This window comes from Streptomyces caniscabiei, from assembly GCF_014930365.1.
In the GTDB taxonomy this organism is placed as follows: domain Bacteria; phylum Actinomycetota; class Actinomycetes; order Streptomycetales; family Streptomycetaceae; genus Streptomyces; species Streptomyces caniscabiei.
The window spans coordinates 1-85,401 of the sequence record NZ_JABXWI010000033.1; the positions used below are offsets into that span (position 1 = coordinate 1).

The 85,401-nt window shown below is 71.0% G+C and carries 56 protein-coding genes and 7 pseudogenes; 37 read left to right on the forward strand and 26 right to left on the reverse strand.

Annotated elements, in window-relative coordinates:
* The coding region (locus HW837_RS45855; RefSeq protein WP_193383572.1) for an IS3 family transposase at positions 1-546 on the forward strand (546 nt) is incomplete at its 5' end.
* 479 nt (positions 547-1,025) lie between these two features.
* On the forward strand, positions 1,026-2,903 hold the full coding sequence (locus HW837_RS45860) for a condensation domain-containing protein (RefSeq protein ID WP_193381947.1): 1,878 nt from the start codon (positions 1,026-1,028) through the stop codon (positions 2,901-2,903).
* 103 nt (positions 2,904-3,006) lie between these two features.
* Here HW837_RS45860 and HW837_RS45865 read toward each other — a convergent pair whose 3' ends face one another.
* A complete protein-coding gene (locus tag HW837_RS45865) occupies positions 3,007-3,801 on the reverse strand; it encodes an ABC transporter permease (protein ID WP_045563541.1) in 795 nt (264 codons plus the stop codon).
* A gap of 93 nt (positions 3,802-3,894) precedes the next feature.
* The gene (locus tag HW837_RS45870) at positions 3,895-4,806 is read right to left on the reverse strand and encodes an ABC transporter ATP-binding protein (RefSeq protein WP_196790314.1); all 912 of its coding nucleotides are present in this window, start codon (positions 4,804-4,806) and stop codon (positions 3,895-3,897) included.
* Positions 4,807-5,203: 397 nt separating this feature from the next.
* Here HW837_RS45870 and HW837_RS45875 point away from each other — a divergent pair, with 397 nt between their 5' ends.
* Together HW837_RS45875 and HW837_RS45880 are read left to right on the forward strand one after the other, a co-directional pair.
* Positions 5,204-7,321 carry a M20/M25/M40 family metallo-hydrolase gene (locus tag HW837_RS45875; RefSeq protein ID WP_052683209.1) on the forward strand — a complete coding sequence of 706 codons (2,118 nt, stop codon included), beginning with the start codon at positions 5,204-5,206 and terminating at the stop codon, positions 7,319-7,321.
* A 24-nt stretch (positions 7,322-7,345) separates the two neighbouring features.
* Entirely contained in the window at positions 7,346-7,873 is a 528-nt protein-coding gene (locus HW837_RS45880; protein ID WP_193381948.1) for a GNAT family N-acetyltransferase, read from the forward strand.
* A gap of 72 nt (positions 7,874-7,945) precedes the next feature.
* Here the strand turns inward: HW837_RS45880 and HW837_RS45885 are convergent, their stop codons facing one another.
* A complete protein-coding gene (locus tag HW837_RS45885) occupies positions 7,946-8,662 on the reverse strand; it encodes a thioesterase II family protein (protein ID WP_045563381.1) in 717 nt (238 codons plus the stop codon).
* A gap of 336 nt (positions 8,663-8,998) precedes the next feature.
* Between HW837_RS45885 and asnB the strand changes: the two genes are divergently transcribed.
* The 9 genes from asnB to HW837_RS45930 all read left to right on the forward strand — a co-directional run bounded on the left by asnB (position 8,999) and on the right by HW837_RS45930 (position 42,819).
* A complete protein-coding gene (gene asnB, locus HW837_RS45890; RefSeq protein WP_193381969.1) occupies positions 8,999-10,879 on the forward strand; it encodes an asparagine synthase (glutamine-hydrolyzing) in 1,881 nt (626 codons plus the stop codon).
* Positions 10,876-11,637: an aspartate/glutamate racemase family protein gene (locus HW837_RS45895; protein WP_052683207.1), complete on the forward strand. Its 762-nt coding sequence runs from the start codon at positions 10,876-10,878 to the stop codon at positions 11,635-11,637. The genes asnB and HW837_RS45895 overlap by 4 nt, the downstream gene beginning before the upstream one ends.
* Positions 11,634-13,364 carry a non-ribosomal peptide synthetase gene (locus HW837_RS45900; protein WP_193381949.1) on the forward strand — a complete coding sequence of 577 codons (1,731 nt, stop codon included), beginning with the start codon at positions 11,634-11,636 and terminating at the stop codon, positions 13,362-13,364. Before HW837_RS45895 ends, HW837_RS45900 begins: the two co-directional genes overlap by 4 nt.
* Complete coding sequence (locus HW837_RS45905) at positions 13,361-19,903, forward strand: non-ribosomal peptide synthetase (RefSeq protein WP_193381950.1); 6,543 nt, start codon at positions 13,361-13,363, stop codon at positions 19,901-19,903. Before HW837_RS45900 ends, HW837_RS45905 begins: the two co-directional genes overlap by 4 nt.
* A gap of 1 nt (position 19,904) precedes the next feature.
* On the forward strand, positions 19,905-20,642 hold the full coding sequence (locus HW837_RS45910; RefSeq protein ID WP_052683206.1) for an aspartyl/asparaginyl beta-hydroxylase domain-containing protein: 738 nt from the start codon (positions 19,905-19,907) through the stop codon (positions 20,640-20,642).
* A 77-nt stretch (positions 20,643-20,719) separates the two neighbouring features.
* Entirely contained in the window at positions 20,720-25,237 is a 4,518-nt protein-coding gene (locus HW837_RS45915) for a type I polyketide synthase (protein ID WP_193382982.1), read from the forward strand.
* Complete coding sequence (locus HW837_RS45920; RefSeq protein ID WP_193381952.1) at positions 25,234-33,810, forward strand: non-ribosomal peptide synthetase; 8,577 nt, start codon at positions 25,234-25,236, stop codon at positions 33,808-33,810. Before HW837_RS45915 ends, HW837_RS45920 begins: the two co-directional genes overlap by 4 nt.
* Positions 33,811-33,898: 88 nt before the next feature.
* Complete coding sequence (locus HW837_RS45925) at positions 33,899-39,577, forward strand: type I polyketide synthase (RefSeq protein WP_193381953.1); 5,679 nt, start codon at positions 33,899-33,901, stop codon at positions 39,575-39,577.
* Positions 39,574-42,819 (forward strand): non-ribosomal peptide synthetase, encoded by a 3,246-nt coding sequence (locus HW837_RS45930; protein WP_193381954.1) that lies wholly within the window; start codon positions 39,574-39,576, stop codon positions 42,817-42,819. Before HW837_RS45925 ends, HW837_RS45930 begins: the two co-directional genes overlap by 4 nt.
* 192 nt (positions 42,820-43,011) lie before the next feature.
* Here the strand turns inward: HW837_RS45930 and HW837_RS45935 are convergent.
* Together HW837_RS45935 and HW837_RS45940 are read right to left on the reverse strand one after the other, a co-directional pair.
* Positions 43,012-43,134 (reverse strand): annotated as a pseudogene (locus HW837_RS45935) (DDE-type integrase/transposase/recombinase); the annotation flags it as partial.
* 194 nt (positions 43,135-43,328) lie between these two features.
* On the reverse strand, positions 43,329-43,541 hold the full coding sequence (locus HW837_RS45940) for a hypothetical protein (protein WP_159041009.1): 213 nt from the start codon (positions 43,539-43,541) through the stop codon (positions 43,329-43,331).
* Positions 43,542-43,623: 82 nt separating this feature from the next.
* Here HW837_RS45940 and HW837_RS45945 point away from each other — a divergent pair.
* A pseudogene (locus HW837_RS45945) lies at positions 43,624-44,387 on the forward strand (winged helix-turn-helix domain-containing protein); the annotation flags it as partial.
* Between the two features lie 273 nt (positions 44,388-44,660).
* Here HW837_RS45945 and HW837_RS45950 read toward each other — a convergent pair.
* Positions 44,661-45,173, reverse strand: coding sequence for a P-loop nucleotide/nucleoside kinase family protein (locus tag HW837_RS45950; protein ID WP_237270691.1), 513 nt, complete (start codon positions 45,171-45,173; stop codon positions 44,661-44,663).
* Between the two features lie 525 nt (positions 45,174-45,698).
* Here HW837_RS45950 and HW837_RS45955 point away from each other — a divergent pair.
* Positions 45,699-46,682, forward strand: coding sequence for an aldo/keto reductase (locus tag HW837_RS45955; protein ID WP_193381957.1), 984 nt, complete (start codon positions 45,699-45,701; stop codon positions 46,680-46,682).
* Between the two features lie 106 nt (positions 46,683-46,788).
* Here the strand turns inward: HW837_RS45955 and HW837_RS45960 are convergent.
* Positions 46,789-47,200: pseudogene (locus HW837_RS45960) on the reverse strand (MarR family winged helix-turn-helix transcriptional regulator); the annotation flags it as partial.
* Positions 47,201-47,862: 662 nt separating this feature from the next.
* Between HW837_RS45960 and HW837_RS45965 the strand changes: the two are divergent.
* Positions 47,863-48,156 (forward strand): hypothetical protein, encoded by a 294-nt coding sequence (locus HW837_RS45965; protein WP_193381958.1) that lies wholly within the window; start codon positions 47,863-47,865, stop codon positions 48,154-48,156.
* A gap of 126 nt (positions 48,157-48,282) precedes the next feature.
* Here HW837_RS45965 and HW837_RS50540 read toward each other — a convergent pair whose 3' ends face one another.
* The 3 genes from HW837_RS50540 to HW837_RS45980 form a co-directional block, all read right to left on the reverse strand.
* Entirely contained in the window at positions 48,283-48,450 is a 168-nt protein-coding gene (locus HW837_RS50540) for a hypothetical protein (protein ID WP_159041007.1), read from the reverse strand.
* A 390-nt stretch (positions 48,451-48,840) separates the two neighbouring features.
* Positions 48,841-49,860 (reverse strand): aldo/keto reductase, encoded by a 1,020-nt coding sequence (locus HW837_RS45975; RefSeq protein ID WP_045563348.1) that lies wholly within the window; start codon positions 49,858-49,860, stop codon positions 48,841-48,843.
* Positions 49,861-49,885: 25 nt separating this feature from the next.
* Entirely contained in the window at positions 49,886-50,788 is a 903-nt protein-coding gene (locus HW837_RS45980) for a helix-turn-helix transcriptional regulator (protein ID WP_234442856.1), read from the reverse strand.
* 191 nt (positions 50,789-50,979) lie between these two features.
* On the opposite strand from HW837_RS45980, the gene HW837_RS45985 reads away from it, so the two are divergent.
* From HW837_RS45985 to HW837_RS49430, 6 genes and pseudogenes are all read left to right on the forward strand, one after another.
* Positions 50,980-52,440, forward strand: coding sequence for an MFS transporter (locus HW837_RS45985; protein ID WP_234442857.1), 1,461 nt, complete (start codon positions 50,980-50,982; stop codon positions 52,438-52,440).
* A complete protein-coding gene (locus tag HW837_RS45990; protein WP_045563349.1) occupies positions 52,440-53,324 on the forward strand; it encodes an aldo/keto reductase in 885 nt (294 codons plus the stop codon). Before HW837_RS45985 ends, HW837_RS45990 begins: the two co-directional genes overlap by 1 nt.
* A 166-nt stretch (positions 53,325-53,490) precedes the next feature.
* Positions 53,491-53,868: pseudogene (locus tag HW837_RS45995) on the forward strand (alcohol dehydrogenase catalytic domain-containing protein); the annotation flags it as partial.
* A gap of 106 nt (positions 53,869-53,974) precedes the next feature.
* Positions 53,975-54,490 (forward strand): cation:proton antiporter domain-containing protein, encoded by a 516-nt coding sequence (locus tag HW837_RS49420; protein WP_237270692.1) that lies wholly within the window; start codon positions 53,975-53,977, stop codon positions 54,488-54,490.
* Between the two features lie 55 nt (positions 54,491-54,545).
* On the forward strand, positions 54,546-54,839 hold the full coding sequence (locus tag HW837_RS49425) for a hypothetical protein (protein WP_052683200.1): 294 nt from the start codon (positions 54,546-54,548) through the stop codon (positions 54,837-54,839).
* An 859-nt stretch (positions 54,840-55,698) separates the two neighbouring features.
* On the forward strand, positions 55,699-55,950 hold the full coding sequence (locus HW837_RS49430; protein ID WP_234442859.1) for an LmrA/YxaF family transcription factor: 252 nt from the start codon (positions 55,699-55,701) through the stop codon (positions 55,948-55,950).
* A gap of 213 nt (positions 55,951-56,163) precedes the next feature.
* Here HW837_RS49430 and HW837_RS46010 read toward each other — a convergent pair whose 3' ends face one another.
* Genes HW837_RS46010 through HW837_RS46020 form a run of 3 tightly spaced genes read right to left on the reverse strand, consistent with a single transcriptional unit; the run spans position 56,164 to position 57,711 of the window.
* Positions 56,164-56,415 (reverse strand): hypothetical protein, encoded by a 252-nt coding sequence (locus HW837_RS46010; protein WP_193382981.1) that lies wholly within the window; start codon positions 56,413-56,415, stop codon positions 56,164-56,166.
* A complete protein-coding gene (locus tag HW837_RS46015; protein WP_052683201.1) occupies positions 56,412-57,035 on the reverse strand; it encodes a DUF6338 family protein in 624 nt (207 codons plus the stop codon). The genes HW837_RS46010 and HW837_RS46015 overlap by 4 nt, the downstream gene beginning before the upstream one ends.
* Before the next feature lie 4 nt (positions 57,036-57,039).
* Positions 57,040-57,711, reverse strand: coding sequence for a CHAT domain-containing protein (locus HW837_RS46020; protein ID WP_193382980.1), 672 nt, complete (start codon positions 57,709-57,711; stop codon positions 57,040-57,042).
* Positions 57,712-57,832: 121 nt separating this feature from the next.
* Here HW837_RS46020 and HW837_RS46025 point away from each other — a divergent pair, with 121 nt between their 5' ends.
* Positions 57,833-58,441, forward strand: coding sequence for a hypothetical protein (locus tag HW837_RS46025; RefSeq protein ID WP_193382979.1), 609 nt, complete (start codon positions 57,833-57,835; stop codon positions 58,439-58,441).
* Positions 58,442-60,776: 2,335 nt separating this feature from the next.
* Here the strand turns inward: HW837_RS46025 and trxA are convergent.
* The 3 genes from trxA to HW837_RS46040 are packed head-to-tail and all read right to left on the reverse strand — an operon-like array spanning position 60,777 to position 62,508.
* Positions 60,777-61,100, reverse strand: a complete 324-nt coding sequence (trxA, locus tag HW837_RS46030; RefSeq protein ID WP_045563353.1) for a thioredoxin — start codon at positions 61,098-61,100, stop codon at positions 60,777-60,779.
* A gap of 17 nt (positions 61,101-61,117) precedes the next feature.
* On the reverse strand, positions 61,118-62,098 hold the full coding sequence (gene trxB / locus HW837_RS46035; RefSeq protein ID WP_193382978.1) for a thioredoxin-disulfide reductase: 981 nt from the start codon (positions 62,096-62,098) through the stop codon (positions 61,118-61,120).
* Positions 62,095-62,508: an arsenate reductase ArsC gene (locus HW837_RS46040; RefSeq protein ID WP_045563355.1), complete on the reverse strand. Its 414-nt coding sequence runs from the start codon at positions 62,506-62,508 to the stop codon at positions 62,095-62,097. Before HW837_RS46040 ends, trxB begins: the two co-directional genes overlap by 4 nt.
* A 92-nt stretch (positions 62,509-62,600) precedes the next feature.
* Here HW837_RS46040 and HW837_RS46045 point away from each other — a divergent pair, with 92 nt between their 5' ends.
* From HW837_RS46045 to HW837_RS46065, 5 genes are read left to right on the forward strand one after another with little or no spacing between them, the layout of a single operon-like run.
* Positions 62,601-62,909, forward strand: coding sequence for an ArsR/SmtB family transcription factor (locus HW837_RS46045; RefSeq protein ID WP_045563356.1), 309 nt, complete (start codon positions 62,601-62,603; stop codon positions 62,907-62,909).
* A 37-nt stretch (positions 62,910-62,946) separates the two neighbouring features.
* Positions 62,947-63,717, forward strand: coding sequence for an aquaporin (locus HW837_RS46050; protein WP_045563357.1), 771 nt, complete (start codon positions 62,947-62,949; stop codon positions 63,715-63,717).
* The gene (locus HW837_RS46055) at positions 63,714-64,781 is read left to right on the forward strand and encodes an ArsO family NAD(P)H-dependent flavin-containing monooxygenase (RefSeq protein ID WP_193382977.1); all 1,068 of its coding nucleotides are present in this window, start codon (positions 63,714-63,716) and stop codon (positions 64,779-64,781) included. Before HW837_RS46050 ends, HW837_RS46055 begins: the two co-directional genes overlap by 4 nt.
* A 43-nt stretch (positions 64,782-64,824) precedes the next feature.
* Complete coding sequence (locus HW837_RS46060) at positions 64,825-65,160, forward strand: ArsR/SmtB family transcription factor (RefSeq protein ID WP_045563359.1); 336 nt, start codon at positions 64,825-64,827, stop codon at positions 65,158-65,160.
* Complete coding sequence (locus HW837_RS46065; RefSeq protein WP_193382976.1) at positions 65,160-65,870, forward strand: cation efflux transmembrane domain-containing protein; 711 nt, start codon at positions 65,160-65,162, stop codon at positions 65,868-65,870. Before HW837_RS46060 ends, HW837_RS46065 begins: the two co-directional genes overlap by 1 nt.
* A gap of 116 nt (positions 65,871-65,986) precedes the next feature.
* Here HW837_RS46065 and HW837_RS46070 read toward each other — a convergent pair whose 3' ends face one another.
* Both HW837_RS46070 and HW837_RS46075 read right to left on the reverse strand, forming a co-directional pair.
* The gene (locus HW837_RS46070; protein ID WP_045563361.1) at positions 65,987-66,361 is read right to left on the reverse strand and encodes an ArsR/SmtB family transcription factor; all 375 of its coding nucleotides are present in this window, start codon (positions 66,359-66,361) and stop codon (positions 65,987-65,989) included.
* A 49-nt stretch (positions 66,362-66,410) separates the two neighbouring features.
* A complete protein-coding gene (locus HW837_RS46075) occupies positions 66,411-67,466 on the reverse strand; it encodes a flavin-containing monooxygenase (RefSeq protein WP_193381963.1) in 1,056 nt (351 codons plus the stop codon).
* A 114-nt stretch (positions 67,467-67,580) separates the two neighbouring features.
* Here HW837_RS46075 and HW837_RS46080 point away from each other — a divergent pair, with 114 nt between their 5' ends.
* Genes HW837_RS46080 through HW837_RS46090 form a run of 3 tightly spaced genes read left to right on the forward strand, consistent with a single transcriptional unit; the run spans position 67,581 to position 70,692 of the window.
* Entirely contained in the window at positions 67,581-68,960 is a 1,380-nt protein-coding gene (locus HW837_RS46080; RefSeq protein WP_045563363.1) for an FAD-dependent oxidoreductase, read from the forward strand.
* A 27-nt stretch (positions 68,961-68,987) separates the two neighbouring features.
* On the forward strand, positions 68,988-69,455 hold the full coding sequence (locus HW837_RS46085) for an ArsI/CadI family heavy metal resistance metalloenzyme (protein ID WP_045563364.1): 468 nt from the start codon (positions 68,988-68,990) through the stop codon (positions 69,453-69,455).
* A gap of 7 nt (positions 69,456-69,462) precedes the next feature.
* On the forward strand, positions 69,463-70,692 hold the full coding sequence (locus HW837_RS46090; protein ID WP_193381964.1) for an MFS transporter: 1,230 nt from the start codon (positions 69,463-69,465) through the stop codon (positions 70,690-70,692).
* Positions 70,693-70,741: 49 nt separating this feature from the next.
* Here HW837_RS46090 and HW837_RS46095 read toward each other — a convergent pair whose 3' ends face one another.
* From HW837_RS46095 to HW837_RS46105, 3 genes and pseudogenes are all read right to left on the reverse strand, one after another.
* Positions 70,742-71,062 (reverse strand): hypothetical protein, encoded by a 321-nt coding sequence (locus HW837_RS46095; RefSeq protein WP_237270694.1) that lies wholly within the window; start codon positions 71,060-71,062, stop codon positions 70,742-70,744.
* Positions 71,063-71,170: 108 nt separating this feature from the next.
* On the reverse strand, positions 71,171-71,989 hold the full coding sequence (locus HW837_RS46100; protein ID WP_193381965.1) for an IS5 family transposase: 819 nt from the start codon (positions 71,987-71,989) through the stop codon (positions 71,171-71,173).
* Positions 71,990-72,122: 133 nt separating this feature from the next.
* Positions 72,123-72,882 (reverse strand): annotated as a pseudogene (locus tag HW837_RS46105) (transposase family protein).
* A gap of 309 nt (positions 72,883-73,191) precedes the next feature.
* Here HW837_RS46105 and HW837_RS46110 point away from each other — a divergent pair.
* Positions 73,192-74,382, forward strand: coding sequence for a transposase (locus HW837_RS46110; RefSeq protein ID WP_193381966.1), 1,191 nt, complete (start codon positions 73,192-73,194; stop codon positions 74,380-74,382).
* A gap of 558 nt (positions 74,383-74,940) precedes the next feature.
* Here HW837_RS46110 and HW837_RS46115 read toward each other — a convergent pair.
* Together HW837_RS46115 and HW837_RS46120 are read right to left on the reverse strand one after the other, a co-directional pair.
* Positions 74,941-75,201 (reverse strand): annotated as a pseudogene (locus HW837_RS46115) (ATP-binding protein); the annotation flags it as partial.
* Positions 75,198-75,599 carry a hypothetical protein gene (locus HW837_RS46120; protein WP_052683203.1) on the reverse strand — a complete coding sequence of 134 codons (402 nt, stop codon included), beginning with the start codon at positions 75,597-75,599 and terminating at the stop codon, positions 75,198-75,200. The pseudogene HW837_RS46115 and the gene HW837_RS46120, both read right to left, overlap by 4 nt.
* Positions 75,600-75,754: 155 nt before the next feature.
* On the opposite strand from HW837_RS46120, the gene HW837_RS46125 reads away from it, so the two are divergent.
* Positions 75,755-76,510 (forward strand): class I SAM-dependent methyltransferase, encoded by a 756-nt coding sequence (locus HW837_RS46125; RefSeq protein ID WP_313895671.1) that lies wholly within the window; start codon positions 75,755-75,757, stop codon positions 76,508-76,510.
* Positions 76,507-77,652 (forward strand): DegT/DnrJ/EryC1/StrS family aminotransferase, encoded by a 1,146-nt coding sequence (locus tag HW837_RS46130; RefSeq protein WP_193382667.1) that lies wholly within the window; start codon positions 76,507-76,509, stop codon positions 77,650-77,652. The genes HW837_RS46125 and HW837_RS46130 overlap by 4 nt, the downstream gene beginning before the upstream one ends.
* A gap of 113 nt (positions 77,653-77,765) precedes the next feature.
* On the opposite strand, the gene HW837_RS46135 is transcribed toward HW837_RS46130, so the two are convergent.
* The gene (locus HW837_RS46135; RefSeq protein ID WP_193382666.1) at positions 77,766-79,007 is read right to left on the reverse strand and encodes an activator-dependent family glycosyltransferase; all 1,242 of its coding nucleotides are present in this window, start codon (positions 79,005-79,007) and stop codon (positions 77,766-77,768) included.
* Between the two features lie 429 nt (positions 79,008-79,436).
* Between HW837_RS46135 and HW837_RS46140 the strand changes: the two are divergent.
* Positions 79,437-80,674, forward strand: a pseudogene (locus HW837_RS46140) (IS256 family transposase).
* Positions 80,675-80,838: 164 nt separating this feature from the next.
* Positions 80,839-81,225, forward strand: coding sequence for a DUF6262 family protein (locus tag HW837_RS49435; protein ID WP_237270695.1), 387 nt, complete (start codon positions 80,839-80,841; stop codon positions 81,223-81,225).
* Positions 81,226-81,652: 427 nt separating this feature from the next.
* Here HW837_RS49435 and HW837_RS46150 read toward each other — a convergent pair whose 3' ends face one another.
* Together HW837_RS46150 and HW837_RS46155 are read right to left on the reverse strand one after the other, a co-directional pair.
* Positions 81,653-84,187 carry a DEAD/DEAH box helicase gene (locus HW837_RS46150; protein WP_193381967.1) on the reverse strand — a complete coding sequence of 845 codons (2,535 nt, stop codon included), beginning with the start codon at positions 84,185-84,187 and terminating at the stop codon, positions 81,653-81,655.
* A 20-nt stretch (positions 84,188-84,207) separates the two neighbouring features.
* Positions 84,208-84,408: a hypothetical protein gene (locus tag HW837_RS46155; RefSeq protein ID WP_045558305.1), complete on the reverse strand. Its 201-nt coding sequence runs from the start codon at positions 84,406-84,408 to the stop codon at positions 84,208-84,210.
* 473 nt (positions 84,409-84,881) lie between these two features.
* Between HW837_RS46155 and HW837_RS46160 the strand changes: the two genes are divergently transcribed.
* On the forward strand, positions 84,882-85,049 hold the full coding sequence (locus HW837_RS46160; protein ID WP_086783676.1) for a hypothetical protein: 168 nt from the start codon (positions 84,882-84,884) through the stop codon (positions 85,047-85,049).
* Positions 85,050-85,401: the final 352 nt, after the last annotated feature.

An 85,401-nucleotide genomic window follows, 5' to 3' on the forward strand; every position in this document is an offset into this window, starting at 1 on the left:
CCTCGCGCCGTCCTGCGGCCCGACCTCGTCCTGCGGCAGTTCGGTCCCGACCCGGACGGCGTCGACACCCGCTGGTGCGGCGACATCACCTACGTCCCGTCCCAGGAGGGCTGGCTGTATCTGGCCACGGTCATCGACATCGCCTCCCGCCGGGTGATCGGCTGGGCGACGGCCGATCACCTGCGGACCGATCTGGTCGCCGATGCCCTCACGGCGGCCTGCCGACAGCGTCGTCCCACCCGGCCGGTGATCTTTCACTCGGATCGCGGCTGTCAGTACACCAGTCAGCAATTCGCCACCCTGGCAACGGAGTTCGGCGTCCGCCTGTCCGTCGGGCGCACCGGACAGTGCTGGGACAACGCGCTCGCCGAGTCGTTCTTCGCCACCATCAAACGAGAGTTGCTCGACACGAGAACCTGGCCCAGCCGGTCCGCGGCCCGCACCGCGATCTTCGACTTTGTCGAGGGCTGGTACAACTTGCACCGACTGCACAGCAGCCTCGGCTACCGCAGTCCCGCCGAATACGAGACCGCACTCGCAGCCTGACCACCACACCAATGGTGTCCGTCAAAGCGGAGCAAGCTCAGTTCCGGCGTATGCCTTCATGGCCCGGGCGTCCGCGAAGCGTTCGCGGACGTCTCCGATCTCGGCGAGGGTGCGAGCTCCCGGGAGCGCGGACAGCCCGTACGGCACGCCTGGTGCTCGAACGGCACGGGGAGCGGGTTCGCGCGGCGCGTACGGGTTCCGCGTCGAGGCCGCCGGCCCGCGGACGTTCAGCATCCCCTGCCGGACATGTACCCCACTCGATCTGACCACCGGTCGGCGGGTGGGTCTCACCCGCCGACCTCGGGTCGTCAGGAAGCGGCCGTGAGGCGACACATCGGCGGCGATGTGCCGCGTGTGGGCATGAACAGCGCGGCCGTACATTCCCCTGAATTGATCCGCGCGCCGGACAGTGGGGCAAGAGCTCCCATCGCCACTTCTCGCCCCGTAGAGTGCACCCCGAGGATACTTTTGGGGGTGTCATGAATACTGACGAAGTGTTTCCATTGACATGGGGGCAACAGGGGGCATGGTGGGCCCAGCAGAGGACGGATCCCCCTTCCTGGCTGCTTTTGTCGGAGGTTATATCCGTGCCTGAAGGCACATCGGCTGCCGATGTGGCGCGGGCTCTGGAAGTCATGCTCGCCCGGCACGAAGTCCTGCGCACCACGTTCCGTATCGGAGCTGATGGTGAGCCGGAGCAGATAGTGCACCGGCGCACGGACCTTGCTGTTCTGGCGGCCGCCGACGAATCCGAGGCGTGGGAAAGGCTCGCGTCGGCGGCGTTCGACCTGGAACGCGAATTTCCCATTCGCGCAGCACTCACCGTTTCATCCGGGAAGCCCTCGAAGCTCTGCATCCTGCTGCATCATGTGGCCGTCGACGAACTGGGAAAGGTCGCCTTTTCACGACATCTCCGTACCATTCTCGAAAATATCGTCTGCCGGGCTGGAGCAGGAGACGAGCTGGCCGGTGCGGCGCCGAGCCCACGGGATCACGCGAGGACCGAGACCTCCGAGTCCGGCCGGAAGATGAATGAGGACGCGCTGAGTCACTGGCGTCAGGCGCATCATCGCCGGATACACGACCGGCCGCCGCGGGAACCGGGCCATCGGAGCGGGAAAAGGTGCTCCCTCACCATGAGGTCACCGTCCCTGCTCTCCCTGAGCCGGGAGATCGCACGGCGAGAGAAGTGTTTACCGGCCACCGTCCTGATCGCGGCCCTCGCCGTCTGCCTCGCGAATCGGAACGGGCGTGACTCCGCCCTGCTGAGCATGCTGATGGCGAACCGAAACAGTCCGGATCGCCTGGATGCCGTGTGCAGTGTCGTGCAGCAGGGATGGCTGCGGATCGAATGCGGACCTGACAGCTCATTCCGCGACGTGATACGCGAGACGAACACCGCTCTGCGTCAGTGCCTTCGGCATGGCCGTTACGACGTCGGTGAGTTCTACGCGTGGAAACTGGGAGCCGGAGCGAATGACGCCGTCTACGACCCGCCACTGGTCAATTTCATCAACGGAGCGCAAGGTCACGACGGAGACTGTGGTGGCGACGACGTGGTCGACGTCGAGGTGTGGGACACGTCTGAGGCATCCATGGGAGCCAATGACATCAAAATCATCGTGTATCCGTGCCACACGACGGTCAACATCACCGCGGACGACGCCTTTCTGACCGCGTCGGAGGGCGATGCCCTGATGCGAGGACTCCCCGCGCTCCTGCGACAGGTCCGGGACGAGGCAGGGGTGCTGAGATCACAGCTGGAAGGTCTCGGGCCCGCTTGGGTGCCACCGTCCGAGGACTGGGTCGACATCGACGGCTGCTGGGCCCGGCTGCGGGACCTCCGAGCCGTCCTCGAACGATGTCCCGGGGTGCGACATGCCAGGGTCTTCCACGAGGATCGGCGGGGGCAGGGCAAGGAGTTGCTGGCCTGTGTGGTGGCCGAACCCGAGGTGACTCCGGCGTCCGTGAGATACGCGCTCCGAGTCCTGCGCGCCGACGCCGACTGGTTCCCGCTGCCGCACTGGTTCGCGATCCATGGCGTTCTCCCCGCGCAGCCGTCGAGCGTCTCCGGTTGGCTGACCGCGCGCGCCACGGCTGAGGGGGCCGGTGACGAGGCATACCGGCAGGTTCCCGAAGACGCCGCGGAACGCGCCCTCGGCGATGTGTTCATGGAGCTCCACCCGGATGTCACATGCGACCTCGCGAAGTCCTACGCCGAATCGGGAGGCCGCTATCTGCGGATGCCCGCGCTGGTCGAGAGGATCTCCCGGGCCGGACTGCAGGGGCTGCGCATCGAAGATCTCATGACGGCGACGCCCATGGCCCGACTGGCACGCAAGCTGGAGCGTCGCTGAGGGGGACGCGGCCTGTCCCTGCCCCCCGCGCGAGGTGGGGGCAGGGACAGGCCGCGGGCCCGCGGCGGTTTCGATCAGTCACCCACCAGGAGCTTGTAGGGCATCAGTCGATGAGGCGCCGACGCATCCCCCTGACGGCGAGGAACCACATGGCCCCGGTGAAGCCGATGAGGAACAGGGCGTGCAGCCAGTCGCCGGCTCCGAGAGTGCCGAACGCGGAATGTCTCACCAACTGCATGGAGTGGTAGATCGGGTTGACAGCGGCAAGGGTCTGGACCCACTCGGGCAGCCCGCCCAGCGGAAAGAACACGCCGGCCCCCATGACGAGTGGGGTGAGGACGCCGGACACCACGAGCCGCAGCCAGTCGATGGCCGGCACGAGCGTGGAGATCCACATCCCGCACTGGGCGAAGGCCAGACCGGAGAGCAGGGTGATGAGAGGAACGAGAAGGAGCCCCGGGCCCGGTGGCAGACCGAGAGCCAGCGTGACCGCGAGGGGGACCGAGCTGTACACGGACGATTTGACCGCGATCCATGAGGCTTCGGCAGTCACGATTTCCCACACGTCCACAGGACGGCTCAACACCGCGTCGTACAGGCGTTGATACCGACGCCGGTTGAACGTCTCGAACATGCCCGCGAAAGCGGACGAGAAGAGCACGGAGGTCACGATCATGCCGGTGCCCAGGAACCGCGCGTACGGCTGGCCTTCGGCGGAGTCCACGAGCCGGCTGAAGCCGAGACCGAATCCAGCCAGGTACACCATCGGTTCCACCAGCGAGCCGAAGGTCGTGGCGGGCCAGTAACGTCGGAAGAGCAGCAGCTCTCGCAGCCAGACCGCGCGCAGTGTGGGTAAGAGCGGAGGCACCGGGGTGTCGCCCTCCGTGCGCTTCCTCATCGGTGTCTCCACGAAGCCTGTCGGCGCGGCCCTCGTCATGGAGTCGGTCCCTTCTCGTCTGGGGGAGAGAGGCAGCTCGGTGCCGCTGACCGGTCAGGTGAACAGCTCACCCGTCAGGAGGACGAACACGTCCTCGAGCGTCGTCGGGCGTACGACATCGGGCGGCCCCAGGGAGGCACGCAGATCGGAGGGCATGGTCTCGGCCCGCAGGACGGAAACGGACAGCCCGGTTCGACGGCTCGGCAGGCCCGCGCCGACCGCTTGCTTCTCGACCAGAGTGCGGCGTGCCGCGTCGCCGCGGTACTCGGCTGCCTGTGCTCCCGCGTGGTCTCGCAGGAGCCGCTCCGGAGCGGCTCGGGCGATCACGCGGCCGGCGAACACGATGGCGACCTCGTCGGCGAGGCGCTCCGCCTCCTCGATGTAGTGGGTGGACATGATCACCGTCGTGCCCTCGGCGCGGAGAGTCTCGATGACGCCCCAGAGATCTTGCCGAGCCTGCGGATCAAGACCCACGGTCGGTTCGTCGAGCAGGAGCACGCGAGGCGCTGTCAGAAAGCCCCTGGCGAGGAGCAGCCGTCGCCGCATGCCACCCGACAGCGCCTCCACCCGGCTGTCGGCACGGTCGGTGAGGCGCACAGCGGCCAGTGCCCGATCCACGGCGTCCCGGTACCGGCGACGAGGCAGCCCGCTGAAGCGGGCGAACACATCAAGATTCTGACGAACCGTCAATTCGACGTCCGCGTCGTCCTGCTGAGGGACCACGCCGATGAGTGAGCGCACCCGGCGTGAGTCTTCCGGCATGCGATGCCCCAGCACCTCGACCGTGCCGCTGGTCGCGCGGCTCTGCCCTGTGATCAGTCGCATGGTCGTGGATTTTCCTGCGCCGTTCGGCCCCAGCAGGCCGAAGCAGGTTCCGGAGGGAATGTCCAAATTCAGGCCGTCGACGGCAGTCGTCGAGCCGTAGGTCTTAACGATGTCCCGAAAACGGACAGCGGGGACACTCACCCCTGAATCCCCCTTGATAGTCGAACCATCCGAGTGCAACGTCAAGCAACCGCGTCCCCGCCATAAAAGCGCACCGTACGGACATCTGTGAACCCCCCTTTTCCTGCCGAGGCTCCCCTGCTATGTTGAGCTGGCCGTGATCATGTAACTGCATAGGAGAAGGTTCCGTTAACCCGGGGGGGTCATGAAGTCGCGCTTACCTGCGCTGTTCAGCTTTCTTCTGCTTTGCGTAGGCGCGTTTACATGCGGGTATATGGTGCGCTTTCCCCCTGATCCGGTGGATGCAAACGCCAAACCTTCTGTCTTCTCGGCATCGCGCGCCAAGGAACATATTCAGCGGATAGCAGGTTCTCCTCACCCCTCCGGAACTCCGCAGGCGGCGCAGGTCCGGTCATATGTGACGGGCCGGCTGAAGGAATGGGGGCTCTCTCCCGAGCAGCAGGAATCGACCGAGGTGCTCCCGGGGCAGGACAGTCCCCACCTGGCAGGCCGTGTCTCCAACATCAGCGCCACGATCCCCGGCCGGTCACCCACGGGACGCGTGTTCCTCGTCGCGCACACCGACTCGGTGGCGTCCGGACCCGGAGCCTCGGACGACGGCCTCGGAGTGGGGTCCCTCCTGGAGATCGGTCGCCAGCTCACCGCAGGACCGAAGCCGCGGAACGACGTGGTGCTGCTGTTCACCGACGCCGAGGAGATCGGGCAGCTCGGTGCGAGGGCCTTCGTGCGGGGCATCGGCCGCGCTGACCGCGACCGCGATGTGGTGATCAATCTCGACGCACGCGGCACCAGCGGGCGGGCCGTCATGTTCGAGACGGGGGAGCACAGTTCGGCTCTGGTCGGCGCACTGCGCGGCACACCGCCGGTTGCCACGTCGCTTTCGGACGAGATCTACGGCCTCCTGCCGAACATCACCGACTTCACGCACTTCCGAGCCGCGGGCCTGACCGGGCTGAATTTCGCGGTGATCGGCGGCAGCGCCCGTTACCACGGCCCCGAGGACGACATCGACCACGTCGACCTCGGGAGTCTGCAGGACATGGGGACCACGGCGCTGTCGGCCACCCGGGAGCTCGCGGCCATGGACCTGAACACTGTCGCCACGGCTCCCGAGGCCACCTGGTTCAACGTCGGCCCTCTGCTGGTCCACTACCCGATGGGTGCGGTCCTGCCTCTGGCTCTGGCCGCGCTCGCCGCCCTGGCCGCCGCGGCGTGGTACGCGCGGCGCCGGCGTGCTCTACGAGTGCGTGCCGCCGCGTCCGCGGCACTGACCTTCCCGCTCGTCCTGGTGGTGACCGCCGGATTCGGCTGGGTGGCCTGGCAGGCGCTCTTGTTCTTCAGGCCGTCCTACGGGCTGTTCCACCAGGGCGACCCCTATCGGACGGGAGCAGCCGTCACGGGCCTGTTGCTGACCGCCGCGGCGATCGCGTGGCTGTGGCTCGTGCTGGTGAGGAAGCGGGCGACGGCACTGGAGACGACTGCCGCGATCGCGGCGTGGTTGGTGCTGTTCGCTCTGAGCAGCGCCGTCCTCCTGCCGGGCGCGGCCTACGTCTTCACCTGGCCCGCGCTCTTCGCGGCTGCCGGGCTGTCGGTCGCCGCTCGCCTGCCGGAGGAGTCCGCGTGGCGGGCGGCAGTCCTGGCGGTGCCGGCGCTGCCCGGCGTCGTGTTACTGGTCCCGCTCGTCGTCCTGCTGTTTCCCGCGCTCGGGCTGGCCTCGGCCGCCGCCCCGCTCGCCCTGCTCCCCATGGCCGCCGCCGCACTGCTGCTGCCGCTGGCCGAGACCGTGCGGACGGTGAGGCAACGGCGTGTTCTGGCCTGCGGGCTGGCCGTGGCACTGCTGGGCACGGCGTTGGTCGGTGTGAACGGGGCCGTCGACGTGACCGACGCGGAGCATCCCCGGCCGGCCAGCCTGCTCTACTCCGTGGACGTGAACCGCAAGCGGGCCCACTGGGTGTCCTCCGACGCCGCGCCCGACCCCTGGGTGACCCACTACACGGGCACTCGACGCACCACGGGTCTGGAGGAACGGACCCCGGCCCTCACCGCCCCGCCGTGGGGGCTCCTGGCCGCTGACGCCCGGATCGCCCCAGGCTCCCGTCCCGTCGTCACCACGCTCGCCGACCGACGCAGCGGGGACACGCGGAGTCTGAGTCTCTCCGTCACCCCCGAAGGCGGCACCCCCGTCCTGCTGGCGCTGTACGTGGACACGTCGAAGACGGAAGTCATCGACGCCCGGCTGACGGGGGCACCTGAGGGCAGCCGCAGCCTGAAGGGGGGCGTCAACCGGCCGCGGACACAGTCGCCCTGGAAGTGGGGGCTCGTCTTCGCAGCCCCGCCCGCCCACGGTTTCCGGCTGACCCTGAAGGTGCGAGGCGCCGGCGCCGTACGCCTTCTGGCCATGACGGAGGATTCCGGTCTTCCCGAGCGGCTCCTGGACCGACCACGCCCCGGGCATCTCACATGGAGTGCGCACATGGCCGGGTTGTCCTACGCGAGCCGCACCTACACGCTCTGAACCCATCCCTGGGAAGGACCAATCATGAGGACATCCAAGTGGAACGGCGCAGCGGGACTCGTGGCATCGGACCACGTGCGGCTGCGACCGGCGGGCCCGTCGGACAGCGACGGAATCACCGCGGTTTTCCTGGCGTCGAGGGGCGCGACCATGCCCTATCTGCCGAAACTCCACAGCGATCAGGAGACACAGGCCTGGATCGAGGCGGTGGTTCTGCGTGAATGCACCGTATGGGTGGCCGAAACCGCAGACCCGGCTGAGATCGTGGGGTTCGCGGCGCTGCAAGGTTCAGTCCTCGATCATCTCTATCTGCGCCCGGACGTGACGCGGCAGGGCATCGGTTCGATGCTTCTCGAGGCGGTCAGGGGAGCGAGTCCGGAAGAACTGTCACTCCATGTCTTCCAGCGCAACGAAGCCGCCCGCGCCTTCTACGAGCACCATGGCTTCGAGGCGGGCGAGTTCAACGACGGCAGCCGCAACGAGGAGAGCGAACCGGACGTCAGCTATCACTGGCACGCCCGCGGTGCGGACGCGCCCGCCGAGGGCGCATGACCGCGCGGCCGGCGCGCGCATGCCGGCCGGCCGCGCTCCTGGCCTCGTGGGACCCGCGGGCCCGTGGGCCGCTCAGCCGCCGGTCGCGGCCGACGCTCCGCGGGCTACCGCTGCGATGTCGGCGATGACCTCGGACATCTGGTCGTGCAGGAAGAAGTGTTCGCCGGGAAAGAGCCGGTGGTGGAACGGGCCGGCGGTCGTCGACCGCCATCCGGTGATCCACTCCGGTCCGGCGAGCCGGTCCTCGGTGCCCCCGTACGCCACGACCGGGCAGGGCAGGACGGTCGGCCGGGTCTGTCGCGCGTAGTGGGCCAGCAGGGTGAGGTCGGCCCGTATCACCGGCAGCATCATCTCCATCAGGTCCCGGTTCGCCAGCACTTGGGCGGGTGTGCCGCCGAGCTCGACGATGCCTTCCAAGAGCCCCTGGTCGTCCCGCTCGTGCAGGGACGTCGGCTGCGGGGCACCTGGCGGGCGGCACCCCGACACAAGCAGGGCCTGCGGCAGCGGGCGGTCCGACTCGGCGAGCCGGCGCGTCGTCTCGTAGGCGATCTGGGCCCCCATGCTGTGCCCGAAGAGAAGGAATCTCTCCTGCGGCGGCCGACTCTCCAGAACGGACACGATCCCGTCCACCGCCTCATCCATGGAGGTGAGCGGGGCCTCCGCGAGGCGGGTTCCCCGGCCCGGCAGCTCCACCGGCACGAACCGGAGACCGGGAGGCGTCAGGGCGCGGGCCCACGCCGCGTACGAACCGGCCGAGCCGCCGGCGTGGGGCAGAAGGTAGACGCGCACAGGCTCCGATCCGTCAGGTGCCGGGGCCGTGGTGTCCCAAGGAGTCCATCGGTTGCGCGGGAATTGTTCGGCGTTGTGGTGGCCGGTCAATGCTCCTGCCCTTCTGCTCGACCATCGTATGCGGGCTCCAAAGCCCGCCGCCTCGACCCTATGCCTGGATCGGCCATTCGATCCATTGAACATTCTCCCCCATGCCCGAATGGCAGAGAGGTCCTTTTCCTGCCTGAATGAACCTGTTCGGGGATGGAATTTTCTGTTGACTCGCGCTGCCTCTTGAGTTAGTTTCAGTTTGTTGCCGCTAAGTTTCAGGCGAGCATGGAACGGGGATATTCCAGCATGTGTGGGATAGTGGGTTTATTTTGCCTGAACGGTTCGGATCGGACCACTGGTCTCGATGTCTCCGAAATGGCGTCCGAGTTAATTCACAGGGGTCCCGACAATCAGGGATTCCACTTAGGTGAAGGCATTTCTCTCGGATTTCGAAGACTCGCCCTGAACGATCTCGATCGAGGCAATCAGCCGCACTTCTCAGAGGACCGCACTCTGGTCTCCGTCTGCAATGGAGAGATCTTCAACCACCTGCGGCTGCGGTCGATGCTGCAAAGTCGCGGCCACCGGTTCCGCTCCGCGTGCGACACCGAAGTGCTCGTCCACCTCTACCGCGAGTACGGTACCGACCTCACCTCCCATCTCGACGGCCAGTTCGCCTTCGCGCTGTACGACGAGCCGGCGCAGCGCCTGCTGCTCGTCCGGGACCATGCCGGCATCGTGCCGCTGTTCTACACGGTCGCGAACGGCCTGCTCCTGTTCGCTTCGGAGATCAAAGCGATCCTGCGCCACCCGGCGATACGCGCGGAGGTGGACCTGCGAGGACTTGATCAGATCCTCAGCCTCCCCGGGCTCGTCAGCCCTCGAACGATGTTCCAGGGCATCAAGGCGCTACGCCCCGGCGAACGGCTGATCGCCGACCGGTCCGGTGTGACCACCGAACGGTACTGGGACCTCGACTACCCCACGGCCGGTGAACCGGAGCCGGCGGGGCCCGCCGTGGAGACGGCGCTCGACCACGCCGCGCACGACATGGAGGCCCTTCTCCGCGACGCGGTGCGCGACCGGCTCGTCGCTGACGTCCCCGTGGGCCTCTACCTCAGCGGTGGACTCGACTCCAGCCTGATCGGTGCCCTGGCCGCGGATTCCCGGCCCGGCCACGCCTGGCCCAGCTACTCCGCCGTCTTCCCCGACCACGACTTCGACGAGAGCCCCCACCAACGGCTGGTCGCCACCAAACTCGGCACACGCCACACGGAGATCCCGGTCCGCCGCACCGACCTCGCGGAGCGCCTCCCCGCCATGGTCCGGCACGCGGAGACCCCCGTCCGGGAGTCGTACAACGTCTGCTCGATGATGCTCTCCGAAGCGGTACGCGCCGACGGCACCGTCGCCGTGCTCACAGGAGAGGGCGCCGACGAACTCTTCGGCGGCTACCCCGGATACCGCTACGACGACATGGGCCTCGGTGGAAGCCGACTCAGCGGCCTCGACGCCGAGCTGGAACGCGAGATTCGGCACCGCATGTGGGGCGTCGACATCGGATACGAGACCCAGCAGCTCACAGCCCAGGAGTTCCGGCGCGACCTGTACTCCGCCGACCTCGCCGAGACGTTCGACGCGTTCACGGTCACCTCCCAGCGACTGGTCGATGCCGACCGGCTGAGGGGGCGCCACCCGCTGCACCAGCGCTCCTACCTGGATTTCCACCTCCGGCTCACCGACCACCTGCTCGGCGACCACGGCGACCGGATGGCACTCGCCAACGGGGTCGAGCTGCGCTTCCCCTTCCTGGCCCGCCCGGTCGTCGAGCACGCCATGGCACTGCCCCCGCACCTCATGGTCGCCAGGGGCACGGAGAAGGCCGTACTACGACGTGTCGCCGAGGGGCGGATCCCCGGCGAAGTGCTGGCACGGCCCAAGTTCGGCTTCCGCGGCCAGACCAGCGGTGACCTGCTCAACGGCGGCAACGACTGGTTCGAGGAACTCCTCTCGCCCTCCGTCGTGCGTCGGCAGGGCTACTTCAACCCGGACACCGTGACCGCACTCGTCCGTCACCAGCGCGAACGGGGCGGCCAGGTGCACGCCCACTACGACGTCGACTACCTGATGGCCATCGCAACGTTCGCCCTGTTCGTGGAGCAGTTCGACCTGCCGTGCCTCGGATGAGCCATATCGCGGCTCCCGGCGACGAGAGCGGTCTGGCGGTCCGGCCGCGCGCGGAGCGGCCGGCGCTGCCCCTCGTAGGCGTGGTCGGCGGGATGGGGCCCCTGGCCTCCACCGAGTTGCTGCGCACCGTCTACCGCGCTTGCGGCGCACACCGGGAACAGGAGTCGCCGCGGGTGCTGTTGTGGTCGGATCCCGCCGTGGTCGACCGCACCGAGGCCATCGACAGGGGCGACCTCGAGCCGCTCTACCTGGCCGTCGAGAAGGCCGTCCGCGGCCTGGTGACCGCGGGCGCCGAGCGGGTGGTCGTCGCCTGTGTCACCGCCCACCGGGTGCTCGGCGACCTCCCGGCCGGCCTCCTCGAGCACTGTGTGTCCCTCGTGGACATCGTCCACGAGGAGCTCTCCCGCACGGCGGAACCGCACCTCCTGCTGTGCACCAAGGGCACCGCCCAGGCGGGCATCCTGGTCTCCGGCCTGCGTGGCGAACAGGCGGCGCGCCGCCTCGTCATGCTCCGGCCCGGCGACCAGGAAGCCCTGCACGACGAGGTCTACCGCGTCAAGCGCGGTGCCGACCCGCTGCGCACCGTCGACTTCCTGCGCGGCGTCCTGCCCCGTTACGGCGTGCGCTCCTTCGTGGCCGCCTGCACCGAACTCCACCTCGTCACCCAGGCCATCGCGGCCGCCGGCCGGTCGGCCGAATTCCCCGCCATCGATCCCCTCTCGGTCGTGGCCCAACGGATCAAGAACGGAGAGTTGTGAGCCATACCGCGATCCTCGACCGCTGGGCCGATCACGTCGAGCAGGACGGTGCGGCCACCGCGGTGGCCACCCCCGACCGCGAGTGGAGCCGACGCGAACTCGCCGAGTACGCCGCCGGGCTGAAGGCCCGGCTCCCGCAGGAGGGGCTGGTTCTGGTCGCCTGCGCCGACCCCGTACCGGTCATCGCCGCCCTGCTCGCGTGCGCCGCCGCCGGCCGGACCTTCGCCCCCGTCGACATCCGCCAGCCCGCAGCACGCTGGACCGCCCTCCTGGAAGACCTGCGTCCCGCAGCCGTCGTCGCCGACCCGGCCGGACGTGCCGCCTTGGCCGGCCAGCGCGCACTGCGCACCGGGAACATCCGGCGCATCGACACCGAGACCCTGGAACCCGCGCTCTGGCACGCACCGGAGTGGCGTGGACTCGGCACCCCCGACGCCGGATACGTGTACTGCACCTCCGGCACCACCGGACGCCCGAAGGGCATCCGGGGCAGCCTCCAGGCAGTCGAACACTTCCTCGACTGGGAGACCACGGAGTTCGACATCGTCGCCGGGACCCGGGTCTCCCTGCTCACATCGCCCGGATTCGACGCCTTCCTCCGTGACGCGCTCGTGCCGCTGCGCGCGGGCGGCAGCGTACGCGCCGCGGCCCCCGACGCCGTACCCGTCGGCAACGCACTCGCCGAGTGGCTCGAGGAGCAGCGGGTCGAGGTGTTGCACTGCGTGCCCACGGTCTTCCGCACGCTGCGCGCGGCCGTCCTCACCGAGGACTCCCTGCCCCGGCTCAGGACCGTCCTGCTCGCCGGTGAGCCGGTCCGAGCGTCCGATGTCTCCTGGTGGCTCGGTCTGTTCGGCGGCCGCAAGGAACTGGTGAACCTCTACGGCCCGTCCGAGACGACCATGACCAAGGTGTTCCGCCGTCTCGGCCCCGAGGACGCCGAGGCCGAGAGGGTCCCCGCCGGTCTGCCCATGCCGGGTGTCGACGTACGGGTCCTGGCCGCGGGCGAACCCGTCACCGGCACCATCGGCGAGATCGAGATCCGCACCCCCTTCCCGCTCGGTGGTTACCTCGACGGCCTGACCGGTGGCTTCACCGGCACTCACGCCTACCGCACGGGCGACCTCGGCCGGCTGCGGCCCGACGGCGTCCTCGAGGTCCTCGGCCGTCGCGACCAGCAAGTCAAGGTCAATGGCGTGCGGGTGGAACTGGGCGAGGTCGAGGAGGTCCTGCGCGGCCATCCCGGCGTGCGCGACGTCTGTGTCGCCGGGGTCGCGGAGCCCGACGCCGACACGGTGCTGTGCGCCTACGTGGTCGTCGACGACTCGGTGAACGACGAGGAACTGCGGGCCCATGCAGAAGGCGGACTGGTGCCGGGCAGCCGCCCAGCGGTGTACCTCCGTCTCGCCGCCATCCCGCGCACCCTCAACGGGAAAGCCGACAGACGGGCCCTGCCGCTGCCCGCGGCCCTGCGTGCCGCCGGCCCCGAAGACCGCCCGCGGGGCTGGGCGGAGGCCCGGATCGCGGAGGTGTGGTGCGACTTGCTGCACCTGTCGGCCGTCGGCCGCAACGACAGCTTCCCCCTGCTCGGAGGCGACTCACTGGCGATCGCCCGGCTCCTGGACCGCCTGCGTTCCCTGTTCGGCGTGGACGTACCTCTGCGTGTCTTCGCGGCGAACCCCACCGTCGCGGGCCTCGCCGCCGCCGTGACCCCCGGGGGCACACGATGAGCCCGGCCGCCGTCCCGCCCCGGTCCGAGCGGGTCGACGCCCCCCTCTCGTACGCCCAGCACTCCATCTGGCTCGCCGAACAGACGACCCCGGGCACCGTCGCCCACAACGAGGCCGCCGCGTTCCGGCTCACCGGCGCTGTGGACGCCGAGGCCCTGGAAAGGTCGCTGGCCGCCCTCGCCCACCGCCACGAGGCGATGCGCTGCGCGATCGTCGTCGACGCCGACGACGAACCACGGCAGCGCTTCCAGGACCGCGTCGTCCACGCCGTCCAGCGGACCGACCTCACCTCTCTGCCCGACGACCAGCGGGAGGACCGACTCGCCGAACTGGTCTCGCGGACCGTGGCCGCCCCCTTCGACCTGGCCCGGCCACCCCTGATGCGCACGCACCTGTTCCGGCTGGGCGAGGACCGCCACCTGCTGCTCTTCGTCGCTCACCACATCATCGTCGACGCGTGGGGGCTCGGGATCTTCCTCGAGGAGCTCGCCGCCCAGTACGCCGCCGAAACCGGTGGTCCGTCGGTCGAGGAACCGGACCCGCGTCCCGACCTGGGTGACTACGCGGCCCGGCAACGCACCGACCCGGCAGCCGGACGGGGCCTCGACCACTGGCGCGAACGGCTCGGCGGGGAACTGCCGGACCTGCGCCTGCCCGTCGAAGGACACCGCACGGAGCGGGCGGCCGACGGCATCGCCGGCGCGGTCCACGGCTTCGTCGTCCCGTCGCACCTCGTCACCCGGCTCGGCGCCCTGGCCCGCAGTCACCTCGCGACCCTGCCCGCCTCGGTGCTCACCGCGTTCTGCGCCGTCGTCCAGCGCTACACCGGCCAGGACGACCTCGTCGTCGGCATGCCCGTCGCGACCCGCAACCGATCCGGCCTGGGGGCCGTGATCGGCCCACTACTGAACGTCATCGCCCACCGGGTCGACCTTTCCGGCGACCCCTCCTTCGCCCAGGCCCTGCGGCGTGTGCGCCGGCACCTCAAAGCCGATCTCGCCAACCGTGACACGCCCTTCGCGCTCGTCGCCGAACACCTCGCCCCACCGGTCAGCGGTGGCCGGTCCCCACTGTTCCAGCTCATGTACTCCTTCCACAGCGGACCGGCGACCACCCTGCGGCTGCCCGGTGTCGAGACGACGCCGGTACCGGCACACAGCGGCACGGCCAAGTACGACCTGTCGCTGTTCCTGCGGCCGCGGCCCTCCGGAGACCTCGACGCCTACCTGGAGTACCGGACCGCGCTGCTCTCCCCGCAGACCGTGGAAGGCATCGCGGAAGGCCTGCTGTGCCTGCTGGAGGCCGCCGTCGCGGAGCCCGGACGACAGCTCACCGACCTGCCCGTCATGACGGACACCCGGCGGCACAGGGTCCTGGTGGAGTTCAACGCGTCCGACCGGACGCCGTCCCCCTGGTCGACCGTTCCCGAGGCGCTGCGCGCTCGCGCGGTCCGGGACGGCGACGTGCCGGCGGTCGTCCACGGCGACGAGGTCCTCACCCGAGCCGGGACGGACGCGGCCGCGGACCGGGTGGCCGCACGTCTCGCCGACGACTTCGGCGTGCGCGCCGGCGACCGGGTGGCCCTGCTGGTGCCCCGTGGTACCGGACTGGTGCCGCTGATCGTCGGACTGTGGCGGGCCGGCGCGGTCCTCGTGCCCCTCGACGAGACGATGCCGGACGAACGCATGGCGTACGTCCTGGAGGACAGCGGTGCCCGGCTCCTCGTCACCGGCCGGTCCGTCCGGGCGGACCGCGCCGGCTCGGTCCCGCGCGCCGACGCGGCGGCACTGCTGTCCGCGCACGCGCACGGGACCGGCGCCCTGGTGGACGAAGCCACCGTCCCGTTCCCCGACGGACCGCCGGCCGACACACTCGCCTATCTGATGTACACCTCCGGGTCCACCGGACGGCCGAAGGGAGTGGCGGTATCGCACGGCTGTGTCGCCAACCTGCTGCACAGCGTCGTCCGCGAGCCGGGCCTCGACACCGACGACGTACTCGTCGCCGTCACTTCCCTGACCTTCGACATCGCGGTGCTGGAACTGTTCGCCCCCCTCGTCGCGGGCGCCAAGCTCGTCATCGCACCGCACGCCACGGTGCGCGACCCCGAGGAACTCGGCACCCTGCTGCGCGCATCCCGTGCGACCGTGATGCAGGCCACGCCCTCCCTCTGGCGGGCCCTGCTCGACGGCGGATGGCAGGGGCTGCCGGGCTTGCGGGCCCTCAGCGGCGGAGAGGCCCTCGACCCGGTGCTCGCCGAGCGGCTGCTCGACCGCTGTGCCGAGGTGTGGAACCTGTACGGCCCCACCGAGACCACCATCTGGTCGACGGCCGGGCGCGTCCTGCGGGGAGAGCCCGTGACCGTCGGGCGGCCGGTGGCCCGCACCTACTGCCACATCCTGGACCGGCGCGGACACCCCGTCCCCGTCGGCGCCGTCGGTGAACTCCTCATCGGCGGAGCCGGTGTCACCTCCGGCTACTGGAACCGCCTCGAACTCACCGATGCCTCGTTCGTCCCCGACCCGGTGGGAGCCGACCCGCTCGGGGACGGAGGCGCGCGGGTCTACCGGACCGGAGACCTGGCCCGCTACCTGCCGGACGGTCGGATCGTCGTCCTCGGCAGGGCCGACGAGCAGGTCAAGATCCTTGGCCACCGCGTCGAACTCGGCGAGATCGAAGCCCTGCTGACCCGCCACCAGGACGTACGGGCCGCCGCAGTCGTGGTCGATCGGGAGCACCCGGCAGTCCCTCGCCTGGTCGCGTTCGTGGTGCCCCGGGGCTCCGGGTCGGACACCGAGTCCCTTGCCGGACATCTGCGTGCCTACCTCCGCACCGTGCTCCCGGCCGCCGTGGTGCCCTCCGTGGTCGCCCGGCTGCCGGAACTCCCGCTGAACACCAGTGGAAAGGTGGACCGCCCCGCTCTGACGAGAAGGGCCCGCACCCTCGTCACCACAGCCGCACCCGAAGCTCCGGCCACCGAAGCCGAACGGACGGTGGTCGAGATCTGGGCAGAGCTTCTCGGCACGGACCCCTCCTCGGTGGGCGTCACGGACGACTTCTTCGCAGCCGGCGGCAACTCCGTCGACGCCACCCGGCTCCTCGGCCGCTTGCGCCGGGCTCTCGGCCACGCCCCGTCCCTCGCCGACTTCTACGCCTCCACCACACCTCGGAGCCTTGCCGCCGCCTTGGCCGCCGCCTCCGCCGGCGGACCCGGCATCGCGGCCGCGCCCTCGCCGGCTCCCGTATCCACCGGCCCGGTCCCCCTCACCGACCAGCAGCGCCTGCTCTGGCTCACCCAGCGCCTCGCCCCCGAGTCCGCGGCCTACAACCTCGCCGCCACCGTCCACCTCGACCGCCCGGTCGACCATGAAGCCCTGACCCGGGCCCTGCTCGACCTCGTGACACGTCACCAGGTGCTGGCCGCCCGCTGTGAACTCACCGCCGACGGGCCGGTCCTCGTCCCCCTGCCCGCCGACTCCGTACGCCCCACCGTGGTCGACGCACCGGCCGGGACAGGCGGGGCGGGCGCCGCAGCGACCCGGGAATGGCTGGACTCCGGCACCATCACCGAGGCCTCACGGCCCTTCGACCTCGCCGAGGGGCCGCTGCTGCGCGTCACCGTGCTGCGCGGTGCCGGCACGTCCGTCCTGCTGTTCACCAGCCACCACCTCGCCATGGACGGCTGGTCGATCGGCGTGGCGGTGCGCGAACTGGCCGCCCTGTACGCCCATCGCACCGGCACGGGCGCACCCCTGCCGCCTCCCGCCCTCGACTTCCTCGGCCACGCGGCCGCCGCCACGGCTCCTGCCGCCCAGGCGGAACGTACCTCCCAGCTCGCCCACTGGCGCGCTCGCCTGGACGGCCACCCCGGGGTGCTGGAACTGCCCACCGACCCCGACGCAGGCCTCGGGCAGACGGACGCCGGGGGAGTCGTGCCGGTCGCCCTGCCGCCCGGCCTCACCCGCAGGCTGCGCACCACGGCCGCCCGGCTGCGGGTCACGCCCTTCACGGTGCTGCTCACCGTGTACGCCTCGTTGCTGGGGCGCTACGGGGGCACCGACGATGTCGTCGTCGGCGTACCCGCGGCCAACCGGGGCGAGCCCGAACTCGAGGGGGTCGTCGGCTCCCTGGTGAACACCCTGCCGGTCCGGGTCGACCTCACCGGCACCGCCTCCTTCGCCGAACTCGCCCGACGCACCGGGCAACGGCTCGCCGCCGACCTCGACCGGCCGCTCGTGCCGCTCGACCGGCTCGTGGACGCGCTCGGGATTCCCCGCGACCCGGCGCGACCGGCCCTCGTCCAGGCCACGCTCGTGCTCCAGGAGGCCATGCCGGGTCTGATCAGGCTGGGTGACGCCACGGGAGAGCTGCGGCGCGTCTTCACCCGCACCGCCAAGTACGACCTCACCCTCGCCCTCGAGGAACACCCCGACCGGATCGAGGGATCCCTGGAGTACGCCTCCCGCCGGTTCACCGATGCGTCGGCGATTCGCTTCGTACGCCATCTGCAGACCCTGCTGGGTGCGGCGCTGGACGATCCCGATGCCGAGGCGGCCCTCGTGCCGCTCGACCCGGAGCAGGACGCGACACCGTCTCCGCGGCCCGGCGGCCCGGCGGGCACCGAACGAGCGGCACACGCCACGCCGGTCCACGAACTGTTCCGCGCGCAGGCGGCCGCGCGGCCCGACGCGGTCGCGGTCCGCCACGACGGGCGGAGCGTCACCTACGGCCTGCTGGACGCGTGGAGCGACAGGATCGCGGCTCGGCTGCTCGGCCTCGGGGCGGCTCGCGGCCGTTTCGTCTCGGTGCTCCTGCCGACCGGTCCGGCACAGGTCGCGGCGATCCTGGGTGTCGCGAAGACCGGTGCCGCCTTCGCCGTCCTCGACCCGGACAGCCCCGAACTGCGGCTGCGGGCCGTGCTCGCCGATGCCCGGCCGCTGTGCGTACTCACCGACGATCGAGCTCTCGCCGGTCGTCCCGGGCTGTGGGAGCGGCCGGCCGGCCGCTGGGGCGGGGTGCCGGTGGAGGTCATCGCACCGGAGACGGCGCACGACGGCGCGTCCCCGCCGGTCCCGGCGGCCGCGCCCTCGACCGGCGACGACGCCCTCTGCCTCGTGTACACCTCCGGATCCACCGGGACACCCAAGGGCATCGCGCTGCCCCACACGACCCTCGCGCAGTTCGCCGACTGGCAGGGAGAACGCTTCGGCGTCGGTCCCGGCAGCCGGGTCGCCCAGTGGGCGCCGTTCACCTACGACGCGGCCTACACCGAGGTGTTCGCGGCTGTCTGCCACGGCGCCACCCTGTGCGTCCCGACGGACGATGTCCGCCGGGACCCGGTGGCCGTGGTCGCCTGGCTCCGCGCCGAGCGCGTCACGCAGATACAGACCGTGCCCGGCTTCTTCGCCGTGATGACCGAGGCGCTGGACCGCGACGGGGCCGAACTGCCCGACCTGCGGCACGTACTGCTCGCGGGCGAGGTGCTGCCGCCGTCGCTCGCCGCCGCCTGGGCGGAGCGGAGCGTCAGGCCCGCGCTGCACAACCTGTACGGCCCCACCGAATGCGTGCTCGCCACCCACCGGGAACTGGCACCGGCGGAGCGGTTCGCGGCGTCCGTGCCGATCGGCGTGCCGATCCCCGGCAGGCAGGCTCTCGTGCTCGACCACCGCGGCCGGCCCTGCCCGGTCGGCGTGGTCGGCGAGATTCACCTGCGCAGCGACTTCCTCGCCGGCTCCTACCACCGCCGGACCGAGGAGAGCGCCAAGGCGTATGTGCCGGACCCCTGGCGGCCCGGTGGCACGCTGTACCGCACCGGCGACCTCGGCCGCTTCCTGCCGAACGGCGAGCTCGCCTTCACGGGACGCACCGGCAGCCTGGTGAAGATCCTCGGCAACCGCGTCGAACTGGAGGAGATCGAGGCGCTGCTGGAGTCGCACCCGTCGGTCCGGGAAGCGGCCGCGGCCGTGCACGGGCCCCCCTCCGCGCCCCGGCTCGTCGGATACGCGGTCGTGCGTTCCGACGTCACCGCCGCTGCACTGCGTACGCACCTCGCCGAACGGCTGCCCGCGGCGCTGGTACCCGAGCAGGTCGTGCTCATGGACGCGCTGCCCCGCACTTCCACGAACAAACGGGACCGGGCCCGGCTGCCGGCGCCGCGGACGGCCCTCCCGGACAGCGCCGCTCCGCCCCTGGCAGGCACCGAGCAGCTCGTCGCCGACGCCTGGCGGCGGGTGCTGGGTGCCGACCGGCCGGTCGGACGCCACACCAGCTTCTTCGAAGCCGGCGGCAACTCGCTGCTGGCGGCCCGGCTACAGGTGGAGCTCGGCCGCCGGCTGGGCCGGGAGATACGGCTCGTGGACATCTTCACCCGACCCACGATCGCCGAGTTCGTCGCGGGCCTGGACGACACGGCGAGCGAGCCCCGCCCCACCGCCCCGCCCGACGACGTGACAGGGCGGGCGCAGCGGCGGCGCGCCGCCGCCCGGGCCCGTGCCGGCGCACGGGCCGACCGATTCGACGCACCTACAAGGAGTGACTGAAGTGGACGTGCAGAGCGTGATGACGGAGCTGGGGAACGCCGTGGGCTCCGAGGGGCTGGACCGGGTCGAGGAATGCCTGGCCATCCTCGTCGGCGAGAAGACCCCCGAATACCTCCACGACGACCAGGAACCCACCCGGCTGTTCTTTCCCGAGATCAGTGCCCTGCCCTGGCACGACACCACGGCACAGGCGTGGGTGCCCGGAATGGAGGCCGCGTACGAGGACGTCAGAGCGGAGTTCCTCGCCCTGCGAGAGGCGCAGGCCCGGTTCGCCCCGTACGAGGACCTCTACACCAAGGAACTCGGCTGGCAGGGCTGGGACACCTACCAGATCTACCGCGACGGCACCTGGCGCGACGAGGCCAGGGAACGCTGCCCGAAGACCGTCGAGGCGCTCGCCGGGACGCCGCACGGTCCGCGCGACGGCATGTTCACCGTCCTCAACCCCGGTGTCCACATCACGCCCCACACGGGCGGGGTGAATCTCCTGCTCACCGCCCACCTGCCGCTGGTCGTCCCGCCCGACTGCGTCATCAAGGTCGGCGAGGACGAGCGGGGTTGGGAGGAGGGCAAGGTCATCCTCTTCGACGACAGCTTCATCCACGAGGCGTGGAACCGCGGCACCCAGCAGCGTGCCGTGCTGCTGTGGGACGTCTGGCACCCGGACCTCACGGCCCCCGAGATCCGCGCACTCGAATACCTGATGCCGCGCTTCCAGCGCTACCTCATGGCGGTCTGATCACCGGACGGCCCGACGCCCTCCCTGCCCCGCCCGCCGAAGCGCGGCGCCCGCACCGAGCCTCAACGGAGACGATCTTGAACGCACAGCCAGGTCAGCCGGACCGGGACGACCGAGGTGACACAGACGGCAGGATCGCCGTCGTCGGCATGGCGGGGCGCTTTCCCGGAGCCGCGTCACCCGACGCGCTGTGGGACCTGTGGGAGTCCGGAGCCGAGGCCGTCTCCCGGTTCACCCCCGAGGAACTGCGTGCCTCCGGTGTACCCGACATCGACACAACCCACCCCGGCTACGTACCGGCCAAGGGCGTCCTGCCGAACATCGCCGGGTTCGATTCCCAGCTCTTCGGATACAACGCTCTGGAAGCGTCGGTCATCGACCCTCAGCAGCGGATCTTCCTCGAGTGCGCGTGGTCGGCGCTGGAGGACGCCGGGTGCGATCCGGACCGTGTCACGGGGCCGGTCGCCGTGTACGCGGGATCGATGCTGAGTACGTACCTGATCCACAATCTGCTGTCCCGCACAGACCTGCGTGCCTCACTGGGCGTTCCCCTGCTCTTCCAGGGCAACCAGCCCGACCAGCTCGCCAGCCGTGTCGCGTACAAGCTGAACCTGCGCGGTCCGGCGGTCAGCGTCCAGACCGCCTGCTCCACCTCCCTCGTCGCGGTGCACATGGCCGCACAGAGCCTGCTGTCGCACGAGTGCGACCTGGCCCTGGCGGGCGGGGTCACCGTCACCGTGCCCCACCGCTCCGGCTACCTGCCGGTCCCGGGGGGCATCGAGTCGCCCGACGGCCGCTGCCGCCCCTACGGCATCGGCGCCAACGGCACGGTGTTCGGCAACGGCGCGGGTGTCGTGGCGCTCAAGCGGCTGTCCGACGCGCTCGCCGAGGGTGACCGGATACACGCCGTGATCCTCGGTTCCGCCGTCAACAACGACGGAGCCGCCAAGGCGGGTTACACCGCCCCCGGCATGACCGGCCAGGTGACCGTGATCCGCGAAGCGCTGTCGGTCGCCGACGTGTCACCGCGCTCCATCGGTTATGTGGAGGGCCACGGCACCGGCACCGCGCTCGGCGACCCGATCGAGGTCGAGGCGCTCACCACCGCCTACCGGGCCGCCGGCTCCGCCACGGACACGGGCCCCTGGTGCGCCCTGGGGTCCGTGAAGTCCCGGGTCGGCCACCTGGACACGGCGGCCGGCATCACCGGATTCATCGCGGCCGTCCAGGCCCTGCGCCATGGCCGGATACCCGCCACCCTGCACGCCGACGGCGACGGCCCGGCCCCTGCCCTGGCCTCGACGCCGTTCTTCGTGCCCGAGCGGTCCACCGCGTGGCCGGCCGGCGAGGGCCCCCGCCGCGCGGCCGTCAGCGCCTTCGGGATCGGCGGCACCAACGCCCACGTCGTCCTGGAGCAGGCACCGCCCCACGCCCCCCGGTCCACGGACGGCGGTGGCCCGGAGGCAGGCTCCGCGCTTCCGGTTCCGCTTCCGCTGTCGGCGCGCACCTCCACCGCACTGGACACCGCCGCCTCGCGACTCGCCGAGCACCTCGAGGCACACCCCGAGGTCCCGCTCGTGGATGTCGCCCGCACCCTGCGTACCGGACGGCGCCGCCTGGACCACCGCCGGGTGGTTCTCGCCCGCGACACCGCCGAGGCCGCCGCCGCACTGCGTACCGGCGGGCGCCGCGACTCCGTGCGCGCCCGCGCCGACCGCGCCGACGCCCCGGTCGCGTTCCTGTTGCCCGGCCAGGGCACCCAACTGCCGGGTATGGCCATGGGGCTGTACGACGCCCACCCGGTGTTCCGGGCCGCCCTGGACGAGTGCGCTGACATGCTCCGGCCCCACCTCGGCCAGGACCTGACCGCCGTCCTGCGCGACGGCGGCGAGAGGGACCTGCGGCGTACGGCCGTGCTCCAGCCCGCCGTCGTAGCCATCGGACACGCACTCACCCGTCTGTGGGAGCACTGGGGAGTACGCCCCGCCGCCCTGTTGGGCCACAGCCTCGGCGAGTTCACCGCCGCCGCCCTGTCCGGCGTCTTCGAACTGCCCGAAGCGCTGCGGCTGGCCGCGGTACGAGGCCGGCTCATGGAGGAGACGGCACCGGGCGCCATGCTGGCGGTGCCGCTGGGCGCGGCCGAGGCCACCGAGGCGGCCACCCGGTACGCCCTCGATGTCGCGGCGGTCAACGGACCTGCCGCGACCGTTCTGTCCGGGCCGCGCGACGCGGTCGACCACGCCCGCGCGGATCTCGAAGGGCGCGGCCTGCGCCCGCTGGCGCTGCCGGTGGACCGGGCGTTCCACAGCTCCCTGTGCGACGAGGCCGCCGCCCGTTTCGCGCGGGAGGTCTCGCTCACCGCACGCAGCGCTCCACGCGTTCCCTTCGTCTCCGGCGTGAGCGGCGACTGGATCACCGCCGAGCTGGCCGCCGACCCGGCGTACTGGGCCCGTCAGATGCGCGAACCGGTCCGCTTCGACCGAGGGCTCGCCACCCTGGCCGCCCTGGACGACGGTCTGGTCCTGGTGGAGAACGGACCTGGCAGCGTCCTCACGGACCTCGTGCGATCGGTCCGTCCCGGAACCGACGACATCCGGCTGGCCCCGCCGCCGCTGCCCTCCCGGGGCCGCCGCGGCCCCGAGGACGAACCGGTCGGCACGGCGCTCTCCCTGGCCGGGCTGTGGACCAATGGCGCCCACGTCGAGTGGGAGCCCGTCGCCGGCACCGCACGCGTGGCCGACCTGCCCGGCTATCCCTTCGAGCACCGCACCCACTGGATCGATCCCGTGACCGCGGACCTGCCCGAGGTCCCCGCCGCCCCCGACGCCCTGCACGCGGCGCTCGTCTGGCGGCCGCTCGACGCCGCCACCACGGCCTCCGACCGGTTCTCAGGCCGCCGACAGACCTGGCTCGTGCTGATGGATCCGGACGGCGCGGCCCAGCCGGCCGTGGACCTGCTGACCGCGCGCGGACAGATCGTCACGGTCGTGCTGCCCGGGACCGAGTACCGCAGGGTCCGCCGCGGCGTCTACCAGCTCGACCCGGCCGACCCCGCCCAGTACGCCAAGCTCTTCGCCGACCTGCGCGGACTGGTGCGCACGCCCACGGCCGTCCTGTACGCCTGGGGCCTGCGCACCGGGCAGGACAGCGGCGACACGGCACCCGACGAGACCTCCTGCTACTTCGGATTCGTGCGGCTCGCCCGCGCCATGGCCGAGGAGAGCGTCGTCAACGAGGTGCGCCTCGGCGTGCTGACCCGCGCCGCGTTCCGGACCGCCACCGGCGAGGTCCCGGACCCCGCGGCCGCGATGCTCAGCGGTCCGGTCCAGGTGCTTCCCGAAGAGTACGGCAACATGCGATGCACCCAGGTCGACCTGCCGGCCGGGGCCGCACTGGACGCCCCCACCACCGAGGCCGTACTCGGCGCCGTCCTCGACCAGCCGGCCCGTCTTCTCGCCCTGCGTGACGGCCGCCTTCTCGCCCGTGCCGCCGAGCCCGTCGAGCACCCCGTCCCCGACCTCGCCTCCGGCCTCCCCGAAGGCGGCACCTGGGTCATCACCGGCGGTCTCGGCGGCATCGGCCGGACTCTCGCCGCCCACCTGGCCCGCGTCCCCGGCGTCCGGCTCGCCCTGCTGGGCCGACGGGTCCCGGACGGCGACGACGGACCGGCGGCCGCCTTCCTGCGGGAACTGCGCGCATCCGGCACGGAGGTTCTCGCGCTCCGGGCCGACGTCACCGATGCCCAGTCCCTGAGCGGGGCCCTTGACGAGGTCCGGGCCCGGTTCTCCACCATCGACGGCGTCGTGCACGCGGCCGGTGTACCGGGCGGCGGCTCCGTCGCCCTGCGCGAGGACCGGGACGTGCGAGCCGTGTTCGGCCCCAAGGTGACCGGCACCCGCAACCTGCTCGCAGCCCTGCGTCCGGGTGAGGCCCGAGCCTTCCTCGTCTGCTCCTCGCTCGCCACCGTCGTCCCCACCTACGGTCAGGCGGACTATGCCGCGGCGAACGCCTACCTCGCCGCGGCGGCGGAGGCCGAGGCGGCCCGGGGGGACCGCCACGCCATCGCCGCCGACTGGGACATGTGGGCCGGGTCCGGCATGGCCAGTGAGGCCGAAGTCCCCGCGGACCTGAGGGCGTTGCAGGAGCGCATGCTCGCCGGGGCCCTCACCGCAGAACAGGGCGCACGCGCCTTCGCGGCAATGCTGGACGCGCCCCCGGGCCGGACCTTGGTGGCCCGCTCCTCGGCCGTGGTGACGGACGGCGTCCTCCGGCTCGCCGACGAACCGGCCGTCCCGCGGCCCGCCGTCGCGCTGCCGCGCCCCGAGCTGGCCACCGCCTACGTGGCCCCCCGCACCCCGACCGAGGAGCGGCTCGCCGAGATCTACGCAGAGATGCTCGGCATCGAAGGCGTCGGCGTCCACGACGACTTCCTGGAACTCGGCGGACACTCACTTCTCGCCGCCCAGATCGTGGCCCGGCTGCGGGCCGAGTTCGACGTCGACGTGCCCGCCCGCGCGTTCTTCGAGGGTGGTCGGGTCGCCGACCTGGCCGAGCTGATCGAGGAGCACATCCTGGCCGAACTGGAGGACCAGTGACCGAGTCCACCGGCCGGGAGGAACGTCTCGCCCGGCTCACCCCCGAACAGCGGGCCGCCTTCCTGGCCCGCACCCGAGGCCGTGCCGTCACCGCGGCCACGGCACCCGCCACCGGCGGCGAGCCCGCGGACACCGTGGCCGGCGGACCGATCCCTCCCGTACAGGGCCCTGCCCCCCTTTCCTTCGGGCAGGAACGGCTCTGGTTCCTGGAACAGCTCACGCCCGGCCTCGGCGTCCACAACGAATACGTGGCGCTCCGCCTCACCGGTCACCTCGACCTCGCCGCACTCGACGCGGCGCTCACGGGGCTGGTCGACCGGCACCCGGCGCTGCGCACCGTCGTCGACCCCGGTGACGGCACCCCCGTACAGCGCGTCCTGTCCACCGCGGACACGGTCCTGCGGGTCGTCGACATCGAGCCCGGTGACGCCGCGGCCGTGCGGCCCGACGAGGGCGGTCTCCTGCCCGGCGAGCGGGCACTGGGCCGGGAGGAGGCGGCGCGCCCCTTCGACCTGGAGAACGGTCCGCTGTTCCGGGCCCTGCTGATCAGGTCGGCGCCCGACCGGTCCCTGCTGGTCGTGGTCAACCACCACATGGCCGGGGACGCGTGGTCCAGATCCGTGCTCGTCGATGACCTGTGCACCGGCTATCGTGCCCACCTCGACGGCACGCCGGCCGCGGGCGAGGCCCTGCCCGTCCAGTACGGCGACTGGGCGGCCTGGCAGCGCCGCGAACTCACCGACGACCACCTGGCAGATCATCTGACGTACTGGGAGGAGCGTCTGGCCGACGCGCCGCCGCTGCTCGACCTGGCGACCGACAGGCCGCGACCGGCGGTCCCCACCCACCGCGGCGGCCGTGTCCGCTTCACCTTGGACGCCCGCCTCACCGAGGCCTTGGAGGGTCTGGGCAGGGAGGCCAGGGCCACGCCGTTCATGGTCACCCTCGCTGCCTGGCAGGCCGTCCTGATGCGGCACTCCGGGCAGGAGGACGTCGTCGTCGGCGTGCCGACCGCCGGACGCGACCGCCCCGAACTGGCCGCGCTGGTCGGCATGTTCGTCAACAGCCTGGTCCTGCGGGCCGACCTGTCCGGCGACCCCACGTTCGGGGAGCTGCTCTCCCGGGTCAGGGAGGCGGCCCTCGGAGCGCTGGAGCACGCCCAGGTCCCCTTCGAGGGCCTCGTGCGCCGGCTGAGCCCCGACCGCGACCTCAGCCACGCGCCGCTGTACCAGGTGCAGTTCGGATACCGCAATGTCCCCGAGCCCAAGATCACCCTTCCCGGCGTCCAGGTCCGCCTCGCCGAGCTGGACAACGGACTGTGCCGTACCGACCTGAGCCTCGAACTGGCCCGGCACGGCGACGTCACCGAGGGCATCTGCGAGTACAGCCGCGACCTGTTCGACGAGGACAGCGTGCGCACCCTCACCGATGCCCTGGAGCGCGTCCTGCTGCGCGCCACGGCCGACCCCACCCTGCGGCTGTCGGAGCTGCTCACCCTGACCCCGGCCGAACAGGCCCTGCTCCGGGCGGCCGGTGACGGCGGCCCCGTACCCGAGGGCGCCCAGGACGTGCTCACCGATTTCGCCCGGGCCGTCCGCACCAGGCCGGACGCCGCGGCCGTCGGCTGTCTCGGTACCGAGCTGACCTTCCGCGCCCTCCACGGGCGGGCCGCCGACGTGGCCGCCCGGCTGCGGGCCGCGGGCGTCCGGCCCGGTGACCGGGTCGGTGTCGGCATACGCCGGTGCGCGGACCTGCCGGCCGCGCTGTTCGGGGTGCTCATGACGGGCGCCGCCTATCTGCCGCTCGACCCCGACTACCCGCCGGAGCGACTGCGGTACGTGTGCGACGACGCGACGCCGGCCGCCGTGCTCGTCCACACCGCGACCCGCGAGACGTTCGCGGACGGCACCGTCCTGCGGGGAGCGGCCCTGGTCGACATCGACGCGCCCGCCGGCAGCGCCCTAGAGGAGGCCCCCGACGGCCCGCCGAGCGCGGATCCCGAGGCGGCGGCGTACGTCATCCACACGTCCGGCTCCACCGGCAGGCCGAAGGGGGTCGTGGTCCTCCACCGCAACCTCACGGCGTTCCTCGCCGCCATGGACCGGGTCGTCGACACCGGCGACCAGCCGGTGACCTGGCTCGCCGTCACCAGCGTGTCCTTCGACATCTCCGTGCTCGAACTGCTGTGGACGGTCAGCCGCGGCCACCGTGTGGTCATCACCCCGGACGCGGGTGCGACCGCCGGCCCGGAGCCCGCGGTGGCCTCGGCCGCACCGGAGTTCAGCCTGTTCTACTTCGCCAGTGACTCCGGAGGTGTCATCTCGGGGCCGCAGCAGTACCGGCTGCTGATGGACGGGGCGCGCTTCGGCGACGAGCACGGCTTCAGCGCCGTATGGCTGCCGGAACGTCACTTCCACGCCTTCGGCGGAGCCTTCCCCGCACCGTCCGTCCTCGCCGCCGCCGTGGCCACCACCACCCGGCGCATCGGCATCCGCGCGGGCAGCGTCGTCATGCCGCTCCACCACCCGGTCCGCGTGGCGGAGGAGTGGTCGGTCGTCGACAATCTCTCCGGCGGCCGAGTCGGGCTGTCGTTCGCCTCCGGCTGGCACATGGACGACTTCGTCCTCGCCAAGGACGCCTACGAGGACCGGCAGGCCCGCACCCTCGACGGGCTGGAGCAGGTTCGCGGACTGTGGCGCGGCGAACGGCTGGCCTTCGAAGGCCCCGGCGGCCGGGCCGTCGAGGTCGGCGTACTGCCCCGACCGGTCCAGTCGGAACTGCCCGTGTGGCTCACCTCGTCGGGCAACCCCGAGACCTGCCGCAGGGCCGGTGAGGCCGGAGCACGGCTGCTGACCCATCTGCTCGGCCAGAGCGTCGAGGAACTCGCCGACCGTGTCGCGGTGTACCGAGAGGCATGGCACCGCGCCGGCCACCCCGGCGACCCGCACGTCACCCTGATGCTGCACACCTTCGTGGGGACCGACGCCGAGAACGTCCGCACGCACGCCTGGCAGCCGTTCCGTGAATACCTGCGCTCCTCCGTCGGCCTGATCGAGAACATGGCGCGCGCCATGGGCGTCGACATCACCGCCGACGACTTCACACCGGACGACAGGGAAGCGCTCCTCGATCACGCCTGCGCCCGCTATCTGGCCGACAGCTCACTCATCGGCACCGTCGAGGACCGGCTGCCCCTGGTGCACCGGCTCACCGCGGCGGGGATCGACGAGATCGCCTGTCTCCTGGATTTCGGTGTGGACCCGGACGCCGCGATCGGCGCCCTGTCCGCACTGGCCGACCTCAGGAGCCGGGCCGCCGCGGCCCCGCCCGCCGGGCCCCGCGAGGAGCCGTCCCTCACCGGGATGATCCGCGCCCACGGCGTCACCCACCTCCAGTGCACCCCCTCACACGCCCGCGCCCTCATCGAGGAGGCGGACACCGCGGCGCTCGGCGGACTGCGCCAACTGCTCCTCGGCGGCGAACGGCTCGACGCGGACCTCGCCCGCCGGCTCGCGGAACACCTGCGCGGCACGATCCGCAACATGTACGGCCCGACCGAGACCACGGTGTGGTCCACCACGGACCTCGTCGAGCCGTCCGAGGCGACCGTCACCATCGGGCGCCCCGTCGTCGGCACCGTGGTCCGCGTCCTCGACCCGCACGGCCGGGAGGTCCCCGCCGGCGTCCCCGGGGAGCTGTACATCGGCGGCGCCGGTGTGACCGCCGGATACCTGGACCGTCCAGAACTCACCGCCGAGCGGTTCGTCGCCCCGCACGGAGCCAAGGACCCGGCCGGCGCCGCGGAACGCTTCTACCGCACGGGCGACATCGTCCGCGTACGCCGCGACGGCCGGCTCGAGTACCTGTCCCGCAACGACCACCAGCTGAAGATCCGCGGCTTCCGGGTCGAGGCGGGCGAGGTCGAGGCCGTGCTCACCGCTCTGCCGTCGGTGCGCCAGTGCGTCGTCACCGGCCACGGGCTGGGGACCTCCGCCGCCGCCCTCGTCGCCTACTTCGTCCCCACCGCTCCCGACGCGCCGCCCGGCACGGCCGAGCTGCGCGCCGAACTGACCCGCCGGCTCCCCTCGTTCCTCGTCCCCTCCCGCTTCGTCCCCCTCGACGCCCTGCCGCTCACCGGCAACGGCAAGGTCGACCTCGGAGCACTGCCGGAACCAGGGCAGCAGGAGCGGGGTTCCGTCGCCTTCACCGCGCCGACGACTCCCGCCGAGGAACTGATCACGGCCATCTGGCGCGACGCCCTGCGGGTCGAACGCGTGGGCGTCCACGACGACTTCTTCGAACTCGGCGGCCACTCCCTGCTGGCCACCCAGGTCGTCGCCGGCATCCGGCGCACCCTCGGCGTCCGGCTGCCGCTGCGCCTCCTGTTCGAGGCACCCACAGTCGCCGCCCTCGCGCGCGCCGTGGAGGCACTCGGCGAGTCCTCGGCCGCGCGGCCCTCGGCGACCGCCGTCCCGGCCGCCCTGTGCCCCGACCACGAGCACCGCCACGACCCGTTCCCCCTCACCGACGTACAGCGCGCCTACTGGATCGGACGCAGCGGCACGGTGGGCGGCGACGTCTCGTGTCACCTGTACGTCGAGCTAGACGTCGACGACATCGACCTGCCCAGGCTGGAAGGCTCCTGGCAGGCGCTGGTGCGCCGGCACGACGCGCTGCGTCTCGTGGTGGACGGGGACGGCACCCAGCGCATCCTGGCCGACGTCCCCGATTACCGCGTGGACGTGGAGGACCTGCGCGGTCTCGACCGGACCGGCCGCGACAGCCGTCTGGAGGCGACCCGTCATGCCATGTCCCACCAGGTGCTGCCCTCCGAGACGTGGCCCCTGTTCGACATCCGGGCCAGCCGCACGGGGGACACCACGGCCCGCGTCCATGTGAGCATCGACACCCTGATCGCCGACGGCGGCAGCGTGCGGATCCTGCTGGGCGAACTCCTCGCCGTCTATCGCGGGGAACTGCGGCCGGAGCCACTGGAGCTGTCCTTCCGGGACTACGTCCTGGCCGAGCAGCGGCGTCGCGGCGGCCCCGACGGGGAACGTGACATGGCCTACTGGCGGGACCGGCTCGACACCCTGCCGCCCGCGCCCTCCCTGCCGCTGGCCCGGCGGCCAGAGGAACTGACCGAGACGCGGTTCCGGCGCCGGGAGGCACACCTGCCGGCGGAGGTGTGGAACCGGCTGAAGGAACGGGCCGCGGCCGCGCGGATCACCCCGTCGGCACTCGCCCTCGCCGCGTACGCCACCGTGATCGGCACGTGGGCGGACGCGGACCGCTTCACCCTCAATCTCACTCTCTTCAACCGAGTGGGCGACCACCCCGAACTGAGCTCGCTCGTGGGGGACTTCACCGCACTCACCATGCTGGAGGTGGACGGCGCCACCTCCGGAGCATTCGAGGAAAGGGCCCGCCGGATCCAGGGCCGGCTCTGGGAGGACCTGGATCACCAGTCGGTCAGCGGCGTCCGGGTGGCGGGCGAGCTGGCCCGCCGCCGCGGCGTCGCCGCCGCCGTCATGCCCGTGGTCTTCACCAGTGAACTCGGTGCGGCCGACGACACCCCGCCGACGGAGCCGGGCGCGCGGATCGCGTACACGATCACCCAGACACCCCAGGTGTGGCTCGACCACCAGATCGCGGAGGACGGCGATCGGCTGCGGCTCACCTGGGACGCCGTCGAGGCGCTGTTCCCGCCCGGCGTGCTGGACGACATGTTCGCCGCGTACACGGCTCTGCTGACCTCCCTCGCCGAGGAGCCGACGGCCTGGACCGACGCACACCGGGAGGTTCTGCCCCCGGATCAGGCCGCCCGGTACACCGCGCTCAACGAGACCGCCGGCCCGTTGCCGGACGGACTGCTGCACGAGCCCTTCCTGGCCCGCGCGGCCCAGCAGCCCGAGCGCGTCGCCGTCGTCTCCGCCACCGGCACGGTCACCTACGGGGAACTCGACCGGGCCTCTCTGGCCGTCGCCCGCAGCCTGCACCGGGCCGGTGTGCGGTCCGGCTGCCTCGTCGGCGTGCTGGCCGACCGCGGGTGGGAACAGGTCGCCTCCGCCCTCGGCGTCCTGCGTGCCGGGGCCGCCTATCTGCCCCTGGACAGCGGACTGCCCGCCGCGCGCGTGGCCCGCTCCCTCGAGCACGCCGGAGCCGTCGCCCTGATCGTGCCCGCCTCCGCCCCCGTCGGGGACGGAGCGGCGGACGGCGTCACCGTCCTGCGGTTCGACGAGGCCGTGGCGGACGGCGATGCCGCGGGCACCGACCACGACCCGCGTCCCACCACGACCCCGGGCGACCTGGCGTACGTGATCTACACGTCCGGGTCCACCGGCGAGCCCAAGGGCGTGATGACGGACCACCGCGGCGCTCTGAACACCGTCACCGACATCAACGAGCGGTTCGGCACGGACGCCGACGACCGCGTGTTCGCCTTGTCGTCCCTGGGCTTCGACCTGTCCGTGTACGACATCTTCGGCACCCTGGCGGCCGGTGCCGCGCTCGTCATGCCGGGGCCGGGCGAGGAACGTGATCCGAGCCGCTGGGCGCGGCTCGTGGCCGACCACGGCGTCACCGTGTGGAACTCGGTGCCCGCGTTGATGGAGATGCTGCTCGTGCACGCCATGGGCAATCCGGCAGCGGACGTGAAGAGCCTGCGGCTGGTCATGCTCAGCGGGGACTGGATCCCCGTCGACATGCCCGACAACATCAGGTCGGTCAGCCCGACGGCCGAGGTGATCAGCCTCGGGGGTGCCACCGAGGCGTCGATCTGGTCGGTGGCGCACCCGGTCGGCACGGTCGACCCGAAGCGGCCGAGCATCCCGTACGGTCGCCCCCTGCGCAACCAGACGATGTACGTCCTCGACGACGCCTTCCGGCTCCGGCCCACCGGCCTGCCCGGCGCCCTGTACATAGGCGGTAGGGGACTGGCGGTCGGCTACCGCAACGCGCCCGAGCTCACGGCACGGGCGTTCCCCACCCACCCGGTGACCGGGGAACGTCTGTACCGCACCGGCGACCTGGCCCGGCTCATGCCCGACGGGAGCCTGGAGTTCCTGGGCCGCGAGGACTCGCAGGTCAAGATCCGCGGCATGCGCATCGAGCTCGGCGAGATCGAGGCCGAGCTCGTCCGGACGGAAGGGGTCCGCGAGGCTGCCGCGCTCGTCCAGGGCTCCGGCACGTCCGCTCAGCTCGCGGCCTACGTCGTACGGGAGGCGCCGGCCGCCCCCGGTCAGCCGCCCGCCGCCGGAACCGGCGCCCCGGCCGGACTGGACGCCGAGCGGGTGCGCAGGCTGGAGATCCGGCTGCGGCAGCCGGGACGGCGCGAGGACCTCGCGGGCCGCGAGATCCTGCCGTTCGCGCTGCCGTCGGACACGCGGGCGCTGCGCGGCGAGTCGGCCGCCCGGGGCGCGGCGACCGGATTCGGCGCCGGCCCCGTACCGGCCGCCGATCTGTACGGGCTCCTCACCGTGCTCGCCCGCCAGGACGAGGACGGTGTGCCCCGGTACGCGTACGGCTCGGCCGGCGGCCTCTACCCGGTGCAGACGTACCTGGCCGTCGCGCCGGGCGGCGTCGACGGGATCGAGGCCGGCACCTACTACCTTGACCCGGCCGGTCCCGCGCTGGTGGCGCTCGACGGCCCGGAGGGAGCCCGGCGGGTCCTCGATCCCGCCCTGTTCGGTGAGTCCAACCGGCCGCTGGTCGCGCAGGCGGGCTTCGCCGTCCACCTGGTCGTCCGCGACGCGGCGGTGACGCCCGTCTACGGGGCACTGTCCGACCGGTTCGCCCTGCTGGAGGCCGGGGCGATGGCGCAGCTGCTGCGGCAGCGTGCCGCGGACTGCCGGGTCGGCCTGTGCCCGGTCGGGGACGTGTACGCCGAGCCGCTGCACGAGGTCCTGAGCCTGGAGAGGGAGCAGACGGTGCTCCACACCCTGCTCGGCGGTCTCCCGTTGGCCGCGGGCACCGCCGTCGACGACACGGACGTGTGGGCGGCCGGGCTGCGGGACGAACTCGCCCGGCGGCTGCCCCCGTACATGGTGCCCCGGCGCGTACGGGTGATCGACGCGCTGCCACTGTCGGCCAACGGCAAGGTGGACCGCAAGGCGCTCGCCCGGCTGGACGGCGCGCCGGCGCGGCCCACCGCGCCCCGACCCGCGCTGTCCGAGGCGATCCGGCCCGCCGGGGCGCAGGCCGCTCCGACGACGGGCTCCGGCACCCTCCCCGGGACCACCCTGGAACGCCTCGCGGCGCTGTGGCGTGAGGTGCTGGACGGTCAGGAGATCGGCGCCGACACCAATTTCTTCGACGCCGGGGCGACCTCCATCCACCTGGTGCGCGTACAGAAGGGGATCTCCGCGGAGTTCGGCACGGAACTGTCGGTCGTCGCGATGTTCGACAACCCCACCGTCCGGCACCTCGCCGAGCTGCTCGACAGCGCCGAGCGGGCGGCGCGCGTCGACACGGGGGAGGGCTCGGCACCCGCTGCCGGCCGGCGCCGGCACCACGAACAGCGGCGTGCCGCCCGCCGTGCGCGCGGCTCCGGCCCCACCCCGTCCGCCGGCTGAGCGGAAGCCGTGGCGGGGCACGGCCGCCTCCTGCCCCCTCCCGCAGCCTCACGGCCGCGCCCGCACCGACTGCGAGAAGAAGGACCGAATGACCACTCAGGACACCGAAAGCCCAGCGGGTGCACCGGACCTGCCGGACGCGATCGCCGTGACCGGCCTCGCGTGCCGGTTCCCCGGCGCGCCCGACGCCGAAGCCTTCTGGGCGCAGCTCGTGGCGGGCAGGGACGGCATCACCTTCCGTACCGACGAGGAGTTGGACGCGCTCGGCGTTCCGGCCGGCCGGCTCGCGGATCCGCGGTTCGTTCCCGCCGGAGGGGTGCTGAGCGGCATCCAGGAGTTCGACGCGGAGTACTTCGGCATCACCCCCCGCGACGCGGCGCTGATGGACCCGCAGCACCGGCTGTTCCTGCAGTGCGCCGTCTCCGCGCTGGAGGACGCCGGGCAGCCCGCCCAGGGCACGGACGGCGGTGTCGGTGTCTACGCGTCCTCCGGCTTCAACTCGTACCTGACCCACCATCTCCTGCCGCACGCCGCCGAACTCGCCGACCGGGCCGACGTGCAGTGGCTGGCCGCGAGCGACAAGGACTACCTGGCCACCCAGACGTCCTACCGGCTCGGTCTCACCGGGCCCAGCCTGAGCGTGCAGACGGCGTGTTCGTCCGCTCTGGTCGCGGTCCATCTGGCCGGCGAGGCGCTGCTCAGCGGTGAGTGCGACGTGGCGCTCGCCGGGGCGGTGTCCGCCGGTGTCTTCCAGGGGCTGGGCTACCTGTACACCGAAGGGGGCATCCTGTCGCCGGACGGTCGCTGTCGGCCCTTCGACTCCGCCGCCGGCGGCACCGTCTTCGGCAGTGGTGTCGGCGTCGTGGTCCTCAAACGGCTCGCCGACGCCGTCGCGGACGGCGACACGGTACGCGCCGTCCTGCTCGGCTCGGCCGTCAACAACGACGGCGACCGCAAGGTCGGATTCACCGCTCCCGGCCTGGAGGGACAGGTCCGGGTCCTCGCCGCCGCGCAAGCCGTCGCCGGTGTCGGTCCGGAGGAGATCACCTGTCTGGAGGCGCACGGCACCGGCACCGCCCTCGGCGACCGTATCGAACTCGCCGCCCTCGACCGGGTCTTCGCCGACGCGCCCGACCCCGGCCGGGTACTCGGCGCGGTGAAGTCGAACGTCGGTCACCTGGACACCTGCGCCGGCATGGCCGGCCTGATCAAGACGGTCCTCGCGCTGCAGCACCGCACCTTGTTGCCCACCGCACACTTCACCCGCCCCATGCCCGGTCTCGACGCGAGCCGCTTCCGCGTGCTCACCGAGGCCGAACCGTGGCCCGGCGTGGACGGCACCCGCACGGCCGGGGTGAGCTCCTTCGGCATCGGCGGCACCAACGCCCACGTGATCCTGCGGGAAGCCCCGCCGTCGGCCCGGCCCGCCCCGGGCGCCGATCCCGTCGGTGGCTGGCAGGTGCTGCCGCTGTCCGCCCGCACCCCGCAGGCGCTGGATCGACTGGCCGGACGGCTGGCCACCGCCGTCGTGGGCCCCGCCGCTCCTGCCCTCGCCGATGTCGCGCACACCCTGCAGACCGGCCGTACGGGCCATCCCTGGCGCCGTGCCGTCACAGCGGCACCCGGCCGCACGGCTGCCCTCACCGAGTCCCGGACCACTCCCGTGCGCGCCGGCGACACGCCCCGCGAGGTCGCCTTTCTCTACCCCGGGCAGGGGGCCGGCACCCCTGGCCTGGCGGCCGAGGCGTACGTCGGCGATCCGGTGTTCCGCGCCGCCCTCGACCGGTGCCTGGAAGCCCTGCGGCCATGGACAAGTGCCCCGCTGCGGGAACTGTTGCTCGATCCCGAACACTCGGACGCCTTCGACCGGACCGAGGTGGCCCAGCCCGCCCTGTTCGCTGTCGAGTACGCCCTCACGGAGTGGTGGACGGCCCTGGGCGTTCGGCCGGTGGCCGTGGCCGGGCACAGCGTCGGCGAACTGTCGGCCGCCTGCGCCGCCGGCGTGTTCACCCTGCCGGATGCCGCCCGGCTGGTCGCTCGCCGGGGTGAGTTGATGAGCCGGATGCCGAACGGGGCGATGCTCGCCGTACCCCTGCCAGAAGCAGAACTGCGCGACATCCTCTCCGGCGCGTACGACGACGCGGGCGGCGACGCGATGTCCCGGCCGGAGGTCGCCGCGGTCAACGCGCCTGACCGCTGTGTGGCAGCCGGTGAGCCGGCCGCCGTCGAACGGCTCCGGGAACTGCTCGGCGAACGGGGTGTGACCGCCCGTCCGCTGCCCGTCCGCCACGCCTTCCACAGCCGCCACGCCGACGGGCTGCTCGACGAGTTCGCCACGCTCGTCGCCGGAACACCGGCGCACGCCCCGCGCATCCCCGTCGTGTCCTCCCTGACCGGCCGACCGCTCACGGCCGACGAGGCCGTCTCGCCCCGCTACTGGGCCCACCAGCTGCGCAGGACCGTCCGTTTCGCGGACGCCCTGCGGGCCCTGCCGGAGTCGGTCGCCCTGATCGAGACGGGGCCGGGCGGGGCGCTGTCCGCTTTCGCGCGCCGCACCCTCGGCGCGGCCCCCCTCGTCCTTCGCTCACTCGGACCGCTCCATGACGGTGACGACGGGCCCCCCGCCCGGCTCGCCGCTGCCGGGCGGCTCTGGGAACACGGCGCCGTCATCGACTGGACGGCGCTGGGCGAGCGCACCGGACGCCGTCACGTCCCCCTGCCGACCTACCCGTTCGAACGGACCCGGCACTGGTTCGAACCGTCGTCCGCGGACGCTGACCGGTTCGGGGACGCTGACCCGTCCACGGACACCCACTCATCCACGCCCCCGCGGAACCCAGCCACCGAGGCCCAGGCCACTGCGCCCGGCAGGCCGGACGACTGGCTCCAGGTCGTGGAATGGTCCCCTTCCGTACCGCCCGCCCCCGCCCCCGCGCCCGGGGTCGTCCTGCTGCTCGCCGACACCTCGGGGCTGGCCGACGAGGTCGCCGCGAGGCTGACCGGCGGCGGGGCCCAGGTGCACCTCGTGCGCCCCGGCACCCCGGGACCGCCGGACGGGGTCCGCGCCGAGGCCGACTGCCACCGGCTGGACCCGGCACATCCAGAGGCGTTCCGTGTCTTGGCGGACGCCCTGGCCTCCCTGGGAGCGCCGCCCGACGCGGTCGTCTCCTGCTGGGCCGTCGACGCCCCCGCGCTCGACGCGGCCACCGCCGATGCCGTCGCGCGCTGCGCGCTCCAGGCCGTCACCGTACCCGCCGCGCTCGCCCACGCGTTGAGCGAGCGGTTCCCCGCCAACCCCGTCCGCATGCTCCTGGTCAGCGACGCGGCCCTCCCGGTGGGCGGACAGCGCCCCCGTACGCCGCACGCCGCGGCGGCGCTCGGGCCCGCCCGGGTACTGCCCGTGGAGCTCCCGGGCAGCGCGGTCCGCGCCCTCGACCTGGACTGCGGACCACGCTCACGTACCGACCTCGTCCGGGCCGCCGACGCGATCACGACGGAACTCGCGACGCTCGTCCACGGCACCGGCACACCCGACCCCGTGGTCGCCGTCCGCGGCCGCGCCCGTCTGCTCCCCGGCGTCGCGCGCCCGGCACTCGACCGCGGCGCGAGCCGGCCCGGCGAACTTCCCGGCGGGGCCTGGCTCATCACCGGCGGTCTGGGCGGCATCGGGACCGCTGTCGCCGGACGCCTGGCCGAGAAGCCGGGCCGCAGCCTCGTCCTCGTCACCCGCCGACCGGTACCCGACGGCCCGGCCTGGCATGTGATCAGGCGCACCGGTGAGCAGCCGGGCCCCTCCTTCCCGCCGGAGCTCACCCACACCCTGACGGAACTGACTGCGGGCGGTACCGAGGTCTGCCTGGTCCAGTGCGACATCGCCGACGAGAGCGGCCTGACCGAGGTGCTCGAGCGGGTGCGAGAGCGCTACGGCCGCATCGCCGGGATCGTGCACGCCGCCGGTCTGCCGGGGGGCGGCACCATGGCCCTGCGGCGCCGCGAGGACATCGTGCAGGTCCTGGAGCCGAAGGTGCGGGGCACCGTGCTGCTGCACCGGCTGACAGAACGGGACCGCCCGGTCATGGTTCTGTGTTCCTCCGTTCTGGCCGTGACCGGCGCGGCCGGACAAGCCGACTACACCGGGGCCAACGCCTTCCTCGACAGCTTCGCGCACACCACCGACACGGCCGTCTCCATCGGGTGGGACCGCTGGTCCGAGAGAGGCATGGCCGTCCGCAGCGGTACGGCCGACAGCACCGAACGACCGGGAGTTCCGCTCGATCACGCGCTGTTCGAGGCGCGGCGGACGGCGCCGGAGGGGTGGACCGAGTTCCTCCTGCGCCATGGCCCGCACACCTCATGGCTGTCCCACGAGCACCGCCTGGCCGGCGAACCGGTTCTCCCCGGCACGGCCCTGCTCGACCTGGTCGTGGCCGCTCACCGGCTGCTGACGGAGACGGACAGGTCCGCCGGGACACGGCCCGCCGCCCCTGGCCCGGTGGAGCTGAACGCCGTGTTCACCAGCCCCCTGCCGATCCCCGAGGCGAAACCGCCGACAGTCGCCGTGCGGCTGCGGCCCCACACCGGGACCGCATACGAGTGGGAGGTGAGTTCCTCGGCGTCGGGCGGCCGTCCGCACGGCCAGGGGCGCATCCGCCGCCACGACGGACCTCGTCCGGCCAGGCTCGATCCGGATACGCCGCGCTCGTCCGGTGCGCGTGCCGCCGCCCCAGCGGCACGTCCGGCCGGCGGCACGACGGCCACTGGACCGCGCTGGGACTGCGTCAAGGACATCCACCGGAGTGACGGGCGTGCCCGGCTCGCCCTGCGGCTGGCCGAGAAGCACCGCGACGACATCGCCGTCCATCCGCTGCACCCGGCGCTGCTCGACGTCGCCACCGGAATCGTGGCCGCGGAAACGGGCAACCACCTGCCCGTGGCCTACCGGAGGCTGATCGTCCACCAGGATCTCGGCGCGGAGGCGTACGCGCACGTCACTCTGCGCTCCGGTGACCCGCGGGCCGGCGGGACGCTCGTCGCGGACGTCACCCTGACCGATCCGGGTGGCCTTCCCGTCGTCACCGTCGCGGGCTTCGTCCTGCGCCCGGCACCGTCCGCTCCGCACGACAGCTCACCCGGGGTGAACCAGGAGGCGCGGGAGGGCATACCCACCCGCGACGGCCTGAACGCCCTGGACCTGATCCTGGCCAACCCCCACCTGCCGCATGTCCTGGTCAGTCGCCGTGGCGCGGCCGTCAGGCCCGACGCGCCACGCGCGACCGGTGGCCACGAGGGCGGAACCGACCGCTCGCGGTCCGGGCAGGACGAGGCCGTCCCCGAACTCCTCGAGGGGCGCATCGCGCAGATCTGGGCGCGCATGCTGGGCCTGGAGTCGGTGGGAGCCGACGACAACATCCTGGAGCTGGGTGCCGACTCCCTGGCGGTCGTTCAGATCACCGCCGAGATGCAGCGGGTGGGACTGGCGGTGTCGCCCAGCGATCTCTTCGCCCATCCCAGCCCCGGCGCGCTGGCCGACCGGCTGAGGGCCGACGCCGGCGAGACCCTCCACGCCTCCGGCAGCCCGACAAGACCAGCCACGTCCACCGATGCCGGGACCGAGAACGTCCTTCCCGGCTCCTCCCCGGCCGAGGACGGCCCGGCGGGTGCTCCGACCACCGACGCTCCGGGCCGCTTTCCGGACGCCGAGCTCGACACCGAGGACCTGTCTCAGGTACTGACCCTCTTCGCGTCCAGGAAGGACGACACGAAGTGAACGACATCGAGGACATCTACCCTCTCTCTCCCGCCCAGGAAGGGATGCTCTTCCACACCCTCACCTCCGCGGAGCACGGCCTCTACGTCGAGACGACCACCTTCCGGATCCTCGGCGACCTCGACCTACAGGCACTGACGGCGGCATGGGAGACCGTGGTCGCCCGCCACGCCGTTCTGCGTACCGCTTTCGTCCACGAACGCATCAGCGCCCCGCGCCAGGTCGTCCTGCCCGAAGCGGCCGTCGACATCGACGTCCTCGACCTCTCCGACCGTGACGAGGCGGCTCGCACGGAGGAGGCCGCCGCCGAGCTCGCACGGCGCCGCGGCAAGCCGTTCGACCTGACGCGGCCGCCGCTGATGAGGCTGCTGGTGCTGCGGCTTCAGCCGACGGAGCACATGGTGGTGTGGACGTACCATCACATGATCCTCGACGGCTGGTCGGCCGCCCTGCTGATGGCCGAGGTCAGTGCCGAGCTCGGGCGCGCGGGCGGTGGCGCGGGGACTCCGCCTCCCGCCTTCCGGGAGTACATCTCCTGGCTGCGTCGCCGGGATGCCGAGCAGGACCGCGCCTTCTGGACCGACTACCTGGCCGGCTACCGCGAGCCGGCGGTGTTCACCCTGCCCGGCGTGCGTCCGGGGGCGAAGCCGTCGGGCAGCTTCCGCACGGTACGGGCCACCCTGCCCGCCACGGCCACCGCCAGGCTGCGCGCACTGTCGGCTGCCTGCTCGGCCACCCTCGGCAGCCTGGTGGAAGCCGCCTGGGCGGGTACCGTGGCCCGCTACTCCGGACGGGACGACGTGGTGGTGGGTGTGACCGTCTCGGGACGGCCGCCACGGGAACGTGCCGACGACATGATCGGCATGTTCATCAACACCATCCCGGTGAGAGCGCGCGTCGAGAGGGACCTGCCGGCCGACGAATGGCTGGCCCACCACGCGGCCTCCCGTCACCCCGTCCTGGGCCACCAGCACACCCCTCTGACCGATGTGCAGCGCTGGGCCGGCACCGAGCACGGCGCACGGCTGCTGGACACCGTCGTCGTGTTCGAGAACTACCCGGACGCCTCCGAGGCCGTACTGGCCGACGGGGCCCTGCGGATCTGCGACGTGGGCTACGAGACGCGTACCAACTACATCGCCACGCTGGTGGTACGGTCCGCCGACGACCTGAGCCTTCAACTCGTGGTGGACTCGGCGGTGTTCGGCGAGGGCCAGGCGGAGAGGGTACTCGCCCACCTCATCGCCGTACTCGAGCGCTTCGCCGACCGGCCCGGCATGCCCGTGCATGACCTCCTCGCGGTGCCGCGGGAGACCCGCGCCCTGCTCCTGGACCGCTGGAACGGCTCGGACGTCGACCGCGCCGTGCCCCGCGCCCTGCTCGACGGACTGACGGACGCGGCCGTCGCCGCGCGCCCCGACCACCCGGCGGTCGTCGCCGACGACGCCACGTACACCTATCGCGAACTGTCGGACCGGGCCGAGGCCCTCGCCCTCCGGCTCGCGGGCTTCGGCGTGGGCCCGGGGGACCGCGTCGGAGTCTGCCTCGATCGCGGCGCCGACCTGGTCACCGCCCTGCTCGCCGTCGCGCGCACCGGCGCCGCGTTCGTACCGCTGGACCCGGCCCACCCGGCTGAACGGACCGCCTACATCCTGCGGGACTCCGCGCCCACGCTCGTCCTCACCGACGGCTCGGGGGACCTGACCCCGGTCGGCTGGGACGGCAAGGTCCTCGACCTCTCGCAGGAGGAACTCGACCCGGCCGCCGGTGCCGGCCCTTCTCTGCCGGGCGCCACCCCGGACGGACTCGCGTACGTCATCTACACCTCCGGCTCCACCGGGCGCCCGAAGGGGGTGGCCATCGGCCACGGTGCCCTGGCCAACCTGGTGGACAGCCTGGCCCGCCGCCACCCGGGGCTCGGTGCCGAGGACCGCTTCCTCGCCCTGACGACACTCACCTTCGACACCTCGCTGGCCGAACTGCTGGTGCCCCTGGCCGTCGGAGCGACCGTGCACGTCGGACGCCGGTCCCTCGGCCTGAGCGGCCGGGAACTGGACGACTACGTGACCCGAGAGGGCATCACGGCTCTCCAGGCGACCCCGTCGCGTTACCGGGTGCTGCTGGAGTCCGGCTGGCAGGGCAGCGGAGGCCCCAGGCTGTACAGCTGTGGTGAGGCCTTTCCGCCGGATCTGGTGGAACCGCTGGTCAAACGGGGTCGGACCGTCTGGAACATGTACGGCCCGACCGAGACCACCGTCTACTCCAGCGTGGAGGAGATCCATGCGGAGACCACTCGGGTCACCGTCGGCCGCCCCATTTCGAACACCGCACTGCGGGTGCTCGACGCGCATGGTGCCCCGGTCCCGATCGGCTGCGTGGGCGAGCTGTGGATCGGCGGTGACGGAGTCGCGGAAGGCTACTGGAACCAGCCCGCGCTCACCGAGGACCGCTTCGTGGCGGACCCCTTCGCTCCCGGATCCCGCATGTTCCGAACCGGCGACCACGCACGCACCTTGCCGGACGGCCGGGTCGAACTGCTCGGCAGGATGGATCGTCAGCTCAAGCTCCGCGGATACCGTGTAGAGCCGGGCGAGATCGAGCAGGTGCTGATGGAGGAACCGGACATCGAGGCCGCCGCCGTCGCTGTCAGGGACGACAGACTCGTCGCGTGGACCGTCCCGGCCGACCGTGATGCCCCCCTCGCACCGGCCCGTCTGCGCGAGCGGCTGCGCCGGATCCTGCCCTCGTACATGGTCCCCGAAGTCATGGTCACCGTCGACACGCTGCCCCTCACCCCTGCCGGAAAGACCGACCTGCTCGCGCTGACGGTTCCGGCGGACGAGCCGGACGAGCCGGGCGAGCCCGCGCCGGCCCCTTCCGAGGGCGATGGCACGCCCGACCGGCGGAGCGCGCACGTGGAACTGGTCGCCAGGCTGTTCCAAGAGGTGCTGGCCGTTCCCCGCGCCGAGCCGGACGACGACTTCTTCGCACTCGGCGGCGACTCGCTGCTCGCCATGCGGATCGCCACCCGGCTCAAGGCGGAGTTCGACCTGGATCTCGACATCGAGCTGCTCTTCCAGTACTCGACGGTGCGCGAACTGGCTGAGTACATGGCAGGAATGCCGCAAGCCGACGTCGATCCCCCGCAAGCCACTGCGCCGCGTGTCACGGACTCCACGCCGGACGACGACCAAGCGGTGAGACGGGAAGAACACGACGATCGGCGTCAACGGCAAACGTGAGGCAACCGCTGCTCCCACCTGGCCGCAGCGCAGGACTTGGCGTGGCCCGCGACTCAGGCGCAGGCCGTTTCGCGTCCAGCCCCGCCCTGACGCCGGGATCCTGATCGCGCTCACCGTGCTGGTGCTGGTGGGTACGGCGGTCGAACCCAGATGGCGGCGGGGCGGGAAGTGGGGTGAGATGCCGCTGAGCGCGGACAGAAACCGCTGCGCCCCGCCCACGGAGCGGAAGCTTTTCATCGCCCGTTCACGCTGTCTGGTGGGCTGGTGGCTGTTCTCCGCCCGGTTGTTCAGGCTCTTGTGGGAGCGGTGTTCGACGGAGGGTATGACCTGGCGGTGGCGCGCAGGAATCGTCGGCGTCGGCGCAGTTCCGCAGACCGGACTCGGAGCGGGCCGGCGAGGAGGTCCCCTACGGGTGCTCCCGCCCAAGGGGCGTCTCATCCGTCGTCGGGGCGGATGCGGTGTTCACCGAATTCCCTTCTTCGTGTGCCGGGGCGTGCGTATGTGCCGGGTCAGTGGCCGGGTCCGGCGGTGGGCAGGGCGAGGTGGCGCTCCAGCGCTCGGGTCACCTCCGGGCGGACGACGCACAGGACGAAGGCGCCCGCCGCCAGCGCCACACCGAAAAATTCAGCCTCGCCCCTGCCAGGGACGGCGTCACGGCCCGGTACGCCGGCCGGTGTTCCGCGCAGGCCCTCGCGCTCGTCGTGTCCCACACGCTGTGTCATGCCTTTACTGATCTCGGCTCGTTAGGGTGATGTTTGCTGAACTTGCTGATGTGGGCGTGGTGTTGTCGGTAGTCCGTGGTGTCTGAGATACGCGGATGGGGGCGGGCTGACGCCTGCGGCACGGCGGCGTCGGGAAGCGGTGCGGATGCAGGCGGCGGAGCTGTTCGCTCAGCAGGCCAAACCGCCCGAGGTGGCCCGGCAGCTGTGTGTGAGTGTGAAGTCGGCATACCAGTGTCAGCAGTTGTGGCGGCAAGGCGGTGCCGACGAGTTGCTTTCGCGAGGGCCGGGCGGGAGCCGGTGTCGCCTGTCGTCACGCTGTCTGGAAAAGCTCGCCGGGTATCTCGAGCAGGGTCCGGCCGCGCACGGCTGGGCGGAGGACCAGGTGTGGACCGCGGCGAGGGTGGCCACGCTGATCGGCAGGAAGTTCCACGTCTCCTACAGCGTCTCGGGTGCGACGAGGCTGATGCACCGGCTCGGCTTCAGCCCGCAGGTGCCCGTGCGGCGGGTCGCCGAGCGCGACGAGCAGGCCGTCACCGCATGGAAGGAGGCGACCTGGGCGGAGGTAAAAGAGCCCGGGCGCTCTGTGGGGGCTACATCTGCTTCGAGGACGAGGCAGGCTTCACCCGCCGACCGCCCAGGGGAAGCACCTGGGGCCGGCGCGGCCCCACCCCACAGGTGACGGTGAGCGGACGACGCTCGGGACGACTGTCCGTGGCAGGGATGATCGCCATGCGGCCCGGTCCCCGGACCCGGCTGTGCCACCGCCTGCGCACCCACCGAACAGGCAGAGGTAAACGTCGCAGCATGGGCGAGCGGGACTTCATCGCGCTGATCGACGGCGTCCACCTGTGCGCTTCGGACTCGACCCCAAGGACGTCGGAGACCTTCTACGACGCTCCCTCCACCTCGACAGCGGCCTCGACCGCCAATTTCTCAAAGCACTCCTCGACCTGGCGCTCCCGCCCTCCGCGCAATCCCCTGACGGACGATGACCATTCCAGTGATGACCGACGCCTAAGCCGCCGACTGGCCCACTGCCACGGCCGCCGGGGAGATCTGACCCACGTCCGGACACACCACGGGCCCCGGAAAGATCATCTATCTCCGGGGCCCGGCGTTTTAGCTGTCGGTGCACGAGGGCCAGTGGTCTACCGCCCACTGCGGCCAACCCGGCCAGCCCGCCGGCGGGGTGGGGATCTCGCCCCCGGCGAGTTCGGCGGCGTCAGGCACCTGGAACTGCTCCCGCCATTGGTCTACGTCGGTCTCGCTCATGGGAAACGTCTGATGCGGTGTCGTCGCCTGGCGGTGCGCGATGCGGGCGAGCTGGACCTCCCTGTCCACAGGCACGTAGACCACCTGACATGCTGCCCCGGCCGAGCGTGCCAGCCAGCGCAGTGCCGACCGTTCATCGCGGCCCCAGAGCCCGTAGTCGAGCACGACGCTGGCCCCCAGCCGCAGCGCCTGAAGGGCGACCGAGATGAGCCGCCCTTCGAGCACCCAGCGCTTTCCGTCGGCCATCGAGTCGCCGAACAGCGGGATCATCCAGTCGTCTGGGGTCAGCCGCAGCGCCCGGTGCGTTGCGGCGAGCTCTTTGGCCCGGGTGGTCTTCCCGGCTCCGGGGAGCCCGACCATCAGGAGCAGGGTGGCGACAGGCGGATCCTGGGCGACGCCGGGGCTGGCTCCATGCGGGCAAGGGGATGGGCTTTTGTGCTGTGAATCGAAGCGCTGGGACTGAGGCATGACTTCCCTGATCAGGCAGTATGGCCCGGCAGCACAGTAGTAAGGGAGTGGCTGCCGGCAGGACACTGATCCGGCGGTACGTCGTGGCGCTGGCCCCGGCCGGGGCCGGCAACGAGGCCGCGGTTATGGGCATCCGCGGGTACCGCCGCTAAGCGGCGGTACGGGTGGTCATGGCAGCGCAGCAACACATGCCTTCACCGTAGCCGACAGCGCTGGCAGATCATTTAGGTGGGATGAATCACGAAGGGTCGGCCTTGCCCCCAGCGGCCCCGGCCACAGCGGAGGGTCCCCGCTTCCGGCCCGGCCCCGCCGGCGCGCTTCGCTTCGCGCACGCTTGACTTCGCGCGCGCTCCAACCTGAAGACTCCCTCCCGAGGCCCGATGAACGGGCCGAACGGGCTCAACGGGAGGTATCGGTATGAAATACCGCATGATCGGCAGTGACCCGAGGACCCGTCGTGAGGTGAGCGTGCTGTCGCTCGGCGCGATGCTGTTCGGTTCACGGACGGACGAGAAGACGTCGTTGGCCGTGCTCGACCGTTACGTCGAGGCCGGCGGCACCTTCATCGACACGTCCGACAACTACGCCTTCTGGATCGACGGCGGTCAGGGCGGCCAGAGTGAGGAACTGCTCGGACGGTGGCGCCGCAGCCGGGGGATAGGCACCGAGATTGTCATCGCCACCAAGCTCGGCGCCCGGCCCCTCGCCCCCGGCACCAGCTACGTCGACAACGCCGAGGGCCTGTCGGCGAAGGTGATCCGGGAGTCGGCGGAACGCAGCCGGGAGCGCCTCGGGGTGGAGCGGCTCGACCTGCTCTACGCGCACATCGAGGACCGTACGGTTCCGCCGAGGGAGACGGTCGAGGCGTTCGGGGAACTCGTCGCCGAGGGCACGGTCGGGCTGCTCGGTGTGAGCAACCACGCCATGTGGCGCGTGGAGCGGGCCCGCGCCCTCGCCGCCGCGGCGGGGCTGCCGGGTTACGAGGTGCTCCAGTACCACCACAGCTATCTGCGGCCGCGGACCGACGTCCCCAACGCCCTCTGGGCGCACGGCACGCTCGGCGCGGCCACCGCCGAACTGCTGAGCTACCTGGAGGCCGAGCCGGACCTCACCCTCGTGGCCTACTCGCCGCTGCTCACCGGCGGCTACGTACGCCCCGAGAAGCTTCAGCGCGACTACGACCACCCGGGCACGCCGGCCCGGATGAAGGTGCTGCGGGAGGTGGCGCGGGAGACCGGGGCGACCGTCAACCAGGTCGTGCTGGCGTGGCAGTTGGGCGGCCCGCTCCCGATCGTGCCGCTCGCGGGGGTCTCCTCGGTGGCGCAGCTGGAGGAGAACCTCGCCGCCGTGGACCTGGAGCTGACCGCCGAACAACGGCACCGGCTCGACGCGGCGCACTGAACCGGCGCGCGGCCCGCTGACCTGGCGCTGGCCCGTGCACTGCCGGCGCGCCAGGACACGAGGTGACCGGGCGCGCCGGGCGCCCCGGGGCCGGCACCGCTCGGCCCTGGCTGACGTTCGCGGTGAGCAGGCGCAGCAACTGCTGGGTGAGGGTGTGCTGCTCGGGGGACAGGCCCATCACGGCGCCGATGTCCACCGGTACGGTCCGGGCCCGCTCCTCCAGCCGGGCCCGGCCTCGGTGAGGCGGATGGCGACGGAACGCTCGTCGTCCGGGCGGCGTTCGCGGCGGAGCAGGCCGCCGGCCTCCAGGCGCTTCAGGAGCGGGGAGAGCGTGCTGGACTCCGGCTGGAGCGCGGCGCCCAGGTCGCGCCCGGATATCGAGTCCTGCTCCCAGAGGGCCAGCATGACCAGGTACTGGGGATAGGTCAGGCCCAGCTCCTCCAGCAGGGCCGGTAGCGGGCCGTGACGGCGCGCGAGGCGGCGTACAGCGCGAAACAGAGCTGGTCGTCCAGGAGCAGGGTGTGCCCCTGCGCCGGTTCCGCTCCGGCGGTGCCCACGAGTTCGCCGAGCAGGGCCTGCCGGTGGTGTCCGCGTCCGGGTGACCGTCCTTGTGCAGTTCGTACCAGTCCCGGAAGATGGCGCGGGCTGTGAAGAAGGCGTCCTTGCGGCCGGCGATGAGGCCCTGGCTATGTCGATGAGTGGTGGCTCTGGCTCAACTAGTGTGATGCAGTCACTTACCGTGATGCCGGAGCCTCGGGGAATCGAACGTGAAATTGCCCGAAAACAGCGGGCCTTGCTGCCCTTCAGGGTGAGGGTGCGGAGCCGTGAACGAGGTACCGCCCTGCCTGCCGGAGATGCTGTTCAGGTCGCTCGCCGACGTGGTGGTGACGTCGGTCGCGAGAGCGCAGTGGTGTCGCAGTTCAGCGACGCGGCGCAGCAGAGTGCGAACCGTCTGGTTACCGTGGCCTCGCTCTTGCCGATTCCCACGGAGCCGTAGGGTAGGCGCCGTCGACTACGACCTCGGGGGCGTCTCGGGCGCGGGCCTGCTTACGCACGTTCAGTGAGGTGTGGCAGCGGCTGTTGGAGACGTGCTGCGGCTGAACGGCGACGTACAAGAAGCCAGGGGAGGGCTTCCCGGGCTACCGTGAGTGGTGGGGCCGATCCTTCGGAGGGCTGAGCCGTGGCCTCGCGCTCGCACCGCTTACTGACGCCCGACGACCTCGGACCGCTGCTGCTCCTCGCCGTCCATGAGGTGAACCGCAGCCTGCGCACCGAGGCCCTCGCGGCGTGCGCCGCGCTCCCGCTGGACGAACCGGCTGCGGAGGAGGTCGCGGAGCTGGTCCTCAGCTATTTCCGGGCGGAGGCCCTGGTGCCGGGCTCCCTGGTCGAGGCGGCCGGACACCTCCCTGTGATCGAGGTGCGGGCCGTTCTGGAAGGGGGGCCGCCGGCGACGGCTCGGCCGGCCCGAACGTGATCGGCCGTTCCTCCGTACGCTGCTGGAGTCGATCACACGGGGAGTGCGGGATGCGGTACGGCGTGGGGGTAGAGGAGCTCGCGGTTTTCAGTTGAGTCGGTGCCTTTGATGGGGGAGGGTCTGTGGTCATGGAGGCGCCGGAATCCCAAGCCTCGGCGAGGGGGACCATGTGGCGCTGTCGAGCTTGGCGGGGGCGCTGACTTCCTGCTCGTCGTAGTACGACAGCCACTCGCCGTCGGCCAGCTTGCAGCAGGGCGACACGGCCGGGGCCTCGGACGCTTCGGCCAGGAGCACCTCGGCGCGGGAGTGGCAGCCGTCCGCAGAGTCCAGGCCGGTGTTCCAGTGCTTGAACTTGTCGCGGTGTAACCGACACGGGACTCCTCGGCGACCGGGATCCGGCCGACCGCGTAGGAGAGGGGAAAGTTTGCGCTGCTGCGGCGGGCAGGACGGCGTTCGCTGCGGCGGGCATGACGAGCGGGGTAAGGGTGAGCCCAGCCGCAGTCGGACCTCCGCACCATCACAGCCCTGACCTGGGCCCCGTGATGCGCGGGCAGCGCCGAGCGGGTTCGCGCCCGTATCGAAGCCTGTGGTCCTGCTCCGGCGCGGCGCGCGGGGCGGCTGTTCGCCGGTGGGCCGTGACGGTGCTCCGGCTCGGCCGACCGCGACCGGCCGGCCCGGCTCATGTCAGCGGCGCCGCTGGTCGGCCCGCAGTTCGAAGTCGCCGTAGCTGTTGTCGACCGGGTTGACGGTGACGCCCGGTGCGACGATCTCGTCGATGGCGTCGAGGATGTCGGACGACAGCGTGACGTCGGCGGCGGGCAGGAACGCCTCCAGTTGCTCCATGGTCCGCGGCCCGATGATCGCCGAGGTGACGCCGGGGTGGTTGATGACGAAGGCGACTGCCAGCTCGATCAGGGTGAGGCCGGCCTTCTCCGCGAGGAGCGTGAGCTGTTCGACGGCGTCGAGCTTGCGCTGGTTGGCCGGGCTGCTCATGTCGAAACGGGCCTGCGGGCGCGCGGCTGAGGCCGGCCCCGAGGCGGCGTTCTTGCGGTAGCGGCCCGAGAGCCAGCCGCCGGAGAGCGGACTGTAGGTCAGGGTGCCCATGCCATGACGGCGCACGGTGGGCAGGACGTCCTCCTCAATGCCGCGGACCAGGAGCGAGTACGGCGGCTGTTCGGCGACGAACCGCTCCAAGTGCCGTTCCCGGGAAGCCCATTGGGCCTCCACGATCTGGGAGCCGGAGTAGGACGAGGAGCCGATGTAGCGGACCTTGCCCTGGTGGACGAGGTCGGACAGGGCGCCGAGGGTCTCTGCGACGTCGGTGTCGGGGCTGGGGCGGTGGACCTGGTAGAGGTCGATGTGGTCGGTGCCCAGGCGCCGCAGGGAGTTCTCGACCGCGCGGGTGATCCAGAGCCGGGAGCCGCCTCGCTGGTTGGGGTCGTCCTGGTCCATCGGCATGAAGAACTTCGTGGCCAGGAAGACGCTGTCGCGGCGGCCCTTGAGGGCCTTGCCGACGATCTCCTCGGAGACGCCGGCGGAGTACACGTCGGCGGTGTCGACGAAGTTGATGCCTGCGTCGAGGGCGCGGTGGATGATGCGGAGGGAGTCGGCCTCGTCCTCGTTGCCCCACGGGCCGAACATCATGGCTCCCAGGCACAGCGGGCTGAGCTGGACACCGGTGCGGCCGAGCGGTCGGTACTGCATGAAGTGTCTCTCCTCGTACGTCGGGTCAGTCGTTCCCGGCGGGGGCGGGTGTGCTGGTGGTGGTTGTCCAGCTGGCGAGGAGGCCGAGTGCCTCCTGCTCCGCCGAGTCGGGTTCGGGGGTGTAGAAGTTGAGGCGCAGGCCGGGGTCGGACGGCAGTTCCATCGCCTCGTAGGGCAGGGCGAGGTCGCCGACCAGGGGGTGGTGGAGCTTCTTCAGGCCGGAGCGGTGGAACTTGACGTCGTGGCGTGCCCACCGTTCGGCGAACTCGTCGCTCCTGGTGGTCAGTTCACCGATCAGGTCGGTCAGCGCCTTGTCGTGCGGGGCGCGGCCCGTCTCGTTGCGAAGGAAGGCGACCGCGTCGTCGGCGCCCTTGGTCCAGTCGACCCAGAAGTCCTGGCTGGCGGGGTCCAGGAACACGTAGCGGGCGGTGTTGACCGGCCCGCGCTGGGCGAACAGGGGCGAGTCGAAGACCGGTGCGTACAGGGCGCGGCCCAGCGTGTTGCTGGCCACGATGTCGAAGCGGGCGTTGCGTACGTACGCCGGTACTCCGGCCATGGAGTCGAGGAGGCGCAGGATCGTGGGGCGTACCCGGGACGCGGTCACCGCGGGGCGGCGGCCCGACGGGGTCTGGGCGCGGGCCAGGTCGTAGAGGTGGGTGCGTTCGGCCTCGTTGAGCTGCAGTGCGTGTGCGAGGGATTCGAGGACCGCGTCGGAGGCGCCGCTGAGGTTTCCGCGTTCGAGACGGACGTAGTAGTCCACGCTCATGCCCGCGAGCAGCGCGACCTCCTCGCGGCGCAGCCCCTCGACGCGGCGGTTGCCGCCGTATACCGGCAGCCCGGCCTGTTCGGGGGTGATGCGGGCCCGCCGGGTGCTCAGGAACTCCTTGACGTCGGCGGCCAGTTTCTTCTTGTCGGGGGGCAGGGACACGGGTACTCCTCGGTGATCGGCGTGGATCTTGTGCCGGTTTCTCCACCGTAGGCCGGTTGGCGAACGGCTGCGAGGTACTGCCAGTACCTGGAACAGCAGTGACTCCCACCTGCGGGCCCGCGCGCGTTTTGCTGGAGAGGACCGAGGCCGGGGCCACGAACCCCGACTCTGCACCGACCCGAAGGGACATCGTGCGCACCGCACCCGTACCCGCCGCCCGAGCCGAAGACGCGGCGGACCAGAGCGCCAAGGCCACCGCCGACGCTCCGGCCCGCGCGACGCTGATCCTCACGATCATCTGCGTCAGCTACTTCATGGTCATCCTCGACAACTCGATCGTCTTCACCGGGCTGCCGCAGATCCAGTTGGCCATGGGGTTCTCCGCGACCGGACTGTCCTGGATCACCAACGCCTACGTGCTGGTCTTCGGCGGACTGCTGCTCCTGGGCGCGCGGGCCGGTGACCTGTTCGGGCATCGCAGGATGTTCGTGCTCTCCCTGATCGTCTTCTCGCTGGCCTCGCTCCTGGTGGGCGCCGCGCAGACCCAGGGGTGGCTCATCGGCGCCCGTGCCCTCCAGGGCGTCGGCGCCGCGGTGCTTGCCCCCTCCGCGCTGTCCCTGCTCACGCGCAGCTTCGCCGAGGGCGGGGCCCGTAACCGGGCGATGGCCGCCTACAGTGCGGTCGCCGGTCTCGGTGCCTCGCTCGGTCTGGTGGTCGGGGGACTGGCCGCCGACCTGGTCTCGTGGCGGGCCGGCTTCTTCCTCAACGTCCCGGTCGGCCTCGTGATGATCTGGCTCGCGGTGCGGCACCTGTCCGAGACCGAGCGCCGCCGCGGCGGCTTCGACGTGGTCGGCGCGCTCCTCGCGACCCTCGGATCGACCGCTGTGGTCCTCGGCATCGTGGACGCCGCGGACTTCGGCTGGAGCGCCCCGGCGACGGTGGGCCCACTGATGGCCGGTCTGGTGCTGCTGGGCCTGTTCGTCGCGGTGGAGCGGCGGGCCGCGCAGCCGATCGTGCCACTGCGGCTGTTCGCCGCCCGGGAACGCAGCGGCGCCTACCTGGCGCGGATGCTCTACATGGGCGCGATGATCGGGTTCTTCTTCTTCACCGCCCAGTACGTGCAGAGCGTGTACCACTGGACGCCCTTGCAGGCCGGTCTAGCCTTCCTGCCGATGACGCTGGTCAACTTCGTCGTCGCCGTGCAGGTGCCCCGCCTGCTGGAGCGGGCTCGCAGGCCCCTGGTGCTCCTGGCCGGGGTCGCGTTGACCGCGGCCGGCATGGTGTGGCTCAGCCGCCTCGGCCTGCACACCCCGTACGCCACGGGCGTGGCACTGCCGATGATCCTGATCGGCGTCGGGCAGGGCCTGGCGCTGGCCCCGATGACCTCCAGCGGCGTCGACGGCGTCGCCCCCGAGGACGCCGGTGCCGCGGCGGGCCTGGTCAACACCGTGCACCAGATCGGCAGCGCGCTGAGCCTGAGCAGCCTCACCGCCGCCGCGGCCACCGTCGCCACCGGCTCCACGACCGCCGACATCGCATCCCGCTCGGGCGCGGCCCTGACCGGCTCCGCCGTCCTGCTGGCGCTCGCGGTCGCCGCCGTTCTCACCCTGATCGTGCCCTCCCGCGCCACCCGCACCGAAAGGTCTCTGTGATGCAGACCCTCACCCTCAACAACGGCGTACAGATGCCCGCCCTGGGCCTCGGCGTGTTCCAGACCCCGCCCGACGAGACCATCGCCGCCGTCCGGGCGGCCCTCGACCTGGGCTACCGGCACATCGACACCGCCGCCGCGTACGGCAACGAACGCGAGGTCGGCCGGGCCATCCACGACTCCGGAGTGCCGCGCGAGGACATCTTCATCGAGACCAAGATCTGGATCAGCGACTACGGCCACCACGAGACCCTGCACGGCTTCGACAAGAGCGCCGCCAAGCTCGGCCTCGACCAGATCGACCTGCTCATCCTCCACCAGGCCCTGCCCTCCGACTTCGACAAGACCCTGGCCGCCTACCGGGCGCTGGAGAAGCTCCTGGCCGACGGCCGTGTCCGCGCCATCGGCGTCAGCAACTTCATGGTCGACCACCTGACCGCACTGCTGGATGCCACCTCCGTCGTCCCGGCGGTCAACCAGTTGGAGATCCACCCCTACTTCCAGCAGCGCGACGTCCTCGACTTCGACGACAGGCACCACATCCTCAACCAGGCGTGGTCCCCGATCGGCGGGATCACCTTCTACCCCGGCTATGGCGAGGACCGCCGAAGCGTCCTTCAGGACCCGGCCGTCACCCAGATCGCCGCCGCCCACGGCAAGAGCCCCGCTCAGGTACTGCTGCGTTGGGGCCTCCAGCAGGGCCGCTCGGTCATCCCCAAGTCCACCAAGCCCCACCGCATCGCCGAGAACATCGACGTCTTCGACTTCGCCCTCACCGCCGACGAGATGACCGCCCTCGACACGCTGGAGACCAGCCGCCGCGGCGGCCCCGAACCCGAGAACGTCACCCTCGCCGCCTACGGCCGCGCCATCCCCGAAGCCTGACAACACCGCCCACCTGCACCCAGGAACCACCATGACCACTACCGTCAACGCGTTCGGCACCCACGAAGCGGGCAAGCCGCTGGTCCCCGTCACCATCGAGCGCCGCGACGTCGGCCCGCACGACGTCAAGCTCGACATCCTCTACTGCGGGATCTGCCACTCCGACATGAACTACGTCGACGGCACGTTCGGCCCGCTGGCCGTCAGCCCGCTCGTCCCCGGCCACGAGATCGTCGGCCGGGTCACCGAGACCGGCCGCGACGTCACCCGGCACCAGGTCGGCGACCTCGTCGGCATCGGCTGCATGGTCAACTCCTGCCGGACCTGCGACAACTGCCGGGCAGGCCAGGAGCAGTACTGCCTGACGGGCAACTGCGTGAAGATGGCCAAGGCCATGGGCGCCGACGTGACCGTCCTGTCCCAGTCCGCCAGTAAGCGCGAGGCCGCCGCGGCCCTGGGTGCCGACCACTACGCCGTGACCGGCGACGGGTCGGCGTTCACCGAGCTGGCCAACACCTTGCACATCATCCTGAACACCGTCAGCGCCCCGGTTTCGCTTCCCGACCACCTCGGGATGCTGCGCCTGCACGGCACCATGGTCAATTGTCGAAGCCTCAGGTGTACTCGCGGTGGTGGTGTGCGGCCTGGTCATGAGCCAGGTGGGGCCGAGCGTGGGCCGAGCCGAAGCCCGGCGGCAGACCACGGCGTTCTGGTCGCCGGCGATGTACCTGCTCAACGGAGCCCTCTTCGTCCTGGTCGGACTCGAGGCCCAGGCAGCGATCCGCGAACTGTCGGGCACCGCACTGACCGATGCCCTCTGGATGGTGGCCGTGGTCTCCTGCACGCTGGTCGCCGTACGGCTGCTGTTCCTGTCCGTCGCGGTGTACACGATCAGGGCGCTGGACCGGCGCCCGCAGCAACGCGAGCGCCGCATGGGGCACCGGGCCCGTGCGGTCAGCGCCCTGGCCGGATTCCGCGGGGCGGTCTCCCTGGCGCTCGCCCTGTCCGTGCCCTACACCCTCGACTCCGGCGCGCCGTTCCCCGACCGCGACACCATCGTCTTCGTCACCGCCGGCGTCGTCGTGACCACCCTCGTCGTGCAGGCACTGGTCCTGCCGCCCGTCGCCCGCTGGGCCCAACTGCCCCACGACACAGACCGACCGTGAACTCGCCCTCGCCCGGACCACGGCGTCCGAGGCCGCACTCGACGCCCTGCCCGCAGTGGCGGCCGATCTCGGCACCGACCCCGAGGTCACCGAGCGGCTGCGCGCCGAGTACGAGACCCACCTCAACACCCTCCGGGCCACCGAGACGACGAACACCCCGGACGCGGACACGCTCGTACGTCACCACGAACATCACACCGCCCTGCGCCTGGCCCTCCTGGAACACAAACGCTCCGCCGTCATCGGTCTGCGCGATGCCCGCCGCATCGACGACGCCGTACTCCAGCGCGTGCAGGCCCAACTGGACATGGAAGAGGTGCGCCTGGCCCCGGCGGTGGATCCGGAGTAGAGGCACGCGACAGACAGCAGACGGGACAGAGGGCAACAGCCAGTGGTCGCACACAGCGAGCAGCACGACCGACAGCCAGACCGGCAGGACCCACAGCCGGACCGGCCGATGGCCGGGCACGCGCTGCCCGTGGGCAGCCTCGTCACCACGTTCGAGCTGTTCTTCGACCTCGTGTACGTCATCACGAACTCAAGGCGCCAAGTGCGGCCACGGACCGCTGTCAAAGCCGACTGGTGGTGTTCCTCGCCTCGGCCCGGGTCAGCTTCTCCACCGGCGCGGTCTACGACATCAGCGGCGGGCGGGCGACGTACTGACACCGGTGACTTCGGTGTGCGGACGCCTGAGGGCATCGTTCCTCGCACCTCGGCCTCAAGGCCCAGCGTGCCGGGAGCTTCTTTCGTCACGTGCCACGGGGTCTTCGTCGCTGCCCGGGTGGACGCAGTGATTTCGATGCCGGGGCCCGTCCCCGTCGTCGCAAGGGTCGACGGGGTCGACTCAAGGTCGTCCGTGCGCCGTGGGCACTTGCATGTTCTATGCCATGGACCATCAGTTGCTTTCCGGTAGCCCTTTTGGGGACGCCTCGTTGCCGAGTCGAGGAAGGGTGGAACTCGCCATGCCCTGTCGTGCGACAGTCGACCACGCGGCCGTGTACCGGGCCACTGCCGGGCCGGTGGCCGCATGAGCGACAGCTGTGAGCGGATGGTGCTCAGCGCCGCGGAGCTGTTGCGGGTGTACGGCGCCAGCGCGAGGAGCATCGACCGCGCCCTGGCACACAGCGGCGTGCCCAGGGCCTCGGTCTATCACGACTTCCCCGGTGGCCGGACGCAGCTGATCGACGAGGCGGTGGCCCGACAACCCCGTGGAGGAGGTCGACGCGTTCTTCGGGCTGTGGCGCCAGCGCCTCGTGGAGAGCGACTTCCGGGTCGGCTGCCCGATCGTGGCGGTGGCCGTGGAGAGCAACGATGATGCCCCGCACCTCGCCCGCTTCGCGGCCGCCGTGTTCGCCCGCTGGCAGGAGGCGCCGTCCGCCCTCTTCGTCCGGCACGGCCTGCCCGAGCAGCGCGGACAGCGGCTCGCCGCCTCGTCGACGCCGCCGTCGAGGGAGCGGTGATCATGTGCCGCGCCGAACAGAGAACCGCCCCGCTGGAGGCGGCCGCCATCGAGATCCACGATATCTTCCGCATCGTGAAGTGGAACGCGCCGGTGTAGCTGTCCGCGCCTGACGTTCGCCACGGCATGTCGGGGTAGGGGGCACCGGGGCTGTCTTCGAGGGCTTTGACGATGCCGGAGCTGAAGTCGTGCGGAGGTGATGTACCCCCTGTGGTCACAGAGCGCCGAGGGTGTCATGAGGCGAGGGAGTGGTCTGCTGCTCGCTTCGGGCATCGGGCGTCGGCGAGGTCGGTTCCTCGCGCCGGCGCCGCACGGTGGTCCCCGGTTCGCTCTCGTGGGGCGTGGTGTTGCCCTCGGCCGTTTCGTAGCTCAGTCCTGCGGGCCCGGCCGGGGGTATCGCGGGTTCGGTGCGCTGGTCACGGGGACGGTAGCCGCGTGAGCCGAAGCGGAAGCCGGTGTTGCTCATTGTTGCTCCGGGGAGAGTATTTCCAGTAGTTCGATGTCGTCGAGCCGGATGTAGAGGCCCTCGGTCTGCTGCACCCTCGACTCGAATGCGCCGGAAGGCGTGAGGCGCCATGCCGCTTCCAGGTACAGATCATGCGCGGCGGCGGGATGTGACGAAGCATAGGAACGGGAGCCGTACCAGCCTCCCACCCAGTGGCCGCTCTTGAGCCGGGCCCGGATGAAGCATGACCCGAGCCCCGCGAAGAGGTGGTCCCATGCCGACGGAGTGGCGAGGTACTGCGTCGGCTGCCGGCCTCTCTCCAGCCGGGACACGGCCCACGCGGCTGCGGCCGGGACGGCGATCAGCAGCACCAGAGCGAGGAGGGCTGCCGCACGAGGAGAGGCCGACAGTTCCTCCCAGTGGCTCGCTGACAGTGGAAGCCGCCCGGTGAGGGTGTTGCCGAAGATCAGGACGTAGGCGATGTCGAGGACGAGGGAGGCCGCCAGGGCCCGCAGGATGCGCTCGCTCAGCTCGCTGTGCTGCGGGAGAGGGCCGCGCGCCCGCTCGCGTGTGAACTGGTACGTCGCTCCTGGCAGCACGGCGACAACTATGAGGCAGACCTGGAGGAAGGTGGTCGGCACCGGGTCACCGCCCGTCGCCGTAGAGCTGGAAGACCGCCCAATGATAGGGGTCGTCGAACACGAGCACGTCTGGCGGCAGCGCCGCAAAATGCGCCAGGACGGCTTCGTTGGCGGCCTGGTCGTCCGGATCACCGAGCAGGTCGCGCTGCCTCAGGCAGTACCGCCGTACGTCTCGTGCCGTGGCCGCGCGCAGAGCCAGTTGGGCGCGGCGCAACGCCTCTGCCCGTGGCAAGCCCTGGCGGAGCCCGGCGTAGAAGCCCTCCATGAGGAGGCAGGCCGAGAAGTCGTCGACGGGCCACAGGCTGGCCAGCACGGCCGAGGCCCCGGCCTGCACGAACGCGCGTACCAGGCCCAGCCGTTCCTCGGCCAGGTCGAGAGAGCCCAGACCGCTCTCGCAGGCCGCGATCGTCACCAGCCCCACCTGCATGCGCAGGTCCAGCACGTCTTCGGCGGTGAGTTCCTCTCCTTGTCCCAGAACCACGGCGGCGGCCTGGGGACGGCCTGGTTCGAAGTACCCGTGGCAGGTCAGGTGTAGTACGTCGAGTGAGCGGGTGGCCAGCAGTTCCAGGAGTTCGTGTTTTCCGGACGGGCGGATGACATCGGGGAAATGGGCGGCGACGGTGGCGGCTTCGAGGCCGGCGAAGGGCAGGGGGTCGTCCGAGGTGCGGTCCGCCACCAACCGAGGAGGGCACCGCAGGCCGTGTTCCGACGAGACAGAACTGCATCAGCGAGGCGCTGGGGGAGAAGCAGACCGGGTTGCGTTCCAGCAGCGCCCGCCCGTCCGGGAGCGCGATGGCGTGAAGGGGGACGTGGTGCAGGATCCCATCGGGTACCACCCACACCATCTCACCGGGCTCGGCGTGCTCCGCGAGCATACTGACCAGCGGCTGGCACGCCGCGTCCCAGGGTGTGGGTGCGAGGCGCCGGTCGTCCGACTGGATGCTCCGCAGAACCACCTCCAGATCCTCCAGGTCTTTACCGGTATGTGGCACGGATACCAGCGTGGGGGCCGGATCGTGTGCCCGCAGGAGGAAGACCAGGGTGCGGTTCGCGTCGTGCCAGTACGACACGAGAAGCGCACGGTCGTCAGTTGTCGCGAGGAGTGCGCGCACCTGGCCGAAGTCCAGCACACCACGCTGTCTGTCCAGTTCCCCGCTTCCCGCGTTGCCGGTGCGGACACGTGCCAGGGCTTGAGGGGAGATCATGTACCGGTCACTCTGCGGATTCACGCGCTCGTACGGGGAGTCTCGGGGACCGTTCGCCGGGCCTTTCTCTGCGGCGCGCAGAGCGAGATCGGAACTGAGTTTGGCGGCGCGTACGTTCTCGGTGTGGGTGAACGCCTTGCGCAGCGCCCCAGAGGGATCGGGGTCCTCCTTGAGCAGGAAGTCCACGGTCTCCGTGGCTAGTCGGCGCTTGGCCACAAGCTCGTCCAGCTCCGTCGGGGGAGGGTGGTCGTGAAGAATATGCTGCAAGGCTCGGAGCTGCTCCGCCACGCGCATTGTTGTTTCCTGTGCATCCAAATGATCTTGCTCTGCCCGGGACCAGGGCCGCTGGTCGCCGTAGCGGTCGATGAGGACATCCAGCAAGGTGATCGCCTCCCGTGTCAGCGCGCTCGGATCCTCACAGGAGGACGTCGGGACCGGGGGGACGATGTCGGCGAGCCCTTTGCCGGGGAAGGGCTCGCCGGGGTGTGGTGATCGCGTGTTCCGGAAGGGCGATGTCTCTCCGTATGCCTCGAAGAAGTCCCGTCCCAGGAAGTAGCGGTTCAAGTCGTAGATGGCAGCGTCCCAGAGGGCTCCCACCGCCCACTTGGAGATCCCGTCGTTCTCCAGGTGTTTCACGCCGGGGTGGGGCATCTGTGACACGCCGGCCAGCAACTCCAGGGCGGGCTTCCGCAGGTCGACATGGTGCGCCAGCAGCGCGGTCAGCTGCACGGCGGCGTGGTGCGCGGGTGTGCCGTACCGTCCGGTCACGGCCCGTTCTCGCAGCAGTTCACGCAGGTCGGCCGCGGCCCTGTTGGGATTCTCCGCGTGCCGTGCGCTCACCGCGGCGGCACACACTCGATAGAGGTCTGCCCACTCGGGCTTGCCCAGCAGCCGGAAGTCCCGCGCCACGTCTCGTGCGGCCAGGTAGGCCTCCTCGGGGCGGTCGAGGTGCCCCCAGGCCATGACCGCGGTGGCCTCCACCATCGCGTGCGCCGTCAGATGCGCACGCAGCACGACTGTCTGGTGTTCGGGCGGCACACGGGCGGCGTTCGCCTCGACCGCGAGAAGGGCATTGTTGGCCATCGCCAGCCATGGCAGCGCCTCACAGGCCCCGTCGAATAGCTGCCGCCGTAACAGGATGCTCAGGGGCCTTCGGTCGGCGAGTGCACCGCGGTAGGAGTGCCAGGCGAATTCCGCCATGGCGGTGACGGCACCGTAGTCCGGCCTGGCGGGCCGTGAGAGCACGGTGTCCCAGGCCCAACACGCCACTGCGGTCCGGTACTTCAAGCTGCTTTCCCCGCGCAGCCCCGCCCAAGTGGTACGCCAGGTGCCGTACTGGTCGGTGAACCGAGGTCCGCTTTCTCCGCGCAGTTCGTCCCACGAAGTCCGCCAGACCCCGTGCCCGTCCGAGCACGCGGCCGTCAGCACGGGCAACAGTTCCACGGCGAGTACGAAAGCCGTGGGAACCAGCAGTTCGTGCCGCGGCTCGCACACTCCCGACAACAGGAAAAGCATGTTGCCAGGGATGAACGCGAGGCTTGGGGCGATCAGCAGCAGCCGCCAGAATGGCGACGAGACGAACGGGGCCAGCCGGAATGAATACATGCGCAGGAGCGCAGCGAAGGCCAGCAGCAGGCCACCGCCGACCCCGGTGAACGGGTTTGCGTTCGACCAGAGATCCGCCAGCGACCCTCCCACCGGGCTCGAAAGGATCAAGGCCGCCGGGACGATGACGACCGGATTCAGCAGTGACTTCAGCAGAGTCGTCCGGAGTGACTTCCGTGTCAGCCAGGCCTGAAGTCCCATCCGCAGAGAGAGCAAGGCGGCGCACAGCAGAGCGAGAGGGAACAACGCCGAGGACGGCGTCAGTGTGAAGAACACAGCCGTCGGCGGAGCGGCCACGCAGATCAGGTGGAACCAGCGTGCCAAGCGGAGCCGAAGGGGCCGCCCCCGCGAGGCCTCAGCCACCGCACTCTGCCAGCCCGAGGTGAATTCAAGGTCCGCGCGGCGTCGCATCACGGCGTTGAACACAGCATCTGGCGGCACTGGTTCTCCCCCGTAGGACCATTCCGTGCGCGAAACGATCGACGCATCAGCCGATGAACGGCACACCACTATAGGTCCGTGCATCCTGGCCCTCCGCGTCGGAGGCTGCATCAGGCCACCGTGAACGGCCGAGGTGATGATGCGCCGCCCGCCCTCAGCTCGTATGCCCTCTATCGCGACGCCCGCCAAGTGCGGCAGCACGTCGACGACTCGGCCTTCCAACCCTACTCAACGACAAGGGAGTTGGCAGACCGCGCCGGATGCCTGGTACGGGATGCCGCAGATGGAGAAGTTCGGGCAGGCGTCATGCACCACCGCGGTGACGTCGCTGTCGGGATCCAGCTCTCGGCCTCGCAGGCGCGCTGATGCCGCAGTCGCTGTCGCCGGTAGCGACGATGTGTCGGGCCACCGGGATGCCTCCGCCGAGATCGGAGATCACGGAAAGGAGGCTCGGCGGGCGCGCTGGGGGCGCCCCCGCCTGTGTCGCGTATCAGGCGAGGTGGTCGGCGAGGCCGCGTTCGAGGGCGGCCTTGGGCTTGGCGCCCACGATGGTCTGCACGACCTCGCCGCCCTGGTAGACGTTCATCGTCGGGATCGACATCACGCCGTACCGGGCGGCGGTGGCCGGGTTCTCGTCGATGTTGAGCTTGACGATCTCGATCTTGTCGCCGTGCTCGGCGGCGATCGCCTCCAGCGACGGGGCGAGTTGTCGGCACGGGCCGCACCAGGCGGCCCAGAAGTCGACCAGGACGGGCTTGTCGCTGGCGAGGACGTCCTGGTCAAAGGAGTCGTCGGTGACGTTCTTGAGTGCCATGTTGTGTCTCCGGTACGTCAGACGGCGGCTACGGCCGGTTCGCCCGCGGCGTCGGCGTCGCTGAGGGCGGCGAGGTACCGCTCGGCATCCAGTGCGGCGGCGCAGCCGGAGCCAGCGGCGGTGATGGCCTGGCGGTAGGTGTGGTCGACGACGTCGCCGGCAGCGAAGACACCGGGGATGTTCGTGCGGGTGGAGGGCGAGGCGACCTTGAGGTAGCCCTCGTCGTCCAGGTCGAGTTGGCCGGTGACCAGGTCGGTGCGCGGGTCGTGGCCGATGGCGACGAACAGGCCGGTGGCGGGGAGGTGGGAGGTCTCGCCGGTGATGGTGTCGCGCAGGGTGAGTCCGGCGAGTTCACCGCCGTCCTCGTGGATTGCGGCGACCTCGCTGTTCCAGGCGAAGGAGATCTTCGGGTCGGCGAAGGCGCGATCCTGCATGGCCTTGGAGGCGCGCAGCGTGTCGCGGCGGTGGAGTACGGTCACGGAGCGGGCGAAGCGGGAGAGAAAGGTGGCTTCCTCCATCGCTGTGTCGCCGCCGCCGACCACCACGATGTCGTGCTCGCGGAAGAAGAAGCCGTCACAGGTCGCGCAATACGACACACCTCGGCCGCAAAGAGCGTCCTCGCCAGGCAGGCCCAGCTTGCGGTGCTGCGAGCCGGTCGCCACGATGACGGCCTTCGCCGGGTGGACCGCGCCCGTGCTGTCGGTGACGCTCTTGACGGGTCCGGTGAGGTCGACGGCAATGATGTCGTCGGGGATGAGCTCGGCGCCGAAGCGCTCGGCCTGGGCCCGCATGTTGTCCATCAGGTCCGGGCCCATGATGCCGCCCGGGAAGCCGGGGAAGTTCTCCACCTCGGTCGTCTGCACCAGCGCGCCGCCGGCCGTGACCGCGCCCTCGAAGACCAGCGGCTTCAGCGAAGCGCGGGCGGTGTAGAGGGCGGCGGTGTATCCGGCGGGGCCGGAGCCTATGACGATGACGTTGCGTACCTCGCCGCTGCTCACGCCGTCATCTCCGGCGCGATCTCCTTGATCAGGCCCTCGACCAGTGCCTTGATCTCGTCGCGGATCGGGCGCACGGCCTCGACGCCCTGGCCGGCCGGGTCCTCCAGCTGCCAGTCCAGGTAGCGCTTGCCGGGGAAGACCGGGCAGGTGTCGCCGCAGCCCATGGTGATGCAGACGTCGGATTCCTTGACGGCGTCGACGGTGAGCATCTTCGGGACCTCGGCGGAGATGTCGATGCCGACCTCGGCCATGGCCTCGACGGCGGCCGGGTTGACGCCGGCGCCTGGGTTGGAGCCGGCGGAGCGGACCTCGACGCGGTCCCCGGCCAGGTGGGTCAGCCACGCGGCGGCCATCTGGGAGCGGCCGGCGTTGTGGACGCAGACGAACAGCACGGAGGGCTTGTCGGACATCAGAGGCTCTCTCTTGTCTCACGACCGAATCAGGTGCGAATGATGTCAGCACCCGGTGGTGTCACCCACCGCTGATGTGACAGTATCAGCACATGATGACGTCAGTCGACACTGACCTGATCCGGGTGCTGGCCGACCCGCTCAGGCTCCAGATCGTGACCCTGCTCGCCAAGGAAATGCTGTGCACCACCCACCTCGTGGAGGAGACCGGTGCCCGGCAGACCAACCTCTCCAACCACCTGAGAGTGCTGCGCGAGGCCGGGGTCGTGGAGACAGAGCCGTGCGGCCGGTACACGTACTACCGGCTCAAGCCCGACGTCATCGCCCTGCTCGCGGGCCAGTTCGCCGACCTGGCCGAGTCCGCCCGCTCGGCCGCCGACAACAAGCGGTCCTGCCCCTGAACCTCGCCGCCCCCGGCGACTGCACCAAGGAGTCTTGTTGACCGCCACGCACGAATCCGCCGCGGAGTCGGCCATACCGTCAGCCGAGCCGCAGCCCGTGCCGGGCGCCACCCCGCCGCGCAGGCCGCTGGCGGCCCGGGCCGCCGCCGAACTGGTCGGCACCGCGGCCCTGGTGGCGGTGGTGATCGGCTCCGGGATCCAGGCCACCGAGCTCACGAAGGACGTCGGAGTGCAGCTGCTGGCCAACTCCCTGGCCACCGTCTTCGGCCTCGGCGTTCTGATCCTCCTGCTCGGCCCGGTCTCCGGCGCGCACTTCAACCCAGTGGTTACGCTGGCCGAATGGTGGACCGGCAGGCGCGGCGGCGCGGGCGTGACGATCCGCGAGGCTGCCGTCTACGTCCCCTCGCAGATCATTGGAGCGATCGCGGGCGCGATCCTGGCGGACGCTATGTTCGGCAAGCCGCTGGTGGAGTGGTCCACCCACGACCGCTCGGCCGGGCACCTGCTGCTCGGCGAGGTCGTCGCCACCGCCGGCCTGATCCTGCTGATCTTCGGCCTGGCCCGCACCGACCAGCTGCGTTTCGCCCCCGTGGCTGTCGCGTCCTACATCGGCGCCGCGTACTGGTTCACCTCCTCGACGTCTTTCGCGAACCCGGCGGTGACCATCGGCCGGACCTTCAGCGACACCTTCGCCGGCATCGCTCCCGGGTCGGTCGCCGGGTTCATCGGCATGCAGCTGATCGGTGGCGTGGTCGGACTGGCGCTGGTGGCGCTCATCTTCCTGCCCGGGCGGGACGCCGCCGAGTGACGCGGACGTCCCCGGTGGTGGTGATCGGCGGCGGCCAGTCCGGGCTTGCCGCCGGATACCACCTGCGCCGCCTGGGCCTGGACTTCGTCGTCCTCGACGCCCAGGCCACAGCGGGTGGGGCCTGGCAGCACACCTGGGACTCCCTGCACCTGTTCTCCCCGGCCACCTACTCCTCGCTCCCCGGGCGGCTCATGCCGGCGCAGACAGGGCAGGAGTACCCCGACGCGCAGCACGTCGTGGAGTATCTCGCCGACTGCGAGAAGCGGTACGAGCTTCCCGTAGAGCGGCCGGTACGTGTCCTCGGCGTCCACCGCGACGGCGGGCTCCTGCGTGTGGAGACCGACTCCGGGGCCTGGCGCGCCCGCGCCGTGATCAGCGCGACCGGCACCTGGTGGCGCCCCTTCCTCCCTGCCGTCCCCGGCCGTGGCGCCTTCGGTGGCAGGCAGTTGCACACCATCGAGTACCGCAGCCCGCAGGACTTCGCGGGTCGCCGGGTGATCGTGGTCGGCGGCGGCAACTCCGGCGCGCAGATCGCCGCCGACCTCGCCTACGACACCGAGCTGAGCTGGGTTACCCAGCGCCCGCCCCGTTACCTGGCCGACGACATCGACGGCCGCGCCCTCTTCGACGCGGCCACCGCCCGCCGACACGCCCTCGACCAGGGCCACACCGACACCGGCGGCGTCGCCTCACTCGGCGACATCGTCGCCGTACCGCCAGTCCGTGAAGCCCGCGACCGCGGCCTGCTCAAGGCGCGCTCGATGTTCACCCGCCTCGTCCCCGGCGGCGTCGAATGGGCCGACGGCACCCGCGCCGAGACCGACGCGGTCATCTGGTGCACCGGCTTCCGGCCCGCCCTGTCCCACCTCGCCCCGCTCCAGCTGCGGGGCCGACGCGGCCACATCACGACCGTCGGCACACGGGCTGTGGACGAGCCGCGTCTGCACCTGCTCGGCTACGGAGACTGGACCGGACCCGCCTCCGCGACCCTGATCGGCGTCGGCCGTCCCGCCCGTGAGGCAGCCCGCGAGATCGCCGTCCTCCTGGGAGCCCCCACCCGATAGTCCATGGTTTCCTGAATTCAGGATTCTCTGTACTGTTGTCGGGGTGCTGACCGTCGTTTCCGAGGTCGACGTGCTCGCGCGCTTCGGCCGTGCCCTCGCCGATCCCATCCGCTGCCGTCTGCTGCTCGCACTGCGCGAGAGTCCGGCGCACCCCTCCGACCTGGCCGAGCAGTTGGGCATTTCACGTACGCGGCTCTCCAACCACCTGGCCTGCCTGCGCGACTGCGGTCTGGTCGTCGCGGTGCCCGTCGGGCGGCGCACCCGCTACGAACTCGCCGACCCGCGCCTCGGGCATGCGCTGGACGACCTGCGCAGCGCCGTCGTCGCGGTCGAGACCGATCGCACCTGCGCCGAGGCCGAGGAGAAGGGCTGCTGCTGATGGCGGAACTCTCCCTCGGGATCCTGCCGAGCAGGCGGGACCAGCTCACCCGCCGCATACGCCTCCTGGTCGCGGCCACGATCACGTACAACGTGGCGGAGGCGATCGCGGCGATCACCGCCGGCAGTCTCGCCTCGTCCACCGCGCTGATCGGCTTCGGCCTCGACTCCGTCATCGAGGTCTCCTCAGCGGCGGCCGTGGCGTGGCAGTTCTCCGCAGTGGACCATGACGTGCGCGAGGCCCGCGAGAAGACCGCCCTGCGGATCATCGCCGTTTCGTTCTTCGCCCTCGCCGCCTTCATCACCGTTGACGCCGCGCGGACGCTGGCCGGCACCGGCGAGGCCGACCGCTCGATTCCCGGCATCGTGCTTGCCGCGCTCTCCCTGCTGGTGATGCCGTTCCTGTCCGCCGCGCAGCGCCGCGCCGGACGTGAACTCGGCTCGGCTTCCGCGGTCGCGGACTCCCGCCAGACCCTGCTGTGCACCTACTTGTCCGCCGTGCTCCTGGCGGGCCTGGTCCTCAATGCCACCGTCGGCTGGTCCTGGGCCGACCCCGTCGCGGCACTGGTCATCGCCGTCGTCGCGGCCAAAGAAGGCCGCGACGCCTGGCAGGGCAAGGGCTGCTGCGCCACGCCCGCAGCCACGCTGAAGCCCGTCACGACCGCAGAAGGAGATACCTGCGGTTGCCGATCGGGCTGCGACTGCTGCTGACCGCTCACTCTGGCAGCGGAAGCCGCAGTGACGTTCGGTCAAGGCCGGGCAGGCGGCGTTGCGACGTGCGTGCCCGCCTCCCGACCAGACCAGGGTGAGCCCGTTCTTGGGACAGGTCAGGCTGCGGCCGGGGCTATGGTCAGCAGCTTGCCCATCGCGGCCAGTACGGACGGCTCGACCCGGTAGTAGACCCAGGTGCCGCGCCGCTCGGAGGTGAGCAGGCCGGCCTCCTTGAGCTTCTTCAGGTGGTGGGAGACGGTCGGCTGGGAGACGCCGACGTCGGAGATGTCGCACACGCACGCCTCGCCGCCCTCGTGCGAGGCCACGGCGGAGAACAGCCGCAGCCGCACCGGGTCGCCGAGCGCCTTGAACATGCGCGCGGCTGTCTCAGCCTCCTCCGCGGTGAACGGGCGCTCGGTGAGCGGCGGGCAGCACGGCGCCGCCCCCTCGCCGGTGGCATTCAGGAGCGGCAGCACCTTCGTGTTCGACATGCATCTATGTTGACATACGTCGAACCAGTCGGGCGAGGGTCGTAGGGCCTCAGTTGCGGGACAAGTGGGCGGCGATGCGTCGCGCGGCCCGGGCGGCATCCCGCCCGACCCCGCGCAGGGAGTTCGACGACAGGCTGCGCTGCCACTCCAGCCCGACGTACGCCAGCCCCAGGTGCGTCAGCGACATCCCTTCACGGTGGCGAGGATGCCCGGTCGCGTCGAGGGCGCCGAGCGGGGCGAGGTAGCCCAGGTCGGGGCGGTAGCCGGTGGCCAGCACGATCGTCTCGGCCTCCTCGGTACTGCCGTCGGCCCAGGTGACCTTCGTGCCGTCGATGTCGGTGAACACCGGACGGTGGTCCGGCCGTCCGGAGGTGACGGCGCCCCGGTAGCGGCCGTCGTCGATGACCGGCTGGGTCGGCGGAGTGCGCAGGAAGCGGCCGACGGGCAGTGCGTCGAGTCCGCTACGGGCAAGCCACCAGTGCAGGTCCCGGCCCAGGGCGCGCCGGCGGGCGAACCGCACCGGGTGCCGCGCCGCGAGTGTCACCCGCGCATGCCCGGCGAGTTCAGCAGCGATCTGCACCGCGGAGTTCCCGGCGCCGACGACCACGACCCGCTGCCCGGCGAATGGCTGGGGCGCGCGGTAGTCGGCGGCGTGCAGCACAGTGCCGGTGTAGCTCTGCAGTCCTGGCAGGTCCGCCCGATGGGGGCGCCCGAAGGTCCCGGTGGCGGCGATCACGGCGCGCGCTGCCAGCCGCCCGCCGCCCTCCAGGTTCAGCGTGAACGTGCCGTCTTCGAGGTGGACTTCCCTCACCCGGACACGGGTGCGGATCTCGGCGTCCAGATGATCGGCGCAGCGCAGCAGATAGGTGACGACCTCGTCGCGGTGCGGATAGCGGTCCGGGTCGCCGCCGAACGGCATGCCGGGCAGCGAGCTGTACCGGGCCGGCGAGAAGAGGGTGAGGCTGTCGTAGTAGCGCGGCCACGACCCCGCCGCCCGCTCGGACGCCTCCAGCACCACTGGCTGCAGCCCCTGCCTACGTAGGGCAAACGCGGTGGCCAGCCCGGACTGGCCACCCCCGATCACCGCGACATCGATGTGTTCCACGACCCCTACCCCCTGAATTTGATGAATGTCTATGTTGACGCTCATCAATACAGGTGCCATGCTGGGCCGCGCAAGCCATCGACGAATGTCGAAGCAAAGGGGAATCTCGTGGCCATGTCCATCAACAACGTGCCCACCACCGACCAGCTGCCCGTCGTGGTCGTCGGAGCCGGCCCGATCGGCCTGGCCGCCGCCGCCCACCTCATCGAGCGCGGCCTCGAACCGCTCGTCCTGGAGGCAGGGCCGTCCGCCGGCACCGCCGTACGGGCCTGGGCGCACGTCCGGCTGTTCTCCCCCTGGGCCGAGGTCACCGACCCGGCCGCCGAGAAGCTTCTCGCCCCGACCGGCTGGATCCGCCCCGACGGCACCGGCTACCCCACCGGCGGCGACTGGGCCGAGCAGTACCTGCAGCCGCTCGCCGACGTCCTCGGCGAGAAGGTCCGTTACGGCGCCACGGTCACCGGCGTCGCCCGCGCCGGGCGGGACCGCATCGTCGACTCCGGCCGCGACGAGCAGCCCTTCACCGTCCACGTCCAGCTCGCCGACGGTCGCGAGGAGCGCATCACCGCCCGCGCCGTCATCGACGCCTCCGGCACCTGGTCCACCCCCAGCCCGATGGGTGCCGACGGCCTGACCGCCCTAGGGGAGAAGGCGGCCTCCGACCGCATCGCCCACCGTGTCCCCGACCTGGGCGACCCGGCCGTACGCGCCCGGTACGCGGGCAAGCGCACCGCGGTCATCGGCTCCGGCGCCTCCGCCTTCACCGCCCTCGTGTACCTCGCCGACCTGGCCAAGGAGGAGGACGGAACGCACGCGGTGTGGGTCCTGCGCCGCGGGATCGGCGACAACACCTACGGCGGCGGCGAGGCGGACGAGCTTCCCGCGCGCGGCGCGCTCGGCCTGCGGGCCAAGGAAGCGGTCGAGGCCGGCCACGCGAGCACGGTCACCGGATTCCGCACCCAGTCGGTGGAACGCGACGCCGACGGCCGACTGGTCCTCGCAGCCGAGGACGGGCGCCGTCTGAACCCGGTCGACGAGGTCATCGTCCTCACCGGATTCCGCCCCGACCTGTCCTTCCTCTCCGAACTCCGCCTCGGCCTCGACGAACGCCTTCAGGCCCCCACCGCGCTCGCCCCCCTGATCGACCCCAACGTCCACTCCTGCGGCACGGTCTACCCGCACGGCGTGAACGAGCTCTCCCACCCGGAGAAGGACGTCTACCTGGTCGGCATGAAGTCCTACGGCCGCGCCCCCACCTTCCTCGCCATGACCGGCTACGAGCAGGTCCGCTCCATCGCCGCCTCGATCGCCGGCGACCGCGAGGCCGCCGCACGTGTCGAACTCACCCTCCCGGAGACCGGTGTATGCGGCGGCGCGGGTCTGTTCGACGACCCCGACGCCGCCCAGAGCAGCGAGGGCGGCGGTTGCTGCGCCGCGCTCTCCACCCTTCAGATCGGCATCGGCGCCCCGGCCGCCACTTCCGGCGGCTGCTGAACACCCCACCACCCCAGGAGGTTCGCCATGACATCCCGCGTACAGCTCGCCCTGCGCGTCCCCGACCTCGACGCGTCCGTCGCCTTCTACACGAAGCTCTTCAGGATCGAGCCCGCCAAGCTCCGCGACGGCTACGCCAACTTCGCCATCACCGAGCCCCCACTCAAGCTCGTCCTGATCGAGGGCGTGGCGGGCGAGGCGACCCGCATGGACCACCTCGGCGTCGAGGTCGAGACGACCGAGGCCGTCCATGCCGCCACCGCCCGCCTGGGCGAGGCCGGCCTGGCCACCGACGTGGAGAACGACACCACCTGTTGCTACGCCCTCCAGGACAAGGTCTGGGTCCAGGGCCCCGGCCAGGAACCCTGGGAGGTCTACGTCGTGAAGGCCGACGCCGACTCCCTCGCCAAACAGCAGGGCAGCACCTGCTGCACCGGCACGGCCGAGGCCGACATCGGCGCGAAGGAACCGGTCGCCGCGGGCGGTTGCTGCTGATCCGCCGATGACCGACCTCCGTGCCAGCGGGGCCGTGACCGGGACGGGGGTCCTGTCACGGCCTCGCGCCGCGCTGCCCGCCCTGTGCGCCACCCAGATCACCAGCTGGGGAATCGTCTACTACGCCTTTCCCGTCCTGAACCCCCAGATCACCGCCAGCACGGGCTGGTCGACCACAGCCACCACCGCCGCCTTCTCGGGCGCGCTCCTCGTCTCCGCCCTCACTGGCATCCCCGTCGGCCGCATCCTCGACCGCCGAGGCCCGCGCGCCGTGATGACCACCGGCTCCGTCCTGGGCGTCATCGCCGTGCTGGGCCTCGCCGCCGCGCCCAACCTCGCGGCCTTCACCGCTGCCTGGCTCCTGGCCGGCGTGGCCATGGCCGCCACCTTCTACCAGCCCGCCTTCGCCGCCCTCACCCACTGGTGGGGAAGCGACCGCATCCGCGCCCTCACCATCGTCACCCTCGCCGGCGGCCTGGCCTCCACCGCCTTCGCACCCCTGACCGCCGTACTCGCCGAGCACCTGAGCTGGCGCACCACATACGCCGTACTCGCGGTGGTCCTGGCCCTCGTGACCATCCCCGCCCACGCCCTCGCCCTACGAGGCCCTTGGGCACCGGCCCCAGCGCCACCGTCTCAAGGGCACACCGGCAGTAGCGGCTCGGTGACCCGCAGCCGCCCGTTTCTGATGCTCGCCACAGCGATGACCTTGAACAGCTTCGCCATGTACGCGGTCGTCATCGCCCTCGTACCCCTGCTGATCACACGCGGCGCCAGCCCCACCGCCGCCGCCTGGGCCCTCGGCCTCGGCGGCGTGGGACAGACCCTCGGCCGCACCCTGTACGCCACCCTCGCCCGCCACACCGGCGTCACCACCCGCACCGTCACCCTGATCGCACTCGGCGGCGCCACGACCGCAGCCTTCGCCATGGTCACCGGCCCATACCCCCTGCTCGTCGGCATCGCGATCGCGGCTGGCACGGTGCGAGGCAACCTCACCCTCCTCCAGGCCACCGCCGTCACCGACCGCTGGGGCACCACCCACTACGGCCGCCTCTCCGGCCTCCTGGCCGCCCCAGCCACCATCGCCTCGGCTCTCGCCCCCTTCGCAGGCGCTGCCCTCGCCGGACCACCCGGCGGATACCCCGGCTTGTTCACACTGCTTGCACTCATCTCCGCCCTAGCAGCCCTCGTTGCCGTCGCGACCATGCCGCCACCCACGGCTCCAAGACAATGAAGGAGCAACGAACCCGCCCGCCCAAGCCGGTTGGATACCTGCACAGCAATCAGGTTCCCGTGCAAGGAGGGCCTGGATTCCTCGAACCCGCGCGCTTCATGGTCGGTCCGATCCCGATCCGGAGATCGATCCCGAGGCGGGCACCGGCTCTCACGCGCAGCGTCTGGCCGAGGCGGTGGGCGTCGACGCCGAAGTACGGCAGCGCCCTGCGCAGCTCCACGAGCGCGGCCGACGGCGGCAGCGCCTGTACCACCGGCGACAGCTCCGCGAGCTGCTCCAGGACCTCCCGGTAGACGGCTTCCGGGACCTGGTCCGGGCAGCGCACGTGCATGACCGTGGACACCTCGCGGGCCGTCTCATCGGCTCCCATGGCCCACCCACCTCCTCCTTCCCCACATTATCGAACTAGAATTCGAACATGCGAGGGGTCGGCCCCCGCGCGACCGACTGGACGAGACGTTGTGACTTAGGGGTGCTTTCAGAAAGCCGGGTGCTTGCGGGCGAGGGTCATGCAGTGGGCGAGTTGGAGGAAGGCATCGTGCATGTCGTCTCTGGTTTCCCAGCGGGTCCGTAGGCGGCGGGGTCCGTGGAGCCAGGCGATGGCTGACTCGGCGACCCACCGGACTTTGCCCAGGCCCGAGCCGTGTGGCCGGCCTCGTCGGGCGATCTTCGGTGTGATGCCGCGCTCGCGCAGACGGCTGCGGTAGATGTCGTAGTCATAGCCGCGGTCGGCATACAAGACGCGGGGCTTGCGCCGGGGCCGGCCCCGCTTGCCCCGTACCGGCCCAAGGCTGTCGACCAGCGGCAGAAGCTGGGTGACATCGTGACGGTGACCGCCGGTCAGCGACACCCGCAGCGGAGTGCCACGGGCATCGGTCAACACGTGATGCTTCGAGCCCGGCCGTGCACGGTCAACCGGGCTCGGACCGACTTTTGGGCTACTTCGCCCCCGCTTGGCCTGCACATGCGAGGCGTCGACGGTGACGCGGGAGAAGTCCAGACGGTCCGCCGCCCGTAACCCGTCCAGCAGCACCCGCCGGAGCTCCTCCCACACCCCCGCCTCCTGCCACTCGGCCAGCCGACGCCAGCACGTCGGCCCCGAACCGAACCCCAGCTCCTGCGGCAGAAACTCCCACTGGACACCTGTGTAGAGGACGAACAGCACACCCTGCAGCGTCCTGCGGTCATCGATCCGCTTGCGCCCCGGATACCGGAACCGCCGCTCATGCTTCGGCAACAGCGGCTCGATCACCGCCCACAACTCGTCACTGACCTCCCACGGCTTCCGCCGCGCCATGGTCACACCCCACAAAAGACGGGATCACATACCTCTCCACCGTGCCACAACACGATCTTTCTGCAAGGACTCCTAAAGCGTGTTGCAGAAGGTCGTGTCCGGGCAGGTCAGGAGTGCTCTGGGAGCAGTCTGATCACGCTGCGAGTGCGAGGTTGTGCATGTGAGCGACGGCTTGCACCGCATGGTGGAGGCCGTTGCCGCGCTGGCGGCAATCGCGGAGGATCTTGTAGTGCTTCATGCGGGCGAAGGCGTGCTCAACGCGGGCTCGGACTTTGCGGTGCTCTGCGTTGTCCTCCTCTTCGCCGGGCAGCAGGGCCCGTCCGGGGCGTTTGCGGTGCGGGACGACGAGCCCGGTGTTGATGTACGCGCCGTCGCCCAGGACGGTCACGCCTTCGCAGTGCCGGGCCAGGCCGGAGTCGCGCCAGGCCTTCGCGTCAGCGGTGTTGCCGGGCACCGGGTGGGCCGCGGCGACGACCAGCTTGGTGTCGGCATCGATGATGACCTGCACGTTCGCCGAGAACCGGTAGTTGCGTGAAGACGCTCCGGTCGTCCGGGCACGGACCGGGATCAGGGTGCCGTCCACGATCCACAGCCGGTCTACCGCGTCTGCCGGAGCCGCTGCCGGCTCGATGGCCAGTAGCGGCCGCAGTCGCTGGATGACCCGGCACACCGTCGCAGGCGAGCATCCGAACAGCGGGGCGAGCTGGCGCATGGTGAGGTTGGTTCGGTAGTACACGGCGACCAGCAGCACGCGGTCGGCCAGCGGCAGGCACCACGGACGGCCGCCACCGGGCCCGTTCACGGACCACCTTCAGCAGCCGCTCGAACTGCCGCATCCGCAGTCCCGTGAACGTCTCCACCCACAACGGCTCAGCCCTCAACACCCCACGCATACACGGGAAATGCCCTCTCCGCCGCCTTCTGCAACACGCTTTAGGGCGACGTGGGCCTGGGCGCCGGTCAGGACGGCGCTGGGGTGAGTGGGGTGGGCGTCGAGGCGGACATGGGCGTCGACTGCGGGAGTCACGGTGGGGGTCTCGTCTGTTCTGTCGGTGGCCGGGCCTTCGGGCCCGGCCACCGGCGTGTGTGCGAGGGCTATCGGGTTGCTCGTGTGGACCGCATGGCGGGCGCGGCCGTGGTGGTCGGCGGCACGGTTCGGGCCGTATCGGACGGTGTCGTTCGACGGCTGCAGCTCGATCAGGGTGCTTGACAGCGAACGCAACCGGGGCTGGCTGGAGCGGTGCCCGCACGGCGGGTATCCCCAGGTCGAGCTGATGACGCTGGTCGAGACCGGCACCCGGGCCGTCATCGCGGCAGTCTTCGGCCCCACCCGGGAGGGCGAAACCTCCTACGCCACCAGGCTGTTGCACCATCTGGGCCCCGAGATGCTGGTGCTGTGGGACCGGGGCTTCGACAGCAACGACTTCCTCACCGCCGCGCACGCCACCGGCGCACAGGTCCTGGGCCGCATCCGCCAGCGCCGCCGCCCACCAGTCCTTCAAACTCTCGCCGACTCCTCCTATCTCTCGGTCATCGGCGGCGTCCCGGTGCGCATCATCGAAGCCCAGGTGAGTATCACCTGCACCGATGGCAGCAACTTCGAGGGCTCTTACCGTCTGGTGACCACGCTCCTGGACGCCCGCCGCTACCCCGCCGACCGCCTCGTGCACCTATATCACGAGCGCTGGGAGCACGAGAGCGCCTACTACGCCTTGCGTCACACCATCCTGCACGGACGTGTCCTGCGCTCGCACGACCCGGCCGGCGTCGAGCAGGAGGTGTGGGCTCTTCTCACCCTCTACCAGGTTCTGCGCCGCACCATGGTCCAGGCGGCGGAGTCCCAGCCAGGCACCGATCCCGACCGCTGCGGCTTCACCGTCGCCCTCCAGACCGCCCGTGACCTGCTGGTAGGTGCAGAAGGAGTCTTCGAGCAGGGCATCGGGGAGATCGGCCGACGCGTCCTGTCGGCGCTATCGCCCGCACGCCGGAGCCGCGTCAGTACCCGCAAGGTGAAGTCCCCCACTTCCCGCTACGCGGAAGGGAAAGTGGACGGCCGCCCCGACGCCAGCAAGGCCGTGACCTCGACGGTGATCACTCTTCTGCCGCCGCCGGCGCCGGAGCCCGCACTGCCCACGACCACGGTCCCCCAGTACGTCGGCCCCGGCCGGACCAGCAACCGCATGACACGTGTCCTCACCATCCTGCAGGCAGAACCCGAACGGCTCTGGCGCTCAAGGGAGATCGCCGAACTCCTCGGCGACGTCACCCTCGTCGCCACCTACCGACAACTCGCCCGCTGGACCAAGAAGGGAATGATCAAGAGGGTCCGCACGGGACGCTACGCGGCAGTCGCACCGGAAACGACCCCCTTGCGTGACCTGCAAAAACGCTAACTACCCGGCCTTGGGGAAGCTTCAACGGCTGACTCACCCTTCAGGCCGTGCGAGGTGTCCCTGCCCCCGATGCGGACCTGCTTTCCGTGACACCGCGGCACCTTCTGCTGCCAAGGTGCCCACCAACCGGGCGTGTTGGTCGGGGGCGTTGTCCTTGAGTGGGAGACGGGACGCACCGGCGCGCAACGTGGTGAGGACGGACTCGTGGGCGCCGAAGAGGGCAGCATCGCCACCACTGGTGGCTGCGGCGGGACAGGGGACGGTGCCATCCGCGGGTGCCTGTGCACGATGCTGGAACTCGCCTGACTATACGCGACGTTGGGCTGCGTGACCGCTGAGGGGGCATGACATGAAGGCGTCCCGTGGTGACTGCGCCCAGGAGGGAGGGGAGAGCGCGTCATGGGGACCGCGAGGATGCTCTCTTGTGTGGGCCAGGTCACGTGGCGGGGTGCATAGCGGGGTAGGGGCCAGTGCCTTTGTGAAGGTGTAGGGGCATGCAGGTGTGGCCCAGTTCGAGCTGAACCGCGCTTTCCACATGTCCTTGATCGAGCCGTGCGGGTCGAACGCCCGCAGTGATTTCTCGCGGGGGAAAGCCGCGGCCTTGATGCGCCGTTCCGAACGCCTGCGGGCCCGGTCGTCGCACTCGGCCAGCAGCAGTTCGGCGAGGAAGCCCTTGTAGGACATCTGCTCGCGGGAGTCTGCATCGGCGAGGTCGGGGAACTGGCTCCGGATGGTGGGCAGCCGCAGCATCCGGCATGCCTGGTCGATGGCGGTGTCGGCGGCTTGTTCGCTCAGACCACGATGGCGTTGGGCACTCACGGGGCATCTCCCTGGCTGGCGGTGCCACCGCCCTGACGGCGGTGTCGCAACAGCTGGTCGTAGGGGGCCACCGAGGGCAGCGGCCGGGTGTCGGGCGGTAGATGGGACATTCGCCAGTCGGCCAGGAAAGTGACCGTCGCCCGCGGTGGCCCAGACAGCTCAGGCGGACGTTCGCGGACAGGTGGGGAGGGCGGAAGTTCGTCGGCTTCCGCTGCCTTGCGAGCCTCCAGAGCGACCGCGTCCGCGGTGAAGGCGCCGGCCCCCAGGGCCATGGCCAGTCCGGCGACGATGTGCTCATGGCTCATGTGGCGGCCCAGCAGCAGGACCTCGATCAGGGCCTTGGTGCCGTCCTTGTCCCCGTGGGCCGCCCGGGCCGCGTCCCACCAGTCGTCATGCACCGGGGTGAACTTCCCAGCGGAGCGGGCCTGTTCGAGGGCGGTGGCTCCTGGGAAGGCGCCGGGCTTGCGGATCAGCGCCTCCAGATAGTGGTCCGGTTCCCTTGACCGGCCGCGTACGCGCGCAGCCGCCCACCGCCCCAGGAAAGGACACCCCCTTGACCTCCGCCACCTCCCGACCGGCGATGGCCTACAGCGACGAACACGCCGACATCTACGACCTCGTCCACGCCTCCCGGGGCCGGGACTGGAGCACCGAGGCGGACGCCGTCGCCGCCCTCGTCGTCGTCCGCAACCCGGGAGCCGACTCCCTCCTCGACGTGGCCTGTGGCACCGGAAAGCACCTGGAGGCCTTCCGCGAGCGCTTTCGGGACGTCGCGGGCGTCGAGCTCTCCGCAGGCATGTGCCGCATAGCGCGACGGCGGCTCCCCGGCATCACGATCGACCTCGGGGACATGCGCACCTTCGCACGGAACCGCGCCTACGCCGCCGTCACCTGCCTCTGCTTCTCCGTCGCCTACATGGCGAACACCGACGAACTGGGCCGGGCCGTGGGCCGCATGGCCGACCACCTGGAACCCGGCGGTGTGCTCGTCCTCGAACCCTGGTGGTTCCCGGAGAAGTTCCTGGACGGTTTCGTCACGGGTGCCGTCGCCCAGGAGGAGGGACGAGTCGTCAGCCGGCTCTCCCACTCCGTCCGCGACGGCGACGCCACCAGCATGACCGTCCGCTACACGGTGGCCGAAAGCGTGGGCGGCATCAGGGAGTTCGGCTCCCACGAGATCCTCTCGCTCTTCACCCGGGACGAGTACGAGACCGCGTTCCGCACCGCCGGCCTCACCGTGGAGTACCTGGAGGGCGGCCCCAACGGCCGTGGACTCTTCGTCGGCGTCCGCCCCCGGGAGGCGTCGTGATCCAGGTGTTCCAGCCCCGGCTGGGCGAGGAGGAACTCTCGGCCGTCGCCGAGGTCTTCGACAGCAACTGGATCGGCCACGGGCCCCGGACCAAGGCGTTCGAGGCGTCGTTCGCCGCGCACCTGGGCGTCGAGCCGGACCGGCTGGTCTTCATCAACTGCGCGACGGCCGGTCTGTTCCTCGGCACGGAACTGCTCGGGCTCGGCGGGGGCGACGAGGTCGTCCTGCCCTCCGTCAGCTTCGTCGCCGCCGCGAACGCCGTCGCCGACCGCGGCGCCCGTCCCGTCTTCTGCGACGTCGACCCCCGCACCCTCAACCCCACCGCGGCCGACGTCGCCCGCGTGCTCACCCCCCGCACCAAGGCCGTCATGCTCCTCCACTACGGCGGCCGGCCGGGAGACGTCGCGGCCGTCGCCGACCTCTGCCGCGAGCGCGGTGTCGCCCTGATCGAGGACGCCGCGTGCGCGGTCTCCTCCCACGTCGACGGGCGGGCCGCCGGCACCTTCGGCGACCTGGCCGTGTGGAGCTTCGACGCGATGAAGATGCTCGTCTGCGGCGACGGCGGCATGCTGTACGTCCGCGACCCCGACCGGGCCGCCCGAGCCCGGCGTCTCGCCTACCACGGACTGGCGCGGCCGAGCGGTTTCGGCCAGGCGGGGCCGGCGTCCTCCCGCTGGTGGGACCTGGACGTCCCCGAGGTCGGCCGGCGCATCGTGGGCAACGACCTGACGGCGGCCATCGGCACCGTGCAACTGCGGCGCCTGTCCGGATTCGTGGCCCGCCGCAAGCAGATCGTCGAGCTCTACGACTGCGAACTCGCCGACGTCCCCGGCCTGACGCTGCCCCCGCCCCTGCCCGACGGACACCACTCCTCGTACTACTTCTACTGGGTGCAGATGGACCCCGGCGTACGGGACGAGGTCGCCCGCGACCTGTACGCGGCTGGTGTCTACACCACGTTCCGCTACCCCCTGCTGCACAGGGTCCCCCTCTACGGGGCCACCGACCAGTCGCTCCCGCACGCCGACGAGGCAGCGGAACGCACCCTGTGTCTGCCGCTCCACAACGGACTGGACGACTCCGACGTGAGGACGGTGGCGACGGCACTGCGCAAGGCCATGGAGACACGCGCGGGCAGGTGACACCGACCGCGAAGCGCACGACCCACGCCAGGTCGTGCGCCGGGGCGGCACCGGACCGACCGGTGCCGCCCCGGCACACGACCCCGACGACCGGGAGCCGGCCAGCTCCCTCGTCAGCGGTGATCGGCCGTCACTTTCTCCAGCACCGGCACCACTTCGCCCGGTGTGGGCTGGGCCATGATCTGTTCGTCCCGCAGCCTGCGCGCGCCCGCCCCGAACGACGGATCGCCCAGCAGCCGCTCCAGCGACGCGCGCGACTCCGCCCGATCCGAGACGTACAGGCCCGCGCCGACGCCCTCCAGATGCCTGCCCTTGTGCAGGGCGTACCAGGACTCCGCGATCAGCAGCTGCGGCACACCCGCCCCCAGGGCGGTGCCCCACGTTCCGCCGCCGCCGTGGTGGACGACCGCGGAGCAACTCGGCAGGAGCGCGAGCAGCGGTACGAAGTCCACCAGCCGGGTGTTGGCCGGCACCGGCTCCTCCCGGCCCGGCCGCTGCTTCAGGGTGGCGATCAGCTCGATGTCCAGGCCGTCGAACATCTCCAGGTCACCGATCGAGAACCCGTCCTGCCCCGCCTGGTCGCGCAGGCTCGTCCCGCCGGTCAGACACACCCTGGGCCGGGTGGGCGGCTCGCGCAGCCACGCCGGCACGACGGCGGGCCCGCCGTACGGCACGTACCGCATGGGGACCCGGCGCACGTCCAGCGGGAACGCGACGTCGGCCGGAACCGTGTCGATCGTCCACTGCCCCACGGCGACGTCCTCCCCGAACGCACCGCCGCCGAACCGCTCCAGCAGAGGTCCGAGCCATGGCTCCAGCGGGTCGGTACGCTGATCCTCGGGCGCCTGGCCACGCAGCCGCAGGAACGTCCGCCGCATCTGCTGCAGCAGATCCGGGCTGAACACCAGCCGCGCGTGGGCCGCGCCCACGGCACGCGCGGCGACCGGCCCGGCGAAGGTGTAGGGCTCCCAGACGACCAGGTCCGGCCGGAAGTGGCGGGCGAAGTCGACCAGTCCTGCCACGAAGGCGTCGTTGTTGACGCCCCGCATGTAGAAGTCGACGAACGTCCGGTACAGCAGCCCCTGCCCCTCCCATGTCTCGGGCGGCTCGACGCTGCCGTCCTGCGCCACTCCGCCCGAGGAGCCCGCCTGACCGCCGGCCTGCTCCAACTCCCGCAGGAACGTGTGGTCCTCACCGACCGGCACGGCCGTGAGCCCGGCCTGGGTGATGTCGTCGGTCAGCGCCGGCTGCGACGCCACGTACACCTCGTGCCCGGCGGTCCGCAGTGCCCAGGCGAGCGGGATCATGCTGTAGAAGTGGGTTCTCTCGGCGTGGGTGGCGAAGAGCACGCGCATAGAACGGAATCCTTCCGATCCGCGGACAAGGGGGACGACGGCCCGCCCCCGGCAAGGCTGCTCGGCCCTCGCCCCTGAGCCAACCCCTATCGCCCCCCGCCCCCGCTTCCAGGGGTACGGCTCTGTCTGCCGGGCGCCGACCGGTCGTCGGCGCCCGCCGGGGAAGACCCCAGGTGTGCCACCCGGTGCCTCGGTCAGGCGACCGGGCTGAACGTCCACAGCAGGTTGGTGCTCTGCTGCCACGTCCACTGTTTGGCCACGGCTCCTGAGACGGCCATTCCGCCGCCGTAGAGGAGGTTGCGTCCAGGGAAGTGGTGTACGGGTTCGGCCTGATCCGGGGGTTTGCTCCGGCATCGGGGTGGTGCCCGCATAGACGAACGGCCACCGGCTGATCTTCGAAGTGTCGAAGCCTCGAAGGAGATCAGCACGATGACCGCACCTGACAGTGTGCCCTTGCACGCCCTCGCCGAGGACAACCTCGCCGCGGCGAGTCCCGATCTGCTGCGCGCGATGGTCAAGACGTTCGCCGATGCGCTCATGTCCGCAGAGGCCGATGCCCTCTGCAATGCCGAATACGGGCAGGTCAGCGACGAACGCGTCAACCACCGCAACGGATACCGCCCACGCGAGTGGGACACCAGGGCCGGCACCGTCGAACTCGCCGTCCCCAAGCTGCGCCAGGGCAGTTACTTCCCGCACTGGCTCCTGGAACGCAGGCGGCGGGCCGAGCAGGCCCTCATCTCGGTCGTCGCCACTGCCTACCTGCTGGGCGTCTCCACCCGCAGGGTCGAGAAACTCGCCGAGTCTCTCGGTGTCACCCAGCTGTCGAAGTCCCAGGTCAGCGCGATGGCCAAGCACCTGGACGAGCAGGTCGCCGCGTTCCGCAACCGGCCTCTGGACGCTGACCCCTATACGTTCGTCTGGGTCGACGCACTGACCCAGAAGATCTGCGAGGGCGGCCGCATCATCAACGTCCACGCGCTGATCGCGTCGGCGTCAATGCGGACGGACACCGCGAGATCCTCGGCATCGACGTCGCCACGGCCGAGGACGGTGCGGGCTGGCTCGCCTTCCTGGGCCCGCTCGTCGCCCGCGGCCTGTCCGGCGTCCAACTGGTCGTCTCCGACGCCCACGCCGGCCTGGTGAACGCGATCGGCGCGGTCCTGCCGGGCGCATCATGGCAGCGATGTCGCACGCATTACGCCCGGAATCTGCTGAGCCAGGTCCCCAAGTCCGCCCAGCCATGGGTGGCCACCCTGCTGCGAACCGTCTTCGAACAGCCCGACACCGACGCCGTGAGGGCCCAGATGCGGCACGTCCTGGACGCCCTGGAAGCCAAGTTCCCCAAGGCAGCAGCCCACTTGGACGCCGCTCAGCACGACCTGCTGGCCTTCACCGCGTTCCCGCGCGAGATCTGGCGGCAGATCTGGTCGAACAACCCGCAGGAGCGACTGAACAAGGAGATCCGCCGCCGCACCGACGTGGTCGGCATCTTCCCCGACCGCACCGCCGTCATCCGGCTCGTCGGCGCGGTCCTGGCCGAGCAGAACGACGAGTGGACCGAGGCCCGCCGTTACATGGGCCGTGAACTCCTCGCCAAGGCCCGCCTCCACCCGATCGAGTCAGAAAACGACGAGACCACCCTGCCCACCGAACTCACCGCATAGCCTCAAAACGAGATCACCGAGTGGCCGTCGATACACCACTCCAGCGGACGTGACCCCCTCGACCTGCGGCGCCCCCAGGACTACTTCCACCGCACCTGGAGCACTGCCTTCCGCGCCCGAGACCTCGCAGCGCTGCAGGCCCCCGACGACACCACAGGACAGCCATGAGCACTTCCCGCACCGACGCGGCCGTCCAAGCCCGCCGCCACGCCACCCAAGAGATGCTCGAACGCCTCCAGACCGCCCTGGCTGCCACGGCACGCGACCATACGCCTATCACCGTCGCAGCCCTCGCCCGTACCGCCCGCGTCTCACGCACCTTCCTCTATCAAAACCAGCAGGCCAGAGCCCTTATCGAACAGGCCGCCCGCCCAAGCACATCCCATCCCGGCGCGTCCGCCAACGGCCGCAGTCGTACACAGCCAGCCTGGAGAGAACGAGCCCTTAACGCCGAAGAGGCACTCGCCCAGGCCCAGCGCGAGATCCGCACCCAGCGCACCCACATCGCAGAACTCCTTGGCAAGATCCGAGACCTCGAGCACGATCCCTGAAGGGTCACTTCAGCGGATCGTCACCGAGAACACCACCCTGAAGCAGCAAGTACGACAGCTCACCCAGGACAACCAGCAGGTGCAAGAGAGGCTGGCCAGTGCCCGCCAGAACAACCGCTTCCTCGACAGACGCACCGCAGACCTTGAAGCCCAACTCGCCCCGTATCTCACTGCCCCGCATCCGCCAGCCCCGTAGGCCACCTGCACAGAGGGCCCTGGTAGCAGGGCAGGGCAGGTTCCCCGCTTGCGGTAACCCCGGGAGCAATGAGCCAGTAGGCGGGCGGGAGGGGAGAACAGGCGCCCACTGCCCCCCAATGCCATCCGTACGCACTTGGTACGCAAAATGAACGCTCCACGATACGGTCGGTACACGGGGTCAAGCCGGGCGAGGCTTGCTATCCGCGCACAGCCCTCCGCTGCCCGCCCCTTATGTCCAGCGCATGCCGATGGCGGACAGTTGCTCCATCCGTTCCGGCGTCAGCGTCGCGGCCCTGCTCCGCTGATTCCCGACCCATGCCCCGAGGCGGAGTTCCCGCTCCTCCTGGTCCTTGCCGCTGTCGCCGTCTCCGTCGCCGATGACGATCCGCTCGACATGCTGCCTCGGCACGCCAAGGTGCCCCTCACGCTCGTAGAACTGCTTGGCGGCCGCGTAGTTCATCGCCCACTTGTCGGCCTGTGTACGACGCGGCTTCGGCTTCTCCTCCTCAGTGGCGGGGGTGATCCCGAGGACCTGCTCACACATCCACTGCTGCACGGTGGTGAGCTTGTCCCAGCCCAGACGCTGGGCACGCACCCACCGTCCGAGGTCCTCGGACTGCACCAGCACCTTGCCCGGCTCGGTGGGCAGTTCGCCGCCCTCCTCCAGGTGCAGCCGGACGAGGTGGAAGGCGCGCTGCCACTCCACCGGCCAGGCCGGGCACCACGACGGGTCGATCTCGTCCAACTGCTCACGCCGTTCCTCCGACAGCGCGCCGGACGACGACCCGACCGGGAGCCCTTTGGCACGCCGTTGCTCGATCTCGGCGGCCTTCCGCGCGGCGGCCCTGGCGTTCTTGAGGAAGATCCCTACCCGGTACCCCTGGTAGGTGGCGTCCAGCGGGGCCAGGAGGTGGCCTGCTTCGGCTGCCCATCCGCGCGCTGCGGCGAGGCCTTCTTCCCAGGCGACGTCGTAGTGCGACCAGACCATGCCGAGGCGCTCCAGCTGCGCGACGCGGTCCTCGTCCAGCGTCCCGCGGGTGTAGAAGCGTCTGGCGTCGGCGATCCATTGCCCCAGGGGGAAATCGGCGAGCGTGGCCGGCCACCCCTCAGCCTGAGCCTCCTCACCCGTCGGCACCCGGTACGTGAACGGCACCTTCAGGTTGCCCACCTCGCGGGCATAGACGACGGCGGCTTCGATGCCGCGCCGCCAGTGGGCGTGCTCGGGGTTGAGGACGCGCAGGTTGATGAAGGCGGCGAGCTGCGCGGGGTCACGCGGCGTGGAGAACTTCAGCAGCTCCCTGGCTGCCACCGACAGTCGGTCGCTTCGGTCACTCTCGGCTCCCTCGCCCTCCTGGTCTGCATTACGGCTCTGTACGCCTCGGACACGGCTTGGCGCCTGCGGCTGTGCCAGAGCCTCCACGGCACGGGTGTCGTGCGCCCTGAGCGCTTCCAAAAGCTTGGCCAGGCCGCCGTAGGCCCGGCTGGTGAGCATGTTGTCGCCCGTCTCTCCGGGCCCCAGCAGCACGGGCACCACGAGGCTGGCCGTCTTGCCTTCGCCGGGCTGCATCCGCAGCGCGCGGCCCACGGCCTGGACGAGGTCGGGCATGGAGCCGCGTACGTCGGCGAAGTACACAGAGTCACATTCCCGGGTGTCAACGCCCTCGCCCAGCACCCTCACAGAACTCAGGAAGCCCTTCTCGACGACCGTGCCGTCCATGGCGATCCCGTCGGCGAATTCCCTGAGAACCCGCCGCCGGTGGCTGGGTTTGTGGTCGCCGCAGAGCCAGTCGGCCCATACCGTGCGCGGGTACAGCTCCGGGTCCGCGTCGTGCAGCCGCTTGGTGATGTGGGGAAGACCGGCCGCGAAGGCTTCGGCTTCCTTGACCAGGTGGTGGAAGGAGAGCGTGCGGCAAAAGCCTTCCCCCGAGGCTGCCTTCACGAGCGCCGTCTGGAGCGCGGCGAGGCGGGCCCCGCGCACCTGGTCCGACCGGCCCTCGGCCCCGAGCAGCATGGCGGCTTGGAGCTGGGTATCGGTGATGTCCACGCACACCACCTGGTACGGCGCACAGATTCCCCTGTCGATCGCCTCGGACAGCGTCAACGTGTAACAGCGGCTGCCGAAGGGTGAGTCGGGGGAGTCTTCCATGCTCGCGACCAGTTCGCCCGGCGCGCCCCGCTGCTCCTGGTCTTCGTCGAGCTGCCACAGCCGGGGGGTGGCGGTCATGTAGAGGCGGCGGAGGGCGGGGATGCGGGTGTTGTCGTGGACGACCGCCCACGGCCGGCCGATCCTGCCCGAAACCCTGTGCGCCTCGTCCACGACGATCAGGGACCACCCCGGAAGGCCGGCGGCGTGGGCCCGTTCCAGGGTGCCCAGTCCGAGGGAGGCGTACGTGGCGAACACGGTGACGCGGTCGAACGGCCGCACCCAGTCGACCAGCTCGTCCACGTCCGTGGTGTTGGGGAAGGACACCTCGCTCCCGCGCAGGGAGGAGACCCCGATCATCGGCCCGGTGCGGCCTCCCTCGCGCCACGCGGCTTCGGTCTGGGCAAGCAGGTCGAGGGAGGGCACGAGCACCAGCACTCGGCCCGCTCGGAGTTCCTCCGCGCTCCGTGTGGCGACAAGAGTCTTGCCGGTTCCGGTCGCCATGATCACCTGAGTCCGGAGCCCACGCTCAGACACAATGGATCTTGCAGGAAGTTCCAGTGCTCTGACAATCGCGTCGACGGCTTCTCTTTGGTGGGGACGGAGGGTTTTCCTCTCCACCGGACTTCCTTTCTCCTGGATTATTTTCGCCCCCGTCGCGAGCGCGCAGCGCGCTGCGCCGAGACGGCTTCAGTCAGGTGGGTGCGCAGCTGTTCGAGGAAGCTTCTGAGATCCGGGGCATCGCAGTGGTAGCCGCCGGGGTTGAGGTGGTAGCTGCCGCCGGTGAGGGCGCCGAGTGTGAGGCGGTAGACGCAGCCGCTGGTACGGCTGATCGAGTACATGCCTCCTCCGCCGTCCGTGCCGAAGACTGTCACCGTGTCATGAACCGCGCCAGTGAGCCGGTTGGGGTAGTTGCCGGCTTCCCTCTGAGTTGCTCTCCAGGCGGGTAACCCCGCGCGGCCTCGAAGCCAGCGGAGAATTCCTTCGCGAGTCGAGCTATTTCCTCGCCCCACTGACGCACATATGCAGTGTCATCCACGACCGATGGCTACCTATCCATGGGGGCCAGTAATTCCAGAGTCTAGCAGTACCTCATTTTGATGCACCGACCGTAATCAAGTTCATCCAGGGATACATCCCCGCACCGTCCCGCCGACGAGGCACAGGCTCTGACTCCCTCGTCACCGCAGACCTGCGCTGCACCTCGGACCTCCCGGACAGTCCGACCCCCAGTGGGCCGGAGGCGCTGCCATGGGGTCTACCGACGCAGTGACCGGGCATACGGGCGTCACCCCCTATGAGAGGAGCTCGTTTCATGCTCGGCATAGTCGCGGCGGTGCTGTTCTTCTTGTCGTTTCTGATCAACGCGGCAGAACTCAGCACCAACGACGTGTTCTCTTCAGTGAACGTGATGCTGCTTGGACTGATGGCCCTGGCCCTGCACGTGGCCGGAATCGGCACCGGCTGGGCACGCAGAGGCTGACCCCACGAAGAAGGGGTGGTGACGAACTGTCACCACCCCTGCCGAGCACCCACCCCTGTTGCCAGCCAGGCCCGCGCTAGCGGGCCCACGGTCCTGGAGGCGCAGCCGGAAGGACCGCCAGGCGGGGGAGCGCAGCGGACCCGCCGGCCAGGCCGGAGCGAAGCGAAGGCCTGGATAGCGGGACAGAGTCCCGCCGGTCCAGGAGCGCAGCGAACGGACCGGCAATCCCGGTGCTACGCACCGGGATTGCGCGGGGTGCGCAGCACCCCGCCAACGCTCCCGCGGAGCGGGAGCGCAACCACCGCGCGCAGCGCGGTGGTTCGCTTGCTCCGCGCGGAGCGCGGAGGGACCC

Excerpts from the sequence above, each read along its gene's own strand:
- HW837_RS45860 (WP_193381947.1), top strand. The coding sequence starts at position 1,026 with ATGAATACTGACGAAGTGTTTCCATTGACATGGGGGCAACAGGGGGCA.
- HW837_RS45865 (WP_045563541.1), bottom strand. The coding sequence starts at position 3,801 with ATGAGGAAGCGCACGGAGGGCGACACCCCGGTGCCTCCGCTCTTACCC.
- HW837_RS45880 (WP_193381948.1), top strand. The coding sequence starts at position 7,346 with ATGAGGACATCCAAGTGGAACGGCGCAGCGGGACTCGTGGCATCGGAC.
- asnB (WP_193381969.1), top strand. The coding sequence starts at position 8,999 with ATGTGTGGGATAGTGGGTTTATTTTGCCTGAACGGTTCGGATCGGACC.
- HW837_RS45895 (WP_052683207.1), top strand. The coding sequence starts at position 10,876 with ATGAGCCATATCGCGGCTCCCGGCGACGAGAGCGGTCTGGCGGTCCGG.
- HW837_RS45905 (WP_193381950.1), top strand. The coding sequence starts at position 13,361 with ATGAGCCCGGCCGCCGTCCCGCCCCGGTCCGAGCGGGTCGACGCCCCC.
- HW837_RS45925 (WP_193381953.1), top strand. The coding sequence starts at position 33,899 with ATGACCACTCAGGACACCGAAAGCCCAGCGGGTGCACCGGACCTGCCG.
- HW837_RS45940 (WP_159041009.1), bottom strand. The coding sequence starts at position 43,541 with ATGACACAGCGTGTGGGACACGACGAGCGCGAGGGCCTGCGCGGAACA.
- HW837_RS45950 (WP_237270691.1), bottom strand. The coding sequence starts at position 45,173 with ATGGTCGGGCTCCCCGGAGCCGGGAAGACCACCCGGGCCAAAGAGCTC.
- HW837_RS45955 (WP_193381957.1), top strand. The coding sequence starts at position 45,699 with ATGAAATACCGCATGATCGGCAGTGACCCGAGGACCCGTCGTGAGGTG.
- HW837_RS45975 (WP_045563348.1), bottom strand. The coding sequence starts at position 49,860 with ATGCAGTACCGACCGCTCGGCCGCACCGGTGTCCAGCTCAGCCCGCTG.
- HW837_RS45990 (WP_045563349.1), top strand. The coding sequence starts at position 52,440 with ATGCAGACCCTCACCCTCAACAACGGCGTACAGATGCCCGCCCTGGGC.
- HW837_RS49420 (WP_237270692.1), top strand. The coding sequence starts at position 53,975 with ATGAGCCAGGTGGGGCCGAGCGTGGGCCGAGCCGAAGCCCGGCGGCAG.
- HW837_RS46010 (WP_193382981.1), bottom strand. The coding sequence starts at position 56,415 with ATGAGCAACACCGGCTTCCGCTTCGGCTCACGCGGCTACCGTCCCCGT.
- trxA (WP_045563353.1), bottom strand. The coding sequence starts at position 61,100 with ATGGCACTCAAGAACGTCACCGACGACTCCTTTGACCAGGACGTCCTC.
- HW837_RS46040 (WP_045563355.1), bottom strand. The coding sequence starts at position 62,508 with ATGTCCGACAAGCCCTCCGTGCTGTTCGTCTGCGTCCACAACGCCGGC.
- HW837_RS46045 (WP_045563356.1), top strand. The coding sequence starts at position 62,601 with ATGATGACGTCAGTCGACACTGACCTGATCCGGGTGCTGGCCGACCCG.
- HW837_RS46065 (WP_193382976.1), top strand. The coding sequence starts at position 65,160 with ATGGCGGAACTCTCCCTCGGGATCCTGCCGAGCAGGCGGGACCAGCTC.
- HW837_RS46070 (WP_045563361.1), bottom strand. The coding sequence starts at position 66,361 with ATGTCGAACACGAAGGTGCTGCCGCTCCTGAATGCCACCGGCGAGGGG.
- HW837_RS46080 (WP_045563363.1), top strand. The coding sequence starts at position 67,581 with ATGTCCATCAACAACGTGCCCACCACCGACCAGCTGCCCGTCGTGGTC.
- HW837_RS46085 (WP_045563364.1), top strand. The coding sequence starts at position 68,988 with ATGACATCCCGCGTACAGCTCGCCCTGCGCGTCCCCGACCTCGACGCG.
- HW837_RS46090 (WP_193381964.1), top strand. The coding sequence starts at position 69,463 with ATGACCGACCTCCGTGCCAGCGGGGCCGTGACCGGGACGGGGGTCCTG.
- HW837_RS46095 (WP_237270694.1), bottom strand. The coding sequence starts at position 71,062 with ATGGGAGCCGATGAGACGGCCCGCGAGGTGTCCACGGTCATGCACGTG.
- HW837_RS46100 (WP_193381965.1), bottom strand. The coding sequence starts at position 71,989 with ATGGCGCGGCGGAAGCCGTGGGAGGTCAGTGACGAGTTGTGGGCGGTG.
- HW837_RS46135 (WP_193382666.1), bottom strand. The coding sequence starts at position 79,007 with ATGCGCGTGCTCTTCGCCACCCACGCCGAGAGAACCCACTTCTACAGC.
- HW837_RS49435 (WP_237270695.1), top strand. The coding sequence starts at position 80,839 with ATGAGCACTTCCCGCACCGACGCGGCCGTCCAAGCCCGCCGCCACGCC.
- HW837_RS46155 (WP_045558305.1), bottom strand. The coding sequence starts at position 84,408 with ATGTACTCGATCAGCCGTACCAGCGGCTGCGTCTACCGCCTCACACTC.
- HW837_RS46160 (WP_086783676.1), top strand. The coding sequence starts at position 84,882 with ATGCTCGGCATAGTCGCGGCGGTGCTGTTCTTCTTGTCGTTTCTGATC.